Annotated in this window: 100 protein-coding genes, 1 tRNA gene and 1 riboswitch; of the genes, 44 read left to right on the top strand and 57 right to left on the bottom strand. The window is 66.2% G+C overall.

The window, feature by feature from the left end:
• Positions 1-284 precede the first annotated feature (284 nt).
• Together Q8M13_RS16670 and Q8M13_RS16665 are read right to left on the bottom strand one after the other, a co-directional pair.
• On the bottom strand, positions 285-1,784 hold the full coding sequence (locus Q8M13_RS16670) for an arylsulfatase (protein ID WP_305301195.1): 1,500 nt from the start codon (positions 1,782-1,784) through the stop codon (positions 285-287).
• 212 nt (positions 1,785-1,996) lie between these two features.
• A complete protein-coding gene (locus Q8M13_RS16665; RefSeq protein WP_305301194.1) occupies positions 1,997-2,866 on the bottom strand; it encodes a dienelactone hydrolase family protein in 870 nt (289 codons plus the stop codon).
• Between the two features lie 126 nt (positions 2,867-2,992).
• On the opposite strand from Q8M13_RS16665, the gene Q8M13_RS16660 reads away from it, so the two are divergent.
• Complete coding sequence (locus Q8M13_RS16660; RefSeq protein ID WP_305301193.1) at positions 2,993-3,661, top strand: hypothetical protein; 669 nt, start codon at positions 2,993-2,995, stop codon at positions 3,659-3,661.
• A 17-nt stretch (positions 3,662-3,678) separates the two neighbouring features.
• Here the strand turns inward: Q8M13_RS16660 and Q8M13_RS16655 are convergent, their stop codons facing one another.
• Positions 3,679-4,338: a Type 1 glutamine amidotransferase-like domain-containing protein gene (locus tag Q8M13_RS16655; protein ID WP_305301192.1), complete on the bottom strand. Its 660-nt coding sequence runs from the start codon at positions 4,336-4,338 to the stop codon at positions 3,679-3,681.
• A gap of 193 nt (positions 4,339-4,531) precedes the next feature.
• On the opposite strand from Q8M13_RS16655, the gene hisC reads away from it, so the two are divergent.
• The 3 genes from hisC (at position 4,532) to Q8M13_RS16640 (ending at position 7,250) form a co-directional block, all read left to right on the top strand.
• Positions 4,532-5,596, top strand: a complete 1,065-nt coding sequence (gene hisC, locus Q8M13_RS16650) for a histidinol-phosphate transaminase (protein WP_305301191.1) — start codon at positions 4,532-4,534, stop codon at positions 5,594-5,596.
• Between the two features lie 93 nt (positions 5,597-5,689).
• Positions 5,690-6,640 carry an amidohydrolase family protein gene (locus Q8M13_RS16645; RefSeq protein ID WP_305301189.1) on the top strand — a complete coding sequence of 317 codons (951 nt, stop codon included), beginning with the start codon at positions 5,690-5,692 and terminating at the stop codon, positions 6,638-6,640.
• A gap of 157 nt (positions 6,641-6,797) precedes the next feature.
• A complete protein-coding gene (locus Q8M13_RS16640; protein ID WP_305301188.1) occupies positions 6,798-7,250 on the top strand; it encodes a hypothetical protein in 453 nt (150 codons plus the stop codon).
• A 183-nt stretch (positions 7,251-7,433) separates the two neighbouring features.
• Here the strand turns inward: Q8M13_RS16640 and Q8M13_RS16635 are convergent, their stop codons facing one another.
• Positions 7,434-8,582, bottom strand: a complete 1,149-nt coding sequence (locus Q8M13_RS16635) for a S9 family peptidase (RefSeq protein ID WP_305301187.1) — start codon at positions 8,580-8,582, stop codon at positions 7,434-7,436.
• A gap of 78 nt (positions 8,583-8,660) precedes the next feature.
• Between Q8M13_RS16635 and Q8M13_RS16630 the strand changes: the two genes are divergently transcribed.
• Both Q8M13_RS16630 and Q8M13_RS16625 read left to right on the top strand, forming a co-directional pair.
• Positions 8,661-9,311, top strand: a complete 651-nt coding sequence (locus Q8M13_RS16630) for a TetR/AcrR family transcriptional regulator (protein WP_305301186.1) — start codon at positions 8,661-8,663, stop codon at positions 9,309-9,311.
• Positions 9,312-9,328: 17 nt separating this feature from the next.
• Positions 9,329-10,018: a VOC family protein gene (locus tag Q8M13_RS16625; RefSeq protein WP_305301185.1), complete on the top strand. Its 690-nt coding sequence runs from the start codon at positions 9,329-9,331 to the stop codon at positions 10,016-10,018.
• 21 nt (positions 10,019-10,039) lie between these two features.
• Here Q8M13_RS16625 and Q8M13_RS16620 read toward each other — a convergent pair whose 3' ends face one another.
• From Q8M13_RS16620 to Q8M13_RS16610, 3 genes are all read right to left on the bottom strand, one after another.
• The gene (locus Q8M13_RS16620) at positions 10,040-10,654 is read right to left on the bottom strand and encodes a hypothetical protein (protein ID WP_305301184.1); all 615 of its coding nucleotides are present in this window, start codon (positions 10,652-10,654) and stop codon (positions 10,040-10,042) included.
• A 165-nt stretch (positions 10,655-10,819) separates the two neighbouring features.
• Entirely contained in the window at positions 10,820-11,686 is an 867-nt protein-coding gene (locus Q8M13_RS16615) for a dienelactone hydrolase family protein (RefSeq protein WP_305301183.1), read from the bottom strand.
• A gap of 120 nt (positions 11,687-11,806) precedes the next feature.
• Complete coding sequence (locus Q8M13_RS16610; RefSeq protein ID WP_305301182.1) at positions 11,807-12,196, bottom strand: hypothetical protein; 390 nt, start codon at positions 12,194-12,196, stop codon at positions 11,807-11,809.
• A 160-nt stretch (positions 12,197-12,356) separates the two neighbouring features.
• On the opposite strand from Q8M13_RS16610, the gene Q8M13_RS16605 reads away from it, so the two are divergent.
• Both Q8M13_RS16605 and Q8M13_RS16600 read left to right on the top strand, forming a co-directional pair.
• Positions 12,357-13,151, top strand: a complete 795-nt coding sequence (locus Q8M13_RS16605) for an SDR family oxidoreductase (protein ID WP_305301181.1) — start codon at positions 12,357-12,359, stop codon at positions 13,149-13,151.
• An 83-nt stretch (positions 13,152-13,234) separates the two neighbouring features.
• The gene (locus tag Q8M13_RS16600) at positions 13,235-13,930 is read left to right on the top strand and encodes a glutathione S-transferase family protein (RefSeq protein ID WP_305301180.1); all 696 of its coding nucleotides are present in this window, start codon (positions 13,235-13,237) and stop codon (positions 13,928-13,930) included.
• Here the strand turns inward: Q8M13_RS16600 and Q8M13_RS16595 are convergent.
• Entirely contained in the window at positions 13,927-14,328 is a 402-nt protein-coding gene (locus Q8M13_RS16595; protein ID WP_305301179.1) for a group III truncated hemoglobin, read from the bottom strand. The genes Q8M13_RS16600 and Q8M13_RS16595 overlap by 4 nt on opposite strands.
• A gap of 365 nt (positions 14,329-14,693) precedes the next feature.
• Between Q8M13_RS16595 and Q8M13_RS16590 the strand changes: the two genes are divergently transcribed.
• A complete protein-coding gene (locus Q8M13_RS16590; protein ID WP_305301178.1) occupies positions 14,694-15,488 on the top strand; it encodes an outer membrane protein in 795 nt (264 codons plus the stop codon).
• Between the two features lie 140 nt (positions 15,489-15,628).
• Entirely contained in the window at positions 15,629-15,841 is a 213-nt protein-coding gene (locus Q8M13_RS16585; protein WP_370870087.1) for a zinc ribbon domain-containing protein YjdM, read from the top strand.
• Positions 15,842-15,855: 14 nt separating this feature from the next.
• Here the strand turns inward: Q8M13_RS16585 and Q8M13_RS16580 are convergent, their stop codons facing one another.
• The 3 genes from Q8M13_RS16580 to Q8M13_RS16570 form a co-directional block, all read right to left on the bottom strand.
• A complete protein-coding gene (locus Q8M13_RS16580; protein ID WP_305301177.1) occupies positions 15,856-16,962 on the bottom strand; it encodes a hypothetical protein in 1,107 nt (368 codons plus the stop codon).
• A 114-nt stretch (positions 16,963-17,076) separates the two neighbouring features.
• Positions 17,077-17,205, bottom strand: coding sequence for a hypothetical protein (locus Q8M13_RS16575; protein ID WP_305301175.1), 129 nt, complete (start codon positions 17,203-17,205; stop codon positions 17,077-17,079).
• Between the two features lie 246 nt (positions 17,206-17,451).
• Positions 17,452-18,216 carry a hypothetical protein gene (locus tag Q8M13_RS16570; RefSeq protein WP_305301174.1) on the bottom strand — a complete coding sequence of 255 codons (765 nt, stop codon included), beginning with the start codon at positions 18,214-18,216 and terminating at the stop codon, positions 17,452-17,454.
• Positions 18,217-18,380: 164 nt separating this feature from the next.
• Here Q8M13_RS16570 and Q8M13_RS16565 point away from each other — a divergent pair, with 164 nt between their 5' ends.
• Both Q8M13_RS16565 and Q8M13_RS16560 read left to right on the top strand, forming a co-directional pair.
• Positions 18,381-18,875, top strand: coding sequence for a pyridoxamine 5'-phosphate oxidase family protein (locus Q8M13_RS16565; protein ID WP_305301172.1), 495 nt, complete (start codon positions 18,381-18,383; stop codon positions 18,873-18,875).
• 264 nt (positions 18,876-19,139) lie between these two features.
• Positions 19,140-19,832: a Crp/Fnr family transcriptional regulator gene (locus Q8M13_RS16560; RefSeq protein ID WP_305301170.1), complete on the top strand. Its 693-nt coding sequence runs from the start codon at positions 19,140-19,142 to the stop codon at positions 19,830-19,832.
• Here Q8M13_RS16560 and Q8M13_RS16555 read toward each other — a convergent pair.
• The 11 genes from Q8M13_RS16555 to Q8M13_RS16505 all read right to left on the bottom strand — a co-directional run bounded on the left by Q8M13_RS16555 (position 19,829) and on the right by Q8M13_RS16505 (position 31,089).
• Positions 19,829-20,428 carry a sensor histidine kinase gene (locus Q8M13_RS16555; RefSeq protein WP_305301169.1) on the bottom strand — a complete coding sequence of 200 codons (600 nt, stop codon included), beginning with the start codon at positions 20,426-20,428 and terminating at the stop codon, positions 19,829-19,831. The genes Q8M13_RS16560 and Q8M13_RS16555 overlap by 4 nt on opposite strands.
• Before the next feature lie 169 nt (positions 20,429-20,597).
• Positions 20,598-21,386 carry an adenosylcobinamide-GDP ribazoletransferase gene (cobS, locus tag Q8M13_RS16550; protein WP_305301167.1) on the bottom strand — a complete coding sequence of 263 codons (789 nt, stop codon included), beginning with the start codon at positions 21,384-21,386 and terminating at the stop codon, positions 20,598-20,600.
• Positions 21,383-22,414, bottom strand: coding sequence for a nicotinate-nucleotide--dimethylbenzimidazole phosphoribosyltransferase (cobT, locus tag Q8M13_RS16545; protein WP_305301166.1), 1,032 nt, complete (start codon positions 22,412-22,414; stop codon positions 21,383-21,385). The genes cobS and cobT overlap by 4 nt, the downstream gene beginning before the upstream one ends.
• Positions 22,411-23,877, bottom strand: a complete 1,467-nt coding sequence (locus tag Q8M13_RS16540) for a cobyric acid synthase (protein ID WP_305301165.1) — start codon at positions 23,875-23,877, stop codon at positions 22,411-22,413. The genes cobT and Q8M13_RS16540 overlap by 4 nt, the downstream gene beginning before the upstream one ends.
• Positions 23,865-24,959 (bottom strand): CobD/CbiB family cobalamin biosynthesis protein, encoded by a 1,095-nt coding sequence (locus tag Q8M13_RS16535; protein WP_305301163.1) that lies wholly within the window; start codon positions 24,957-24,959, stop codon positions 23,865-23,867. Before Q8M13_RS16535 ends, Q8M13_RS16540 begins: the two co-directional genes overlap by 13 nt.
• Positions 24,949-25,725: an ABC transporter ATP-binding protein gene (locus tag Q8M13_RS16530; RefSeq protein WP_305301162.1), complete on the bottom strand. Its 777-nt coding sequence runs from the start codon at positions 25,723-25,725 to the stop codon at positions 24,949-24,951. Before Q8M13_RS16530 ends, Q8M13_RS16535 begins: the two co-directional genes overlap by 11 nt.
• The gene (locus tag Q8M13_RS16525) at positions 25,722-26,699 is read right to left on the bottom strand and encodes an iron ABC transporter permease (RefSeq protein ID WP_305301161.1); all 978 of its coding nucleotides are present in this window, start codon (positions 26,697-26,699) and stop codon (positions 25,722-25,724) included. The genes Q8M13_RS16530 and Q8M13_RS16525 overlap by 4 nt, the downstream gene beginning before the upstream one ends.
• On the bottom strand, positions 26,696-27,556 hold the full coding sequence (locus Q8M13_RS16520; RefSeq protein ID WP_305301160.1) for an ABC transporter substrate-binding protein: 861 nt from the start codon (positions 27,554-27,556) through the stop codon (positions 26,696-26,698). The genes Q8M13_RS16525 and Q8M13_RS16520 overlap by 4 nt, the downstream gene beginning before the upstream one ends.
• Entirely contained in the window at positions 27,553-28,170 is a 618-nt protein-coding gene (gene cobO, locus Q8M13_RS16515; RefSeq protein ID WP_305301159.1) for a cob(I)yrinic acid a,c-diamide adenosyltransferase, read from the bottom strand. Before cobO ends, Q8M13_RS16520 begins: the two co-directional genes overlap by 4 nt.
• Complete coding sequence (cobD, locus tag Q8M13_RS16510) at positions 28,167-29,162, bottom strand: threonine-phosphate decarboxylase CobD (RefSeq protein ID WP_305301158.1); 996 nt, start codon at positions 29,160-29,162, stop codon at positions 28,167-28,169. The genes cobO and cobD overlap by 4 nt, the downstream gene beginning before the upstream one ends.
• Complete coding sequence (locus tag Q8M13_RS16505; RefSeq protein WP_305301156.1) at positions 29,143-31,089, bottom strand: TonB-dependent siderophore receptor; 1,947 nt, start codon at positions 31,087-31,089, stop codon at positions 29,143-29,145. The genes cobD and Q8M13_RS16505 overlap by 20 nt, the downstream gene beginning before the upstream one ends.
• Positions 31,090-31,190: 101 nt before the next feature.
• A riboswitch (cobalamin riboswitch) is annotated at positions 31,191-31,395 on the bottom strand.
• A gap of 28 nt (positions 31,396-31,423) precedes the next feature.
• Between Q8M13_RS16505 and cobU the strand changes: the two genes are divergently transcribed.
• Complete coding sequence (cobU, locus tag Q8M13_RS16500) at positions 31,424-31,933, top strand: bifunctional adenosylcobinamide kinase/adenosylcobinamide-phosphate guanylyltransferase (RefSeq protein WP_305301155.1); 510 nt, start codon at positions 31,424-31,426, stop codon at positions 31,931-31,933.
• Positions 31,934-31,953: 20 nt separating this feature from the next.
• On the opposite strand, the gene Q8M13_RS16495 is transcribed toward cobU, so the two are convergent.
• Positions 31,954-33,033, bottom strand: coding sequence for a hypothetical protein (locus Q8M13_RS16495; RefSeq protein WP_305301153.1), 1,080 nt, complete (start codon positions 33,031-33,033; stop codon positions 31,954-31,956).
• Positions 33,034-33,094: 61 nt separating this feature from the next.
• Positions 33,095-33,973, bottom strand: a complete 879-nt coding sequence (locus Q8M13_RS16490; RefSeq protein ID WP_305301151.1) for a helix-turn-helix domain-containing protein — start codon at positions 33,971-33,973, stop codon at positions 33,095-33,097.
• 252 nt (positions 33,974-34,225) lie between these two features.
• Here Q8M13_RS16490 and Q8M13_RS16485 point away from each other — a divergent pair, with 252 nt between their 5' ends.
• Complete coding sequence (locus tag Q8M13_RS16485; RefSeq protein ID WP_305301150.1) at positions 34,226-34,987, top strand: CatB-related O-acetyltransferase; 762 nt, start codon at positions 34,226-34,228, stop codon at positions 34,985-34,987.
• A 75-nt stretch (positions 34,988-35,062) separates the two neighbouring features.
• On the opposite strand, the gene Q8M13_RS16480 is transcribed toward Q8M13_RS16485, so the two are convergent.
• Positions 35,063-35,137 (bottom strand) — tRNA-Gly (locus Q8M13_RS16480).
• A gap of 331 nt (positions 35,138-35,468) precedes the next feature.
• Here Q8M13_RS16480 and Q8M13_RS16475 point away from each other — a divergent pair.
• Together Q8M13_RS16475 and Q8M13_RS16470 are read left to right on the top strand one after the other, a co-directional pair.
• On the top strand, positions 35,469-35,993 hold the full coding sequence (locus Q8M13_RS16475; RefSeq protein WP_305301149.1) for an FxDxF family PEP-CTERM protein: 525 nt from the start codon (positions 35,469-35,471) through the stop codon (positions 35,991-35,993).
• 127 nt (positions 35,994-36,120) lie between these two features.
• Complete coding sequence (locus Q8M13_RS16470) at positions 36,121-36,762, top strand: HD domain-containing protein (RefSeq protein WP_305301148.1); 642 nt, start codon at positions 36,121-36,123, stop codon at positions 36,760-36,762.
• A 97-nt stretch (positions 36,763-36,859) separates the two neighbouring features.
• Here Q8M13_RS16470 and phoB read toward each other — a convergent pair whose 3' ends face one another.
• The 6 genes from phoB to Q8M13_RS16440 form a co-directional block, all read right to left on the bottom strand.
• On the bottom strand, positions 36,860-37,552 hold the full coding sequence (gene phoB / locus Q8M13_RS16465) for a phosphate regulon transcriptional regulator PhoB (protein ID WP_304811700.1): 693 nt from the start codon (positions 37,550-37,552) through the stop codon (positions 36,860-36,862).
• Between the two features lie 23 nt (positions 37,553-37,575).
• A complete protein-coding gene (phoU, locus tag Q8M13_RS16460; protein WP_305301147.1) occupies positions 37,576-38,271 on the bottom strand; it encodes a phosphate signaling complex protein PhoU in 696 nt (231 codons plus the stop codon).
• Positions 38,272-38,282: 11 nt separating this feature from the next.
• Positions 38,283-39,131, bottom strand: coding sequence for a phosphate ABC transporter ATP-binding protein PstB (pstB, locus tag Q8M13_RS16455; protein WP_370870086.1), 849 nt, complete (start codon positions 39,129-39,131; stop codon positions 38,283-38,285).
• 29 nt (positions 39,132-39,160) lie between these two features.
• Positions 39,161-40,450, bottom strand: a complete 1,290-nt coding sequence (gene pstA / locus Q8M13_RS16450; RefSeq protein ID WP_305301146.1) for a phosphate ABC transporter permease PstA — start codon at positions 40,448-40,450, stop codon at positions 39,161-39,163.
• Positions 40,443-41,885 (bottom strand): phosphate ABC transporter permease subunit PstC, encoded by a 1,443-nt coding sequence (gene pstC, locus Q8M13_RS16445; RefSeq protein ID WP_305301144.1) that lies wholly within the window; start codon positions 41,883-41,885, stop codon positions 40,443-40,445. The genes pstA and pstC overlap by 8 nt, the downstream gene beginning before the upstream one ends.
• Before the next feature lie 350 nt (positions 41,886-42,235).
• Positions 42,236-42,850, bottom strand: a complete 615-nt coding sequence (locus Q8M13_RS16440; RefSeq protein ID WP_305301142.1) for a murein L,D-transpeptidase catalytic domain family protein — start codon at positions 42,848-42,850, stop codon at positions 42,236-42,238.
• 67 nt (positions 42,851-42,917) lie between these two features.
• On the opposite strand from Q8M13_RS16440, the gene Q8M13_RS16435 reads away from it, so the two are divergent.
• From Q8M13_RS16435 to Q8M13_RS16425, 4 genes are all read left to right on the top strand, one after another.
• Positions 42,918-43,925 carry a L,D-transpeptidase family protein gene (locus tag Q8M13_RS16435; RefSeq protein WP_305301140.1) on the top strand — a complete coding sequence of 336 codons (1,008 nt, stop codon included), beginning with the start codon at positions 42,918-42,920 and terminating at the stop codon, positions 43,923-43,925.
• A 4-nt stretch (positions 43,926-43,929) separates the two neighbouring features.
• The gene (locus Q8M13_RS16430) at positions 43,930-44,352 is read left to right on the top strand and encodes a hypothetical protein (protein ID WP_305301138.1); all 423 of its coding nucleotides are present in this window, start codon (positions 43,930-43,932) and stop codon (positions 44,350-44,352) included.
• Positions 44,353-44,508: 156 nt separating this feature from the next.
• Positions 44,509-44,928 carry a GFA family protein gene (locus Q8M13_RS21080; protein WP_370870085.1) on the top strand — a complete coding sequence of 140 codons (420 nt, stop codon included), beginning with the start codon at positions 44,509-44,511 and terminating at the stop codon, positions 44,926-44,928.
• Positions 44,929-45,193: 265 nt separating this feature from the next.
• On the top strand, positions 45,194-45,904 hold the full coding sequence (locus tag Q8M13_RS16425; RefSeq protein ID WP_305301137.1) for a type 1 glutamine amidotransferase domain-containing protein: 711 nt from the start codon (positions 45,194-45,196) through the stop codon (positions 45,902-45,904).
• A 76-nt stretch (positions 45,905-45,980) separates the two neighbouring features.
• Here Q8M13_RS16425 and Q8M13_RS16420 read toward each other — a convergent pair whose 3' ends face one another.
• Entirely contained in the window at positions 45,981-47,402 is a 1,422-nt protein-coding gene (locus tag Q8M13_RS16420; protein WP_305301135.1) for a cell wall metabolism sensor histidine kinase WalK, read from the bottom strand.
• 210 nt (positions 47,403-47,612) lie between these two features.
• Here Q8M13_RS16420 and Q8M13_RS16415 point away from each other — a divergent pair, with 210 nt between their 5' ends.
• From Q8M13_RS16415 to Q8M13_RS16400, 4 genes are all read left to right on the top strand, one after another.
• On the top strand, positions 47,613-49,124 hold the full coding sequence (locus Q8M13_RS16415; protein ID WP_305301134.1) for an OprO/OprP family phosphate-selective porin: 1,512 nt from the start codon (positions 47,613-47,615) through the stop codon (positions 49,122-49,124).
• Between the two features lie 92 nt (positions 49,125-49,216).
• Positions 49,217-50,269 carry a sulfate ABC transporter substrate-binding protein gene (locus Q8M13_RS16410; RefSeq protein WP_305301133.1) on the top strand — a complete coding sequence of 351 codons (1,053 nt, stop codon included), beginning with the start codon at positions 49,217-49,219 and terminating at the stop codon, positions 50,267-50,269.
• A gap of 101 nt (positions 50,270-50,370) precedes the next feature.
• Positions 50,371-50,637 carry a SemiSWEET family sugar transporter gene (locus Q8M13_RS16405; protein WP_305301132.1) on the top strand — a complete coding sequence of 89 codons (267 nt, stop codon included), beginning with the start codon at positions 50,371-50,373 and terminating at the stop codon, positions 50,635-50,637.
• Positions 50,638-50,768: 131 nt separating this feature from the next.
• Positions 50,769-53,048 (top strand): glycosyltransferase family 41 protein, encoded by a 2,280-nt coding sequence (locus tag Q8M13_RS16400; protein ID WP_305301131.1) that lies wholly within the window; start codon positions 50,769-50,771, stop codon positions 53,046-53,048.
• A gap of 3 nt (positions 53,049-53,051) precedes the next feature.
• Here the strand turns inward: Q8M13_RS16400 and Q8M13_RS16395 are convergent, their stop codons facing one another.
• From Q8M13_RS16395 to rfbF, 5 genes are read right to left on the bottom strand one after another with little or no spacing between them, the layout of a single operon-like run.
• Positions 53,052-54,008: an NAD(P)-dependent oxidoreductase gene (locus Q8M13_RS16395; RefSeq protein WP_305301130.1), complete on the bottom strand. Its 957-nt coding sequence runs from the start codon at positions 54,006-54,008 to the stop codon at positions 53,052-53,054.
• Position 54,009: 1 nt separating this feature from the next.
• A complete protein-coding gene (gene rfbC / locus Q8M13_RS16390) occupies positions 54,010-54,540 on the bottom strand; it encodes a dTDP-4-dehydrorhamnose 3,5-epimerase (RefSeq protein WP_305301129.1) in 531 nt (176 codons plus the stop codon).
• Positions 54,540-55,781, bottom strand: a complete 1,242-nt coding sequence (locus tag Q8M13_RS16385; RefSeq protein WP_305301128.1) for a class I SAM-dependent methyltransferase — start codon at positions 55,779-55,781, stop codon at positions 54,540-54,542. Before Q8M13_RS16385 ends, rfbC begins: the two co-directional genes overlap by 1 nt.
• Entirely contained in the window at positions 55,781-56,854 is a 1,074-nt protein-coding gene (gene rfbG / locus Q8M13_RS16380) for a CDP-glucose 4,6-dehydratase (protein ID WP_305301127.1), read from the bottom strand. Before rfbG ends, Q8M13_RS16385 begins: the two co-directional genes overlap by 1 nt.
• On the bottom strand, positions 56,836-57,609 hold the full coding sequence (gene rfbF, locus Q8M13_RS16375; protein ID WP_305301126.1) for a glucose-1-phosphate cytidylyltransferase: 774 nt from the start codon (positions 57,607-57,609) through the stop codon (positions 56,836-56,838). Before rfbF ends, rfbG begins: the two co-directional genes overlap by 19 nt.
• Positions 57,610-57,798: 189 nt before the next feature.
• Between rfbF and Q8M13_RS16370 the strand changes: the two genes are divergently transcribed.
• From Q8M13_RS16370 to Q8M13_RS16360, 3 genes are all read left to right on the top strand, one after another.
• Positions 57,799-58,533 carry a sulfotransferase domain-containing protein gene (locus Q8M13_RS16370; protein WP_305301125.1) on the top strand — a complete coding sequence of 245 codons (735 nt, stop codon included), beginning with the start codon at positions 57,799-57,801 and terminating at the stop codon, positions 58,531-58,533.
• Between the two features lie 58 nt (positions 58,534-58,591).
• Complete coding sequence (locus Q8M13_RS16365) at positions 58,592-59,641, top strand: peptidoglycan DD-metalloendopeptidase family protein (protein WP_305301124.1); 1,050 nt, start codon at positions 58,592-58,594, stop codon at positions 59,639-59,641.
• Between the two features lie 347 nt (positions 59,642-59,988).
• Entirely contained in the window at positions 59,989-60,546 is a 558-nt protein-coding gene (locus Q8M13_RS16360; protein ID WP_305301123.1) for a CatB-related O-acetyltransferase, read from the top strand.
• Positions 60,547-60,555: 9 nt separating this feature from the next.
• Here the strand turns inward: Q8M13_RS16360 and Q8M13_RS16355 are convergent, their stop codons facing one another.
• The 4 genes from Q8M13_RS16355 to Q8M13_RS16340 form a co-directional block, all read right to left on the bottom strand.
• On the bottom strand, positions 60,556-62,241 hold the full coding sequence (locus tag Q8M13_RS16355) for a glycosyltransferase family 4 protein (protein ID WP_305301122.1): 1,686 nt from the start codon (positions 62,239-62,241) through the stop codon (positions 60,556-60,558).
• Between the two features lie 109 nt (positions 62,242-62,350).
• The gene (locus tag Q8M13_RS16350; protein ID WP_305301121.1) at positions 62,351-64,225 is read right to left on the bottom strand and encodes a calcium-binding protein; all 1,875 of its coding nucleotides are present in this window, start codon (positions 64,223-64,225) and stop codon (positions 62,351-62,353) included.
• 219 nt (positions 64,226-64,444) lie between these two features.
• Positions 64,445-65,818 carry an HlyD family type I secretion periplasmic adaptor subunit gene (locus tag Q8M13_RS16345; protein WP_305301120.1) on the bottom strand — a complete coding sequence of 458 codons (1,374 nt, stop codon included), beginning with the start codon at positions 65,816-65,818 and terminating at the stop codon, positions 64,445-64,447.
• Positions 65,815-67,542 carry a type I secretion system permease/ATPase gene (locus Q8M13_RS16340; RefSeq protein WP_305301119.1) on the bottom strand — a complete coding sequence of 576 codons (1,728 nt, stop codon included), beginning with the start codon at positions 67,540-67,542 and terminating at the stop codon, positions 65,815-65,817. The genes Q8M13_RS16345 and Q8M13_RS16340 overlap by 4 nt, the downstream gene beginning before the upstream one ends.
• A gap of 164 nt (positions 67,543-67,706) precedes the next feature.
• Between Q8M13_RS16340 and Q8M13_RS16335 the strand changes: the two genes are divergently transcribed.
• Positions 67,707-68,522: a DUF6270 domain-containing protein gene (locus Q8M13_RS16335; RefSeq protein WP_305301117.1), complete on the top strand. Its 816-nt coding sequence runs from the start codon at positions 67,707-67,709 to the stop codon at positions 68,520-68,522.
• Here Q8M13_RS16335 and Q8M13_RS16330 read toward each other — a convergent pair.
• From Q8M13_RS16330 to Q8M13_RS16320, 3 genes are read right to left on the bottom strand one after another with little or no spacing between them, the layout of a single operon-like run.
• A complete protein-coding gene (locus tag Q8M13_RS16330; protein ID WP_305301115.1) occupies positions 68,480-69,724 on the bottom strand; it encodes a hypothetical protein in 1,245 nt (414 codons plus the stop codon). The two genes, Q8M13_RS16335 and Q8M13_RS16330, sit on opposite strands and share 43 nt — an antisense overlap.
• Before the next feature lie 57 nt (positions 69,725-69,781).
• Positions 69,782-70,825, bottom strand: a complete 1,044-nt coding sequence (locus tag Q8M13_RS16325) for a hypothetical protein (protein ID WP_305301114.1) — start codon at positions 70,823-70,825, stop codon at positions 69,782-69,784.
• Complete coding sequence (locus tag Q8M13_RS16320; protein WP_305301113.1) at positions 70,822-72,717, bottom strand: hypothetical protein; 1,896 nt, start codon at positions 72,715-72,717, stop codon at positions 70,822-70,824. The genes Q8M13_RS16325 and Q8M13_RS16320 overlap by 4 nt, the downstream gene beginning before the upstream one ends.
• A gap of 152 nt (positions 72,718-72,869) precedes the next feature.
• On the opposite strand from Q8M13_RS16320, the gene Q8M13_RS16315 reads away from it, so the two are divergent.
• The 3 genes from Q8M13_RS16315 to Q8M13_RS16305 are packed head-to-tail and all read left to right on the top strand — an operon-like array spanning position 72,870 to position 78,243.
• Positions 72,870-73,889 (top strand): sulfotransferase family protein, encoded by a 1,020-nt coding sequence (locus tag Q8M13_RS16315; RefSeq protein WP_305301112.1) that lies wholly within the window; start codon positions 72,870-72,872, stop codon positions 73,887-73,889.
• 23 nt (positions 73,890-73,912) lie between these two features.
• The gene (locus tag Q8M13_RS16310; RefSeq protein WP_305301110.1) at positions 73,913-77,110 is read left to right on the top strand and encodes a glycoside hydrolase family 99-like domain-containing protein; all 3,198 of its coding nucleotides are present in this window, start codon (positions 73,913-73,915) and stop codon (positions 77,108-77,110) included.
• Positions 77,107-78,243: a glycosyltransferase family 4 protein gene (locus Q8M13_RS16305; protein WP_305301109.1), complete on the top strand. Its 1,137-nt coding sequence runs from the start codon at positions 77,107-77,109 to the stop codon at positions 78,241-78,243. Before Q8M13_RS16310 ends, Q8M13_RS16305 begins: the two co-directional genes overlap by 4 nt.
• Here Q8M13_RS16305 and Q8M13_RS16300 read toward each other — a convergent pair whose 3' ends face one another.
• Complete coding sequence (locus tag Q8M13_RS16300) at positions 78,244-78,939, bottom strand: hypothetical protein (protein WP_305301107.1); 696 nt, start codon at positions 78,937-78,939, stop codon at positions 78,244-78,246.
• A gap of 179 nt (positions 78,940-79,118) precedes the next feature.
• Here Q8M13_RS16300 and Q8M13_RS16295 point away from each other — a divergent pair, with 179 nt between their 5' ends.
• From Q8M13_RS16295 to Q8M13_RS16275, 5 genes are all read left to right on the top strand, one after another.
• Complete coding sequence (locus Q8M13_RS16295; RefSeq protein ID WP_305301106.1) at positions 79,119-80,156, top strand: dehydrogenase; 1,038 nt, start codon at positions 79,119-79,121, stop codon at positions 80,154-80,156.
• Between the two features lie 184 nt (positions 80,157-80,340).
• A complete protein-coding gene (locus Q8M13_RS16290) occupies positions 80,341-81,174 on the top strand; it encodes an ABC transporter permease (RefSeq protein WP_305301105.1) in 834 nt (277 codons plus the stop codon).
• Positions 81,171-81,926, top strand: coding sequence for an ABC transporter ATP-binding protein (locus Q8M13_RS16285; protein ID WP_305301104.1), 756 nt, complete (start codon positions 81,171-81,173; stop codon positions 81,924-81,926). Before Q8M13_RS16290 ends, Q8M13_RS16285 begins: the two co-directional genes overlap by 4 nt.
• Positions 81,927-81,981: 55 nt before the next feature.
• Entirely contained in the window at positions 81,982-83,862 is a 1,881-nt protein-coding gene (locus Q8M13_RS16280; protein WP_305301103.1) for a hypothetical protein, read from the top strand.
• Positions 83,859-85,100: a glycosyltransferase family 4 protein gene (locus Q8M13_RS16275; protein WP_305301102.1), complete on the top strand. Its 1,242-nt coding sequence runs from the start codon at positions 83,859-83,861 to the stop codon at positions 85,098-85,100. Before Q8M13_RS16280 ends, Q8M13_RS16275 begins: the two co-directional genes overlap by 4 nt.
• Here Q8M13_RS16275 and Q8M13_RS16270 read toward each other — a convergent pair.
• Entirely contained in the window at positions 85,085-86,284 is a 1,200-nt protein-coding gene (locus Q8M13_RS16270; RefSeq protein WP_305301101.1) for an MFS transporter, read from the bottom strand. The two genes, Q8M13_RS16275 and Q8M13_RS16270, sit on opposite strands and share 16 nt — an antisense overlap.
• Positions 86,285-86,398: 114 nt before the next feature.
• On the bottom strand, positions 86,399-86,668 hold the full coding sequence (locus Q8M13_RS16265) for a hypothetical protein (protein ID WP_305301100.1): 270 nt from the start codon (positions 86,666-86,668) through the stop codon (positions 86,399-86,401).
• A gap of 138 nt (positions 86,669-86,806) precedes the next feature.
• Here Q8M13_RS16265 and tauD point away from each other — a divergent pair, with 138 nt between their 5' ends.
• Complete coding sequence (tauD, locus tag Q8M13_RS16260) at positions 86,807-87,685, top strand: taurine dioxygenase (RefSeq protein ID WP_305301099.1); 879 nt, start codon at positions 86,807-86,809, stop codon at positions 87,683-87,685.
• Positions 87,686-87,688: 3 nt separating this feature from the next.
• Here the strand turns inward: tauD and Q8M13_RS16255 are convergent, their stop codons facing one another.
• The 5 genes from Q8M13_RS16255 to Q8M13_RS16235 all read right to left on the bottom strand — a co-directional run bounded on the left by Q8M13_RS16255 (position 87,689) and on the right by Q8M13_RS16235 (position 92,247).
• A complete protein-coding gene (locus Q8M13_RS16255) occupies positions 87,689-89,356 on the bottom strand; it encodes a glycosyltransferase family 4 protein (protein ID WP_305301098.1) in 1,668 nt (555 codons plus the stop codon).
• Between the two features lie 34 nt (positions 89,357-89,390).
• Positions 89,391-90,170, bottom strand: a complete 780-nt coding sequence (locus tag Q8M13_RS16250; protein WP_305301097.1) for an FkbM family methyltransferase — start codon at positions 90,168-90,170, stop codon at positions 89,391-89,393.
• A gap of 125 nt (positions 90,171-90,295) precedes the next feature.
• Complete coding sequence (locus Q8M13_RS16245; RefSeq protein ID WP_370870084.1) at positions 90,296-90,922, bottom strand: 2OG-Fe dioxygenase family protein; 627 nt, start codon at positions 90,920-90,922, stop codon at positions 90,296-90,298.
• Positions 90,923-91,080: 158 nt separating this feature from the next.
• Positions 91,081-91,236, bottom strand: coding sequence for a hypothetical protein (locus Q8M13_RS16240; RefSeq protein WP_305301095.1), 156 nt, complete (start codon positions 91,234-91,236; stop codon positions 91,081-91,083).
• 342 nt (positions 91,237-91,578) lie between these two features.
• Positions 91,579-92,247, bottom strand: coding sequence for a hypothetical protein (locus tag Q8M13_RS16235; RefSeq protein WP_305301093.1), 669 nt, complete (start codon positions 92,245-92,247; stop codon positions 91,579-91,581).
• A gap of 290 nt (positions 92,248-92,537) precedes the next feature.
• Here Q8M13_RS16235 and Q8M13_RS16230 point away from each other — a divergent pair, with 290 nt between their 5' ends.
• From Q8M13_RS16230 to Q8M13_RS16220, 3 genes are read left to right on the top strand one after another with little or no spacing between them, the layout of a single operon-like run.
• The gene (locus tag Q8M13_RS16230) at positions 92,538-93,251 is read left to right on the top strand and encodes a response regulator transcription factor (RefSeq protein WP_305301092.1); all 714 of its coding nucleotides are present in this window, start codon (positions 92,538-92,540) and stop codon (positions 93,249-93,251) included.
• Positions 93,248-94,576 (top strand): FecR domain-containing protein, encoded by a 1,329-nt coding sequence (locus tag Q8M13_RS16225; protein ID WP_305301090.1) that lies wholly within the window; start codon positions 93,248-93,250, stop codon positions 94,574-94,576. The genes Q8M13_RS16230 and Q8M13_RS16225 overlap by 4 nt, the downstream gene beginning before the upstream one ends.
• Before the next feature lie 56 nt (positions 94,577-94,632).
• Entirely contained in the window at positions 94,633-96,921 is a 2,289-nt protein-coding gene (locus Q8M13_RS16220; RefSeq protein WP_305301089.1) for a CHASE2 domain-containing protein, read from the top strand.
• Between the two features lie 9 nt (positions 96,922-96,930).
• Here the strand turns inward: Q8M13_RS16220 and Q8M13_RS16215 are convergent, their stop codons facing one another.
• Entirely contained in the window at positions 96,931-97,434 is a 504-nt protein-coding gene (locus tag Q8M13_RS16215; RefSeq protein WP_305301088.1) for a DUF4136 domain-containing protein, read from the bottom strand.
• Between the two features lie 205 nt (positions 97,435-97,639).
• Between Q8M13_RS16215 and Q8M13_RS16210 the strand changes: the two genes are divergently transcribed.
• On the top strand, positions 97,640-99,811 hold the full coding sequence (locus tag Q8M13_RS16210) for a penicillin acylase family protein (protein ID WP_305301087.1): 2,172 nt from the start codon (positions 97,640-97,642) through the stop codon (positions 99,809-99,811).
• A 20-nt stretch (positions 99,812-99,831) separates the two neighbouring features.
• Here the strand turns inward: Q8M13_RS16210 and Q8M13_RS16205 are convergent, their stop codons facing one another.
• Positions 99,832-101,070: an acetyl-CoA C-acetyltransferase gene (locus tag Q8M13_RS16205; RefSeq protein WP_305301086.1), complete on the bottom strand. Its 1,239-nt coding sequence runs from the start codon at positions 101,068-101,070 to the stop codon at positions 99,832-99,834.
• 418 nt (positions 101,071-101,488) lie between these two features.
• Here Q8M13_RS16205 and Q8M13_RS16200 point away from each other — a divergent pair, with 418 nt between their 5' ends.
• Positions 101,489-101,791: a glycine zipper domain-containing protein gene (locus Q8M13_RS16200; protein ID WP_305301085.1), complete on the top strand. Its 303-nt coding sequence runs from the start codon at positions 101,489-101,491 to the stop codon at positions 101,789-101,791.
• A 31-nt stretch (positions 101,792-101,822) separates the two neighbouring features.
• On the opposite strand, the gene Q8M13_RS16195 is transcribed toward Q8M13_RS16200, so the two are convergent.
• Positions 101,823-103,475 (bottom strand): alpha/beta-hydrolase family protein, encoded by a 1,653-nt coding sequence (locus Q8M13_RS16195; protein WP_305301084.1) that lies wholly within the window; start codon positions 103,473-103,475, stop codon positions 101,823-101,825.
• A gap of 107 nt (positions 103,476-103,582) precedes the next feature.
• Positions 103,583-104,008 (bottom strand): GNAT family N-acetyltransferase, encoded by a 426-nt coding sequence (locus Q8M13_RS16190; protein WP_305301083.1) that lies wholly within the window; start codon positions 104,006-104,008, stop codon positions 103,583-103,585.
• Between the two features lie 47 nt (positions 104,009-104,055).
• On the opposite strand from Q8M13_RS16190, the gene Q8M13_RS16185 reads away from it, so the two are divergent.
• Entirely contained in the window at positions 104,056-104,397 is a 342-nt protein-coding gene (locus Q8M13_RS16185) for a GFA family protein (protein ID WP_305301081.1), read from the top strand.
• A 4-nt stretch (positions 104,398-104,401) separates the two neighbouring features.
• Here Q8M13_RS16185 and Q8M13_RS16180 read toward each other — a convergent pair whose 3' ends face one another.
• The gene (locus Q8M13_RS16180; protein WP_305301079.1) at positions 104,402-104,812 is read right to left on the bottom strand and encodes a hypothetical protein; all 411 of its coding nucleotides are present in this window, start codon (positions 104,810-104,812) and stop codon (positions 104,402-104,404) included.
• On the opposite strand from Q8M13_RS16180, the gene Q8M13_RS21075 reads away from it, so the two are divergent.
• Positions 104,811-105,275: a tyrosine-type recombinase/integrase gene (locus tag Q8M13_RS21075; RefSeq protein ID WP_370870088.1), complete on the top strand. Its 465-nt coding sequence runs from the start codon at positions 104,811-104,813 to the stop codon at positions 105,273-105,275. The two genes, Q8M13_RS16180 and Q8M13_RS21075, sit on opposite strands and share 2 nt — an antisense overlap.
• Positions 105,276-105,293 lie beyond the last annotated feature (18 nt).

The following is a 105,293-nucleotide window of genomic DNA, read 5'->3' as shown; positions in this document are numbered from 1 at the left end:
CAACTTGGAAGCAACGCCGGCTGTCGGCGGTCTTCACCTTCAACGAAACGGGACATCCAACCCCCCCAACGCTGCTGCATCAGGAGTCTACGGTGCTTCGCGTTTTTACACAGCCTCGGTCGCTAGCGGTCATCACCGCCTCCCCTGGAAGCGGACATCGACCATCGCGCTGAGAGGCGGACCCCGCCGAGGTCTCAGAAGGGTGGAAACCTGCCATTCCATCGGCGTTCGCGGAAGGGCGGATCGCTCGCCTCGCCTTGGCGAAGCGAGCGACAGCCAGATGCTCAGGACGCGCCCGTTGCGCCGAACTGCAGCGTGTCCATCACCTTCTCCAGATTGAAGGTTCCGGCCTTCTGGGCCGGCGGGAACTCCTTCAGCGTCTGGAGATACTCGCCGATGATGTCCTGGCACGGGACCAGAATGAACGCCCGGTCGAGGTACCAATCCCAGTAGGTGTTCGAGGTGATATCGGCGAACTCATAGGGATCGGTGCGGAGGTTGAACAGCTTGGGAACGCGGCCGGTGATGAAGGGCCGGGCCCAGATCTCCAGAGTTCCCTCGACCTTCTGCTCCATGAACACCACTTTCCAGTTGTCCATGCGCAACCCGGCCACTTCACCTTCGTCGGTGAAATAGATGAAGCCCTTGCGCGGGCTCTTCTCGCTCTTGGTCAGGTGGCCGACCAGGCTATTGCCGTCGAGGTAAGTTTTGAAGGTCTTGCCGTTGAGCGTGGCGCCCTTCTTGAGGTCTTCCTTGATCGTGGCGGCCCCCGCCATCTCGGCGAAGGTCGGCAACCAGTCGAGGTGCGAGACGATATCGTTCGAGACCGAGCCGGCGGGAATGTTGCCCGGCCAACGCACCATGGCGGGCACGCGGTAGGCGCCTTCCCAGCTGGTGTTCTTTTCTGATCGGAACGGCGTCGTGCCGGCGTCGGGCCAAGAATTGCAATGCGGGCCGTTATCGGTCGAGTACATGACGAAGGTGTCGTCGGCGACGCCGAGTTCGTCCACGAGGTCGAGCAGCACGCCGATCGCCTTGTCGTGATCGATCATCACGTCATGATACTCGCTCTGCCAGCGTCCGGCCTGGCCCCTGCTTTCCGGCTTCACGTGGGTGCGGAAGTGCATGTGGGTGGTGTTGAACCAGACGAAGAATGGCGCGCCCGCCTTCACCTGCTCGCGAATGAAGGCCGCCGCCCTTTCGGTCACCTCGTCGTCGATCGTCTGCATGCGCTTCTTGGTCAACGGGCCGGTGTCTTCGATCGACTGACCGCCCTTGCCGTCGGCCTTGCAGTGCAGCACCCCGCGCGGGCCGAAGCGCTTGCGGAAGTTCGGGAATTCCGCGGGATCGGGATAGTCGGGGTTCTCCGGCTCTTCCTCGGCGTTGAGATGGTAGAGGTTGCCGAAGAACTCGTCGAAGCCATGCATCGTGGGCAATTGCTCATCGCGGTCGCCGAGGTGGTTTTTGCCGAATTGGCCGGTAGCGTAGCCCTGCGCCTTGAGCACCGTGGCGATGGTCGGGATCGAGTCCTTCATGCCCTCCTTGGCCCCGGGCATACCGACCTTTGTCAGGCCTGTGCGCAGCCCGCCCTGGCCGGTGATGAAGCTGGCGCGACCGGCGGTGCAGCTTTGCTCGGCGTAGTAGTCGGTGAACAGCATGCCTTCATTGGCGATGCGGTCGATATTGGGCGTCCTGTAGCCCATCATGCCCTTGGTGAAGCAACTGAGGTTCGACTGACCGATATCGTCGCCCCACAGGACCAGTATGTTGGGCTTCTTCGCCATGGCCTCATTCCTCGCTAGTAATCCAGAGCTTGGATTCTGGCGGCCACTGTTGGAGGCCGATATCGGGATTTACCCGCGCGCTTCCAAGTAAATTGCCCCGGGGGGGCGCGCGCTTGCTCCACGCCGATCGGCAGCGCCGCGTCGGCCAAGGCGCCGCCAGCGCCATCGGTCGCCAAGCAAACAGCGCGCAGCCAAGCGCCCCAGCTCGCCGCTCAACTCACCGGGGTCTTCAGCCAGGCGGTGAATTCCGCGTGGGCGCGGGCGGCGGCCTCAGGGTCGAACCGGAACGTCGAGTCGGGCGTGGTCAGTCGTTCGTCGAAGGCATGGGTCACGCCTGGAAACTCGACGATGTCGGTCCGGGCGCCGGCCCGGCGGGCGCGTTCGATCATCGGCTGGCAGCCGGCCTTGCTCTGTACGGTGTCATGCTCGGCGAAGACCCAGCGGACGTCGCCCTTCCATGTCCAGTCCCTTCGTCCCGCCTGCGCGGGAAATGCGCAGAAGGGGTAGGTGAAATAGATGGCTTCGACACCGGCCATGGTGCGGCGCAGGCTGCCGTCGCCGGGATCGCGCAGGGTGACCAGATCACCGACCGCCCAGCCACCGTGGCTCCATGAGGCGATACGCAGATGGCGAGTGTCGACGCGCGGGTCGTCTTGCAAGACGTCTAGGCCGGCCAGGACGTCGGCGGCGCGGTGGAACCCTCGGAGCCGCAGTCCGCTACACACCCTGATGCGCGCCCAGCGCGCCTCCCAGTCGCGGGGCGCGTAGCTGTCCAGGATGGCGGCGGCCCAACCGGCCTTGACCGCCGAGGCGGCGTATTCGTCCATGATCGGGTTGGGCTCGTATGGGCCGCGAAGCCCGCCGCAGCCGTGGATGAGCAGCACCGTGGGGAACGGGCCGGGGCCAGGCGGCGTCACCAGCTCCAGTCCCGAGGCCATGAACTTGGCGTGGCTGGCGCGGGCCGACGACGTCAGGAATTGTGGCCGCCAGATCGTCGCGACATAGACGCCCGCCAAGGCGACGAGCACGGTCAGCAACGCCAGTCCGAGTCCCGCCAGAATCCGCCAGCGCCTCCTGGCCATGTCCGAACGCCCTCCGCGCGCCGCCATCGTGCGGCGGGAGTGTTGCACGTCCGCGACGCCGCGCCAGGGGCCTAAAAGTTCTCACTTTGTTCTTGGGCTCGCGACCCTTTAGGGTAAACTCTCCAGGTGCCCTCCTCCGCCGACAAGCCCTGGGTCCCGCCGCGTCAGCGATCAGTGCCGCCGATGGATCATGCCGGAGGCGGCGGCGGATCGCAGTACCGCCCAGAGTTTGGCGAGGTTATCTGCGCGCGGATCGATGCGGGAGAGACGCTGAACGCGATCTGCGCCGATCCCGCCATGCCGTGCCGCGCGACACTCCGACAATGGCGCAAGATGCACCCCGAATTCGCGGCGATGTACGAGCGCGTGCGACGTCACCTGGCTGAGGGCAAGATCCAGAACCGGCGGCTGAAGCATGTGTCCGACGCCTGGCGCGTGCCGCACGAGATCAAGCTGGGCCTGCGAAAGCCTCACCTTGGGGGTAAAAAAAGCACCTATCAGCGGGCCTGGAGCGCGGCGTTCTGCGAGCGGGTGGCGGCAGGCGAAACCATCACGGCGATCACCGCCGATCCGGCCATGCCGTCGGTGAAGGCGGTCTATGCGTGGCTGAAACGCCACGAGGAATTCCTGGACATGTACCTGGAGGCCCGGGCCGAGCAGAAGCGATGGCTGGAGTTCAACATCGACATGGTCGTGATGGAGGCGACGCCCGCCACCTTTAGGTCGGCCAAGGCCGAGGTCGCTAGGCTGGAGGGCCTGATCGGACGGCTGACGGCCAAGACCTATCGGCCTTGAGGTCGCTGCCGGGTCAGCTAGATCGGCAGGCCGATCACGTCGATCCGGTCGCCGCGGCGCAGAATGGCCTCGCCGTCGCGCAGGGTGCGGTGGGGGATGGCGCCCTCGGCCATATAGGCGGCGGCGCGGTCGGCGGCCTGGGCCTCCGGGTGGTCCGAGGCGAAGTGCGGGACGATGGCGAAGTCGACCAGGCCCATGCCCTCCCAGATCACCGCGTGGTCATAGCCGGGCGTGACGAGCTGCGGCTCGTCCATCAGGTGCAGACCGCGCAAGGTCGAGCCGGCCACGCAGGCGCCGGCGCTCCAGCCTCCATAGGCCAGGCTGTCCTGCGCCAGGCGCCGAGCGAGGATGGCGTCCAGACCGCTCTGGCGTAGAGCGCGGCACAGCAGGAAGGCGTTGCCGCCCACGGCCCAGACCAAGCCGACGTCCGCCAAGTCGCGCTCCAGCGCCGCCGGGGCGCCGAAATAGTCGCGCAGATCGAGACCCTCGGCGTTCAGGCCGGCGTCTCGCAGTTCGACCACCGGGTCATGGATCTTGCGGGCATAGGCCTGGCGCTCGGCGGGCGGGATCATGTCGACGGCATTGGAGATCACCACCGCACGGCAGGGGCCGCCGGCCAGGTCCAGCAGATCACCTGCGGTGTCCTGCGTCCGATAGGAGGAGAGGTAGAGCCGCATGGCTCAGGGCCGGCGCTTGAGGACGGCGCGGCGCAGCGGATCTCGCATGGGGAAAGCCCTCAGGTGAGGCAGGAGACTAAGGCCAAGACCGGCGGCTGCGCCAGGGCCAACGCCACCCTGAGTGGGCTTGCGTGGCGGGGCGCTATTGGCCCATGACGGCGCTCACCGCCGCAGTGAGACAGGACAGGGATCGATGAGCCGCTTCTGGAGCCCCCTGGTGCAAGACTTGAAGCCCTATGTGCCCGGCGAACAGCCGCGCATCGAGGGGCTGGTCAAGCTGAACACCAATGAGAGCCCGTTCGGCCCCTCCCCCCGCGCCATGGCGGCGATCAGCGCGGCGGCGGACGACAATCTGCGGCTCTATCCCGATCCCCAGGCGGTGGCGCTGCGCGAGACCCTGGCCGCCTATCACGGGGTGAGCCCGGCGCAGGTGTTCGTCGGCAACGGCTCGGACGAGGTGCTGGCCCACGCCTTCGCCGCCTTGCTGAGGCACGAGGCGCCGTTGCTGTTCCCCGACATCAGTTACAGCTTCTATCCGGTCTATTGCCGGCTGTTTGGGATCGAGCACGTGACCGTGCCGCTGAACGCCGGCATGGCCATCGATTTGGCCGACTATCGCCAGCCGGCCGGGGCGATCATCCTGCCCAATCCGAACGCCCCGACTGGGGTGGCCCTGAGCCGGGCGCGGATCGCCGCCCTGCTCGGCGAGCACCCGGACATCCCGGTGGTGATCGACGAGGCCTATGTCGACTTCGGCGCCGAGACCGCCGTCCCGCTGGTCGCCGAGCATCCCAACCTGCTGGTGGTGCAGACCATGTCGAAGTCGCGCGGTCTGGCCGGCCTGCGGGTCGGCTACGCCATCGGCGACGTCGCCCTGATCGAGGCGCTGGTGCGGGTGAAGGACAGCTTCAACTCCTATCCGCTCGGCCGTCCGGCCCAGGCCGGGGCCATCGCCTCCATCGAGGACGAGGCGTTCTTCCAGGCCGGCCGCGCCGCGGTGATCGCCACCCGGCGGCGGATGACCGAGGGGCTGGTGGAGCTGGGCTTCGAGGTGCTGCCCTCGGCCGCCAATTTCGTGTTCGCACGGCATGCGAGGCATGAGGGCGCGGCGATGACGGCGGCCCTGCGCGAGCGCGCGGTGCTGGTGCGCCACTTCGCGGCCCCGCGCATCGCCGACTACCTGCGGATCAGCGTCGGAACCGGCGCCCAGGTCGACCGACTGTTGGCGGCGCTGGCCGAGATCATCGGCGAGGGCTAGGCCCCAACACCCCTTCCCCGCCGCGCGGACGTCTCTAGGGTGGAGCTATTGGGGCCTGATTTGGCCCACCTGCTCATTTGACCGAGACCTGTCATGCAAATCATCGATTTCGAGTGCGACACGCCGACCAAGGAAGCTGTCGAGGACACCGTGCGCCTGATCCAGTCGGGGCGCGGCTTCGACAAGGAGGGCTACGCCCAGCAGATGGCGCCCGGCTGGGCCGCCCAGATCGGCATGAGCCTCGAGGAGTTCAACGAAGCCAAGGCGACCGAGGGCCTGACCTCGCTGGCGCTGAAGCTGTGCGACGTCGACATGACCCGGGCGATGAGCCACGCCGAGGTCATCGAGATGCTCGACAAGGCCGGGGTCGCCAAGGCCTGCATCGGCAACGCCGGACGCCGGGCCAGCAACGAAGACGTCGCCAAGTTCGCGGCGGAATATCCGGATCGCCTGATCCCCTGGTTCCGGATCTGGGGCGAGGAAGGCGAGGCCGGGGTCGCCAAGCTGGAACATGGCGTGCGCGAGCTGGGCGTGAAGGGCTTCGAGGTCTCGTCCTATCGCGAAGGCCGCTACATCAACGACCCGGCCTATTGGCCGTTCTTCGAGAAGTGCGTCGAGCTGGACATCCCGGCGCGGATCACCGCGGGCCTGCATCTGCTGTCGGACCGACCCTATGACTACGCCCATCCAAAATACCTGGACGAAGTGGCGGTGCGCTTCCCCACCCTGCGGATCATCGCCGGGCTGTCGGGCTGGCCCTGGGTCGCCGAGACCTGCGCCATCGCCTCGCGCCACCAGAACCTCTACATCGACTTCGCCTGCCGGCGGGTGAAGCACATGCTGGCGCCGGGCGCGGGTTATGAGGCGCTGATCTATTACGGAGCCCGCAACCTGCAGGACAAGATCATCTTCGGCTCCGGCTGGGGCACGCACATGATCCCGCTGGCGCAACTGGTCGCCGAGACCGACGAACTGCCGCTGAAGGATTCGGTGCGCGCCAAGTGGATGGGCGGGAACGCCGCGCGCGTCCTGAAGTTGGGCTAGAGTGAAGCATCTGCGCGTCATTCCAGATCCTCCCCCGCTGGGGGAGGTGGCGCGCGTAGCGCGACGGAGGGGGTTTGCTGAAGGAGTCAAAGTCCCCCTCACCCCGCCATTGGGGCGGGAGCTCCCCCAGGGGGGGCGCATCTGGCGAATTTGTCTCTTGTCCGGGCTGCTGCTCGCCGCCTCGCCGGCCGCGGCGGCGGGACTGACGGAGGCCCAGGTACGTGACTTCGCGGCGCGCCAGGAGAAGACCTGGAACGCTCGCGACCTGACCGGCTTCTTCGCGATGTTCACGCCCGACGCGGTGTTCATCGACCAGACGCGGACGCCGAAGGGGGAACTGATCCCCTATGGCCAGAGCGACCGCGCCAAGGCCAAGGAACTGGCGCGCAAATTCCTGGCCGGCTCGACTTCGGTCGAGCGTGGGGTGATCGACAAGGTGGCGATCGCCTCGGATGGCCGCAGCGCCACGGTCACCGGCCGCGAGATCACCACCATCCAGACCGGGACGCGGACCCGGAAGGTTTGCGCCAATACCCAACAGACCCTGGTGCTGAGCGGCGGGGTTCTGAAATCCAAGGGTCAGACCGACACGGTGACCCGCTGCCGGTGACCTGCCCCCCGCTCGTCCCGGCGAAGGCCGGGATCCAGATGGGTTGGCTCGGAGGTGGGCGCTACGGGCTCAGAGTTTATCGCGTCAGCCACCATCTATGAGATCTGGGTCCCGGCCTTCGCCGGGATGAGCGGCGTTAAGGGTGCGAGCACCCAGGCGCCCAGGTCAGGGCTAATCGAGGGATCAAAAGCCGCGGGCGTCCAGCCATTCGGTGACGGTCTTCACGGCGGTGGGCAGCAGGTCGGGGCGCTCCATGTAGTAGTGATCGGCGCCCTCGATATCGACATAGGTCTTGTCCTTCGACCCCAGCGCCTCGAACAGCCGCCGGGCGTGGCTGGGCGTGCAGGCGAGGTCGGCGGTGTTGTTGATGGTGAGCGTCGGACAGCTGACGCCAGCCCCGTTGGTGACCCCGTTGGCGCGACTTTCATCATAGCTCCACTGCGATAGCCAGGAGCGCAGGGTGGTGAAGCGGCCGAGGCCCACCGGGCCGTCATTGGCGATCCGCGGCTCGCCGAGATAGCAGGTGTAGGGTCGGCGGTCAGAGGGGTCCTGGGTCGGATCGGTCCAGCGCACATCCGACATGGTGCCGTAGACCACGAAGGGTCGCTCCATGTCCGGATCGGTGGCCTTCAGCTCGGCCAAGGTCTGCTTGGCGCGCGCCGTGATGCGGCGGTTGCGCTCGATCTGGGCGGCGCGGAACCGGGCGACGAAGGCCTCGCTATAGGGCGGCTGGTTCGGGCAATCAGGGTCATAGATGTTCAGCTCGCGGTCGCGCTCGAACGGCCGATCCTCGTCGAGGATGGAGGGGTCGATCCACTCGGTCATGGTGACCGACCGGCTGATGTGGGCGGCCAGCAGCAGGATGGCGTCGGCCGGCTGGAGGTTCGCGGCCACCAGATCGACGGGATCGCCGGCCGGGGTGTGGGTGATCGTCGGATGCTCGGCCTGGTCCTGGTAGAACAGCGACAGCGAACCGCCACCCGACCAGCCGCCCAGCACCACCTTTTCGTAGCCGAACCGCTGCTTCAGATCGGCGATGCAGGCGCCGAGGTCGAGGACGCACTTCTCGAGGATCAGGGCGGTGTCGTTGCCGCGATAGCGGGTGTTGCAATAGATGACGTGGCGACCAGCCTTGGCCAGGGCCGTGACCATCGGCAGGAACGAACCGCCGCCGATCGGGTGGCTGAACAGGATGACGGTCTTCGACTCGCCCTCCTCAGGCCGGATGCGCATGCACTCCACGAAAACCTGGCCCTCGGGACCGCCATAGGTCTCCTTCAGCCGGCTCTTCTCGGCATAGGCGTAGCCATAGGGCTCTCGCATTATTCGCATGGTCGCTTCCCGCCGCCCGTTGCTTCGGGCTTAGTTTCTGATTACAAAGTCAGAAATACTGGCTCTGGAGTCAAGTGAATGGCGAAGGTCCTGGCGCAGGCGCCGGCCCGCAAGGGGCCGCAGACCGCGATCCGCATTCGCGAGGCGGCGCTGGAGCTATTCTCGCGGCTGGGCTTCGAGCGGGCGAATATGGCGCAGATCGCCGCCGAGGCCGGCGTGTCGCAAGCCACCCTGCACTATCACTTCGAAGACAAGTTCCAGCTTTGGCGCGCCGCCATGCTGCAACTCCGCGCGGTGATCGGCGAGGAGGAACGCCTGCTGGAGGCGGCGATGGACAGCCCGCCGGAAGTCCAGCTTCGGATGGCCATGCGGCTGTTCCTGCAGATCAGCTGGCGGCACCCGGCGCTGGGGCGGATCGTGGCCCTGGAAGGCATGGCCGGAGGCGAGCGGCTGGAATGGCTGGACGCCCACCTGATCGGGCCGCGCAACCGGCGGCTGGCCGAACTGGCCAAGGCGGCGATCGACAGCGGCGCGCTGAAGCCCTTCCCCGCGGAGATGCTGATCATCACCCTGCAATCGGCCGCCGCCGGGGTGATCAATCTGGCGCCGATGATGAAGACCAGTTTCGACGTCGACGTGAGCCAAGCGCCGGCGCGCGCCGCGCACGAACAGCTGATTTTGGACGCCTTGCTGGGCGGGCTGCTCACAGATCCCAGCGCAATGACATAACGCGGCGAGGACACCCCATGGGACAGCAACCGACCGGCATCCATCACCTGGCTTTCATGGCCGGGGACATCAAGAAACACATCGCGTTCTTTTCGCAGGTCATGGGCTGCCCGCTGGTGGCGCTGTTCGACATGCACGGGGTACCGGGAGGCCTGCACGCCTTCCTGCGGATGAACGACCACAGCTATTTCTCGATCGTGCAACTGCCCAAGGTCGATGAGATCCCCATCGAGATCGGCAAGACCCACGCCGGCAACGGCGCCCTGCCCAGCGCGCCAGGCACCCTGCAGCACCTGGCGTTCCGCGCCGACAGAGACGAAGACCTGCTGGCGATGCGCGACCGCATCCGCAGTCACGGGGTCAATGTGATTGGGCCGATCGACCACGGGATGTGCCGGTCGATCTACTTCGCCGGGCCAGACCAGATGACGCTGGAAGTCGCCTGCTCAACGCAGCCGATCGACCCGGCGCGCTGGATCGACCCGGCGGTGCTGGCCAAGGCGGGGATCGACGCCGAGGAGGCCGCGCGTTTCGCCGCCCCCCAGCCCTATGCCGGACCAAGCCCGGTCGCCCAGCCGCCCTACGCCGCCGACAAGCCGCACATGGCCTATCCGAGCGAGCAGTACCGGGCGATGCTGGCCGTGCCCGACGAGGTGGTCACAGCCAGCGCCTCGCATGCCGAACCGCCAGTCCCGGCTCTCGCCTGAACCGAGGGTGCGGCCGCCGGGCTAGCGCGCCGGGCAGGCCGCTTCGCTGTTGACGGCGATGTTGACCGGCGAGGCGCCGCCACCGGGGGTGGCCAGCGTCAGGTCCACGCGGGCCGGGGTGGTCGGCCGGAAGGTCAGCCGAACCAGCCGGCAGTCAAAGGCGAAGCAGTCCTGGCGCTGCGGATCCTCGGCCGGCGGCGTGCGGCCGCCGATGGCGCGCAGATGCTCGACGGTCAGTCCCGAGGCCTGAGGCGCGGTCAGGGTAATGTCCTGCCATCCGACATTGCGGCCGCGGAGGGCGACGATGCTGGTCAGGGTGGGTTGGCCAGGGCAGTTCGCAGCCGGGCGGTTCTGGCTTGGCGGGGACCGCACCGGCCCGAGGCCGAGGGCGGCGTAGCAGTCGCGGCGCGGCTCGCGGTTCTCCAGGCGGACCGAACCCGGCTGACGGCAACGGGTGATCGGCCCGACGGATTCGGAGGTGAAGCCGCGCGGGCAAGTGATGCCGCGCGGCGTCAATTGGGCGGGAATGACATTGTCCGGACCGCGCGCCTCGACCTGCACATTGACCGGTAGGGTGGCGCAATGGCTGTTCTGGGCCGCCGCCGGTAGAGCGATGGTCATCAAAGCGATGGCCACCAGACTGCTCCTGATCATGGGTCTCGTCCTCCCTGCTCGCTGCGTTCGGTGAACTCTGCTCCAATCTCAATCGCTTTGGAAGAGAGCCGCGCGGGCAGGATAACCCTTGGTAGAAATCGAACAGCTTAGGGAGAGGGCGCGTCGCAGCCCCCTCCCCGCCAGCCCCTAAATCAGGGCGCGCTTGTAGAGATCGAGCAGTTCGGCCCAGGCCTTTTCCGCCAGGGGTTCGTTGTAGACTTGGCTGCCCTTGACCGTCCAACCGTGCGCGGCGCCGGCATAGACCTCGACGCGATGCGGACGGCCGGCGGCGGCCAGAGCCGCCTTCAGTTTGTCCTTCACCGCCGGATCCTGCTTGTCGTCGTTGTCGGCGATCAGCACCAGGAACTCGGCGCGGGTCTGGGGCAGCAGCAGGTGGGGACTGGACGGCTGGTCGGTGACCAGGCCCCCGCCGTGGAAGCTGGCCACGGCCGCCACCCGGCCAGGAACCGCTGCAGCGGTGCGGAAGGCGAGCGGCCCGCCCATGCAATAGCCCTGGGTTCCAACCTTGCGCTTCTTGTCGGTCTGCGGCTGGGCGTCGAGGAAGGCGAGATAGGCGACCGCGTCGCGGTCCGTGCCCTCCGGCGTCACGCTGGCGCGCAACGGGGTGAGCTTGGCGCGGTCCTCGGGGTTGGCGAAATTGAAGGCGCCTTCCACCACCGGGGCGGGCTTCACGCGGTAATAGAGGTTGGGGACCAGCACGACGTAGCCCGCGGCGGCGAGACGGCGGCCCATCTCGCGGAACACCGGGCGCAGGCTCATCACGTCGGGCCAGATCAGCACGGCCGGCCAGGCGCCCTTGCCCTCCGGATAATAGAGCGCCGCGTCGGCGACGCCGTCGGGGGTCTTTATCTGGACGTCCTTCTCGACCACCCGGGCCGTGGCGGCGTTGGCGGTGGTCGCCAGCCCCGCGGCGGCCACGCCCATCAGGCCGAACGTCCGGCGCGAAACCGTCGGATCCTCAACGAGACCCTGGTGAATATCGTCGTCACACATGCGCGATCCTCCCTTTGGCGCTGGAAGCTTCGCCCATTTTGTTACGGGCGTATTTCGAGCGGATTTGGGCGAGCCTCCCACATCACGGAGCGCTCGAACAGCCGTCGCCATTTGGGTCGGTCAGCGGGGCGCCGGCTCCGGCGGCGGGTTCGGGCGAACGGGTCTCGGCCGGTCAGGCTGTATGAGCACGCCGGCCGAATGCGGGCCGAGCGGCCCGGCGGCGTCGCCGGGTCGATGTTCAGTAGAGCAAGCGCGCACGGTCCCGGTCCGAGCGGCGCGGTCAGGGCCTTCGAACTTGCAGGTCTGGCCCTCATGCACGCCGCAGGCCGCCGCCGGTGGATAGATCGCCTCCTTGACGCCGCCGGGTCCGGCGTCGCACTGGCAACGGCACACGACATCTGGCGCCGATTGGGCCGAGCCGGCGCCTGCGGCCGCAAGGTTTATCGCCAGGGCGAAGGGCGCGAGGGACGCGAGCTTTGGGCCGAAACGAGCCAGGACGAGGATCGGCATGACGAACTCCTCCGCCTAGGCATAACCCCCGCACCCAGGCGAGGGTTCGAAGGCCAAAGCCGAATAAGGACAAGCCGCCGGCCGGAGCGACGCTGGGTCAGCCTTCCTCTGCCAAGGCTGCGGGGTCTAAGACTGTTGCAAACAACAGGGAGAGGACATCATGGCTCAAGACACCCAACTGGCCGGCAAGACCGCGTTCGTGGCGGGCGGATCCAGCGGCATCAATCTGGGCATCGCCAAGCGGTTCGCCGCGGCCGGCGCCAATGTCGTGCTGATCAGCCGTAGCCAGGAGAAGATCGAGGCGGCGGCCAAGGAGGTCTCCACCTTCGGCAAGCCGGCCATCGGCATCGCCGCCGACGTGCGCGACTACGCCGCCGTCGAGGCCGCCCTGAAGCGGACCTTCGACGAGTTCGGCCCCATCGACATCGTGCTGTCAGGCGCGGCGGGCAACTTCGTGGCCCCGGCGCTGGGCATGAGCGCCAACGGCTTCAAGACCGTGGTCGACATCGACCTGATCGGCACTTTCAACGTGCTGCGCGCCTCGTTCGAGTTCCTGCGCCGGCCGGGCGCCTCGCTGATCTCGATCACGGCGGGGCAGGCTGAACGCGCCTCGCTGTTCCAGGCCCATGTCTGCGCCGCCAAGGCCGGGATCAACATGCTGACCAAGTGCCTGGCGCTTGAGTGGGGACCGGCCGGGGTGCGGGTCAACGCCATCTCGCCTGGCCCCATCGCCGACACCGAGGGCATGGCGCGCCTGGCCACCACGCCGGAGGCCGAAGCAAGGGTGAAGGAACGCAACCCGCTGCGCCGCTACGGCACCAAGGACGAGATCGCCGACATGGCGCTGTTCCTATCTTCGGACCAGGCCGCCTACGTCAACGGCGCGATCGTGCCGGTGGATGGCGGCAGCGGCGCGGGCGACGCCTCGGGCAACGCCCTGGCGAACTACGCCTAAATCTGCGCGATATCCCTCCCAGAGCAGGCCGCGGCGGCGAGAGTCGCCGCGGATCTGCCGATTTCAAAGGGACGGATTTCAAGATGAAGCTCTATTCGGGCGACCTAAGCCCCTACTCCGCCAAGGTGCGGATGCAGATCTACGCCAAGGCCATTTCCGACATCGATATCGAACTGCCGCCGGGATTTCTGACCGGCGAGTTCCACAAGACCTCGCCCCTGGCCCGGATCCCGGTGTTGGACCTGGGCGGTGACGTCATTCCGGAATCCGAAGTGATCTCGGAATATCTGGAAGAACTCTATCCGCAGACCCCGATGCTGGGCTCGACCCCGCGCGAGACCGCCCAGATCCGCACGGTCTCGCGGATCGCCGACATCTACCTGATGAACAACATGTTCATGCTCGGCGGCCAGACGCGGCAGTCTACCCGCGACGCCGCCGTGGTCGCCCTGCTGAGCGGACAGGTGATCCGTGGTTTGAAGGCGCTGGAGCACTATATCGGGGAGGACGGTTTCGCCGTCTCGGGACGCCTGACCATGGCCGACTGCACCCTGGTCCCGGCGCTGTTCCTGATTGAGAACGTGCTGCCGACGGTGGGCGTGGAAAATCCGATCCCGCACACACCCAAGGTCGCCGCCTATTGGACGGCCATCCAGCAGAACGAGCACGCCGCCAAGGTGCTGGTCGAACTGCATCGCGGCCTGGTGGAGCGCCGCGAGCTGATCGCCAAGATGGCGGCCAAGGCTAAAGCGAAGGCCGAGGCGCAAGCCCAGGCCTAGGCGCGGTCCGCCGCCGCGCTCGCGTGGTCGGCGGGATTGTAGAAGAGACCCAGCTTCAGGCTTTCGCCGATACGGGTGGCGCGGGCCTGAAGCGCCTGGGCGATCTCGCCGGGAAACATCTCGTCGGTGGTCTCGCGCCAGAGCGCCAGCCAACGGTCGAACATTTGCGGGGTGATCGGGTTGCGGCGGTGGGCGATCATCGGGCTGCCGGTGAAGCGCCCGACGCCCAGCAGGGCGCTCGACCAGAACAGCGCGATATGATCGAGGTGGTGGTCCCAGTCCTCGACGGCGGCCTCGAACACCGGCCCCAGTTCGGCGTCCTCGCGGGCGCGAGCATAGAACCGGCCGACCAGTTCGCGGATCGCCGCGGGGGTGAGAGCGAGAGCTTCAGCAGGCATGAGCGCTAGATAGGCCCTCCCGGCGGCCGGGAGAAGGCGGGTTTGGGGCCTCGTCGAATTTTGTCATCGATCGATGACTTTTGTCATCGGCCGATGACAAAAGTGGCTCGAAACCTGCGCGTGGTCGCGCGGGCCGAGAGCTGAACTTGCCAAAAATCATGCAAAAACAGTGGATGAAAGGCCTGATTTCACGATTCGCGGAGGGCCTTTAGGCCCGCGCGAGGCTTTTTCAAGGCCCCTGGGCAGGGGTGTGACTGACCGGTCACACCCATTCGGCGACCGGCGAAATCCGAAGAGCTCAACCATTGTGACAGGCCTGCGACAGGCATAGGTCCGCTGCCTCTTCAGTACCCAAGGACAAGAAAATGAGAACTCAACTGATCGCCTCGGCCGCCGCCGTCGCCCTGTTCGCCGTCGCCGGCGCCGCCCAGGCACAGACCGTCGGTCACGTGGGCGCCAACTACGGCCGCGTCGAACTCGACGCCGGCGCCCTGGGCGACACCGACGCTGACGCCCTGCAACTCGAAGGCGCCGTGCGCTTCGACGCCGGCTCGCTCGGCGCGCAAGTCGACGGTTCGGTCCAGAACTTCGACGCCGATGGCGGCGACGCAACCGTCTGGTCGGCCACGGGCCACTTGAACACGAAGTTCGACGGCGGCCTGGTCGGCGGCTTCGCCGGCGTGAGCACCAGCGACGACGTGACCCTGTGGGCCCTCGGCGCCGAAGCTCAATTCAACGTCGCCCCGTCGACCACCCTGTACGGTCAAGCCGGCTACGGCCGCGCCGAAGACCTGAACGACGCCGACCTGTGGGCCGTGAAGGGTGAAGTGCGTCACTTCTTCACCGACAACTTCAAGCTCCAAGGCTCGGCCGGCTACACCAAGGCCGACACCAAAGGCGCCGACTTCGACATCTGGAACATCGGCGCCGACGCCGAGTACCAGTTCGCCAGCACCCCGTGGAGCATCACGGGCGGCTACGAGCACGGCGAGATCGACGACCTCGACCTGAAGTCCGACACCTTCCGCGTCGGCCTGCGCTACACCTTCGGCGGCACCCTGCGTGATCGTGACCAATCGGGCGCCTCGCTTGGTTCGGCCTCGAACCTGTTCGGCGGTTCGCTGGGCCAAGGCGTGATCGCCGCGGTCGGCGCGTTCTAAGAACGTAAGTCTGATCGAATAGATCGGGAAACGCCCCCGGCCTCGCGGCCGGGGGCGTTTTCATGTTTGGGCCAGCGCCTTGCGGGACAGGCGCACGGCGGCCTAGACCCGACGCTCTTTCAGCCGGGCAGGAGATCAAGATGGACGTCAGGGACAGCAATGGCGCGCTTCTGGCCGACGGCGACTCCGTCACCCTGATCAAGGACCTGAAGGTGAAGGGCGCCTCCGTCACCCTGAAGCGAGGGACCGTGGTCAAGAACATCCGCCTGACCGGCGGCGAGGGCGAGATCGAGTGCCGGGTCGAGAAGGTCCGCGACCTGGTCCTGAAGACCGAATTCGTGAAGAAGGCCTAGCCTGCGCGGGGGCGTCAGGGCGTCTGAGAACTGAGGCTCTGTTCGAAGTCCATGAAGATGTCGACCAGCTCGTCCACGGGCACCCGCTGCAGCTGCTTGGGCGGGAAGCGATAGCGCCAGAAGCTGGCGACGTGCTCGATGCTGCTGAGCCGCTCGCCCAGGCTGTTGAACATCGCCGGCGCGCGAAGCAGGAACTCGCGGAAGGCGGCGGGCTCATTCTGCTTGGTCATGGCCGCGTAGGCCGCATCATAGACGGCCAGCGAGTCCGTCACGCTCTCGACCGCCCCGAAGATCCAGCTACGCAGCTCGATCTTGATCTTGGCGATATAGGCCTTGTCGTCGAAGTCGACATTGCCGATCGGCCGGATGATCGCGATCTCGTTCAGCACCTCGCGGATGCGGGGCATCAGATCGCGTAGCTGCCACTTGTAATAGAGGAAGGCCTTCCAACAGAAGATGCCCTCCTGGAACTGGCGGGCGTCCATGCCCATCACCCGGCGGAGCGGTTCAAGCTCGACGCTGTTGGCGTCCGACAGGATCTTGTTCAGGAAGGTCGCCGCGTGGCTGGAGAAGGCCAGGTCGGTGCCGAACGACATCTGGATCAACGGCTCCAACTCGACGCGGGCGGATTCGAACATCCGCTGAAGGTCGGCTTCGGAGACGTTGAAATAGCAGGGCGCGGGCGTGTAGCCGTTGGTCTTCAGGATCTCCCGCATCAAGAAGGGATCCAGCGACGGCAACCGGTCGATGATGTCGAGAACGTTGCGGTCGCGCGTACCCACCTGCAGGTCGTCGCCGAACGAGACCGCGATCACCTCCTCGAAGTTCCTCTGCCCAACGAAAACGAAGCGCGCGCCATACCGCAACTCGCGCTCGGCGATCGGCAGCAGGATCTTGGTGGCGTTCTGGACGGGATACTCGAAGAGATCGGCCTCGCCGCCGCGCACCCGATGCTTGACGATAATGGCCTTGTTGAGCAGCGAGTTCTTGAAGAAGGGGCTGGCTTCGTACTCCTGCTTGCCGCCCTCTTTCAGGGAGATTTGCCACAGGTTGAGCACCCGGGAGGTGGCCGCGCTCTTCTTCAGGAACTCGAGGCTGCGATACGAACGATCTCGCGCCACTGATCAAAACCCCCGACGAAATCGCGTTGCCGCCAAGCTAGGCCGGCGCCTTGGCTGTACACCAGAATTGGCTAAGGCCGCGTTAGCTATCTTGGCGCAATGCGCGCCAGACGCTCAAACGCGCAGATCGACGCCCACGCCGGGATCACGATCCAGGGGGGCGGACGGGACGACACGAGCCTCGTCGGCGAACCCCATCTCACGCAGCGTGCGCGCATGCATGGCCGCGACGAGCTGAGTCATCGGTGCTGCGCCCCGATTCCACAGCCCCTGCCCCTGGTAATGATACTCCACCCTGAACATCGCCGGCCCTTCCGTGCGGTCAGAGCACGCAAGGTGAGCGGCGTTGGTTAGCGAGAGGTTAAATTACACAACGTTCCGCGAACGCGGTTCGATCAAATGAACGAAACGCCGCAAAACGAGGCCAGGCAAGCCTGATTGGCGCGCAACACGAGGCTGCGCGCCGCAGGTCTAGGTCTAGGTCTAGGTCTAGGCGGTCGTCGTAGCGGCGACCGGCATCGGCATAGGCGAACCCGGAGGGCGACCGATCCAGATCTGGCCGGAGCGGGCCATGACCTCTCCAGCGCCATCGAACAGGGCGACGCCGGCAAAGTGCTTGCGGCCCTCAACCTCGCGCGCCCAGGCGACGACGACGTACGTCTCACCGGCCTTCGGCTTCTTCAGGACCTCGCCAGCCATGGTGCCGAGCAGGCCCACCGGCGATCCAGCCTTGATCCACCAGGCCATCGAGCCCGAGCAATCGAGAGCGCCCCAGGTGATTTCGTCGGGAACGGTCCCGTCGGCGTCGGCGAAGTTGGCGTGCGGCGTCCAGACGCCGGCGCAGTGACCGGCGGGCGCGCCGTCGATCTGGCCGACGTGGACGCCCAGCCCTTCGCCGGCCTCGCGTTCGATGCAGCAGGAGAAGCAACCGCGATGCAGCGACTTCTGCGCGAACTGGCCGGCGGCCGCGAAGGCCCGGGCTTCCTCGATAGTCGGGGTGGCCGGCGGCGGGGTCGGGATCTGGCTGTCGTCGGCGGGCTTGGCCGAGCCGAGCACTACGCCCTCGGCGTTGACCAGCGACACCGCGCCGTCCTCGCCGGGTTGCAGGGTCACGGCGACGTCAAGCGGAACGCCTGAACGCAGCATCGCCACGCCACGACCGCCGACGGCGTTCGACAGAACACCGCAGATATAGCCGCCATTGGCAGTGAAAGGAGGCCCGCGAAATTGGCGGGGTACGACGATCTCGGTCATTGAAATGGTCTCAGGCTGGAATCGAATATCAAAGAATATGCCGACCATAATGGCCCAGGCGGGGCGCTAAAGGGAAGCGTGACCCTGGGGAAGTCGCGCCTTCAGCGCGGAACCCCAACTCCGGTAACGGGTTGAAACTGCAGCACCTCAACCCAGGAGCCGGCATGAGCATCGACATGACCGATCGCACCGCCGTCGAACGGCGGCTGTGGGAGGAGATTGAACGCCATCAGATTGGCATGTTGGGCGTCGTGGGCGCCCAGTCTCACATGCAGCCGATGACCGCCTTCGTGGAGCCGGATCGAGAGCAGATCTGGTTCTTCACCCGCGCCGACACCGACCTAGCCAGACATGTGGTCACCGGCCACCCGGCGATGTTCGTGTTCCAGCAGCGGGAAATGCAGGCCTGCATTTTCGGCGAGCTGACCCGCCATCATGACCCCGCTCGGATCGCCAAATACTGGAACGCCGTCGTCGCGGCCTGGTATCCGCAGGGCAAGGACGATCCGCGCCTGACGATGTTGCAGTTGGAGTGCATGGACGCCGAGGTCTGGATTTCGCAGGCCGGTCCGATGAAGTTCGCCTGGGAGATCGCCAAGGCCAACGCGACCAAGCACGAGCCTCACATTGGCGGGAAAGCGAACCTTCACTTCCATTGAAACGACACATGTTTCGAGCGATAGGCGGGTGGGGCTGAGATGCTCCGATGGTTCCGAGCGTCCATTACTTCGGTTGACCTTAGAAACGTCGAACGCAGTTAAGGCAGGCGCGGCTCTCAAACCGCACCTTCCGACCTGCTCTTATTTATGTCGACCCCGCCAAGTTGTGTCGTCTTCTCGACAGTTTTTACAATCGAGCATCGCTAGGTTGAACGCAGAGCCGCAAGGCGATGTTCGATTCCCACGCAAAGGCCTGACAGCTCGGTGCAAAATCGCTTACTCGCCGCGCTTCCCCCCGAAGACTACGGGCTGATCGCACCGCACCTTACCCATATCGATCTTGAGCGCGGCCGGATCTTGTATGAGCCGGGCGACCGGGTCGACGTCGTCTACTTCCCGCACGACGGGGTCATCTCCTTGCTGACCCTGATGGAGAACGGCGGAGGCATCGAAAGCGCCACCATCGGCCGCGAAGGCGCGCTTGGTCTGACGGCGGCGGTGGCGCCGCGCCTGTCGCTGTCACGCGCTATCGTCCAGACGCCATGCCGCTGCGCCCGGATTGGGTCGGGGCCGCTGCATGAAGCCTATGACAAGAGTCCCAGGCTGCGGGATTTGGTCGATCGTCACGCCGAAGCGCTGCTCGGCCACGCCAACCAATCGGTGGCCTGCAATGCGCTGCATTCGGTCGAGGCCCGCTTCGCCCGCTGGCTGCTGACCTGCCATGATCGGATTTCGACCAACACGGTCGCCCTGACCCAGGAGTTCCTGGCCGACATGCTGGGCGTACAGCGCACCACGGTCACGGCCGTCGCCCGGTCGTTGCAGGAAAAGGGGTTTATCCGCTACCGGCGCGGCGTGGTGGACATCGTCGATCGGGAAGGCCTGCAGACCCTGAGCTGCGAATGCTACGGGGTCGTGCGGCGCCACTATGAGCGGCTGTTGCCGCAGGCCGGCTAGAGCGAGAAGGCCAGCCGAGCGGTGACGCTGGGCCGAGTCTCCAGCTTGAAATCTCCCCTCACCTGCGCCGCCAGGCTGCGGACGAACCAGAGGCCGAAGCGTTCGCGAGCGGCGGGCGATCCGGGGTCGAAGCCGCAGCCATCGTCGATCACCGCCAACTCGTAGCGGCCGGCCTCGTTGCTGGAGAGGCAGATCCGCACCACGCCGCTGCGCCCCTCGCCATAGCCATGGGCCAAGGCGTTTCCGACGAGTTCCTGGACGATCAGCGCCAGGGTCGACGCGGCCTGGTCCGGCGCCATGATGGGTTCGACCTCTAGCGCCACCTTGGCCCGCCCTTCGCCGCCACGACGGCCCCAGACCGGGATCATCTCCTCCAGATAAGCGCAGAAATCGACGCCCTCATCGCGCCGATGCCGCTCGAGCGCGCCCAGCGACCCGATGGCGTCGGCCATCCAAACCAACTGGCGGCGTGCCTCTGGCTCTCCGGCCCGCTGGCTGCGCATGCGCGCCAGGGCCGACATCAGTTGGAAAGTGTTGGCGGTGCGATGGCGCAGCTCAGCGGCGCGCGCATCATCCAGCCTGCTATCGTCAGTCATTTGTTGCAGACGCCCCACCGCCACATCAACCAGCATCAAGTAGATCGATGCTCGCCCCAGCCGTCCGTCGGGGAGGCGACAGATCTCCCAGGAATTCGAAGCCTAGGCGTCAAGCCAGACGCGCGAAAGCATAATAACGACCGGATAACGCGGCTATTTGTCCGACCATTCAAGTTCGCGAAAACGTGTTCGCGACGCCCAGACTCGCAGCGACACCCAATACAAAGCCAAGCTCGAAGACCTGTTCGATGGCGCCAAGCACATCTCCAGTATAGCCGCCCAGCAATCTACGCGCGATCAGCGACACTGCCAAAGCCAGGATCGCGCCGATAAGGATGGCCAGTCCGACCACGCCGTCGGGGGACAGAGCCAGGGGCAGGCCCGCCACCGCCACCGCCGTCAGCACCTCGGCCAGGCTGAGATCGGCGGGCGAAGGTTTCCACTTGCCGACCTTGGCGTCGCCGACATAGGGCAAGGCGCGCATGGCCAGCACCGAGGCGCCGCGTCCCGCGCCGTGGGCGGCGACCAGAGTCCAGGCGCCAAGTCCAGCCGGCAGGGTGGCCAGGGCTGCGGCCTTGATCGCCAGGGTCAGGCCCAGCGCCAGGGCGCCATAGGTCCCGATCCGGCTATCCTTCATGATGGTGAGGCGCTTGGCGACAGTCGTGCCGCCGCCCAGGCCGTCGGCGGTGTCGGCCAGGCCGTCCTCGTGGAAGGCCCCGGTGATCAACACCCCTGCCGCGATGGCGAGCAGGGCGGGCAGCCAGCCGCTCCAGATCAGCGAGGCGCTCCAGAACACTGCCGCGCAGCCGCCGCCGACCAGCAGGCCGACCAGCGGGAAGTAGCGGGCGCTGCGCGAGATCCAGTCAGGCTGGAAGTCCCGCAGGGCTGGCGTCGGGATGCGGGTCAGGAACTGCACCGCGCAGAGAAAGAGCTGGAACTGATGCGACAGGCGGCTCACAGCCGTCCCGCCAGGACGTCGTCGAGGCTGGCCACCTCGGCGAGCAGGCCGGCGGCCGCGCGAACCAACGGCAGGGCCAGCAGCGCCCCGGTTCCCTCGCCAAGGCGCAGCGAGAGATCGAGCAGGGGCTCGGCCCCAAGGGCGGTGAGCATCACCTCGTGTCCACGCTCGGCGGAGCGATGCGCGAAGATGCAATAGTCGGCGGCGGCAGGATCGAGGCGAATGGCCAGCAGAGCCGCAGCGCCGACGATGAACCCGTCGATCAGCACCGGCACGCGCTCGGAGGCCGCTCCCAAGATGGCCCCGGCCATCATCAGGATCTCCAGGCCGCCGAACTGGGCGGCGACCTGCAGCGGTTCGATCACCGGCGTACGTGCGGCGGCGGTTTCCAGCACGGCGCGCTTGCGAGCCATGCCCTCGGCGTCGTGGCCCGCCCCCGGACCGATGCAGTCGGGCAAGTCGGCCGGACCCAGGCGATGCAGTAGCAGGGCCGCCGAGGCGGTGTTGCCGATGCCCATCTCGCCGAGCGCGAGGATATCGAAACCGTCGTCCTTGGCGCGGCGGGCGATGGCCGCACCGCGGGCCAGGGCCGATTCCACTTCCTCGGCCGTCATGGCCGAGCCGAGCGCGGCGTTGCGCGTGCCCTTGCGGACCTTGGCGTCGATCAGGAGAGGGTGGGGCGCGAGATCGGCGGCGACGCCGGCGTCCACCACCTTGACCTCGGCGCCGACCGCGCGCGCGAAGGCGTTGGCGCTGGCCCGGCCCGCCAGCAGAGTCGCCACCATCGCGACGGTGACCGCCGAGGGATAGGCCGAGACGCCGGATTCCGTCAGGCCGTGGTCCCCGGCGAAGACCAACAGCAGGGCGCGCTCATAGTTAGGGTTCGGGCGGCCGGCGACCAGAGCCAGATGGATCGCGAGGTCCTCAACCTTGCCCAGCGCGCCGAGCGGCTTGGCCTTGCCATCGACCAGGGCGCGGTACGCGGCCTCGTTGGTGCGATCGAGCGGAGTGATGGCGGGCCGGTTCATGGTCGTGGCTCCAAGCCGGCGATGGACGCCAGGAGGGGGATGTCGAAGGCCTGTTCCAGCCGTTCGGCGATCTCGTCCAGCGCCGCATCGACGCGAGTCGCTTCATTGACCCCATCGGAAGACGCGCCCAGTTCAGCCAGGAAGGCGGCGCGGGCTGAGGCCAGGCCGAACAGGCCGTGGACATAGGCGCCCGACACCCGTCCGTCGGGCGAGATCGCCCCCTCGCCCGACCCGTCGTCGCGGATCAGCAGCGGGCGTTGCAGGGCGGGACCTTCGGTGCGGCCGACATGGATTTCGTAGCCCTCGAAGGCGCCGCCGGAGGCGAGCTGGCCCGACGCCCTGCGCAGCACCTTGTCGCCGGTCAGCACCGTGTCGATTTCGAGCAGGCCAAGGCCCTGGGCCTGTCCCGGGGGGCCTTCGACGCCGTCGGGATCGCTAATCGTGCGCCCCAGCATCTGAAACCCGCCGCAGATGCCCAGCACCCGGCCGCCGCGGCGGACATGGGCGGCGATGTCGATGTCCCAGCCCTGGGCGCGCAGGAAGGTCAGGTCGCCGAGCGTCGCCTTGGTGCCGGGCAGGATGACCAGATCGGCGTCGCCGGGCAGCGCGGTTCCTGGCGGCACGAAGCCGAAATCGACCTCCGGCTCTGAACGCAGCGGATCGAAGTCGTCGAAATTGGCGATGCGCGAGAGCAAGGGCGCGACGACCTTCACCTTGCGGCCTTGGCGGACGCTCGCCTGATCCAGCACCACCGCATCCTCGGCCGGCAGGCGGCGTGCGGCGGCGAGCCAGGTGGCCATGCCGCAGTCAGGCCAGCCGGTGCGACGCACGATCTCGGCGCGGCCGTCGTCAAACAGGGCCGGATCGCCGCGGAACTTGTTGATCAGGAAGCCGGCGATCATGTCGCGGTCCGCCGGCTCCAGCACCTCATAGGCGCCGACGAGGGCGGCGATCACATGACCGCGGTCGATGTCGCCGACCAGCACCACCGGCACATTTGCGGCGCGGGCGAAACCCATATTGGCGATGTCGCCGGCCCGCAGATTGATCTCGGCCGGACTGCCCGCGCCCTCGACGATGACCAGGTCGCTTTGCGCTTCCAGGATCCGAAAGCTCTCGACCACCACGTCGAGCAGGCCGGCCTTGCGGTCCTGATAGGCCGCCGCTTTCCAGGTGCCGGCCATCTGGCCGCACACCACCAATTGAGCGCCGACATCGCTTTGCGGCTTCAGCAACACCGGGTTCATGTGGACGGTCGCCGGCGTGCGGCAGGCGATGGCCTGCAGCGCCTGGGCGCGGCCGATCTCGCCGCCATCAATGGTGACGGCGGCGTTGTTGGACATGTTCTGGGGCTTGAACGGTCGCACGGTCAGGCCGCGATTGGTGAACAGCCGGCAGAGGCCGGCGACCAGCACCGACTTGCCGACATCGGAGCCGCAGCCCTGGATCATCAACGCGGCCATGCCAGACCTCCCAGGGCGAGTGCTGCGGCGAGGATCGCGCAGGCGCGCAGATAGAGCCCAAGCCCCCGGTGCAGGTCCAGAGGCGATGGGCGCGGGCCATCCCCGAAGGTCGGGCGCTCGTGGGCGACGCCGTCATAGCTGGCCGGCCCGCCGAGTTGCACGCCGAGCGCTCCGGCCACGGCCGCTTCGGGCCAGCCGGAATTGGGCGAGGCGTGCTTGGCTGCGTCACGCAGCATCACAGTCCAGCCACGTCCGGCGGCGAGCGCGATAAGGGCGCCGGCGATGCGGGCCGGGATCAGGTTCATCAGGTCGTCGGTGCGGGCCGCCGCCCAGCCGAAGCAGCGATAGGGCTCTTCCCGGTGGCCGATGATGCTGTCAGCGGTGTTGACGGCCTTGTACGCGAACAGGCCCGCGAGCCCGCCGACCAGGAACCAGAATAGCGGCGCGACCACCCCGTCGTTGAAGCTCTCGGCCAGGCTCTCCAGGGCGGCGGCGGCGACGCCTTCTTCGTCAAGGCACCCGGTGTCGCGACCGACGATCATGGCGACGGCGGCGCGGGCGGCGGGAAGATTGTAGTCCCCCTCAGTCGACTGAGTTTCTTTCCTCCCCCATTCATGGGGGAGGGGGACCGGCGAAGCCGGTGGAGGGGGCGCGACTAGGCGCTGAGCTTGAGGCTCGCCCCCTCCACCACCCTGCGGGCGGTCCCCCTCCCCCGCTGCGCAGGGGAGGAAAGACTCGTGGGGTGAGAGCGCGCGGCTGACGGCGGCGACGTGGTCGTAGAGGCTGCGGGCGGCGAGGCCCAGGGAGCCCACGAGCGCGGCCAGGATTACGGCCCAGCCGGTGAGCAGATGGTCGAGCAGCAAACCAGCGCCCGCCGCTGATCCGGCGGCGATCAGCAGGGTGGCGAGGCCGGCGATCCGGCGGGCGAGATCGCCACCTCGGTTCAGCCATCGCTCAAGCGCGCGAAGCTGCCAGCCGATCCAGGCGACCGGATGCGGGACAACGGTGTGCAGCCTGCGCGGATAGCCGGCCACGCCCTCCACCGCCGCGGCGGCGAGGACCAGCCAAGGATCAGCCGCCACGCCCGACGATCTCGATCAGCGGTCCGCCGGCGCCTTCGATCACCCGGGCGCGAACGCCGTAGGCGCGGGCCATCACATCGGGCGAAAGCGCTTCCGATGGCGGGCCGTCGGCCAGCCCCTTGCCGGCCGCCATGACGATGATCCGGTCGGCGATGCGCGCGGCCAGCGACAGGTCGTGCAGGGTGACGATCACGCCCCGCCCCTGCTCATGGGCCATGGCGCGGAAGAGCTCGCCGGCGTCGAGCTGGTGGCCGGGATCGAGGCCAGTGAGCGGCTCGTCGGCCAGCAGCCATTCGGGGTCGCCGGCCAGGGCGCGGGCGATCAGCACCCTGCCCCGTTCGCCGCCCGATAGCGTGGTGACGTCGCGGTCGGCCAGTTCAGTGACGCCGGCGGCGTCCATGGCGCGGTCGATGGCGGCCGCGTCTTCCAGCGACAGTCCGCTGGAGCCGATGAACGGCGTGCGGCCCAGGCCGACCAGGATCCGGGCCTCGACCGCCCAGGCGACTTCGGCGGTCTGGGGGATGAAGCCGATACGCCGCGCGCGGGCGCGGGCGGGCATCGACAGCACGTCGGCCTCATCGAGACGGACGCGGCCGGCGCCCGGTTTGCGCAGCCCCGCCAGGCAGGCGAGCAGGGTCGACTTGCCCGCCCCGTTCGGACCCAGGATCGCGGTGACCGTGCCCGATTGGAAGGTCGCCGCGACGCCGGCCACCACCGGCTTGCCGCCGAGACGGACCTCGATGTCGTGAGCGCTGAGCGTGCTCATGCGATCCTCCGGCGAAGCGAGAGCAGCAGGACGAAGAAGAACGGCCCGCCAAGCACGGCCATGGCGACGCCCAGCTTCACCTCGCTGGCGGCGGGGGTCAGCCGCACGGCGATGTCGGCGGCCAGCACCAGCACCGCCCCGCCGATGGCGCTGGGGATCAACAGGCCCCCGGGCCTGGCGCCCACCAGGGGCCGGAGCAGGTGTGGGACGATCAGGCCGACGAAGCCGATGACGCCGGTGACGGCGACGCTGGCGCCTGCGGTCAGGGCCACGCCGATCGCCAAGATCCAGCGGGTGGCGGTCATGTTCACGCCGAGCGAGCGCGCACCGGTCTCGCCGAGGGTCAGGGCGTCCAGGCCCCGCCCGATGAACACCAGCATCACGCAGCCGGCGGCGATCAACGGCAAGGCCATCTGCACCTCGCCGATGCTGCGGTCGGCGAGCGAGCCCATCAGCCAGTTGATGATCTCGTTCACCGCCCAGGGATTGGGCGCGAGACTGAGCGCCAGGGCCACGCCCGCCCCGGCCATGGTCTGCAAGATCACCCCGGCTAGGATGAAGGTGACGATGCTGGAGGCCTGGCCCGACAGCGCCAGCAGTAACATGACCGCGATCAGGGCGCCGATCATGGCGGCGGTGGCGATCACCCAGGGCTCAGCCGCGCCGGCGCCCAGATAGAGGGTCAGCACCGCGCCTAGAGCGGCCATCGACGAGACGCCCAGCGCGCCCGGATCGGCCAGCGGGTTGCGGGTGTAGCCCTGCATCGCCGCCCCGGCCATGCCAAGCGCAGCGCCGACGCCGATCGCCAGGATGGTGCGCGGCAGTCGCAGCTCGAAGATGATCGCCCAGCGCGGATCGCTGTGATCCGTCCACGCGCTGAATGGCGTCCAGACCCGGCCGGCCGCCATGCTGACCATCGACAGCAGGATGGTCAGCACGATCAGGGCGAGAATGGTGGTCTGGCGGCGGGTCATGCGCGGGCCTCTCTGGCGCGCAAGGCGCCCTGCCGGGCGCGGACCAGCATCGCGGCGGTCTGGATCAGCACCGGCCCGCCGCAGAAGGTGAGCTGCTGCGGGAAACTGGCGCGGTGCATTTGGTGAGCGACCCGCGAGAGGGCCGGGTGGTTCAGCACCCGGTCGGCCCAGGTCGGCGCGCCGGGCTTGGTCTCCCCAGCCAGCAGCACGTCAGGCGGATCGGCCACCAGAAGTTCCAGCGGGACGTTGCCTGTTCTCTTCAGGCCATAGCGCGAGGCGGCGTTCTCGAAGCCGGCGCGGCGCATCATGTCGTCCATCAGCGTCCCCTGGGCCGAGGCGAAGCCGCCGGACTGATAGACCAAAGCGGTCAGCTTCGGCGTACCCGGCGGCGGGGCGGACGCAGCTACGGCCGCTTCGATCCTGGCGACCAGCGCCTCGCCGCGCGCCGGGCGATGGACAGCGCGGGCCACCTGACGCACCTGCGCCAAGCTCTCCTCGAACGTATTGGGGACGCCGAACAGCTCGGCGCGAATGTGCAGCCGCTTCAGCGCCGCACGGGTCGCAGGCGAGGAATGGCGGCCGGTCAGCACCAGGTCCGGCCGCAGGGCCAGCACCTCCTCGGCGCTCTCATAGGTGAACGGAAAGGTCCGCCCCAGCTCGCCTAGGCTGGAGCTGGAAGGTTCGTGGGAATAGTGGCTAAGGGCAGCGATCTGAGCGCGGTCGGCCACATGTACGAGGATCACGTCCAGGCAGGGATTGAGCGAGACGATACGGCGCGGATCGCCCGTCGCCGCCCCGCCCAGTCCCACCACGGCGCCGGAAGCGAGCACCGCGCGCCGGGTGATCCTCCAGCTCAAAAGTCGATCCCGCGCTGGGCCTTGATACCCTGCTCGAACGGATGCTTGACCAGGGTCATCTCGGTGACGAGGTCGGCGATGGCCAGCAGCTCCGGCTTGGCGTTGCGACCGGTGATGACCACGTGCTTGTCGCGCGGCCGGGCGTTCAGGTCTGCGACCACCTTGTCGATGTCGAGATAGTCGTAGCGCAGGGCGATGTTCAGCTCGTCCAAAATCACCAGGTCGAGTTCGGGATCGTGCAGCATCTCGACCGAAGTAGCCCAGGCGGCCTGCGCGGCCTCGATGTCCTGGGCGCGGTCCTGGGTGTCCCAGGTGAAGCCCTGGCCCATGATCTCGTAGCGGACCTGGCCAGGGAACTTCTTGAAGAACTGCCGCTCGCCAGTGATCCACTTGCCCTTGATGTACTGGACGATGCCGACCTTCTGGTTCCAGCCCATGGCGCGGGCGACCATGCCGAAGGCGGCCGTCGACTTGCCCTTTCCGTCGCCGGTGTGGACCAGCAGCAGGCCCGGCGCCTCGTCGGTCTTGGTGGCCATCAGCTCGTCGCGTTCAGCCTTCAGCGCCTGCATGGCGGCCTTGTGCTCGGCGTTCTTGACGTCTTCTTCGTCGCTCATCGGCGGGAGCCCTCCAGGGCGGATTGCAGTCTGGGCCAGTCTTTGGGTTTCGGCAGGCCGAACCTGAGCCAGGTCGGCTGATCGGAAAAGGGCCGTGTGAGCACGCCGCGCCGCGCCAGGGCGGTGAAACGGCGGGCGGCGTCAGGGGTGGAGGCCAGGCGGAACAGCGACGTGCCGCCGAGCACCTCGAAACCGTTGGCGGCGAGCAGCCCGTCCAGGCGCGCCGCATCCTTGGCCAGGCGCGCGGCGGTGCGTTCGCGCCAAGCATGGTCTGCATAGGCGGCCGTGCCGGCGGCGATGGCCTCGGCGCTGACCGGCCAGTCACCGAACTGTGCGGCGACCCGCGCGGCCAACCCCGGCTCGGCGATCACGAACCCCAACCGGACGCCCGCCAGGCCATAGAACTTGCCGAACGAGCGCAGCACGATCAGCCGATGGCCGGCGCGGACGGCGACGCTGAGTTCCGGCGCGGTCTCGACAAAGGACTCATCGACGATCAGCCAGCGGTCGCCGGCCTCCAGATCCTCGCGGCGTGCGCCGTCAGGATTGTTCGGATTGACCACCACCACCGCCTCGCTGGCCACGGCGCTGAGGTCCCCTGGCGCGACACAACGAACCTTGGCTCCTGCCAAGCGCCAGGCCTCGGCATGACCGCCATAGGTCGGGGCGGCGATCGCGACCGAGCGCGCGCCCAGCAGGCGGGGCAAGGCGCGCAAGGCCGCCTCGGCGCCCGGCACTGCGGCCACACGATCAGACGATACGCCAAAGGCCGCGGCGGCCGCAGCCTCCAAGGCCTTGATCTCATCAGGATCAGGCAACCGCGTCAGGCTCGCGGCGGTGGCCCGCGCCCCCTTCCAGGGACGCGGGTTGATGCCCGTCGACAGGTCCAGCCACGGCGTGGGCGCGTCCGGAAACGCGCGCCGCGCCGCGGCCAGCCGGCCGCCGTGACGGAGGAAGTCCTCCAGGTCCAGATCAGAAGCTGGCGCGGACACCGACATAGATTCCACGTCCCGGCGAGCCGTAGTTGCGGGTCGTCTCGTAGCTGTCGTCGAAGGCGTTCTCGACGCGGCCATAGACCTCGAAGGTCTCGTTCACCGGATAGGACGCCCGCAGGTCCACGAGGGTGTAGCTCTGCAGGACATAGGAGTTGGCGGCGTTGTCGAAGCTGGCGCCGACATAGCGGATCGCCGCGCCCAGGGTGGCGTCGTTGGTCCAGGTGTAGGTCGTCTGGATATTGGCCTGATGCTCGGGCCGGCGCGCCAGCTCCTTGCCGCGGTTGGCGTTGCCGGGCGAGTCGTTCTCGGTGTCCGTCCAGGTGTAGTTGGCCAGCACCGCCAGCGGGCCGAGATCGACCGAACCTTCCAGCTCGACGCCGTGAGCCTTGGTGCGCGCGGTGTTGTCGTAGAAGCCGAAGCGACGAACCCCGTTCACGACGCAGAGCGGATTGGGGGTGGTCGCGGTACAGGAGAAGTAGTCGATCTGATTGTCGGTCTTGCGGCCGAAGTAGGTGGCGCGAACCATGAACCGGTCGAGGAAGTGCTGCTCGATTCCGGCGTCCCAGCCATCAGCCTCCTCCGGCGACAGGGTCGGATTCCCGTACTCGCTGTAGAGCTGATAGAGGGTCGGAGCCTTGAAGCCCTGGCCGAAGCTGGCGCGCAGGATGGTGCTCCCGTCGTTCAGCGACCAGGCGGCCGCGAGTTGGCCTAGCGTCTTGTCGCCAAAGGTATCGTGGCTGTCGCGGCGCAGACCAGCGGTGATCGTCAGGCCGCTGACGATCTCGCCCTGGACCTGGGCGTAGATGCCGTCGAGACCAGCCTTGGCGTTGGTGGCGGCGGGGTTCGGGTCAAAGGCGCTGGGCGAGGCCGAGCGCATCTTGGAGTCTTCGATCTCGCCGCCGAAGGTGGCGGTCCAGGCGTCGTTGATCGTCCAGACGCCCTGGTATTCCCAGCGCTTATTCTCGCCGCGCGCGTCGAAGGTGACGTCGGTTACCGCCTGGTCGGGATTGAAGTTCTGGCGGTCAGTGCGGGTGTAGCCATAGGCGATGCGGTTCTGCAGGGCGCCGTCGAACAGATCGAAGTTGAGCGCCGCATAGCCGACGAACTCCTCGGTCTTGCCGTACTCGGGGGTGTCGCCGAAGGTGAAGCTGGGCGGCGGGAAGCCGTCGAAGCCGTTCTTGCCCTTCGAATAGACGCCGCGCAGGTCGATGGAGACCGCGTCGGTGGCGCGGATCACGGCGCGACCGCTGATGCCGGTGTTTTCGTAGCCGTCCTTTTCCTTGCCCAGCCGGTAGGAGGAAACGCCGTCGGTTTCATAGCGACCGCCGGCCAGCCGCCAGGTGACGCGATCGGTCGTGCCGGCGGCCGCCGCGCGCAGATAGCCGGTGCTCATGGAGCCGCCCTCGGCGGTGAGCGTGGCCTCGAACGGCGATTGCGCCTCGGCGGTGATGATGTTGACGACGCCGCCGATGGCCTGGCTGCCCCACAGGGTCGATTGGGCGCCGCGCAGGATCTCGATGCGGCCGATGTCGCCGGCCAGCAGGTTGGCGAAGTTGTAGCCGCCGCCGGCGGTGGATGGATCGTTCAGCTTCACGCCGTCGATCACCACCACGGTCTGGTCGCCCTCGGCGCCGCGGATGCGCACCGAGGTCGAGCCGCCGACCCCGCCGTTGCGCGAGAAGCTGACGCCGGGCGTCTGGGCCAGCAGGGTCGAGACGTCGATCGACTGGCTGGCGCGGATGGCGTCGGCGTCCAGGACGGTGACGCTTTGGCCGACGCGCTCGGCTTCCTGCGGCGAGCGGTTGGCGGTGACGACCAGTTCGCCGACGGCGGCGATGGCGATCGGCGAGGCGGACTGCGCCGCGGCATGGGTGGAGAGACCGCATAGAACGGCGGCGGTGGTGGCGAACAGAATAGTCTTCATCGGGTATCCCCCAGACGTGTGACGACGAACCCGCGCTTGCACGCAGGTGACGGACGTCGTCTCTCGGGAAAATACCCGTTCGTCCGGTCCCACCGACCGTCCGAAGGACGACTGCGTCAGGCAGGTCTCCTGGCTCACGGGTCACAGCCGGTGCGCGCCGCCTTCCCAGAACCCGGTCTTTTACGACCATCGTCCAGTGGCTTATGACGCGCGGGCTCGCCGCTTACAGTTGCGGGGGCAGCCCAGGTGTCTCACCTGAGTTCCCTATTAATCCCCTTGCGGGGAACCTGTCGCGAGGCCCCACTAGGCTTTGCCATGCGGAGCGTCAATCCCGATGAGCCTGACCTTCATCCTGGGCGGCGCCCGATCGGGCAAGACCAGCCATGCCTTGGCGCGCGCGAGGGAGCTTTCCCAAGGGCGGCTGATCATGATCGCCACGGCCCAGGCGCTGGACGCCGAGATGGCGCAGCGCATCGCCCGCCACCAGGCCGAGCGGGACGAGGCCTGGACCACGATCGAGGCGCCGCTGGACCTGGCCGGCGCGGTGCGGGGACTGGCCGCCGGCGACGTGGCGGTGATCGACTGCCTGACTCTATGGCTGACCAACCAGATGCTGGCGGAGGCCGACATCGGCCTAGTCGTGGCCGACCTGGTCGACGCACTGGCCCAGAGCCCGGCCGCCCTGGTGGTGATTTCGAACGAGGTCGGCCAGGGCATCGTGCCCGACAACGCCCTGGCCCGCCGCTTCCGCGACGAGGCCGGGTGGATGCACCAAAAGGTGGCCGCGGCGGCCGACCGGGTTGAGGCGGTCATGGCCGGCCTGCCGCTGCCGCTGAAGGGCTGACCCTCCGGCGGCTGGCCTCGTCAGAGGTCCTGCTTCAACCGAGCGATCATCAGGGCCCCGACCTGTTCCATCGCCGCCGAGACGTCCAGGCGCCAAAGGGTCGGATCGACCGTCACCTCATAGGTGCGGGTCTTGGTTCCGCCCACGCCAGCCAATACGCCGATGGCGCTGCCGACAGCGTCGCCCATCTTGCTGGCGCCGGTGGTGGTGTCGCTGGCGGAAATCACGCTGCCCGGCATCACCACCGCGCCGGTCAGGGCGTAGCGAAGCCGGTGGCCCAGATCCATCGGCGTCGACTTAGCTTTCGGCGTGATCACCCATAGCTGGGTGTCGGTCGGCAGCAGGGCGACATTGGCCTTGCTGGTCACCTTGGCGGTCATCGGGCGCATGCCCAGCACCCCGCGCCCACGCGCCTGGATTTCAGCGAAGTCCACCACCATGCGGACGCCCATGACCCCGGCGTCCAGCTCACGCATGGCCATCTCCTCGGGCACCTGCGAGCCGGTGGTGGTCATGGTGTCGCCGAACCCCTTGGCGCGACCGTCATTGGGGGTGAAGTAGAACTTCATGCCCGGCGGTGAATAGAAGGCGCTGCGATTGGCCTTGCCGCGCACATACGGCGCCGGCTTGGCCATGTTCATCAGCCGCACGAGGCCAGGACTGCGCGCCATCGCCTCGTCCAATGTGATGACCTTGACACCGGTTGCCTCCAGCTCGGCGACGAACTTGGCGTAGTAGGCGTCGGTGATCGCCTGCATGTCCTGCGGGCTTGGACCGTTCAGGGTGTAGCTGACCTGGGATTGCGACAGGCCCGACCCCGTCGACGTCGCGCCGGAATTGGTGACGAACTCGACCTGGAAAGAGGGGATCACCACCTGGCGAAGACCACGCGCGGCCTCGCGCTCGTTCTGCCAGATCAGCACGCCGCTCTGGCCTGACAGGTCGTCCCCGGCGCCGAACGAGACCGGCTCGCTCACCGGCGCGCTCTTGGGCCCCAGATTGATGAGCGGCTTGGCCGCGTACGCCTGGCTTGTTCCAGCGCAAGCCAGCAGCAAACCCAAGAACGTCGCGACCAAGCCGCCCTGAAGTTTCGGCCCCATTGTTGTCACCCTCCCCCGAAGGCGCCGGTCATGACGCCGAGCGGCAGAGCCTATGGGACGCCTACTCCGCTGAATTGGACAAAACGGACCCGTCGGCCTGCGCGGCGTGCAAGCCCTGGAGCGATGCGCCGAGCGCGGCCATCCGCGCGCGCGCCGCGGGCCCCAGCAATCGGTGCGGCAGGGCGAAATAGGCCGAGGGCGACATGCCCATGAAGCGGTGAAAGTCGCGCACGAAGTGGGACTGGTCATAGTACCAGGCGTCGATCAGGCTGGCCCAACCTTCGCCCGGATGAGCGCGAAGCTCCTGCAAGGTGCGCAGGAACCGCTGGCGGCGCAGCAGCAGTTTTGGCGCAAAGCCGAACTTGCGGAGCGACAACCGCGCCAAGTGGCGAGACGAGACGCCAAGCGCCTGGGCCAGGGCGTCGACTGAGCCCATCGTGGGGTCGACCAGCAGGTCGTGAGCCCGCACGAGGATGGCGTCCGGCGCGCCGCCGGCGCTGGCCATCGCGGTGAACAGGGCGTCCAGGATCGCGACGCGCGCGTCGTCGTCGCCGGCGCTGAGCAACGCCTCATGGGTTTCCTGCGCGCGCTCGCCGAGCACCTGGGCCAGGGGCGCGACGCGATCTGCGTACTCGGCGGCGGGCGCCTTGAAAAACTGCGCCCAGCCCAGCGGCAACAGCCCGATCCCCAGCACGGTTCCAGCCTGGCCCCGCACGGTTCCGGTGACGCTGGTAGGGCCGAACAACGCCGCCGGGGGGGCGGGGTCATAGAGTTGGCCGTCAAGCCGCAGCGACCAATGGCCGTTCAGGACGAAGCGAATATTGGCCCACTCCGGATGCAGCAGATCTTCCACCGCGCCCGCAGGCCCGGCCGGAACCTCGACGAAATAGTAGGCGGTGATGAAACGCTTCAGGGCCGGGTCCGGCAGCCGGAAACGCACAGATGGTGAGGAGTCGTCCAACCCGTCCACGCCCCGCCGAGACGCCCGCCCCCAAGGCCGCGTGTCGAATGACCTCAGCATGGGCCGCAAGACGGGCGACGTCGATTGGATCATTGGAATTGTCGATCCACTTGGACCTCAGCCACGCCGTCGCCGCCACGATCGCGCCGACCCGGGCGCGGCCTCTTGGCGAGGACGTTTGACGCAGGCAAAAGACGGGAGGGTCACCAAGCCACACCCGCCTGGAGAGCTATGAGAGCCGTAAGGATTACTCGCCCCCTGCTCGATCTATTCACCGCGCGGCGCATCTATCATCGCGTCCACGCTGGTGAACGGTGGCGAGTAGGTCAGCAGATCGGCGTCGATGAGCGTTGCGAGATCGAGCCCTACGTCACTTTCGCCAGTGGCGATGTCATTCCGAAAGCCGTCGGCGCGTTCTCGTATACCCACTCAAGTTTGCAATCGGACGTGTCGGTCGGCCGGTACTGTTCGATTGCGGCGGGCCTGAGCTTCTTTGGGGCGGCCCATCCGCTCGACAGGGTCACGAGTTCGCCGACGACCTTCGATCCACCCCAGAGCGCCCTGCGCTTCATCTCTGGCTACCTCGCGGACTACGGAATCACCGACTATCCGAGCTTCCCCTTCGAACACCGCCCTGCGCCCGTCACCATCGGCCACGATGTGTGGATCGGCGCTCAGGCGATGATCGCAGGTGGCGTCGTCGTCGGACATGGCGCGGTCATTGGCGCCAGAAGCGTGGTGACCAAGGACGTCCCGCCCTATGCGATCGTGGTGGGGTCCCCCGCCCGCACCGTCCGCTTTCGCTTCCCGGAAGCCACCATCGCCAGGCTGCTCGCGCTGCAATGGTGGCGCTTTGGACCCGAAGTGATCCAGCGCTTGGATCCGCTTGACCTTGATCGCTTCCTGGACGCCGCAGAGGCCGAACTCCCCACCGCGCTCGATCTGCGCCCCCTCACCTTCGCGGAAATTGTCGAGGCAAGTAGACGCGAGTGACCAGGGCCGGAGCGAATAGGGCACGCTGGAACGTAGGGCGAGCCAGTCCGGAAGCGATAAGATGATCTAGGAGGTTGGAGCGGGCGATGGGATTCGAACCCACGACATTCAGCTTGGGAAGCTGACGCTCTACCCCTGAGCTACGCCCGCATGTGTGAAGGGGGGTCGCCGACGGGTCGGCGCGTTCGCACGCTGCTTCTTAGCGAGTCCTGGTGCGGCGCTCAAGGGCGGGCGAGGAATCGACCCCCGGTTGCTTTGAGTGCATTGCAACATAAGCGCGCGGCCTCAAATTCCCCAAAACAGGGACATTTTAACCACGATCCACCCGGTTTCAGCACAATTTACAATTTAAGACTCCCGCACTGCGGGAACATGGTTGCGCGATCGTTAAGCCCCAGCTTTATTGCGCTCTCCGATAGTACCGTTCCGGCACACTCAATTTTTGATTGCTGGAGCATGGTCAAAAAGCTGGAGTAGTAAATTGAAGAAGCTTCTAGTTGGGGCGGCCTTGGCCGTTTCGATGTTGGCCGCCGCTCCGGCCGCCAACGCCGCTCAATACATCACCGTCACCGCCCCCCAGGCCGATGGTTCCGTCACGGGCGTCTTCGGTGACACCGCCGTCGCCGGCGGCAATTTCTCTCATATCTTCGACTTCGTCTTCCCGGCGAACGGCGCTGGCGGCGCGACGATCAGCTCGATCCTGACGCTCGGCGCTCCGTCGACCGACATCAACTTCACTTCAGTGAAGCTGAACGGTGTGGCTCTCGATCTGGTGTCGGCCGGCAACGTCGAGTTCCGCTCGCTGTTCAACACCCCGATCACCGGCGGCCCTCAAAAGCTCGAAGTGACGGGCTGGAGCGGCGGTAACGGCTCCTACAGCGGCACGCTGACCTTCGGCTCGGCCGTTCCGGAACCGGCGACCTGGGCGATGATGATCATCGGCTTCACGGGCGCTGGCGTGGCGATCCGTCGCCGTCGTCGCGACGACTCGGTCGCGTTCGCCTAAGATCTGATCTCATCTAAGCGATCAGGCCCGTCAGCCATGCTGGCGGGCCTTTTTGTTGGGCCGCCCCTTCGTTGACCTCGCCGCGCGATAACCGCACGATAGGGAAAACAACGTTAGGGAGACGGCCATGGCCGACGGCGAGGCTCTATCGCAGGCGCAGTTCACCGCCATGACCGAGGGCACCCAGGAAGACTGGATGGCCATCGTGAAGGCCGCGGGCCCGTTCAGCCGCGAACTTCCTGACCGGCTTATCAGCCACCTGAAGATGCTGGCCGGCGATAGCGGCGGCTACCCGGTCGATAGGCTGGAGCATTCCCTGCAGACCGCCACGCGGGCCTTCAAGGACGACAAGGACGAGGAGTATGTCGTCTGCGCGCTGATGCACGACATCGGCGACTTGCTAGGCCCGTCCAATCATGCCGAGATCGGCGCCATCATCATGAAGCCGTACGTTTCGGAACGGAACTACTGGATGATGGACAAGCACGGCATCTTCCAGGGGTACTATTTCTTCCACCACCTGGGCCTGGACCGCGACATGCGCGAGCAGTTCCGCGGCCATCCGGACTTCGAATACACCGCGCAGTTCTGCCATCTGTACGACCAGAACAGCTTCGATCCGGCCTATGAATCGATGCCGCTGGAAGCCTTCGAGCCGATGCTGGCCGGGTGCTCGCCTCGCCGAAGCGATCGATCTACAAGCGCGAGGCGGCTTAGAGGCCCCCGCTCGCCTGCTCGTCATGGCCGGCCTCGTGCCGGCCATCCATAGACTCCGCAGTCGAAGTTTTCCCTGAACGGCTCGCGTGTATGGATCCCCCGGGACAAGCCCGGGGATGACGAACGTGGGGGGAGGTACGACGGCTTCCCTAGGCGTCCATATCCAGCGAATAGCCCGCCGAGCGCACGGTGCGGATCGGGTCGGCCATGGCGTCCTCGCGGTTCAGCGCCTTGCGCAGCCGGCCAACGTGGACATCGACCGTGCGGGCCTCGACATATACGTCCGAGCCCCAGACCGCGTCCAGCAACTGCTCGCGGCTGAACACCCGGCCGGGGTGCTGCATCAGATAGTCCAGCAGACGAAACTCGGTCGGGCCGAGGTGGATTTCCTTGCCCGCCCGCTTCACGCGGTGGGCGACGCGGTCGATGACCAGGTCGCCGATGTGTACGCGGTCCTCGGCCAGGCCCGGACGGATCCGGCGCAGCACCGCGCGAATGCGGGCCGACAGCTCGCTCATGGCGAACGGCTTGACGATGTAGTCGTCGGCCCCGGTGTCGAGGCCGCGGATCCGGTCGCTCTCCTCCCCGCGCGCGGTCAGCATGATGATCGGCACGTTGCGGCTCTCGGCGCGCTGGCGCAGGCGGCGGCAGACCTCAATCCCGGAGATCTTTGGCAGCATCCAGTCGAGCACGATGATGTCGGGCAAGCGCTCGGAGACCAGGGTCAGGGCCTCCTCGCCGTCGGCGGCGACGGCGACCTCGTAGCCTTCCTTGTCGAGATTGTATTGCAGCAGGGTCGAGAGGGCGTCTTCGTCCTCGACCACCAGGATATGGGGCGTCAAATCGCTACTCCTCGGGCGGCGCGCTAGAGGCGCAGCGCATCGGTCTTCGGCCGGTCGGCGGAGATCATGTCCTCGCCGGTGATTTCGTAGTGGATGATCTCGGCGATGTTGGTGGCGTGGTCGCCGATGCGCTCGAGGTTCTTGGCCACGAACAGCAGATGGGCGCAGGCCGTGATCGTACGCGGATCGCCCATCATGTAGGTCAGCAATTCGCGGAACAGGCTGTTGTAGTGTTCGTCCACCTCGTCGTCGCGAGACCAGACGGCGACCGCGCGATCCAGATCCGAGCCGGTATAGGCGTCCAGCACGTCCTTCAGCCGGCCCAGCACCAGCCGCCCCATCCGCTCGATCGAGCGGGTCAGCGGCGTGATCGGTTCGGCCTCGTTCAGCACCAGGGTGCGCTTGGCGATGTTCTTGGCCAAGTCGCCGCAGCGTTCCAGGTTGGAGGCGATCTTCATCGCCGCCACCGTCTTGCGCAGGTCGTTGGCCATCGGCTGGCGCAGCGCGATCAGGCGGATGGCCTTGCGCTCAATATCCACTTCCAGGACGTCCAGCCGCTCGTCACGGCCGACCACGGCCTGGGCCAGGCCCTGGTCACGCTTGACGACCGCGTCGATGGCGTCGCCAACCTGGGCCTCGGTCAGGCCGCCCATGCGGGCGCAGTCGGCGGTGAGCGTGTTCAGCTCGTCTTCGTAGGATTTGACGATGTGCTCGTTCATGTCGCTCGCCCTTAGCCGAACCGGCCGGTGATGTAGTCTTGGGTGCGGCTGTCGCGCGGATTGGTGAAGATCTCGCCGGTGGGGCCGGCCTCGACCAGCTTGCCGAGGTGGAAGAAGGCGGTCTTCTGCGACACCCGCGCGGCCTGGGCCATGGAGTGGGTCACGATCACGATGCAGTACTGGTTGCGCAGTTCGTCGATCAGCTCTTCGATCCGCGCCGTGGCGATAGGGTCCAGCGCCGAGCAGGGCTCGTCCATCAGGATTACTTCAGGGCTGACCGCGATGGCGCGGGCGATAACCAGGCGCTGCTGCTGACCGCCGGAAAGTCCGGTGCCGGGCTGGTGCAGGCGATCGGCGACCTCGGCCCAGAGGCCGGCGCGCTTCAGAGAGCGTTCGACGATCTCTTCAAGCTCGGCCTTGCCGGTGGCGATGCCGTGGATGCGCGGGCCGTAGGCGACGTTCTCGAAGATGGTCTTCGGGAACGGGTTCGGCTTCTGGAACACCATGCCGACCCGGGCGCGCAGCACGACGGGGTCGATGGACCGGTCGTTGACGTCTTCGCCGTCCAGCTCGATCCGGCCGGTGACCTTGCAGCCGGGGATGGTGTCGTTCATCCGGTTGATCGAGCGCAGGAAGGTCGACTTGCCGCAGCCCGACGGGCCGATCAGGGCGGTGACGGAGTTTTCCGGCACGTCTAGCGAGACGTCGAACAGAGCCTGCTTGTCGCCGTAGAAGACGTTGACGTCGCGAGCGCGGATCTTGATCGGGCCGGCTGGCTGGCTGGCGTGAGCGCGATCGACCGCGATGTGTACAGGGGCGACCGTGTCGTGGGCGATCGAGTCGTCGCGCTGGCTTGGCATGGAGAACCTCGGGATCAGGCGCATGGAGACTACCACCGCCGCTCGAAGCGGCGCCTCACTAGAATGGCGGCCAGGTTCATGATGATCATGAACACCAGCAGCACGATGATCGCCGCGGCGGTGCGCTCGTGGAAGCCGCGTTCGGACGCGTTTTCCCAGATGAACACCTGGACGGGCAGGACGGTGGCGGCGCCGGTGAAACCTTCCGGCACGCCAGGGACGAAGGAGATCATGCCGATCATCAGCAGCGGCGCCGTCTCGCCCAGCGCGTGGGCGAGCGACAGGATCGCGCCGGTCATCACGCCGGGCATGGCCAGCGGCAGGACATGGTGGAAGACGGTCTGGGTGCGCGAGGCGCCGACGCCGAGCGCCGCTTCCCGGATCGAGGGCGGAACCGCCTTCAGCGCCGAGCGGGTGGCGATGATGATGGTCGGCAGAGCCATCAGGGCCAGCACCAGCCCACCCAGCAACGGCGAGGAGCGCGGCACGGCCAGCCAGTTGCTGAACACCGCCAGGCCCAGCAGGCCGTAGACGATGGAAGGCACGGCCGCGAGGTTGTTGATGTTGACCTCGATGATGTCCGTCCAGCGGTTCTTGGGCGCAAACTCCTCAAGATAGGTCGCAGCCAGCACCCCGATCGGGACCGCCAGAACGGCGGTGACCAGCAGCATCATCGCCGAGCCGACGATGGCGCCGAGCACCCCGGCCTGCTCAGGCTCGGTGGAGTCGGAGTTGGTCAGGAAGCTGACATTGAAGCCGCTGGTGACCGCGCCCGAAGCCTTGAGCTTGTCCATCCAGTCGAGCTGCTGGTCGTCCAGCTTGCGGCTGTCTTGCGGCGTCGAGCGCTTGATCTGGCCCTTGAAATAGAGAGCAGCGTCAGACTTGACCGGGCCGGTGACAGTGATGGTCTTGCCGATCAGCGATGGATCCTCGCGGACCATCTTGAGCAGCTGGAAGCCTAGGTCGTTGGACATGATTTCCATGACCTTGCCGGACTTCTCACCAAGGTCGTCGTCCTGCTCGCCTAGCTTGGTCAGGATCGATTGCGCGACCAGCATGTCGTAGTTGGCGCCGGTCGGGTCGGCCTTATCGATGCGCGCGGGGTCCAGATAGACCGGGACCGCGATCCGATAGTCGACGAAGGTCGAATAGCCCTGAGTGACGATCCGGCCGAGCAGGAGCGCCAGGAAGCAGAGCGCCACGATGATGGCCATGCGGCCATAGAGGCGGAACCGCATCTCCTGGGCGTGGCGCTTCTTCAGGCGCGCCTCGACGGTCTGGCGCAGGCTCGCGGCGGTCGGGATGGCGGCGTCAGTCATACTGTTCCCGATACTTTTGCACGATGCGCAGGGCGATGATGTTGAGCATCAAGGTCACCACGAAGAGGGTGAGCCCCAGGCCGAAGGCCGACAGGGTCTTGGGGCTGTCGAACTCTTGGTCGCCGGTGAGCAGGGTGACGATCTGAACGGTCACCGTCGTGACGGTGTCGAGCGGATTGAGCGTGGTCTTGGCCTGCAGGCCGGCGGCCATGGTGACGATCATGGTCTCGCCCACCGCGCGGGACACCGCCAGCAGCAGAGCAGCCATGATCCCCGGCAGGGCGGCGGGCAGGACCACCTTCTTGACCGTCTCGGAGCGCGTCGCGCCCATCGCCAGGCTGCCGTCGCGCAGCGACTGGGGCACGGCGTTGATGATGTCGTCGGACAGCGAGGAAACGAAGGGGATCAGCATGATCCCCATGACCGCCCCGGCCACCAGCGCCATCTGGTTTTGGACCTGCATCAGGTATTGGCCCAGGCCGTCGAACGACCCGCCGACCAGCTGCGCCCCAATCCAGTTGAAGAAGGAGCGGAAGATCGGCCCGACCGTCAGGGCGGCGAAGAAGCCGTAGACCACCGTAGGGACGCCGGCGAGAATCTCCAGCAGCGGCTTGACCACCGAGCGGGTCAGCGGGCTGGCGTATTCGGAGAGGTAGATAGCCGAGTAGAGACCGATCGGCGCCGCCACCAGCATGGCGATCATCATGATCAGGAAAGTGCCGACGAAGAGCGGGACCGCCCCGAAGGCGCCGGTGCCGGCGTACTGGTCGGCGCGCATGGCGATCTGGGGGTTCCACTCCATCCCGAACAGGAACTCGTGGATCGGCACGGCCTGGAAGAAGCGCCAGCTTTCCCAGACCAACGAGGCGACAATGCCCGCCGTGGTCAGGATGGCGGTGACGGAGCAGGCGATGAACAGGCCGGCGATCCAGCCTTCCACCTTGTTGCGGGCGCGGAACTGCGGGCCGATGCGCGGATAGGCGATCATGATCCCAGCCAGGGCCAAAAGGGCGCCGAGCGCCACCGAGCCGTACTGGATGAGGTTCTGCAGGTGAGCGGCCTTGGCCGCCTTGGCGTCCAGGGCGGTCTTCAGATCGCCTTCGTAAATGGTCTCGCTAGGCTGGCCGCCGTGGGCGATGGCGCGGGCGTCGTCGAAGAAGACGTCCTGCTGCGGGGCGGTCAGCGCCTGGACCGCCGCGGGCGGATCGGCGCGCAACAGCGCCTCCTCCATCCGGCCGCCGAACATGGCGAACAACAAGATCAGCAGGGCGGCGGGGGCGCCGACCCAGAGCGCTGCATAGCTGCCATAGTAACCGGGCAGCGAGTGCAGGAGGACGGGCTTGCCACCCGTGGCGGCCACAGCCTTGCGCCGGGCGGCCATGTAGGTGGCGGCTGAGAACAACAACAGCGCCGTAAGGGCGATCCAGATGAGCATCAGGCTTCCGTGCTTGTCTTCGCCCGGACGTTCGGAGACCCTTTCAAGGACCCCCTGACCGCGCAGGCCGGAAATTGCCTGCCTAATGCTGTCGGCTCGCGACAGTTCGGTGACAGTTTTATTACAGCGCAGGTCCAGCCTGGAGGTTTGGAGCGATGTTGGCAGGCCTCCAGCCTGAGGATGGCTTCTTCCAGCGATACTCCGCGCCGGATTTTTCCGAATTGGAACAACAGATAGCGAGGCGTTCAGCCGACCTCACGGCCGCGCTGGCGCAGAGGTGACCTTGCAGGCCAGGTGCGACAAACCATCGGGCTCGGAACTGCGAATGCGAGGCTGGGCAGTTAGACGCCCTAGGCGCGCAGTCGGTCGGCGTAGATCAGACGTCCTTCGCCCAGCCGCGCCAGAACTTCTGGAAGAACGTTCTCGGCGACCGCGAAGCAGCCCTCGCTGCGCCCCAGCTTGCCGTGATCCCTCACCATGCCCTGGCTGACGTACCATGCGCCGTGGACCACGATCGCGCGAGGTTCGGCATTGTTGTTGGTGGGGTCAAGACCGGCGATGCGTCGCGATTGTCCGTGCTTGCCGACATAGAGCGGTCCGGTCCTGTAGGCGCCGGCCGACGAAGCGGCCGAGCCCGGCGCGTTGGACAGGCGCTTCACCCAGCCGCTGTGATCGGGATCTGATCCTCGCCCATGCGCCACAAGCAGGCTGGTGACGCCGCCGCTCACGAGGTTCACCAGGTGGAAGCGCGGAACCGACGAAGCGGCGTCGAAGTCGGCGATGGCGATCAGATCTCGGGTGAAGGCGCCGGGGTGGCGGTCAAACGCGGACATGGCGCGCGCCATCAGGGCCGAACTTGGACCGGCCGGCGAAGCGGCGGCCCTCGCAAGGCGCGGCGCGACGACGCCGGCGCTGCCGACCAGGGCCGCGGCCAAAACCCGGCGGCGGGAAAACGTTGCGTCCAAGCCCTGACTCCTAGAATTTCCCGGCGGGGCGTAGGCCCTTCCAAGTCCATCAGCTGCGTCGGAGACCATGCCAAGCCGCCCCAAACTGCCGCTGCTTACGCTTTGCCTGGCGCTCGCCTTCTACGCGGGTGACGCCAACGCCCAGGGGGCCAAGGCCAGTTCCGCCGCAGAGTTCGCCCGTCAGGCGGACCAGCTCAAACCTGGCCAGTGGGTCTGGGCTCCCAATGTGGCTCAAGCTGGACCGGTCCTGATATATGTCGACTTGTCGCGGCAGCTAGCCAGCGTCTACCGCAACGGCGTGCGGATCGGGGTCAGCACCGTCTCCACCGGCAAGCCGGGTCACGAGACCCCGACCGGGGTGTTCACGATCCTGCAGAAGGACGCGACCCACCGCTCGAGCATCTACAACAACGCGCCGATGCCGTTTCAGGAGCGGCTGACCTGGGATGGGATCGCGCTCCATGCCGGCGGGCTTCCCGGGTTTCCGGAGAGCCACGGATGCGTTCACCTGCCGCTGGAATTCTCGCGTGAGCTTTTCGCGGTCACCAGCCTTGGCGTAACGGTGGTGATCGCCGGCGATGCGGCCGGTCGCGTGCAGACGACCAACCAGAGCCTGCTCGCCCCGGTCGACGCTCGCGGCGCGGCGGCGGCGCAGCGCAAGTTGGATAAGGAGCCGTTTCGGTGGACGCCAGAGCTCTCCCCTTCCGGCCCGCTGAACATCATCGTCTCCAAGCAGGACCAGGCGATCGTGGTGATGCGCAATGGGGTAGAAATCGGTCGCAGCGTGGCGCAGATCGACGATGACGATCCCGGCACGCACGTGATCAGCGTAACCCGCGGCGCGGATGGAAAGCCGCACTTCGTCTATATGGGCCTGCCCGGCCATGACGCCGATCAGGGCCGCGAGCTGGATCAGGCCACGATCGAGCGCGTGCGGGTGCCCAAGGGCTTCTACCAAGCGGTCCGCCCGCTGGTGCAGCCCGGCGTCACCATACTGGTGACCCAGTCCAGCGTCGGAGAGGACGTGACGGGACGAAAGCTGACGGTGATCGACGCCGTCATTCCCCAGCCATAGCCGGATGATCACCCGCGCATCCTTCCGCGATCTAGCGTTCGCCATCGCCGCTCAAGCCTGCGGGTTTGGCTTGCTCGGCCAGCAGGCCAACGCCGCGCCCCCGCCGCCGAACTGGGGGGCGGCCACCACCGACTGCAGGGCTACGCCCGTCTACGCCATAGATTCGCTGATCTGCGAGGATCTCGAACTGGCGCATTTGAACGCGGCCCTCGCCGCGCGGATCGCAGCGCCGGGCGCCGTCCCAGATCTCCCGATCAGCCACGACCAATGGTACCGGGCCAGCCGCCTCTGCGCGCAAAGGGCCGATGCCAAGGCCTGCATCCTGGATGCCTATCTGGAGCGACTGCGACAGCTCGGGCCTATCGTGGATGGCCCTCAGGGCCCTACGCCCTCGCCCCAAATTAGAACCATCCCGATGCCGCGCTAAGACCACAAGATATATCTGATCGGCGTAGTTGGCAGGTCCAATAGCGGGCCGCTGGAGATTCCGAGAGTGGAAAGGGGACCTTAGCCGCGCGCCGAGTTTGATCTTCTGCTGCTACTCTCACCATGTTGGTATCTGCTGAAACGAGAGGGGGCGGCGATGACCATCCGGACGGCGCAATGTGCGTGTCGCGCTTGCGAAGTTGAGGTTGAGGGCGAACCGGTCAGCAGCGGCCTTTGCAGTTGCGACAACTGTAAACGGCGCACAGGCGCTCCGTTCGGTTGGTCCGTCTACTTCCACGATGAGCAGATTAGGAGGGTGGAAGGTCCGCTGGCGGTTCTCGAAGGCTTCGGCAAGCGCTGGTTCTGCTCGACATGCGGTTCAACCATCTATTGGAGGTCGTTCGGCGCGTGGAGGCCCGGCCAGACCGGGTTTGCCGGAGGCTGCTTCGCCGATCCGACCCTGCCTACTCCCACAATCGCGGTACGCTGCGCACAGAGCATGCCTTGGGTTGCGTACCCGGAGGGCTGCACAGTGTTCGATGACATGCCTTCCGCTCCTCCACGGTCCCCATCGTAAGTGTCCGCGTTGGGTCACCTCCCGTCGCCGGCATCCTGCCACCAACTCGCCGTTGACTGTGCCGCAGCCGTCTTGGCCGACAGCGGCGATTCCCCGCAGGTCGGATGGGTCGGGGCGGACACAGGTGCGGTGATCCGCAACAGCCGGACGGCGGCGAACCTTGGCGGACCCCAGCCGGGAGGACTCCCCCGCGACGCTTACATCTCGGCTTGGTCCCCATATGCGTTTGGGCGCGTTAGCGTGATCCGTCCCATGGAGACCGGACATGAAAATTCTGATGGTTCTGACGTCCCACGACAAGCTCGGTGAAACGGGGGAGAAGACCGGTTTCTGGCTGGAAGAACTCGCAGCGCCTTATTATGTCTTCAAGGCGGCGGGCGCCGACATCACCCTGGCGTCGCCCCTGGCCGGACAACCGCCGCTGGACCCGAAAAGCGATGCGGCCGACGCCCAGACGGACGACACACGCCGCTTTCATGCAGACGCCGAGGCCAAGGCGGCCCTGGCCGCCACCCACAAGCTGTCGGACATCGACTTGGCCGCCTATGACGCGGTGTTCTACCCGGGAGGCCACGGCCCGCTCTGGGACCTTGCAGAAGATCCGATCTCTATCAGGCTAATCGAATCGGCGATCACGTCCGCAAAGCCAGTCGCCGTCGTCTGCCATGCGCCTGGGGCGCTACGCCACGTAAAGGGGCCGGACGGTGGGGCGCTCATCCGCGGAAAGTCCGTGACTGGATTCACCAACACCGAGGAGGCAGCGGTGGGGCTGACCGACGTCGTGCCCTTCTTGGTTGAAGACATGCTCAAGCAGAACGGCGGGAACTACTCGAAGGGGCCGGACTGGAGCGTCCATGTGGTCACCGACGGTCTGTTGATAACCGGGCAAAATCCGGCGTCCTCTGGCCCCGCCGCGAAAGCCCTTCTGGAGGCGCTCGGGGCACCCAGAGCGGATATATCTAGGGGCCGCCCGTGAGCTGGTCACGAACGCCGACGTCCGGGTCGTCCCCGGGCCAGCCCCGCACCTACGGTGCGTCCCTGACGGCGAAGTTCTAGGCGAGCGGCGTCGCCGGTTCGGCCGGCGGCGCCTCGACCCGCGCGAGGGGGAAATAGGCGGTGAACGTGGCGCCTTCGCCCAGCACGCTTTCCACCGCCAGGCCGCCACGGTGGCGATTGACGATGTGCTTGACGATGGCCAGGCCCAGCCCAGTCCCCGCCCGCTCGCCGCTCTTCTGTCCCTCGACCCGGTAGAAGCGCTCGGTCAGGCGCGGCAGGTGCTCGCGGGCCAGGCCGACGCCGGCGTCCGTGACCCGCAATGACGCATAGAGATCGCTCGCCCGGTCCGGCGTCAGCAACGACAGGCGCGAGGCGCGACTGTCGCCGGGCGCGCCCGCCGCCGAGGCCGAGAGGCCCGAACGCAGCGAGATCTTCACCGCCGCGCCCCTGGGCGTGTACTTCAGCGCATTGTCGACCAGGTTCTGAACCACCTGGATAATCTGGTCGCGGTCGCCGGCGACGATCACCTGGCCGCGCGGCGGCAGGTCGTCGGCCTCCAGCCGAACCCCGCGATCCCGCGCCAGAGGGCCCAGGGCGTCCAGGACGTCCATAACCGCCATGGAGAGGTCGGCCTCGCCCTCAGGCGCAATGTGTTCGTTGAGTTCGATGCGGCTGAGCGAAAGCAGGTCGTCGATCAGGCGCGACATGCGTTCGGCCTGGGTCTGCATGATGCTAAGGAACTTTTCGCGGGCGTTCACGTCGTCCTTGGCATGGCCGCGCAGGGTTTCGATGAAGCCTGACAGCGAGGCCAGCGGCGTGCGCAGTTCATGGCTGGCGTTGGCCAGGAAGTCGGCGCGGGTGCGCTCGGCCCGCCGGATGTCGGTCTCGTCGCGAAGCACCAGCAGGGCCAGGGGCGCCCCGTCCGGCGCAGTCCCCAGCGGCTTGGCGAAGGCCCGCATCACCCGTTCCTGGGCGCCGCCCAGTTCGTAGATCGCCTCGGCCTCCTTGCCGCGGAACAACGCCTCGTCGACCGCCTCAAGCACATCCGGGTCGCGAATAATCGTGACCAGCAACCCTGCGTCATATTGTATCCGAAGGGTCTGCCGGGCGGCCTCATTAACCAGCACGAAACGTCGCCCTGTGAGGTCATCTGGTTCATGTGCGGCGATCACCAAAACCGGGTCCGGCAGGGCGTTGATGAGGCTCCCATAGGGCGGCGCGTCCTCGTGGGCGGGCCGGTCGGCGTCGCTGAGCGCGGGCGTCGCCGCGCCGACGCGCTCGAACACATGCCATGCCGAAAGACCGGTGACGCCGGCGGCCACGAGCACCATCCATGAGATGGCCTGCGGATCGGCGCGCACCAGGAAGCCAAACCCCAGGATCGCCACCACGCCAGCGCCGCCCGCGACCAGGACGGGACCGATGGCGACAAGCCATTCGGGGGAGGTGCGGGGAAAGGGCGGCTGGGTTAGCGCCAAGGCGAATCTATCCTGAACTGCAAATTCCGACCAAGCCCGACCCTTATGTCACTGCGATGACAGCGACCCAAGCGCGAGACCGCGCCGGACACTTGCTGTCAGGAAATCTACGACCGCTTGAAGTCAATCTCCATTTTCCCGATAGGATTTATCGGGTCTTCATACGGTCGAGTTTGTAACGAACTCCAACAAATCGAGGGGCAAGACCACATGTCGTGGAAAACCAAACTCATCTCCGGGGCGGCGGCTATCGCATTCGCTTGGCCGGGACTGGCGGCGGCCGACGAGGCCACCGACGCGCGGATCAAGCTGCTGGAAGAGCAGTTGACGCTGCTGCAGGGCCAGATCGCCGACCTGAAGCAATCGACCGCCAACAACATCGCCGCGGTGCGCAAGGATTCCACGGCCACCAAGGTCTCGATCAACAATGGTCGGCCGACCATAGAATCTGATGACGGACAATTCAGCGCCTCGTTCCGGGGTGTGTTCCAGTTGGACGCCGCTCACTACGACCAGGCCCCCGCCGGCCCGCTGGCGACCGATTTCCGCCGCGGCTCGTTCGGCGACGCCGCCGAGAATGATCACGCCCGCGACCTGTCCGACGGAGCCAACTTCCGCCGCGCCCGTATCGGCATCGAGGGCAAGGCCTTCGGCGCCTTCGACTACAACTTCCTCTATGATTTCGGCGGGTCCGGAAACGAGGAAGCTGGCAAGATCAGCGCCGCCTGGGTGCAGTACGGCTTCCCGGTCGCCAATCTGAAGCTGCGCATCGGCGCCTTCTCGCCGCCGGCCGGCCTCGAGGAAGCGGTCTCCACCAACGGCTCGCTGTTCGTCGAGCGCGCGTCGCCCTCCGAGACGGTTCGCGCCATCGCCGGCGGCGACGGCCGCACCGCGGTCGCCCTGCTCGCCAGCGGCGACAACTGGACCGGCACCGCGGCCATCACCGGCAACGTCATCGGCACCTCAAGCTTCGATGAGCAGACCTCGTTCGTCGGCCGCCTGACCTATGTGCCGTTCCGCCGCGACGACGCCTTGATCCATGTCGGGGTGAACACCTCCATCGTGTTCAATCCGGCCGCCAGCGGCCCGGACGTGGCCGGAACCGCCGCCACCAACATCCGCCTGCGCGACCGGCCGGAAATCCGCGTTGACGGCACGCGCTTGATCGACACCGGCAGTATCGACGCCGACGGCCTGACCGCCATCGGGGCCGAGTTCGGCGCCCAGTGGAAGAACCTTTATCTCCAGACCGAGTACTTCGACATCGACGTCGATCGTAAGGGGCAGTTGAGCGATCCGGACTTCTCCGGCTGGTACGCCCAGGTGGGCTGGACCATCACCGGCGAGGCCCGCCGCTACAGCGCCGGCACCTTCGACGCGCCTCGCCCCGCCCAGCCCTTCGATCTGAAGAAGGGAAGCTGGGGAGCCTGGGAGCTCGGCCTGCGTTATTCGAAGCTGGACCTCAACTACCTTGCGGGCGCCGCCGGGACCGCGCCGGTCGCCTCGGCCATCCGTGGTGGCGAGCAGGAGATCTTCACCGTGGGCCTCAACTGGTACGTCAACAACGTGTTGCGCTTCCAGGCGGCCTATCAGGACGTCTCGGTCGATCGCCTGTCGCCCGGCGGCACAGCCTTTGGAACCGGGACGGCGACGCCGCCAGCCGGGGCCCAGGTCGGCCAGGACTTCAACATCTACTCGCTGCGAACTCAGTACGCGTTCTGACGACGGCGGGGCGGCCCGTGCGGCCGCCCCGACCCCGCGCTTCCCGATCCGCGTCCCCAGACAACCGAGCCTAAGAACAAGGATCTCGAACCATGAGCCAGAAGCTGAAGACCCCGTCCCGCCGTGGCGTGCTCGTGGCTGGGAGCGCCGGAGCCGCGGCCGTCGCCGCGCCGGCACTGCTGGCCGGACCGGCCGCCGCCCAGGGCAAGGCGCTGACCTTGCTGAATGTCAGCTATGACCCGACGCGTGAGCTCTACAAGGACATGAACGTCGCCTACGCGAAGTACTGGAAGGACAAGGTCGGCCAGGAAATCGTGATCAATCAGAGCCATGGCGGTTCGGGCAAGCAGGCCCGCTCGGTGATCGACGGCCTGCAGGCCGACGTCGTCACCCTGGCGCTGGCCAGCGACATCGACGAGATCGCCGCCAAGGCCAAGCTGCTGCCGGCCAATTGGCAGTCGCGCCTGCCCAACAACTCAACCCCCTACACCTCGACGATCGTGTTCCTGGTCCGCAAGGGCAATCCCTGGAAAATCAAGGACTGGGGCGACCTCATCAAGCCGGGCATCGACGTGATCACGCCGAACCCGAAGACCTCGGGCGGCGCGCGCTGGAACTATCTGGCCGCCTGGGCCTGGGCGCTGCGCCAGCCCGGCGGCAACGCGGCCAAGGCCGAGGCCTTTGTCGGCGAACTCTTCAAGCACGTGCCGGTGCTGGACACGGGGGCGCGCGGCTCGACCACCACCTTCGTCCAGCGCGGCATCGGCGACGTCCTGCTGTCCTGGGAGAACGAGGCCTATCTGGCGATCGAGGAACTGGGTCCCGGCAAGGTGGACATCGTCTATCCGTCGATGTCGATCCTGGCCGAACCGCCGGTCGCCCTGGTCGACAAGGTAGTCGATCGCAAGAAGACCCGCACGGTGGCCGAGGGCTATTTGAACTTCCTCTACAGCCCCATCGCCCAGGACCTGATCGGCAAGAACCACTATCGCCCGCGCAATCCCCAAGCGGCCGCCAAGTGGGCCAAGAAGTTTCCGAAGATCCCGCTGGTCACAATCGACGACACCTTCGGCGGCTGGAAGAAGGCCCAGGCCTATCACTTCGGCGACGGCGGGGTGTTCGACCGGATCTACAAGCCGCGCTAGTCCTCCCCGGGCGCGTAGCTGACAAGAGGCGCGGAGCCGACGCTCCGCGCCTTTTCCTTGCCCGCCGCAACCTTGGCCGCCGCGGGCCCGTTGAAGGCTCCATGAACCTCTCGACGCCGGACCTGGTCGGAACCGCCGCGGCCATCTGCTCAATGACCAGTTTCACGCCGCAGATCGTCAAGATCTGGCGCGAGCGCGACGCCTCGTCCGTCAGTCTGCGGATGTATGTGGTGACGGTCACCGGCTTTGCGCTGTGGATCGCCTACGGAGCCCTCACCCAGAGCTGGCCGATCGTGGCGTCCAACGGCGTCTGCCTAGTTCTCTCAGGCGTGATCCTGGCGCTCAAATGGCGTTTCCGCGACGGATAATCGCGCCATAGTTGGCGCCAGGGCGAGGCGCCACTAGATTGCCGCCGATCCGCGCGAGCCCGCGCGCCCTAAAACCCCAACGCGCGTGGAACCACGGCCCGGCCGCCCCCTGCGCGCGACAGGAAGTCTTGATGTCGATCGACAGATTCGCCGCCGCCGAAGCCGCTTTGAAGGCGGGTCAATTTGACGAAGGCGTCGAGATGATCGAGGGCGAATTGAACCGCGACCCTGCGGCGTCGCTGCAGCTCTATCGCAACTTCACGACCATGCTGGTGCGGCGGCAACGCTACGATCAAGCAGCCGACTGGACCGGCAAAGCCGTTCAACGTTTCCCCAAGGACATCGATCTCTGGAACCTACGCGGCGTGGCCCTGCGCCGTCTTCGCCGCTTCCCTGAAGCGCTGGACGCCCTCAACAAGGCTGGCAAGCTCGACCCCAAGAACCGCTCGGTGCTCAACAACAAGGGCAATGTCTACAATGACATGCGCAATCCTGCGGCGGTGGAGACCTTCACCAAGCTGGTCCGCGTTACGCCAAACGACGCCGACCTGCAGCGCAGCCTGGGGCGGGCCTATTGGTTTGCTGGCGAGTACGACAAGGCCGAGATGCGCCTTAGCCTAGCGGCCAAGCTCAGGCCGACCCTAGTGGACGCTTGGTTGGACCTGATTGGCTTGATCACCGAGACCAAGTCGCAGGAAGAGGCGGAACCGGTGTTGGAACGCGCGGTCGCCGCCAATCCCATTGACATACGCCTGATCGAGGCCCGGGCCGTGGGTATCCGTCGCACCGGTGCCACTCGCGACGCCGAGCAATTCCTGCTCGACCAATTGAAAAAGCATCCCAACGAGGCGTCGCTACACTTCCAGCTTGGCAGCAATATCGCGGACTATGATCGCGTACGTGCAAACGCCGCGTTCGAAAGGGCGATCGAACTCGATCCCAAGGACGTTCGCTACCGCGTCTCCCTGGCTGAAAGCCTTGGCCGCTCACGCCACGGCGATGAGGCCGCCAACCTCGAACGCGCCTATCGGATCCTGGTCGAAATCCTGGACCAGATGCCGATGACGGCGCCCAACCTGAAGATCGCCTACGAGCTGATGGTGCGTGTGGCGGCGTTCGACGACATGGAGAAGCTCGGCAGCTTCTCAGAGGTTGGCCGCACATGGGCCGAGGCTGGTCGCCACACCGCACTATTCGCCCACCTAGCGCGGGTGAAGACGCTGGAGGACCGCCGAGAACTGGTCGAACAACACTTGATCTGGGGCCGTAAGGTCGAGGCGGTTGTGAAGCGGCGCCCCATCGAGCATCGTGGCCCGCGGAGGCCGAACGGCAAGATCCGGGTCGGCTTCATGTCTTCGGATCTGCGCACCCATCCGGTGGCCTATTTCGCGCTGCCGCTGTTCCAGCACTACGACCGCAACCGCTTCGAGATCTACTGCTACTCGTACTATCAGGGCGAAGAGGACGCCACGCAGAAGCAGATCACTGAGTGGGTGGACGGCTTCCGCTGGGTGAAGGACATCGACGATCGCGGCGCGGCCCAGATGATCGCCGACGACCAGCTGGACATGCTGATCGAACTGGGCGGCTCGACACACATGAACAAGCTGCCGGTGATGGGATACAAGCCCGCGCCGCTATCGGCGAGTTGGGTGGGTTATCCGCACTCCGCCGGGCTTAAGGAAATCGACTACCTGATTCTCGATCCCTACATGACGCCGGAAAAGCCCGGCCTGATGATCGAAAAGCCGCTCGAACTGCCGAAGGGTTGGTACGCGCTGGGCGAACGAGCCTTCCGCGAGGAGCCGCAGGCCGATCCGGTCGCCCCGGTCGAACGCAACGGCTACGTCACCTTCGGCACCGCGAACAACCCCTACAAGTACGGCAAGGAAGTTGTTGGAGCCTGGGCCAAGATCGTGGCTGGGACACCGAACTCGAGGTTTATGTTCGTACGGCCCGAAGGTGGGACGCCGACCTTCTGCGCGAACATTCGCAAGGTTTTCGCCGAAGAAGGCGTGTCGCCAGGACGCGTGATCTTCGAAGCCGTCCGCGGTCGCCACCTGCCGTTCTACAACCAGATGGACATCTCGCTGGACGCCTTCCCCCAGACGGGCGGCACCACCACCTGCGAGTCGCTATGGATGGGCGTGCCGGTGGTGGCCAAGGTCGGTGACGCCGTATTCGAGCGGCTTAGCTATTCGGTGCTGATGAACGTCGGCTTGGGCGATCTCATCGCACGAAGCACGCAGGAGTACATCCAGATTGCGATGAAGCTCGGCGCCGACCACGCCCAGATTGCGGAACTTCGCCGCGGTATGCGCGCGCGGTTGAAGGCGAGCCCGTTGGCCGACACCAAGCAATTCGCTGCAGACTACTTCGCGATGATCGAAAAGGCAGTCAAAGCCGCCTGACCCTCACGCGGGGCCTGACAACATTCCGGAGGACGCAACGCGTTGATAGTATGCGGCGTAGTCGTCCCAGAATCTGACCGCCGGCCAATCAGTCGTGATCCATGGGTCGCTATTGACGCGCACCAACGGCTCGATGAGCTCTGGTTGAGGCGCTGCCTCGATCCGGCACGCCAGCCCAAGACGCGGCGACATCTCGCGCGCCAGCAGATGAGCGAACGCCTCCTGCGTGCCCACGAACCCCGAGGGCCTCGCGATCTTCTGGTCTGGCCCCGCCGCGTTCAGCAAGTCACCCGCCAACAAGACATAGGCCTTGCCCAGGAGCGGCACAGGGATGTTGTCACGAATATAGCGTGGTGTGCGGACCAGCCCCGCCTCATCCGCAAACCAGCGCTGGAACAATGACCAGCCGAAGCGCCCTTCTTCCAGCGGGCCGAACGGACCGGCGATGACGAACTTGCCGAACTTCAGGCCCCGCCAGCGGGCGAAATGGCGTATCGCCTCATTGGTTAGGGTCTTGGACAGCCCATAGGGGCTGACAGCCAGGTCGCCGGGCTCGGCCTGCCCCTCGCCAGCCTCAAACGCCGTACCGGTGGCGATCACCGCCTTGCCGCCAGCCTTGGCGAAGGCCGAGAACACCACCTCCGCGCCCAGCAAATTGCGGCTCACGCCGTCCATTACGTCGTAGTCGGCCGAGCGGTAGTTCGGAATATCGGCCGCGTGGTGGGCGAGCAGGTCGAAACCATCGCCAGCCAACTCTGAGAAGACCGATGAGGCGAACGGGGCCTCGAACACCACCTCCACCGACGTCGCCAACCGCTCGATCCGCTCGGCCCTTAGACCCGAGTAGTAAGCCCACGGCCGACGCACGGGGGCGGTGACTTGGTACCCCGCGGCGGCCAGGGCCTCGGCGATCCAGAGGCCGGAGAACGAGCTTGCGCCGGTCAGCAGGATCTTGGCCATGTCAGCCCTCGTGGTTCGGATAGGCTGCGTCGCGCTCGGAGATCACCAGCGGCGTCAACGGCCATTCAATGCCGAAACGCGGGTCGTTCCAACGCACGCCGCGCCCGTGGCCAGGCTCGAACATGCGGTCGATCTGGTAGAGGACGTCGGTGTCGTCTTCGAGCGTGATGAATCCATGGGCCATGCCTTGGCCGATCAGCAGAGCCCGGCCGTTCTCGGCCGAGAGTTCCGTGCCGGTCCAGCGCAGATAGGTCGGACTGTCCGCACGCAGATCAACCGCGACATCGAAGATCGCGCCGCGCGTCGCGCGAACCAGCTTGGCCTCGGCATGGGGCGCGGCTTCATAGTGCATGCCGCGCAGGGTCCGCGCCTTGGCGTTGCGCGACAGGCTGGTCTGCGCAGGCAGGAACGGATGACCAGCCGCGGCGAAGTCCTCGGGGCAATGCAGGCGGGAGAACGAGCCGCGATCATCGCTGATCACATCCAGGTCGACGATCACGACGCCATCGATGTCGGTCGCCGTAAACCGCATCAGCGCACTACTTTCGCATCCGGCGCGGCGGTGACGAACTGGCCGCCCCAGTCGGCGATGTGAGCCAGCTGGCCTATGATCTCGTCCTTCAGGTTCCAGGGCAGGATGATCAGATAGTCGGGCTTGAAATCGTCGATCCGCGCCGGGGAATAGGTCGGGATGTGGGTGCCAGGCAGGAAGCGGTCCTGCTTGTGCGGGTTGGCGTCGAACACCGCGACGATGTCGTCAGCCGTGACCCCGGCATAATTCAGGAAGGTGTTGCCCTTGGCCGCCGCGCCGTAGGCGGCCACGCTCTTGCCGTCGGCCTTGGCCTTGGCGAGGAAGTCGAGGAAGCCGCGACGCACCGCTTCGACGCGGGCAGTGAAGCCCTCATAGCCGGGCAGCTTGTCGAGGTCAGCGGCTTGCTCGCGAGCCCGCAGCGCCTTCAACGCCGGCGTCTCCTGATGGCTCGAGGCCTGGTGCGCGCAGAACAGTCGCAGCGAGCCGCCGTGGGTCGGCAACAACTCGACGTCGAACGGACGCAGACCATTGGCCAGCAGCACCTTCTCCACCGCCAGCAGCGACAGGTAGGAGTAGTGCTCGTGATAGATCGTATCGAACTGGACCTTCTCGATCAGGTTCAGCAGGTGCGGAAACTCGAAGGTCAGTACGCCTTGCGGTTTCAGCACGTGCTGGAAGCCGGCCACGAAATCGCCGATGTCAGGCACGTGGGCCAGGACGTTGTTGCCCGCCATCAGGTCAGCGGCGATCCCGCGCGCGGCCAGATCAAGGCCCGTCGCGTCATTGAAGAAAGTGACCTCTGTCGGGATCCCCCGCTCCTTGATCGCCACCTGCGCGGTGTTGGCGGTGGGCTCGACGCCCAGCACCGGCACGCCCATGGCCTTGAAATGCTGCAGCAGATAGCCGTCGTTGGAGGCCACCTCGATCACCAGCGAGTCAGCGCCGAGCCCGAAGCGCTCGGTCATGGCGTCGGCGTAGCGCTTGGCGTGCGCGACCCAGCTTTCCGAATAGGCCGAGAAGTAGGCGTAGCCGTCATCGAAGATCGCGTCGGCGGCCACCGGATCATCGGCCTGCACCAGGAAGCAGGTTCCGCAGACGCGGGTGTGCAGCGGATAGAAACCTTCCGTCCCGGCGTCGAGCTGGGCCTTGGTCAGGTAGGAGTTGGCCAGCGGCTGGTCGCCCAGATCCAGAAAGGTCTGGGTGAGCGGGGCGCGGCAGAAACGGCAGGCGGGGACGGTCATCAAAGGCTTTCGTATCGCTTGATCTGGTCTTGGACGAGGGCCAGCGCCGCGTCGCCATCGGCCTGGGCTCGGTACCAGCCCATGGTCCATTCGACCGCGGCGGGGGCGTCCAGGCGGCTCTCGAAGCCGAGCACTTGGCGGGCCAGGCTGGCGTCGATGCCCAGCGCCTTGGCCTCCAGGGAACTGGTATCGGGTTCGTGACGCCAAGGCTTGGCGCCCAGGGCCTGGGTGGCGCGGGTCGCCAGTTCGCCGACGGTGACTTCCGGCCCGCCGGGCTTGGGTCCGAAGTTCAGGGCGCGCGGCGCCGTCGGATCCCTGGCCAATCGTTCGAGATAGACGAGGTAGCCGGCCACGCAGTCGAGCACATGCTGCCACGGCCGGGTCGCTTCCGGATGGCGCAGGACGGTGACGCCCTGGGCCTGACCAGCCCGGACGATGTCGGCCACCAGACGGTCGCGGGAATAGTCGCCGCCGCCGATGACGTTGCCGCCGCGCGCGGTGGCGACCGGCACGCCGGCCTTGTCGAAGAAGCTGCGGGCGAAGCTCTGGGTGACGATCTCGACCGCGGCCTTGGAAGCCGAATAGGGGTCCTTGCCGCCCAGGGCGTCGCCCTCCTGGAAGGCGCGGCCCTGCTCGTTATTGGCGTAGACCTTGTCCGAGGTGATCACCAGAACCGCCTGCAAGGCAGGCTGGCTACGCAGCGCCTGCAGCAGATGCGCCGTACCCAGAACATTGGCCGCGAAGGTCGCCACCGGATCCTCGATCGAGGTCCGCACGATCGGCTGGGCGGCCATGTGCAGGACCAGGTCGAAAGTCTCGCCCTTCAGCGCCTGTTCGACCGCGGACTGGTCGCGCAGGTCGGCGATGCGTGACTGGGTCAGCCCCGTGACGCCCGCCAAATCGAACAGCGCCGGGGTCTGATCCGGCGCCAGCGCCAGGCCCGTGACCTTGGCGCCCATCGCCGAGAGCCATATCGCCGCCCACGAACCCTTGAAGCCGGTATGCCCGGTCAGCAGGACGCGCTTGCCCGACCAGAAGTCAGGGTTGGGCCGGGTCATTTCCAGATGCGCCATGGCGCCTGGCCCGAGGCCCACAGGCTTTCCAGGTGATTCTTGTCGCGCAGGGTGTCCATGGCGGCCCAGAAGCCGTCGTGCGGGCGGGCCATCAGTTGGTCGTCACGGGCCAAGCTTTCCAGCGGTTCGGCCTCGAAGGTGGTCGCGTCGCCGGCAATCCGCTCGATCACCTCGGGCTGCAGCACGAAGAAGCCGCCATTGATCAGGCCGTTGTCGCCCGGAGGCTTTTCGATGAAGCGTTTCACGCCGCCCTCAACAATCTCCAGGGCGCCGAAGCGACCGGGGGGCGCGACTGCGGTGACGGTGGCCTCTTTGCCATGCGCCTTGTGAAACGCGACCAGGGCCTTGAGATCTACATCGGCGACACCGTCGCCGTAGGTCAGGAAGAAAGGCTCGCCAAGGGGCAGGTACTCGGCCACACGCTTGAGCCGGCCACCGGTCATGGTCTCCTCGCCGGTGTTCACCAGGGTCACCCGCCAGGGCTCATGGTTGGTAGCGTGATACTCGACGCTGCCCTTGGCCAGGTCAACGGTCAGGTCAGCATTGTGGAGCACGTAGTTGGCGAAGTATTCCTTGATCACATAGCCCTTGTAGCCAAGGCAGATGATGAAGTCGTTGAACCCATGTTCGGAGAATACCTTCATCAGGTGCCAGAGGATCGGACGACCGCCGATCTCGATCATCGGCTTGGGCTTCAGATGGCTTTCCTCGGAGATCCGCGTACCGAGGCCGCCGGCCAGAATGACGACCTTCATTTCGAATCCCCGCTCATCGTCACATTCACGGGGCCAGGCCGCCGCAGCTCGACAATAGTCCTACCAGAACGTCGCTCGAGCTCCACGCCACGCAGCCAACGCAATCGCCCCCTCTTATCGCGTGTCGATTGCGCGATGAAGTCGTATCCAACGTCGCAGCGCCGCTGGCGTCCAACTTGAGGAAACCTCGTGCCCACGCCCCTGGTGAATTTTATCGTTGTTGGCGTTCAGAAGGCCGGCACGACAGCCCTTTTTGACTACCTCGGCGATAGCCCCGCCGTGGCGCTGTCCAAGGTCAAGGAGGTTCACTTTTTCGACGACGAGACGGTGGACTGGTCCAAGCCGGACTATGGCCCCTACCACGCCCAGTTCGAGTCCTCGGCGCCCGCGGCGCTCCACGGTGAGGCGACGCCGATCTATCTCTATTGGCCCGGCAGCCTTGAGCGAATCGCGGCCTACAATCCGGACATCCGCCTGATCGTGATGCTGCGTGACCCAGTCGAGCGCGCTTGGTCCCATTGGCGGATGGAGTACTCACGTGGGGTCGAAAGCCACCCCTTCTCATGGTGCATCCGGGAGGGCCGCCAGCGGTTGTTCGCGGCCGAACCCTGGGGCGTGCACCGGGAGCTTTCCTATGTGGAACGCGGCTTCTACGGCGAGCAGATCGAACGGCTGTTCTCCATTTTTCCGCGCGAGCAGGTTTTGATCCTAACGGCGGACGGCCTGCGCGAGCAGCCAGCCGAGACCTTGGGGCAAGTCGCCGACTTCCTAGGGATCGCGAGGGGCGTCTCTGTTGAGCACCGCGACGTACATGTGGGACGCGAGGTCGGCGGCCCGCTCGCCGCCGAGGACGTCGCCTATCTACGCGAGCTCTATGAGCGAGACATGATCCGCCTCAAGAACCTGACGGGCGTCAGCTTTTGATGGGCGGTCACATTTCCAGCCACCATCTTCCGCAGACACGCCGAAGAAGGAGATGCTCATGAAGATCGCCCCCCTGCTCCTCGCGGGCCTGATCGGCGGCTGCGCGCCCGCGGGTGATTCCAGCGCCCAGGCGGTGAAGACCCCGTCACGCCCAGCGACTGCCGAACGAGCCCTGGCGATAGAGGGCCCGCGCCTCGCCTTCCCGGTCGCGTGTGACATCGGCAAGACGTGCGAAGTGCAGAACTTCGTAGACCGCGATCCGGGGCCAGGCGCCGAGGACTACCGCTGCGGGAGCCAGACCTATCAGGACCATGGCGGCGTCGATATTCGCTTACGCGACATGGCTGCGCAGGCGGCAGGCGTGAATGTCTTGGCCGCAGCGCCGGGGCGCGTCGCACGCCTGCGCGACGGGGTGGCCGATATCTCTGTGAAGGCGCCGGAGGCGCCGCCGCTGGCCGGTCAGGACTGCGGCAATGGCGTCGTCATCGATCATGGCGATGGGTGGGAGACTCAGTACTGCCACTTGGCCCGAGGCAGCATCATGGTGAAGCAGGGCGACCAAGTCGCGGCCGGTCGCCCGATCGCCCGCATCGGCCTTTCCGGAAATACAGAATACCCGCATCTGCACCTCAGCGTTCGCAATGCTGGGAGCATGGTGGATCCCTTCGCGCCTGACATGGCGGCCGGGACGTGCGCCGCGGGCGCCCCGGGCGACGGCCTCTGGGCGCCGGAGGCCGCCAAGGCGATGGCCTACAAGCCAGGCGCCGTCCTGAACGCTGGCTTCGCCGCCACTCCCCTGACCATGGAGGCCATCGAAGCGGGCCACATCAACGCGCCGATGCTCCAGTCGCCGATGCTGATCGCCTATGTCCGGGCCATCAATCTTCAAGGCGGCGACATCCAGAAGTTGGTCATCACGGCGCCTGATGGAGCTGTGCTCACCGAAGCGACCCAGCCCGCGCTCGACCGGGCCAAGGCGCAGTACATGTTCTTCACGGGCAAGCGCACGCCGGCGGGAGGATGGAAGCCGGGCAGCTACTCGGCGACCTATTCAGTCGAACGGGCAGGCAAGGCGGCGATCACGCAGACCTTTGCGATCACACTCTGAACGAGGGTGTTTGCTCCGCTCACAAAAGCGTCAGCAGCGTCCATCGTAGCTAGTGTTTCTTTGACCGATACCGCTGTTGAGCTATTATCTATCGTCAGCCTTGCTCTCCAGGGCTGTGTCGCATCGATCGGGCGGCGAAGCTAACAGCTTCGCCGCCCGATTTTTATATTGCGCACGCGTTTCGCGCCGTGCGCCGATGGCGGCGCAGCCAGAACATCGAAGATATTGGCGCCTGACTTAATTGGGCGTTCCAAGCGCGGCTGGGGACGGTATTGTCCCTCAACTCCTCCGATGCAGTCCGGATTCGCCCGCTACCAATGAGCCCACCCCAATATACCAAGGACGCCTTGAAGCCTCTCGTCGACAGGGGCGTCGCGATCATTGGTGACCATACGTATGGGGCGCCAATCCTTCGCTATTGGCAACAGGGATACAAATTCCGCTGCGGGAAGTACTGCTCCATCGCCGACCGGGTGCAGATCTTCATGGGCGGCTACCATCGCCCAGACTGGGTCAGCATGTATCCTTTCCCTGCCTTCCCTCATTGGGGTCCCGAAGCTGCTCGGATAAGAGATTTCGCTGTGGGTCGCGACGACGTCGTGGTGGGAAATGACGTCTGGATCGGCAGCCACGCAACAATCATGTCAGGCGTAAAGGTCGGCGATGGCGCCGTGATCGGCGCCCATGCCATCGTTTCCAAGGATGTGCCGCCCTTCGCCGTCGTAGTCGGCAATCCGGCGCAGATCGTGAAATATCGCTTCGACGACGTGAGCGTACGCGAGTTACTCGCGATCGCCTGGTGGGATTGGCCTGAGGAAAAGATTAGGCAAAACATCCCGCAACTGCTGAGCGGTGACGTCCAGGGCTTCATCGAAACCCATCGCGTCAACGCGGCCGCGAGCTGAGCAGACCAGCTAAGCCTCGATCAGTTTGAAGCCCTCCTCTGGGGGCACAATTCTGATGACATCGAATTTCACGAGCCATAGAAGCCCACGCTCTACGAAGCCACGATGAGCTACGGGCCATCTGGCGAGCAATTCCTCCAGTGTCGCCTTGCTACTTGCGGCCAGGAAGTTGACGATCTGATCGCAATGCTCCTGGGCCAGCAGAAGAGTACGCGCGGTCGCCCCGAAGGTGCTCCCGAGGATCTTTCTAGCGGCCTCGACCGTCATGCCCGGCGTGAGCGCAAAGACCGACGACGCAGAGATCGTTTCGGTCGGATAGTCGGCGAAGAGTGTAAAAGGGTCTAGTCGGCGCGGGTTCGTCGACGGGCGCGATGTCTCAAGCCCGGCTTTCGCCGCGAGACGCCGATCGTTGAGTTCCGTCCAGAACGCTTCGTACTGCGGGACGATCACCGACCAATCAAAGATCTGACGCGCCGCATCCCGGGCAGAGGCAGCCATCCGCATCCGTAGGTCTGGGTTTTCAATCAGGGACACGATCGCATCGACCGCGGAGGCATGGTCGATCCCCGTCATCTGGGACGCCGCCGCGAGGTAGAGTTCATAGGAGAGCCATGCGTTCGCATGTTGGTAGGCCAAGTCGCCGCCAAGCCCTGCTCGCGGGGCAAAGGTCCGGATCCGGAATCCGTCGAGGCCATGTCGGACAGTATCGCGATACCCGTCCCAATCGGTGACGACACATGGCAGGCCAGCGGCCATCGCCTCCACTGGCGTCAACCCGAATGTCTCTTGGATATTGTCAGAGAGGGAAATGAAGAAGTCGGCGATCGACCAAATTGAAAATCGGGTGTCCAAAGGGCGACCGTCGATCTCGCGGTAGTGGACCGAAGGGCAGAGCGCGCGCGTCTCGCTGTGGTAGACTTCCGCCGCCTTCTCGGAGGCGCTCCAGCCTGACACCACCCAGTAGATTTCTTTGCCTGTTCTCCGAGCAGCCGCCTCAAGGACCATCGCCATCATTGCGGGGTTCATCTTCGCGTGGGGATTCAATCGCCCGACGTAGAGTGCAACGATCGCATCGCTTGGGATATCTAGCTTGGTGCGCCAGGCGGCCCGCGCGTCCTGCGAAGGCGTGAAATCTGCCGCATTGACCCCAAGTGGAATGGTGGCGAGTTGGGGACTTGGAAAACGCGTGGCGCCAAGCCGGGCGGCTAAGTTTTCCTGAACGGCTTCCATCTGGAGGTGGACGCTGGAACGAACCGCGCGGGAAGTACAAATCAAGCCATCCCAAGGCTGCACTGGCGCCGTGGTCATCTCAGCGATGATGTCCATCGCACCATGGCTGGCAGTGGTGTGCGTTATTCCACACAAGCTGTAGCGGTCATCCCCATGGGGCTGGCGGGTCCACGCCAACCGCGGCAGTTCCGGCGACGGGCAATGAAGTACGCCGGGTGTAGCCAACTCGCGAAGGCTCCGCATTCCAATCCACTTAGTGGATTTAGCGGTCGGCTCTATCCGCCGTATAAGCGCCTCCAGGTCCGACACCGGGCGATTGGCGGCGTTGTAAGCGTAAAATTGTTCTCCCGCCGCGTGGCGCAGGAGGCCGCGCAAAAAGCTCTCTCCCGCAGAGTGGCGGCCCATGAGCTTCGAGCCGGTGGTGTCGTAGGCTTCAGGATGGAGGTAGAGCGCGGCGCTTGTCATGCCATCGCTGTAGCCGAGCTCGGTTCAAGAGGCGAGTACTCAGCATTCAGGCAAAGAAAAAGGGCCGCCCCGGCGGGGCGGCCCTCAAATCTTCCAACGCTATTAGGCGTTAGATGAAGTTAGTGTCGCTGATCGAGTTCAGGTTCGCACCGACCAACGCAATCGCGTTGTCCACCGCACCCGCGCCGTCGTTGACGAAGACGACAACATCAGCACCGATTTGAACCGCCACGATGTCGCGGCCAGCACCGAACAAGGAGATCGCGTCAGCTTGCGCCTGCGCGTAGTTGGCAACCGTGAGCTCCGAGTAGTTAGCCGCGGTGCCGGCAGTCCCAACGCTCAGCTCGTCGCCGACTTCCCAACCGTTGATCTGGTCAAGCGTACCAGCAACCGAGGACGAGTCGCCCGAGGCGAACACGAAGACGTCGTTGCCCACACCGCCGGTCAGCGTGTCTTGGCCAGCGCCACCGGTGATGGTGTCGTTGCCCGGACCGCCGCCGATCACGTCGTTGCCAGCACCTGCGGTCAGGATATCGTCGCCGTCGCCGCCGGAGAGGGTGTTGTTGCCCGCGCCCGCGTCGATGGTGTCGTTACCGCCACCGCCGATGATCGAGTCATTGCCACCAGCCGCGAGGACCGAGTCGGCGCCGAGACCGGCGTCAACAACGTTGTTGCCGGCGCCCGCGTTGATATTGTCGGCGTCGTCGCCACCGCTGATGGTGTCGTTACCCGTACCAGCGACAATGCTGTCGATGCCGGTTCCAGAGTTGATGAGGTTGTTGCCATCACCAGCCTGGATGGTGTCCGGACCGTCGCCACCGTTGATGGTATCGTTACCAGCGCCAGCCGTGAGGCTGTCAGCGCCAGCGCCGCCATCGACGTTGTTGTCGCCGGTGCTCGCCTGGATGGTGTCGTTGCCGTCACCGCCGAAGAGCACGTCGTTGCCGGTGCCAGCAGTAATGCTGTCGGAGCCTAGATCGCCGCTCACATAGTTGGCGCCGTCGCCGGCCAGGATGGTGTCATTGCCTTGACCACCCAGAAGGGTGTCGACGCCGACGCCGCCGGTGATGCTGTCATCGCCCAGATTGCCGTGAACGTAGTTCAGGCCATCGCCGGACACGATGGTGTCGTTGCCTTGACCGCCGAGCAGGGTGTCGTTGCCCAGACCGCCAACAAGACTATCGGCACCTTGGTTGCCTTGAACCCAGTCGTTGCCGTCGCCAGCAACAACGGTGTCGGCGCCTTCGCCACCGGTGATGTTGTCATCGCCGACGTCGCCCAGCAGGCTATCGTCACCAATTCCACCGTCAATAGTGTCGTTGCCGGCGCTGCCGTCGATCACGTCGTTGTCGTCACCGCCGAAGAGCAGGTCGGCGCCATCACCACCGGTGATATCGTCTTCGCCCTTGTCACCGTAGACGGTGTCGTTGCCAGCAGCGCCATCGATCTCGTCGTCGCCTTGGCCGCCATAGATCAGGTCGTTGCCCGACCCAGCAACGATGCTGTCGTCGCCGATGTTGCCATGGATGAAGTTAGCGCCGGCGCTATCGGTGATGGTGTCATTGTCTTTGCCACCCAGCAGCGTGTCGGCGCCAGCATCGCCAACGATTTGGTCGGCACCCTGGTTGCCCTGCAGGAAGTCAGCGCCTTGGCCACCGGTCAGGGTGTCAGCGCCGTCGCCACCGAACAGCACGTCAGCTGCGGTGGTGCCAGCGACGTTTTCAGCGCCAGCCGTACCGAGGAACAGCTTGGACTGATCCGGGAAGGTCACGTCGGCGTCGCCGAGAATGCCCGTACCGAAGACCACGGTGCGGCCGCCGAAGGTCAGGGAAACGGTCTCGGGCTGAGTCGCGGTCGCCGCGTTTTGCGTGACGGTTACAGCCGCGGCCGTAGCACCAGCAGTCGTGAAAACGAGTTGATTCGTCGAACCGTCGTAGGCAAGCGCCTGGGTCGCCGTAATCGTCTCAAAGAAATAAGTAGCCATGCTTCTCTCCAGTCTGTGTCACATGGACCCTGAAACGCCTGGCCACCATTTTCCAATGGAGCGGTCCCAGCGGTCCTTTGCCCGCACCACGACAAGATCGCGGCGAAGGTTAAACGAGCCCGAGGAAGAGGTATCGGAACCACAGGCGATGCGCAACAGCAAAAAGGGCTGTGCACAAGGGCAGGTAGCCCTGCTTCCAAGGGTAAGAATTCCGTTAAACTAGTCTTCGCGAAGCGCGTCGCGGATCGTGTCGGTCAACGGGCTCACGATGTAGGACAAGATCGAGCGCCGACCCGTTACAATCATGGCCTCTGCAGGCATACCTGGGGTCAATTTCGAGCCCTTTGGCAGTTTGGCGAGCTCAGCCGGGGGTATCTTAAGGTCGGCCCTGAAGTAACCAACGCCGGTCTTTTCATCGACCAATTGGTCAGCAGAAACCGTCAGCACCTCGGCGTTCACGGGGGGCGCGGTGCGCGCGTTGAAGGCCGAGAGGCGAACTCTCGCGGTCATTCCATCATGCACGCTATCGATGTCCTGCGGCCTGATTCGCGCCGTGACGATCAGCGGAGCGTCGGCAGGAACGACGCTCATCAGCCGCTCTCCGGGGCCGACAATGCCTCCGACCGTGAACTGAGTCAGGTCAAGCACATAGCCGTCCGACGGCGAGCGCACAGTGGCCGAATTCAGCATTTGCCGCGCGGCCGTCAGTTTCGGCGTCACCTCGGCCAGACCGGTCTGCATCTGGCGAAGGCCCTCGGCGGCTTGGCTGATGCGTTGCTCGCGCAGGGTAGTGATCTGCAGGCGGGTTTCGCCGATCTGCTCGCGCAGGCGGGTGATTTCGGCGATCAGCTGACCGCGTCGCCCGCCCAGGTCAGCCAGGGTGCGCTTGTAGCGGAGGATCAGAGTTTTGGGCGCATAGCCCTTCTCATAGAGCGTCTGATAGCCAGCGAGTTCCTCACGGGTGAGGTCGTCCGACTCCTTCACCGCGTCGACCTGGGCCTGAACGCCGCCGATCTGGGTCTCAAGCTGCTGGAGCTTTTGGGCCAGCACGGCGCCCTGGGTCTCGAAGAAGGCTTGCCGGGTCGAGAACAGGAACTCCTGGTCGCGGATGATGCCGGCCACTCGGGGATCAGTCGCAGCCCGGGCGGTCAGTTCCGGGGCGAACGCCACGGTCTGTTGGCCGGTCGCCTCGGCCTGGAACCGGGCGGTCTGCGACAGCAGGGAGTCATACTGATTCTGCAGGACGTCGGTTGTAGACTTCGGCTGCACCTCATCAAAGGTCAGCAGCACCTGGTTCTGCTTAACGCGCTGGCCTTCCTTGACCAGGATCGCCTTCACCGTCCCGCCCTCGCGGTGGCGAATGGTCTTGCGATTGTCCTCGACCCGCACCGTGCCAGGGGCAACGACGGCGCTATCGATCTTGGCCACGCCAGCGAAAAGGGTCAGGCCGACGACGAATACGCCGACCACGGCGCTGCCGACGATGATCGGCCGCTTGATGCGCCGGTCCATGGTCCCGTCGAGCGGAACCAGATCCTTGTCGCCGAAGCTTGGGGCCTCGTAGGCCTTGGGGGCGTTGAAATCCAGTTTCATCGGCCAGCCTCGATCACGCGCGGGGCGGCGGGTTGGACGACCCGGGCCATGACTTGCTCCCGCGGCCCAAACATCTCGATCCTGCCGTCACGAAGCATCAGCATCTTATCGGCCGACCGGAAAACGCTCGGCTTGTGGGACACGATGACGATCGTAGAGCCGCCGGCCTTCAAGGCGTCTAGCGCGGTGACCAGAGCCTCTTCGCCCTCGGCGTCGAGCGCCGCGTTCGGTTCGTCGAGGACCAGCAGTCGGGGCGCGCCCAACAAGGCTCGCGCCAAGCCGACCCGCTGTCGCTGTCCTGCGGACAGGACATGGCCGGTTTCGCCAAGCTCGGTGTCATAGCCGTTCGGTAGCCGCAGGATCAGTTGGTGCACGCCGGCGACCTGAGCGGCGCGGACGACCTGCTCGTCATCCACGTCGGAGCGGAAGCGAGCGATGTTGTCGCGAATGCTGCCGGAGAACAGCTCGGTATCCTGCGGCAGATAGCCGACGTGCCGGCCAAAGTCGGTGCGGTCCCAGGTATAGACGTCGGCGCCGTCGAGACGCACGTGACCGGAATTCGCCTGCCAGATCCCGACCATCAGACGGGCGAGCGAGGACTTGCCGGCGCCGGACGGGCCGATGACGCCGAGCATCTCGCCGGGCTCGATCTTGAGGCTGATGCCTTGCAGTACGAACCGGGTCGCGCCCACGGGCGCAAAGTTCACGCCCTCGACCGAGAGCTGGCCGAGCGGCTTTGGCAAGGTTGTGAGGGGCTTGGACGGCTTATAGTCGCCAAACAGGGCGTTCAGGCGCTCATAGGAACGATAGCCGTTCGTCAGCGCGTCCCAAGAACCCACCAGGCGATCAATCGGCTGAAGCGCGCGCGCGGCCAGGATCATGTTGGCGAACAGCAGGCCGGAATGGATCTTGCCCATCACCACCAGATAGGCGCCGATGGCGATGATCAGCACCTGGATCGCCTGACGGGTGAACTTGCTGATGTTGCTGAGCACGCTGGCGCGCTCGCTGGCCGCAGCGCTCCGCTCCATGGTGATCGCGCGGAAGCTGGCCCAACGGGCGCCTAGGGGCTCGATCATCCCCATGGCACGCACCACTTCGCCGTTGCGCAGCGCTGCATCGGTGAAGGCGTAGCTGCGCAGGGCAGCTTCGTTGGCTTCCCTAAGGGCCGGCCGGGTCGCGCGGTCCTGCAGGAGGGCGATACCGAACAGCAGGCCGGCGCCGACGATCGTCACGACGCCGATGATCGGGTCGATGATGAACAGCACCAACATGAAGACCGGCATCCAAGGCAGGTCGAAGAAGGTGCCGAAGGCTGGGCCGGTCAGCATCTGCCGAAAGCCGTCCAGGTCGCGCAGCGCCTGGGAGCGCGCCGCCGGGTTGCCGCGAATGACCGTATCGAATAGCGCCGAGAACACGCGTCCGGACACGCGTTGGTCCATGACCACGCCGAAGTTCACCATCACCCGGGCGCGATAGTCATCAATCACGCTGGAAATGACGAAGGCCAGCAGCACGCCAAAGGTGATCACCAGCAGCGTCGGTACGCTGTAACTGGTCATGACCCGGCCGTAGATCTGGAAGGTGTAGATCGGCAGCGCGAGGTACAGCAGGTTCGAGACCAGGCTGAACAGGCCGGCGAACGCGAGAGGGGTGTAGCCCTCCTTGATGGCGCGCGTCAGTGGATTGTCGGGCTGATCCGCCAGCGGATTAAAAATCTTCATGCGCGCCGCGCTGTTCCGTGGATGCTCGATGAAGGCAGCCTGAGCGACCCTCGCCGAATTTGCTGCTCGAAGTCCGAGGCTGAGTGCGCCGAAAACGCGGGAGACATGATCGGGCCTCTTAACGATGTCAATGGCGCACGCAAGGGCGCCGATTCGCGCACCGCGTGTTAAACCTCGACTGTCCAGCCATTCCGTGCCGCAAGGAACCCGTCTTGTCCAAGGTCGCCATTGTCGGCAGTTGCATAACCAGAGACTTGTGGCCGATCGTAGGCGCTGAGCCCTCAGACCTACTCTATATTTCCCGCACCAGTCTGCCGAGCCTGTTCGCCCAGCCGCTCGAAGGCGTAGAGACGGCGCAGGAGCCACCCGGGGGCCTTGGCGTCTTCACACATCGCGCGATGGTCAATGACCTGAAGAAGCGCGCGCTGGCCGCGCTGATCGCTCACCAGCCCACCCACATCATTTTCGACTTCATCGACGAACGGCTGGACCTGCTGTCCGTGGGGGGGACGGTCGTCACCCATAGCTGGGAGCTGGATGTCAGCGGCTATCTGAGCCAGCCGGCCTTTGAGGGCGCCTCGACGATCGCACGCACCTCGCCGGCATGCGAACTGCTCTGGCTGCAGGCGGCCGACGAGATGGCGGCGTTCATTCAATCGACGCCGCTGCGAGACGCCACCGTTATCGTGCACGAAGCCCAATGGGCCACTCAGTATCGCGACACTGCCGGCGCCATTCAGGACTTCACCGACGAGGTCGAGATTTTCCAGGGCAAGCCGGCCGCCATAGATGACCACAACGCGATGCTGGCCCTGTACCAACCGGCGTTTCGCGCTCGCCTTCCCAAGGCGGTGAGCGTCGCGGCGCCGCGCGAGCTACAGCTGGCGAGTGTCGATCACCGCTGGGGCCTCAGCCCCTTCCACTATGTCGACGACTACTACCGCGAGGTCTGGACCGGGCTTAAGGCGCTGGGTGTCTGAAGGTCGCCCTGCCGGGCCCAATGCTCCAGCGGGGTCATGCCCGAGAGCGCCAGCTCCGAAGCGGCCGCCAGGAAGGCGATGGTGGTCTTGCCTGGCCACGGCTCGCCGATGCTCCAGGCTCCGCCCTGCAGATAGTCCACCAGCAGATTGACGCCAGGCGGCAGATCCACGCCACGCTGGGCGCCATAGCGATGCGCGTCGAACCACGGGCTCGGATGACGCCCTTCGGCCCCGCCCGCCGCCGCATAGTGGCTTAGCGGTTCGAAGCCGCCGTCGATCACGTCCGGGTTCTGGTCGCGATACCAAGCTGGATCGAAGAGCGGATGGGGACGAAGACCGTTGAACACGCCCTCAGTCAGATAGTGAACCAGCGGCGCGACCTCGGGTCCGCCGGCGCCGATCTGAGCCGCGTAGAAGTCCGCCGCAAATAGTGGGTGCGGGCTGAGACCGCGGCGCCAGCCCACTTGCAGATAGTGGGTGATCGGGTTGCCGCCTGAGGCGATCAGGTCCGGCGCCTGGCGAACATAATGGCCGATGCTGAACAGCGGATGCGGATCGCGGCCTTCGGCGGCTCCGACACGCACGAAGTGCTCCAGGGGCGTCAGGCCGGTCGCGGCCAAGTCGGCGGCGTTGCGGCTCGCATAGTAGCCGGAGTCGAACAAAGGGTGCGGGCTCGCGCCCTCCGCGCCGCCATGCAACAGATAGTGGACCAGCGGACTGTTGCGTGAGCCGGCCAGATCAGCCCGCCCCTTCAAGTACCAAGCCTGGTCGAAGATCGCTGACGGCTGGACGGCCGGGTCGGCGCCGCGCCGCGCATAGGCGGCCATGGCGCGCAAATCGCCCCCTTCCCAGACGCCTGAGCGCGCAATGACCATCGCGCGCCCGGACGAACGGCCGAGATCCAGGACGCGGTCGATCCCCCGCGCCACGCGATTGCGGCGGCGGGGACGCGCAAATCTCGCGGCGGCCGCGCGATAGCCGACCAGCGCGATATCCCGAGCTTCCTGTTCGACCCGGGCTCGCGCCAGCATGGCGTCGGCGAGCGCCACGCCAAGACGGGTTCGGTTCAGGGCCTCATCGACCTCCGAACGCTGGAAGTCGCCACGCGCGGCGGTGTAGCGCCGCGCCAGGACTTCAAGCTTGTCGATGAGCGCGGGGGCTGCTTCCCCCTCGGCCTGCTGGGCCAGATTATCGGCCGCCATGATGGCCGGGCCCTCCTTGATATTGCTCGCCTCGTGTCGGGCGCGGGCCAAGCGCTGTCAAGCGGCCGGCCGCTCGGCCAGGCCTTCGTCCATCAGCCAGCCCAGATAGCCGCCGCCGGCCACACTGAAGGGGTCGGGGAAGCGCGCGCGCAGATCGGCGCGGTCGCGCCAGATCAGCCGGTGGGCCTTGGTGATAGGCGTCCCGTCGCCATAGACGCCGTAGGCCCAGTAGCGCTCTGGGATGGCCGTCTCGCTCGCCGCGGCGACCTGCTCCTTATACCAGCGCCAGATCTCATAGACCGCGTGGTTGTCGCCGGCGTAGCGCTTGGTCATCGCATCGCCCGTGGGGCCGAGCTTGGTGAAGTGCCAGAAGCGCAGGGGCGAGCCGTTGACGATGATCGCCCCGTCGCGACCGATCGCCACCTGCCGTTGGCTCAGGTTCCAACTGGCGACATTGTACCCGGGATCGCGGACGACCTTGACCTTGTCGAACAGGGCCGGGACGTGGTCGCACCATTTCTGGTCGACGAACAATCCCATCGGAATGTCATCATAGCAGAACTCCAGCAGCCGATCGTTCCACCACTGGCCGAACCGAGCGCCCTCGCCGCCGGCCTTCACCGCGACGAAGCCGAGATTGAAGATCCCGGTCCGCGAGGCCGAGAGATCATTGTCGAAGATCGCCTGGTGGTCGGTATTGGCGTCCACCAGATGCGGGGTCAGCAGGATGTCGTTGGCCGCCAGCAGCTCAAGCAGCGGCGAGAGACTGGAAAACAGCGCCGTATCCGGATCGAGATAGATCACGACGTCGGCGTCCGTGGCGCAGGCCTGATGCAGGAACGGCCCCTTCACCGCGGTGCAGACTTCGACGACGTCATGCTTGAACAGCCAGGCCTTGAAGTCAGGGATGCCGAGGTCCTGGGCGTAGACCACCTGGTCGAAGGGTTCGCTGGCGGGGTCGAAGCGGAAGCCGGGCGGGGGCTCGTCGGTGATCAGGGCGACCAAATTCCAATCAGGGTGGAATTTGCGCAGGGTCGAATAGAGCACGCGCGCCCGGTTCAGATAGGCGAAGGTGAAGCTGGAAAAGCAGGTGACCTTCACGCGGCCTCCACAAGTTCGGCCGTGAGTTTGCTGAAGCTCAGGTCATAGATCTCTCGGTTCCGCCGCGCGCGCGCCAGCTTCAGGATTTCCCCGCTTTCGAACCAGGCTTCGAGCTGATGCTCGTCGGGCAGGACGACGCCGTATTCACCCTGACTGGCGAAGACCGCGACATTGCCGCTGTCAGGGCCGGTGATCACCGCCACGCCTGCGGAGGCGGCCTCGTACGACACGAAGGAGAAGGTTTCCAGGCACAGCGACCAGACCATGGCCGCGTCGATGGAAAGCTCTTCCAGGGCTTGCCGCATGGCGAAGGGCCGCTCAGCGGTCACAGTGACCGGGTGATGCTGGGCGAGGGATCCTGCCACCGGCGCGCTGGCCAGGTGGATGAAGGCGTAACGGGGGTCATGAGCGAACCGGGCCGCCAGATCGCGGAAGATCGGCCAGCCCTTGTGGACGGACGGCGTGCCTGGGAAGGCGAAGCGGAACACCCCGTCCGGCTCGGCCGACGCCGCGACCCGGGCGGTCGGAACCAGCTTTGCGAGCGGCGTGACGACCTCGGCCTGGGCGTCGAGCGAGCCGCCGGCGCGCCAGGTTTCCAGCGCCACGGCTGATGGCGAAGCGACGGTGAGCTCGAGGCGATCGAACAGCAGCTGATGCTCGCGCACCTGGGCGCGGCGCCAATCGCCATAGACGCAGATCGAGCAGGCAGGGCTGCCGGCGGGGGGCGCGCCGCAATTTTCCACGTCGTTGCGAAGCAGATGGATGCCGACGCAAAGACTGCCCATGTCGTGCAGCCAGAAATAGCCGGCGTTCATGCCCCCGGCCCGGACGATGTCGATCACATCGCGACTGGAGTGGCCGAGCATATTGTGGATCGCGAAGCTATGCGGTTCGCCATGCTGCGCCCAGGCCTTCATCGCCTCGACAATGGCGGGCGGCGTGAACACCCCGACGCTCTGGCCATTCCACAGTACGCCCATCGGGGTCTGGGTCGGGCCGTTGCGAACGATGGGCCAGCCGTTGGCGGGATGAACATGCAGATGGTTGCGGCCCAGCAACGCGAACTCGGCAGACTCGCGCTGCACGCAGAGCTGCGAGCCGCCGACCGAACGGCTGTAGTCGTCCTGGCTGAAGGTCACGTGCAGTCCGCGCGGGCGCGCCTTGCCCATCGCGGCGATCAGCTCGCTGACCGGCGACAGTTCCATCGGCTGCGCCCAGGCGGTCGAATCGGCCAAGCGGGTTTCGAACGTTTTCAGGTTGGCCAGCACATCGTGACGGAAACCCAGACGCGCCCTGGCCAGCCGTCCCTCCCCGCGCCCCGTGGTGACATAGTGCAGGAACGGGTGGACGCCGCTGGCGGCGACATCAGGGTTGAGCTCGAAGTAGTCGGACACCGAGAAGTCGTTGCTCGGATCACGCCCCTCGCGCCAACCGTGGCTCAGGAAATGGTCCAGCGGGTCGCCGCCCGAGGCCGCCACATCGGGGTACATGGTCAGATAGTATTGCGGATCGAAGAACTGGGCGGCGAGCGCCCGCTCCTCGCGGCTGATGATCCCTGCGGCGACCGCCCGGCGGTCGGCTTCGGTCATGGCGTGATAGGCCGCGGCCTGCGCAGAGGCGACGATCTCCCGCCCCTCGCGATAGCCGGCGGTCAGGTAGTGGACGAGCGGATTGGCGCCCGCAGCGGCCACATCGGGATAGCGCGCCAGATAGTCGCGGGTGGAGAACCAGGGCGCTGGGTCACGGCCCTCGAGCCACCCAGCCTCGCCGTAGTGCAAGACCGGATCGACGTCGGCCAGGCCCAAGCCAGGGTTGGTTTGCTTGTAGAAATCAGCGTCCACCGCCAAGGCGAGCACATAGTTGACGCGATCTGGTGTGGCCACGGCGGCCATGCTGTGATGTTCCCGTGCGACGCCAAGCCCGAGGCGTGGTTTGCATCAGAAGAACGGCCTGATCAATGGTCCCGCCCTTGCGGCAGGGCGCGAGCGGCCATACAGCGGGGCGGCGAATGGGCCGCGGGGGCGGGACGGCGAGAGCAGCGAAGATGCAAACCACCTCCGAGCGATCAGCCTATCTCGTCCTGGGCATGCACCGGTCCGGCACCTCTGCGACGGCGCAATTGCTGGCGCTGGCCGGGGCCGAACTGCCCGACAATGTGATGCCGGGCGACGAGCACAACGCCAAGGGCTACTTCGAACCCTGGAAGATCTCAGTCTTCAACGACCAGCGCCTGCGCGCCGGCGGCACGGCCTGGGACGACCCCTTCAACCTGCCCTATTCGCCCCTGGCGCCGCAGGACGAAGCGGCCTGGCGCGAGCGTGCGGTGGCGCTGTTCCGCGCCGAGTTCGGCGAGGCCCTGCATCCGCTGCTGAAGGATCCTCGCGTTTCGGTCCTGCTGCCGATGTGGCGCGAGGTGCTGGACGCGGCCCAGATGCCGGCCCGTGTGGTGATCCCGGTGCGCGGCCCGCTCGCAGTCGCCGGTTCGCTGTCCCGGCGCGACGCCTTCCCGGTCGAGAAGTCGGTCCTGCTCTGGACGATCTACATGCTGGCGGCCGAGGCCCACACCCGCGACCTGCCGCGCGCATTCGTCTCCTATGACGGGCTGCTGACCGACTGGCGCGCCGAAGTCGCCGCCCTCGAAAAGGCCCATGGCGCGCCGCTGCCGCGCATGAGCGCGCGCGCCGCCGAGCAGATCGACGGCTTCCTCACCAAAGACCTGCGCCACAACGACGGCGATGGGAACCTCGCCTCGGTCCCGCTGGTCGGGACCCTGGCTCAAAGCGTGCTGGACTGGTTCAACGCCGCCGCCGCAGGCCAATCGCCGGACCACGCGGTGCTTGATCGCGCCGCGGCCCAGATCGCGGAAATGAAGGCCCAGATGGGCGTCTTCGTCTCCCCCGTGACCAGCGCGCTCGACTCCACCCGCGCCGAGCTCCTCTATGAGCGCCAGCTCGCCGAGGTGGAGCGCAAGCGCATGGAAGCCCTGGAAAGCGAACTCGCTCTCCTGCGTCAGGAACGCGCGCGCATAGAGGCCGTGGTCGACACGGCCCTGGCCGGACGCTAGTCAGCCCCCTGAGATTTAAAGCCTTGGCAAACGACACCCAAACTCCCGAGCAAGACTCGCTCGCCGATCTCCTGTTGGCCAAGCGGCGCGACCTGCATCGCGCCCGCCGGGTGGCCGCCGAGGATCGCTGGAACCGCTTCCGCAAGGCTGCGGCGCGCCGGGTCGGGCTGTCCGAGAAGGGCCCTGCCGAACAACGCTTCGACATTATGCTGGCCCGCGGCAAGTGGCCAGGTCGCGCGGCGCTGCTCGCGCGTTCGGGCCTGTGGGATTTCCGGTTGAACCGGGGCATCGGCCGCGATGGCGGCGGCGTCAGCGGCCTTATCTCCTATGTGCGCGCCGGCCCGGACGCGAGCGTCAATCCCAAGGCCCTCTTCGACCAGGCTTGGTACCTGGAAAAGAACACCGACCTGATCGGCTCGCGCTGGGCGCCGCTGGCCCACTATCTGGTGGCCGGCGACAAGGAAGGGCGCGATCCGCACCCGCTGTTCGACCTGAAGGACTATCGCAGCCGCCACGCGGTGAAGATCGCCGCCACCGGCCTCTCGGCCCTGCAGCACTTCGTCCATAAGGGCGCGATCGAGGGCTTTGATCCCCATCCGCTGTTCGACGTCCGTTACTATGTCGGCCAGGCCGAGGAAGTCGCCGCCTCCGGCGAGAACCCACTCGTCCACTATCTGCGCGAGGGCTGGCGCAAGGGTTATGAGCCCCACCCGCTGTTCTCCGGGCGCTGGTATCTGGCGACCAATCCCGACGTCGCCGAAACCGACGCCGCGCCCCTGCTCCACTACGTCGCCAGCGGCGCCGCCGAGGGCCGCAGCCCGCATCCGCTGTTCGACGCCGGATGGTATATGGACCGCTATCGCGACGCGGCCCCGCTCGGCAGCAGCCCCCTCGCCTACTTCCTGACCAACGGCACGCAAGAGCGCCGCGATCCCAGCATCCATTTCGACACCGCCTTCTATCTCGAACAGCAGGGCCAGACCCCGGACGGCGTGCATCCCGTCGTCCACTACCTGACCGAGGGCGCATTCGAGGGCGTTTCGCCGGCCGCCGATTTCAACGAGCTCAGCTACCTGATCGAGAACCCGGCCGCCGCCGAGCAGCCGATTTCGTCGCTGGAGCACTGGGTACTGTCGCGCACGCCCAAGCCGGAGCCGACCCCGTCGGGCGCACGCATGTCAGGTGACGCAGGCCTGTTCGAACAGCTCCGCAACGCCGGCCGCGCCAGGGATCCGGGCGCCTACGACCTCCAGGCCTATCGCGATCTCACCGCCGCCAAGCAGCGCATCCGCGAACGCGAGATCGGCGGGGTGAAGGTCAAGCCGCTCGACCTTATCAAGGTCACCGAGCGCGAGATCGACAAGGCCGCCGCCGACCTGGCCTTCGACGTCGTAGCCAAGCCGGTCGCCTCGATCATCATCCCGGCCTTCAACAACCTGACCTTCACGCTGGAATGCCTGGCGGCCCTGAAGGCCGGCGGCGATTTGGAGACCAGCGAGGTCATCGTCATCGATGACGCCTCCAGCGACGCCACCAGCCAGGTCCTGGCCAAGATCGCCGGCCTGACGCTGCTCACCAATCCCGAGAATCTCGGCTTCATCCGCACCTGCAATCGCGCCGCCCAGGCCGCGCGAGGCGAGTTCGTGATCTTCCTGAACAACGACGTCCAGGTCCGTCGCGGCTGGTTGCCGGCCCTGCTGGCGCCGTTCGGCGAGGAGAAGGACGTCGGGGCCACCGCGCCCAAGATGCTGTTCCCCGATGGTCGCCTTCAGGAAGCCGGCGCCCGCATAGCGGTCGATGGGAAGGCCGAGATGATCGGCCTGTTCGAGGATCCGAGCCTGCCGCGCTGGAACGTGCGACGTGAGGTGGACTACGCCTCGGGCGCTTGCCTGGCCGTCCGCCGCGAGATGTTCAACGAACTGGGCGGCTTCGATATCGCCTTCGCGCCGGCCTATAGTGAAGACGCCGACCTCTGCTTCCGCCTGCGCGAGCGCGGCCTGCGGGTAATCTACGAGCCGACCTCGGAGATCGTCCACCACCTGAGCATCACGTCCAACTCGATCGACGCCGGGTTCAAGCAGCGGCTGGCCGTCAAGAACCAGCAGGTCTTCGTCGAGCGCTGGGGCGAGCGGCTGGAAGCCCTGAACCAGGTGCGGACCATCGCCTTCCACCTGCCGCAGTTCCACACTGTGCCGGAGAACGACCGCTGGTGGGGGCCAGGGTTCACCGAGTGGACCAATGTCAGCCGCGCCCTGCCCAATTATCGCGGTCACTATCAGCCGCACGTGCCGGCCGACCTCGGGTTCTACGACCTCTCCAATCCCGAGACGTTGAAGCGCCAGGCCGCCCTGGCCGCGCGCTACGGGATCGGCGGCTTCTGCCACTACTTCTATTGGTTCACCGGCGGCCGGCGCATCCTTGAAAAGCCGCTGGAGCCCCTGCTGCAAAGCACGGCCAGCGACTTCCCGTTCTGCCTGTGCTGGGCCAACGAGAACTGGACCCGAACCTGGGACGGCCAGGAACGCGACGTGCTGCTGGCCCAGACCTACGAGCCCGGCGACGCCGAGGATTCCATCGCCGCGATGGAGCCCTATCTCACCCAACCCAACTACATCCGTATCAACGGCAAGCCGCTGGTGCTGATCTATCGTCCTGGCCTGTTGCCCGACGCCAAGGCCTGGGCCGAGGCTTGGCGCAAACACTGCCGCGAGGCCGGCGTCGGCGAGATCTACCTCGCCTTCGTCGAGAGCCTAGAGAAGGCCGGTGGCAAGACCGATCCGGAGAGCCTAGGCTTCGACGCCTCGGTGGAGTTCCCGCCCGCCGGCGCCGGCGCGCTCATCCATCCGCCGGGCCCGCTCTACAACGCCCGCTTCGAGGGCCGAGTGAACGACTATCGCCAGATGGTCCGCCACTACCTCGGCGCGGCCACGCCCGCCCACAAGCGGTTCCGGGGCGTGATGCCCTCCTGGGACAACACGCCGAGGCGCCAGGACGCCGGCTGGAACTACCAGCACGCCACCCCTGGAGCCTTCCAGGCCTGGACCCAGGCGATGTTCGAAGAGACCCGCCGCCAGAACTTCGGCGAGGAACGCATCGTCTTCATCAACGCCTGGAACGAATGGGGCGAGGGCGCGCACCTCGAGCCCGATCAGCGCTTCGGTCACGCCTGGCTGGAAGCCGTCAAGAACGCCGCCGACGCCGACCTGTTGGACCCGTCATGAGCAATCCCGATCTCGTCCTCATCGGCCACCCCTTCTCGGCCATCGGCATGGCCGAGCACGCCCGGTCGGCCTGGCGCGCCTTCAAGGCGGCCGGCGTCACGCCCGGCCTGCTCGACGTCTACGGCATGGACCGCGGCAAGGACCCCGACTTCGAGCGGGAGTTCTCCAGCCATGTCGTTCCAAGGCTGAGCGAGAAGGTCAATTTCTTCTGCCTGAACGCCAACGAGGTCGATCAGGCGATGGGCGTGCTTGAGCACCAGGGATCCGGCCCGGCCTTCGAACGGGCCTACAACATCATCTACCCGGCCTGGGAGCTCTCGAAATACCCTGAGCCGTGGTCGCGGATCCTCGAACGGTTCGACGAGGTCTGGGCGCCGTCCCAGTTCATCCTCGAAGCCATCGAACCGACCATCAAGCTGCCAGTGATCCACATGCCGCAAGCGGTGGAGTTGACGGTGTCGGCGCTGCTCGGCCGCCGTCACTTCGGCATTCCGGAAGACGCCTTCGTCTGCCTCTTCTATTTCGACTTCTCGTCCTACGCCGAACGCAAGAACCCGTTCGCGATGCTGGAGGCTTTCGAGAAGCTGGTGGCCGAACGCCCCCACTCGGCCCTGCACGCGGTGGTGAAATACAAAGGCGGCGACGATCAGAATCCCGACCGCAAGGCGCTGGAGTCGCGGCTGCGCGCCCTGGGCAGCCGCGTGCAGTCGATCACCCGCGAATTGTCCGACAACGAGATCAAGAACCTGGTCCGCTGCGCCGACGTCTTCGTGTCGCTGCACCGAGCCGAGGGCTTTGGCCGCGGCCCGGCCGAGGCGATGATCATGGGCCGGGCGGCGGTGGCGACCAATTATTCCGGCAATCTGGAATTCATGACCCCCGAGACCAGCCGGCTGGTGAACTACAAGCTGATCCCGGTGGCCGAGGGAGCCTATCTGTTCGGCGAGGGCCAGGTCTGGGCCGACCCGTCGGTGGACCACGCCGTGCAGCTGATCGGCGAACTGATGGACGATCCAGCCGAAACCCGGGCCCTGGGACAGCGCGCGCGTCGGCACATGCACACCCACTTCAGCACCCGCGCCATCGGTCTGCGCTACACCGCCAGGCTGGAAGAGTTGGCCGCTCTGACCTGATCAGCGGGCGGCGAGCGTCGTCGGCTGGGCCGGCGCTGTCGTCAGCGCCTCGGGACCGGGGTTCTCGGTGACCGCGATCTGATGGATCACGAAGCCGCCTCCAGCCTGGTCGTCAGTGTCCACGCGGATCTGGTCGATCTGCGAGGTTTGCCAATCGTCGCCGCCACTCTTCAAGCGGGACATGTCGTAGACCACCACCACGGTTTCATTGACGGCCGGGTTCGCGCCGTCGACTGGCTTGGCCTGGAACTCGCCGGACTCGCCGTGATTGGCGGTGCGGTAGAAGATCGCACCATCCCACGCCGCTCCGGGCCGCGTGCGCGTCATCCGAACCAGCACCAGTGAGAAACGGCGCCCATCAAGCGCCAGGCCGGTAGGCGAACGCAGCATCGGATCTGCGCGCTGGTTCTGTATCTCCAACCCTACCGGCGCGCCCGGCAGGGCCGCTCCGCCGGTCAATACGAAGCCTTCGGTCGAGCCATCAAAGGTCCAGAGCCGCCCAGCCTTCAGTGGCTTCCCAGCGATCTCGAAAGCGTCTTTTCCCTCGTTCCACATGATGGCCTGGGCGCGGGGCTTGGTGGCGACCAGGGTCTGGGGCGGGGCCACCGCCGCGCGCGCCCACGGCGCCGGCTGGTCGCAGGCCGATAACATCAACACCAGGGAAAGGACGCCCGCGCGAAGCAGGTAGGCCGACATACGCATGCTCCGGACAACCAGGCGCCGGCCGCAAGCAGGGGCGCTTGAGCCAGATAGATAGGCCAAGACGCCGCCGCTAGGCCGCACGCCCGAAAATCCGATCAAGGTTGCCAATCGAGGCGACGGCCACTAACCCCGCCTGACTTCGGGAACCGGGCCCAAGGACCCACAAGCCGGCTATGAGTCACGAACTGGTGCGCGCTCGCGCCCCCCTGCGGCTGGGCTTTGGCGGCGGCGGGACCGACGTCTCGCCCTATTGCGACGAGTATGGCGGCGTGGTCCTGAACGCAGCCATCGACCTGTTCGCCCACGTCAGCGTCCAGAAGCGCGACGATGATCAGGTGCTGCTGGTGGCGGCCGATCGCGATCAGTCGTGGCAGGCGCCGGCCAACGCGCCGCTGCCGACCGACGAGCCGCTGCGCCTGCTGAAGGGCGTCTATAACCGCTTCATGGCCGACTACGCCGGCGGCGTCGCCATCCCGCTGACCATGGTTTCCTACGCCGACTGCCCGCCCGGCTCGGGCCTGGGCTCGTCCTCGGCCCTGGTGGTCGCGATGGTCGAGGCCATGCGCAGGTTCATGGGTCTGGAGATGGACGCCCACGCCATCGCCCGCCTCGCCTTCGATATCGAACGCCGCGAGCTCGGGCTCGCCGGCGGCGCGCAGGATCACTACGCCGCCGCGTTCGGCGGCCTGAACATGATGCACTTCATGGCCGATTGCCGCGCCTCGGTGGAGCCGGTGCCCTCAGCCGATCACGTCATGAAGGAGCTTGAGGCTTCGCTCGTCCTCTACTTCACAGGCGTCAGCCGCGAATCCGCAGCGATCATCGACGAGCAGCGCGCCAATATGAAAAGCCACTCGACCCGACCGCTGGAGGGGCTGCATGCCCTCAAGGCTGGCGCGTTTGAGATGCGCGACGCCCTGCTGGCCGGCGACGTGCCGAGCTTCGGCGCCCTGCTCGACGCGGGCTGGAGCTCCAAGAAGAAGCTGGCCCACAACATCTCCTCGTCCGACATCGACAAGGTCTATGACGCAGCCAAGGCCTTTGGCGTCTTCGGCGGCAAGGTCTCCGGCGCCGGCGGCGGCGGCTTCATGATGTTCCTGGTCGATCCGACCCAGCGCGAAGGCCTGAAGCGGTTGCTCTCGACCTTCGGCGGCACGGCCCAGGCCGCCCGGTTCACAAATGTCGGCGCCGAGTCCTGGATCGTCCGCTAGTCGCCGCCATTCGAGGACATAGCCTGGTTCGATAACGCCGATCCCAGCGCCGACACGGTTTTTCCTTTGGATTACTGGGTCGGCGCCATGCTTGCGCCGCAAAATGCGACCTGTTACCCACCGGCGCGAGCGACTTCGGCGGGACCGCCTTTTTCCGCCTTCAAGCTCTTGGTCGGGAGACTAGATGCAATCCGTACAACACATGGTGCGCACCGGACGGCGCGGGCCCATGCACGAGTTCAGCATGGCGTTCGCCGATCTGCGCGCGTCGACCCAGCGGATAGGGCTGGCCTGGTCGCTAGCCTGGCACGATATCGTTTCCCGCTATCGCGGCTCGATGCTGGGTCCGTTCTGGATCACCCTGTCCATGGGCCTGATGGTGGCCGGGATCGGGTTCCTCTACGCGAACCTGTTCAAGGTGCCGGTCAACGAGTTCATCCCCTATGTCGCCCTCGGCATCGTGTTCTGGGGACTGATGTCCAATGTGATCATCGAAGGCTGCGGGACGTTCGTCCAGGCCTCGGGGATTCTCAGCCAGACCTCGCTGCCGATGTTCACCTTCGTGTGGCGCACGATCATGCGCAACGTGATCAATCTGATGCACCACGCTGTGATCATCGTCGGCGTGCTGATCTATTACGACCACTGGCGCCAGACCAATCTGGGTATGGGCCTGATCGGCTTGGTTCTGCTGATGGTGAACGTCTCGTGGGTCAGCCTGGCCGCCGGCATGGCCTCGGCGCGATTCCGCGACATTCCGCAGATCGTCGGGTCAGTCATCCAGTTCGCGATGTTCATGACGCCGGTATTCTGGTTGCCGGGCGGACGGCTGCTGGACCATGCGGTCCTGCTGTTTAATCCATTCTACCACCTGCTGGATGTGGTCCGGGCCCCGCTGCTGGGCCAGAGTGTCAGCGCTACGACCTATATCTTCCTCAGCGTGCTGGCCGTCGTCGGCTGGGCCGCGACCTTCACCACCTTCGCCCTCATTCGTCGCAGGATTGTGCACTACCTATGAAGGGTCCCCAGGTTTCGATCACGGTCACCGACCTGTCCCTGCGCTTCCCCGTCTATGGCGTGGACGCCAAGTCGCTCAAGAAGCACCTGGCGCGCATCACGGTCGGCGGAAAACTCGGGCGCACGGGTATGGGCGCGACGGAAGTCACCGCGCTTTCGAACATCAACCTCCAGCTCCGGTCGGGCGACCGCCTGGGGCTTATCGGCCACAACGGCTCTGGCAAGACCACGCTGCTGCGTGCGCTCGCCGGCGCCTATGAGCCCGACGAGGGCACCATCGACGTGCACGGCCAGATCGCGGCCATGCTCGACCTCAGCCTGGGCATCGATCCCTCGGCCACCGGCCTCGACAACATCCGACTGCGGGGCCGCATCGCCGGCCTGACCGCCAAGGAGATCGAGGATCGGATGGACGAGATCGCCGACTTCACCGGTCTTGGCCCGTTCCTGGCCATGCCGCTGAAGACCTATTCGGCGGGCATGCAGGCGCGCCTGGCCTTCGCGGTCGCCACCGCCGTCCACGCCGACGTCATCCTGATGGACGAATGGATCGCCGTCGGCGACGCCGACTTCCAGAAGATCGCCCACAAGCGGATCCTGGAACTGATGGAACGGGCCGGCATCCTGGTGCTCGCCTCCCATGACCTGGAGCTGATCCGACTCTACTGCAACAAGGTCATGCGGATCGAAAGCGGGGTCGCCTCGCCGATCATGGACGTCAAGAAGCTGGACGAACTGCTCGCCGCCGCCTGACATCGCACGCAGCCAAGTCGGGAGTCGAAACCAAGTCGGGGGCTACAGGGCGCCAGTGGACGTCATCTTCACCATCGTTTCGCGCAACTACGGCGCCCAGGCCGCCTGCCTGATGGAGAGCCTGGGCCGCGTCGAGCCCGGCGTTCGCCGCGTGGTGGTGACCACCGATGGTCCGATCGCCTTCCAGGACCCCAGCATCCGCACGATCGACGCCGCGACCCTGGTCCCCGACTTCGCGGCCATGTGCGCCTATTACGACGCGCTGGAGCTGAACACCGCGGTCAAGCCCCACGCCTTCAAGGCGCTGTTGGCCGAAGAGGGCGTGAGCGCCGGCGTCTATCTCGATCCGGACATCTGGGTCTATCGCCCGCTGGACATGGTGCGCGAGGGCCTAGCCCGCGCGCCGCTGGCCCTGACGCCACACACTACGCGGCCATTGCTCGGTCAGGCCAATCCCAACGACCACGTGATCCTGACCTCGGGGGCCTACAATCTCGGCTTCATGGCCGCGCGCGCCGAGCCGCAGATCGTGGCGCTGCTCGACTGGTGGGCCGAAAAGCTGCGCTTCGACTGCCGCGTCGACTTCGCCAACGGCCTGTTCACCGACCAGAAGTGGATGGACCTGGCCCCCGGTTTCGTCAGCGACCTGGCCCTGCTGCGGAGCCCCAGCCTCAACCTCGCCTACTGGAACCTGGAGGGCCGCAACGTCGCCGGTCCTCAAGGCGGCTGGAGCGTGGACGGCGAGCCGCTGACCTTCTTCCACTTCTCCGGCTTCGATCCGGCCCGCCCGGAGTTGCTCTCCAAGCACCAGGACCGGATCCGCGTGCAGCCGGGCTCGCCCCTGGCCGCGCTGATGAAGGACTATGCCGGCGCCCTGCTGCGCAACGGACACGCCGAGGCCTCGGCCATCCCCTATGGGCATCGCAACTTCCCGTCGGGCAAACCGATCGCCAAGGACACCCGCCGCCGGATGCTGGCCGCCGCCAGGGCGGGCGAGGATTTTGGCGGGGGACTGACGCCGGCCGCCGAGGCCTGGGCCGATATCCGTCCGGGCGAGATCATCCGCGATCCGATAGCGCCGCCCGATGGCGACTGGCTGGCCAGTTCGGCCGAGTTGACCCGATGGCTGGTCGCCGACCAGACCGCGCCGGCGATCACCGCCATGCAGTCGGCGCGCCGGGACCTGCGTGACCGCTTCGCCGGCGACGAGGCTGGACTGAAAGCCTGGTTGCTCGGACCTGAATCGCTCGATGGCCGGTTCTCGGCGCGGCTCGCGCCGCAAGACGCGTTCTCCGATCCCGATCTCGCCCTGCGCGCGGCGCGCCAGATCGGCGAGGAGACGTCCGACGCCAAACTCCGACTGGCCGCCTATGGCCTAGCCCACCGCGCCGACTGGCCAAGCCACGTCGCCAGCGGCCTGCGCTCAAGCTTCAACTCCCCTGTGCGGGAACTGGCGCGCGGTCATCCCTTCCCGCGCCTGTTCCTGTCGATCTGGGAGAGCCGAGGCGACCTACAGCGGCTCTTTCCGCTCGGCAGCTTCTCCGAACGCTTCGCCTTCCTGCGCTGGCTGATCGGCGGCGGCCTGGCCGAGTACGGCATCGACGTCGCCGCCCTGCCCCCAAATGTCGACAGCCACCCGGTGTTCGAAATGGCGCGGCTCAGCGTTCGCCGCGTACCCGGCGTCGAACTTCGCCAGCCGGCGACCGGCGCGATCAACACCCTGCTGGTCCTGGAACGCTGGACGCCCGGAGCCGCCGGCGGCGACGCCCTGGTGTTCGACGCGGCGTCCAGCCGTTTCCGCACGCCGGAAGGCGCCCCCGCCCCGGTGCCGGCGAAGGTCGCCAAGCTGGTCTATCGCACCGACCGCGGTCTGATTCCCGCTGACGCCATCGCCTTGCTGAGCCAGGGCGTCACCTGGGGATCTGCCAGCGCATGAGCCTGCTTTCCACCACGCGCGGCGTCTGGCGCAGCCTGACGCCTGAGCCGGTCCGGCGACTGGCCCAACCGATCCTGGGTCCTGCGCTGGAAGCCTACGTTCGGCGCCAGGCGCGCAAGCCTCACGCCGCCGAAGACTTCTCCGGCCCGATCCGGGTAGTCGGCGATTTCGGCGGGTCCTACGGCATCGCGGCGTCGGCCAAGCTGGCCGTCCGCGCCTTCGAGGCGCTGGGCGTCCCCGTCGAACAGGTCGACGTCTCGGGGGCTCGCCTCGACTGGATCGGCGCGTCCGAAGCCGCCCGCTCGCCAGGCGCCTGGATCTTTCACATCAACGCGCCGGAAATCCTCGCCGCCCTGGCCTTCCTCGGTCCGAAGAACGTCCGTGGCCCGCGCTACGGCTATTGGGCGTGGGAACTGCCCAAGGCGCCGAAATCCTGGCTGAAGGATGCGGCGCTGCTCGACGGGGTCTGGGCGCCCAGTACCTACACCGCCGACGCCCTGCGCGGCGCGGCCGCTCCAGTGCGGGTGGTGCCCCATCCGCTGTTCATCGAAGACTATCGCGGCGTGATCCCCGCCCCCCGCGGCCCCGGCTTCCTGGCCGTGACCCTGTTCGACTTCAACTCCTCGGCCGCGCGCAAGAATCCCGAGGGCGTGATCAAGGCCTTCGCCCAGGCGTTCCCGAACGACCCGACCGCTCGCCTGGTCATCAAGACCCAACGCGGCGAGCTGTTCCCCGACCTACTAGCCAAACTCAAGGCCTCCGCGCCGTCCAATGTCACCGTGGTCGACGAGGTCTGGCCCTATGGCGAGGTGAAGTCGCTGATCGCGACCGCCGACGTGCTGATTTCGCTGCACCGAGCCGAGGGGTTCGGCCTGACGATGGCCGAGGCCATGGCCCTGGGCACGCCGGTGGTCGCCACCGGCTGGTCGGGAAACGCCGACTTCATGGACGAGACCTGCGCCATGATCGTGCCGTCGAGCCCGATCGCGGTGGACGATCCCCAGGGTATCTATCGCGGGCAAAGCTGGGCCGAGCCGGACCTTCTGGCCGCCGCCAAGGCCCTGCAGCGCCTGCGCGCCGAGCCGGACCTCGCTGCGCGATTGGTCGAAGCCGGCCGCAAGCGCGTCGCCGAACGCCTATCGCCGCAGGCCTGGTTCACCACCCTGCCCGACGGCGTGCAACGGGCGGCGATGGCCGCCACCCGCGCCTCGCGCAAGGCGGCTCAAGCCTCTGGGTGAGGCTTGCAGAAGGTGGTGAGCGCCCAGACGCACGCCGTCGTCAGCAGCACCGCCGGGATCAGCGCCATCAGCACGTCGCCCGGGCCATAGCCGGCGGCGCGTAGCTCGCCGGCTATGAGCGGCCCGCCGATCGAGCCCAGCCGGCCGACAGCGATCGCCGCGCCGGCTCCAGCCGCGCGGATGTGCGGTGGATAGTAGGAAGGGGCGAGCGCGTAGAGCACGTAGAGCCCGCCGACCACGGTCAGCCCAGCCGCGGCCGAGCCCGCGATCACCGCCGGCATCCCTGTCGCCTGGGCCAGCACATAGAGCGCAACGGCCAGGCCCGCATAGACGCTGACCAGCAGCCAGCGGTAGCCGAAACGGTCCGCCGTCCAGCCGAGCAGCAAAGCCCCGCCGACGCTGGCGATATTCATCCAGAACGACGCAGAGGCCCCCTCGACGGCGGTGAAGCCCTTGGCGACCACCAGGGTCGGCAGCCAGTTCAGCAGCAGATAGGTCACCAGCAGGTCGAGAGCGAAGATCACCCAGATCAACAGGGTCGCCGTCGCTCGCCCTTCGGCGAACAGGCCGCGCATCACCCGGCGATCCAGGTCCTCGGTCGGCGCGGGACGGGTTTCCGGCAGGAAGAAGAACACTACCGGCGCCAGCAGGATCGGCAGGGCTCCACCGATCAGGAAAATCATCCGCCAATCCAGCGACTCCCCGCCAAACTGGGCCAGCAAGGCGACCACCGCGCCGCCGGCCGGCAGGCCGCAGAACATGCTGGTGGTGGTCATCGCCCGGCGATTTGGCGGGCTGATCTCGGTGGCGATGGCGATCAGGTTGGGCATGGCGCCGCCAAAGCCGATTCCGGTCGCCAGGCGCGCCAGGGTCAGGACCTCGAAGCTTTGAGCCAGGGCGGTGACGACGGAGAATATCCCGAACAGCGCCACCGAGACGGTCAGCACCGGCCGGCGACCAAACCGGTCGGCCAGCCAGCCGCCGGAGAGTGCGCCGACGACCAGGCCGAACATGGCCGCGCTTCCCGCCCAGCCTAGCTCTGCCGGCCCCAGGCCCAGTTCGGGAGCCATATGCGGCGCGGCCACGCCAAAGGCCTGGATGTCATAGCCTTCAAGCGCCGCGATCCCGAAACAGATGGCGACGATGAAGCCTGGAGCGAGCCGCCCCCCGATGGCCTTGGCCATGTTTTTGATTCCCCCGAACTAACGGCGGCATCTGAACCGGACAGCCCCGTCAGCGCCAGGGTTGATGTTCGGCTTCGCCTGATCTGATAGGCGGCTCGCCGCCCTTGGCACCCGTTAGCCGTCGAGCTTGTCGGGCGTGAAGCTGATGACGCCTTGGCGTTCGAGTTCGGTGAGGATCTGGTCGATCTGGCTGCGCAGTTCGAGCATGCAGCCTGGCGTCAGGATCAGGTAGCCGGTCTTGACCATCTCTTCCTGGCCAGCTTCGTCGGCGGTGTTGGCGGAGAACGCCAGCCGGCAGACGCCCGCCTGGTATCCCAGGCCAGCCATCTTATCCCCGAAGATCATCGGGAGGTCGAACTCAGGCAATCCGGGCGGGCTGGGCATGGCCGCTAGATCGCATGATTCCGTCCGCGCCCTAGATGGACGAGGCCGAATTTCCATTGAACTCGCAGAACGACGTCACGGCTCTGGCGAGGGCGGCGTTTCCGCGCTTAGATGCGATACCCAAGCGGAGCGCTAGACATGGCCAAGTTCCAAGTGACGACCCTGACGCCCACCATCGGGGCGGTGGTGGAAGGCGTTGATCTGTCGAAGCCGCTGGACGCCGAACAGTTCGAGGAAATCCACCAGGCGCTGCTCAAGCATCAGGTGATCTTCTTCGAAGACCAGCACATCACCCCGGTCCAGCACCGGGACTTCGCCGCCCGGTTTGGCGCCCTGCACACCCACCCGCTCTATCCGGGCGTGCCCGAGGCGCCCGAGCTGTTCATCCTCGACAACCACAAGGACAACCCGACAGACAACGACAGCTGGCACACCGACGTCACCTTCATTCAGACGCCGCCGATGGCCTCAATCCTCTACGCCAAGCTGCTGCCGCCGGAAGGCGGCGACACCATCTGGTCCAACATGCGAGCCGCCTACGAGGCGCTGTCGCCGCCGTTTCGCCAGTTCCTGTCCAGCCTCGACGGCGTCCACGACTTCGCGCGCGGCTTCCCGCAAAGAGGCATCGTGGCGGAGGGAGCGGGGGCCGAGAAGCATGCCAAGGCCGTGGCTGAAAACCCGCCGGTGCTGCACCCAGTGATCCGCACCCACCCGGAAACCGGCGAAGATGGCCTGTTCGTCAATTTCGGCTTCACCGACCGCATCAAGGGCCTACGTCGCAAGGAAAGCGATGCGATCCTGAACATGCTGTTCGAGCACATCCAGAAGCCGGAGTTCCTGGTGCGCTGGCGCTGGAAGGACAACGCCATCGCCTTCTGGGACAATCGCGTGACCCAGCACTACGCGGTGAACGATTACTTGCCCCACCGCCGGATCATGAACCGCGCGACGGTGCTGGGCGACAGGCCGTATCACCGCTCCAGAATGCCGGCGGGACTTAAGACCGCAGCCGAATAGGGCCTAGGTCGCGCTCCAGTCCAAAAGGCCGAGCTTGCACATCCAGACAATGGCGAGCGCGAACAGTTGCCGGCGGCCGGCTCCAGCGGCCTCAACCAGTTCCCCGACCGTCAGCGGGCCGCGCTCGGCGAGCATGGTCATTATCATCGCCGATTCTTCATGGCTGGCGCGCCACCCGCTGGCGAACTGATCGAGATTGAGCTTACGCGTCGCTTCGAGATCGGCCGACGTCACCCCCTCGCGCAGCCAGACCCGGGTTCCGGTGTTCAGCGCCGAGTTCGGGAAACCAGCGAATGCGCCAAAGGGCTCTCGCTTCACCGGATTGAACTGGTGTTTGATCGGTCCCGGTGTCGCCGCCGCGCGAATGGCGTCCAGTTCCTTGGTCAGGTTCTGCAACCCGCGCACCACCACCGGCCAGTCGAAGGTCTCGGCGATCCGTTTGCGGCCGGCGTCGCGCATCTTGGCCCGCAGTTCCGGTGAGGCGATCAGCTCAGCGATCCGGGCGGCGGCGTCGCCTACATTGATCGCTGTGTGCTGGGCCACGGCCCCGACATAGGCTTGGTAGGCCAAGCCGCCCAAAGTATGACGGTTAATCATGCCCTGCCCGGCGCCGACAGGCCCGCCCAGCGAACGGACCAGAAAGCCGTCCACGCCGTCCCGCACCGTGTAGCGGTATCCGTCCCAGTCGCTGACCACGACCGGCAGGCCCGCCGCCATGGCTTCGAGCGGCGTGATGCCAAAGGTCTCCTGGATGTTGTCGACCAAGGACAGAAAAATGTCGCCCGCCGCCCACATGCCGCCGACGACATTGCGGTCGTTGCCGTCCAGGAAGTGCGTGACCACCGAGGGGGAGTAGGCCTCGGCGGCCTCGCGGTACCAGGCCCGGTCGCGCTCATCGGCGGGGAACCAGCCGACCATGGCGAAATGGACCTTGGCGCCTGTGGCGCGGGCGGCCTCTTCGGCGGCGCGGAACATCGGCTGGGGGAAGGCCTTCTCGAAGAACGAAAGCCGCCCGACCCACAGCACGACAATGTCTTCCGGCGCCGCGCCAAGCTCGGCCCGCATCGCCGCTCGCGCGTCCGGTCGGTCGGCCAGGTCGGCGAACGCCTTGCCGTCGACGCCCAAAGGAAGCAGCGGCAGATGCGGCTTGATCCTCGTCTGTCCGCCATAGCGATCGGCGAGATAGTCGGTCCAGTCGTCGAACATCGTCCCCAGCGCGTCCTGGACCGTCGGCGAGGTGCAGATCAGGGCGTCCCAAGGTTGAATGGGCGCGATGGCCGCCTTGGCGATGGTCTCGCGCATGAAGGGCGGCGCAAGCGTGTGGACCATGCCCAGCATGCTGTAGGCATGCTCCAGCCCGGCATTGCGCCGATACCAGGCCATGTCCGCCAAGTCCGGATGGCCGCGGACCAGCGCGCCCCCGGCCGCAGCCGGCCGCTGGTCGAGCAGGTTGGCGACCGCCACACGCGGACGCGCCGGCTCCTGGCCCAACAGCCCGCTGACCAAGGCTTGGGCCGACACGTTCCCGCCGACCATGAAGTCGATCTGCTCGTAATCACCATGCCGCAGCACGGCCCTGAACAGCTCCACATTCGCCACGTCCTTGCCAAACGGATTGGCCTTGGGCTGCACGCCGGCGGACGGGTGATAGAGGGCAATGCGGTTCGACACTGACTTTTCCTGATCGAAGAAACGGCAAACGGCCTCAGCCGAGCTTGAACCCGAAGCGCGCGAGATAGGGGAAGTCCGATACGTGGGTTGGACGCACGCCCCCGGCCTCGGCGCGCTTCATCTCCCAATTTGGCTGCGCGCCTTCCGAGGGCACGGCTAGGATGTTCACATCGCCGCGCAGCTTGGCGGGCGGCGCCCCGCGTGCGGGTCGCGGTGTGACGAAGGGCGCGAAGAACCAGTAGACAAGATAGCCGGAGTCTAGAAACGTCTGGATGATTCCCCGTGTCGCAGGCGATTCTTCGCCACTCTCGACCAGCCAAGTCGGCCGGGTTTCCGTCAACGTCCGCGTCGCGCCCTTGAGAACTGAGCTCTCATAGCCCTCGACATCGATCTTCACCACGCGCGTGTCGTTGGGCGCGATCCGGTCGATGGTCGTCATGCGCACGACCTCCTCCGGATACTTCCCCGCCATATGGAAACCCGAGGTGCCTAGATTGCCAACTTCACCGACCGGCATCATGGGGAAACGGGCTAGGCGCTCAGTCTCGCCGACGGCGGCATGAACAACCGACACGTTGAAGAGACCGTTGTTGAGGGTGTTGGTCGCCAGCACATTGGCGAAGCCGCGATTTGCCTCCAACGCAATCACCAGCCTCGCCGCCGAGGCTGCCGGCAAGGCGATCGAACCGATATTCGCGCCGACGTCGATCAGCACGCCGCCGGCCGACAGTTCCTTTATCAGATCGACCTCGATCCGCGCGAACTCACCGTTCTCCCGAAGAGACAGGCCAACGCCACTATCATGCGCTGGCACTAGGAACTTCAAGCCGTAAGCGCTGGTAGTTTCGAGCACGATTGATCCCCATCCGCCGAAAGCCATCGTCTCGCACAGGAACGCACCGCCGCCAATCCAACAGGGGTTGAATCCTGTAACGCCGCCTAGAGGCTCTTGCGGAAGGTCACGACGAGCACGTCGCGGTAGGCCGGCTTGTTCGGGTCGACGGGCTCGATTGCGGTGACACCGTGGAAGACGCGGTTGTCGTCGATGAAAACCGCGTCCAGCGGCTGCGTCAGAGTGAAAGCCCCCAGGGATGCGCCTGCGGGATTGAAGATGCTGGTCACCCCGGCCGCCACGTTCTCGCGCGCGACCAGCATAACGATCACCCAGTCGACACCGTCGCGATGGACGCCTTCTGGGGTCGGTTGGGCCTCCTCACCGGCCCGCGCTTCGATGCGGAACTGGTGAAATTCGGCGCGCCAAGGGAAGGCCGGCTCGGGCGAAAGTCCTCCGAACACCTCCAGCGCCAAGTCCATGATACACCGCGTCAGGGGATGATCGGCGATGGCGCTTGTCACCGGTTCGAACCAGCGCTCCACGCCGCCGTTCAGGCGATTGTAGTCGAGGCTTTGAAAGTGCGGCTGGTGCGGCAGTCGGGCGAACGCGCCGGGGGCGACCTCGAACGCGGCGAAGCGCCTACGGCGGTAGCGACCGCCGTCAGCCATGTAGGCGTCCTGCGCAAGGTCGTTCCAGGTCGCCGCATAGGTCGCCCAATCTGCAAGCGCCAACGCGCTGACCAGCTCCCTCGTCGCGGTTGCCGAAACCCGGGCGAAACCATCGCGCCCAACGCAGTCTTTCAAGTCTTCGATCTCAACATCCCCCGCCGCGTGATTCATCTAGCGGAAATTGGGGATTTCGCGGCTCGGCGCAATGGCTGGCGATTGCGCTAGCGAGCGACCGGCTTGTGCTCCCGGGAGTTCGCCGACTTTAGCTTCGTGGGTTCCGCTGACTTCCGGCCGGTGACGGTCTTCAGCAGATCGGGCCCGAAGGCGAGCAGGATGACCAGCCAGATGACGAGGGCCCAGGCGACGACGATGATCATGCAACAGAATCCTACTGGCCCAGAACTCGCCGGAGACTCGCCACCGCGCCGTTTGGCGTCGGGGGGCTGGGTTGGCGGCGAGTCTCCTGGCGCCCCACCGGGGCCTTGAGGCTACGACCAAGCCGTAGCCGACTACTGATTCGACATGTTCTGGAGCGCTCCCAGCCAAGCCGAATTTTATCTCAACTTGCCTGAATTGTGCGGATGTCCGCCGCCACAGCGCAAGTAAACGAATGCAACGTTACAGTATAATACAATGACCTCGGCCCTACGCCTCCAGGCTAGCGACCCGGCGATGTCTTTTCCGGCACACGCCCGACCTGACCGGCGCAAGCGGTGAAGTCAGGCGCCTAGCAGACGCTGCAGGCGCTCGGTCCGGGCCAGCGAGAAACACAGCCCCTCAATGGCGAGAGCCGTATCCTCGACCTCTTCCAGGTGGATCGTCGAGTTGCGGCGCTGGCAAGCGCCGGTCAGGAAGGCGAGCGCCGCTAGGAAGTCCGACCAAATCGCCCGCGCGTCTTGCTGCTCGCCGCTCGCCGCCCCTGTCGCCGACCGCGCCACGAGGAAAGCGTCCCCCCCGCCGGTGCTCAGCATCAAGGTTCCAAGCCGCCGCATCGCAATCGCCGAGGCGGCCACTTCCCGCTCCACCAAACCGCCGTTAACTCCAAGGCTGGCAAGGAAATTCGCCTGGCCATCCTCCCCCGCCGTCCCGATCAGCAGAAGGCCCGTCAGCTGGTCCAAGGCTTGGCGCAAGCGGTCGAGTCGAACCGCCACATTCTCGTCAGCGCCCATGGCAGGCCGTGCCGTCGGCTCGGCGCCGAACTTCGTCACCACCAACCGTGGCCGCGTCGCCTCCGTCGCCGCCCAGGTCATTCCACCAGCCGCCATCGCTAGGCCGACGCCCGCCGGAAGGTGATCGGCTTGACGGCGCCGGACCGATGATTGAGCAACCATGACCGCCAATAGACCCGCCGCGCCTAGCGTCGCCACGCCTGGAAGGATCGCGTACATCAAGCTGCGCCCCCGCAAAAACACTCAGTGGGGCCACGTCTCACGGATGCTTCGGATGCATACAACGCGCCCAAAGCGCTTCCCAACCAGGACCGGATGACCTCCGAGCCAAGCCGAACCGCGCCGACCACCGAGGTCCAAGCGCATCAAAAACTCAGGGAAATCACGCCACAAACTGTAAAGTTTGCATTTGTTTACACCCGACGGCGACGTTTTGACCGATTGGATATTTTCCTAGCGCCAACAACATCTAAGATGTTCCAGCACATCGAGAATTGAACCTTTTGGTCATGAGAATCGCAACACTTGACGATGACGACGCCCAGACCCAGGCCATCTCCCGTCTGCTGACGGACGAGGGGCATGTTTGCTGGTCGTTCCGCGCCGCGCGCCCGTTGATCAGCGCCTTGCGCCAAGAGACCTTCGACCTGCTCGTGCTCGACTGGAACCTGCCGGATCTGACCGGCGTGGAGGTCATCAATTGGGTGGGTCAGAACCTGGAACCGCCGCCGCCAATGCTGTTGCTGACCGCGCGGTCAGCGGAGGAGGACGTGGTCGCGGGCCTGGACGCTGGCGCTGACGACTACATCGTCAAGCCTGTCCAGCCCGCCGTTTTGGTGGCGCGCGTCAACGCCCTGCTGCGAAGGACCTACCCCGCCCAGGGGTCGGGTCCCGTCGAGCAGTTCGCCGACTTCAGTTTCAACGTCCCGGCCAAGACGGTCACCATTAACGAAGAGGTGGTGAACCTGACGGCCAAGGAGTTCACCCTGGCGCTGCTGCTGTTCCGCAACACCCATCGGGCGCTCTCGCGCAGCCACATTCTCGAAGCGGTCTGGGGGCGGAACCCCGACCTGCCGACGCGCACGCTCGACATGCATGTCTCACGGGTCCGCACCAAGCTGCGCCTGCGACCTGAACATGGGTTCCGCCTGGCTCCGGTCTACAGCTACGGTTATCGCCTGGAGCGGCTTGTCGACGAGGCGGAGGAATACGCGGTTTCATGAGTAAGTTGAGCCGGCTCGCCGCTGTTGCGAGCCTTGGCGCGGCGGCCGTGGTCGCGCCCGCGGCCGCTTGGGCCGCGCCGAAGCCGAAAGCCAAGGTCGAGACCGTCGTCTATGTCGTGCGCCGAGGCGATACGCTGTACGATCTGGCAGCCAACTACTTGCTGCGCACCAGCGACTACGCCGTCGTCCAGCGCCGCAACCGCATCGCAAACCCCCGCCGCCTGCCCATCGGGGCCAAGCTTGAAATTCCGGTCGCCCTGTTGCGCACCACCCCGACCGAGGCGCGCGTGGCCAGCTATCGCGGCGAGGCCAGCGCCATCGTCCAGGGGCGCACCATCGCCATCACCCGAGGCATGATGCTGCCCGAGGGCAGCATCGTCACGACCGGCCCCAACGCCTCCGTGCGACTGGCCTTGAATGATGGTTCGCAAGTCGCCCTGCCCTCGCAAAGCCGCATCCGCATCGAGGTGCTGCGCCACACGCCGCTGACCGACTCGGTGGAACGGACGTTCTCGCTGGAGGCTGGACGCAGCGAAGCGACTGTGAAGCCGATGACCAAGCCGCGCGACGGCTTCACCATCCTTACGCCGCTGTCGGTCACCGCCGTGCGCGGCACCGCGTTTCGAGTGATCTACGATGCAGAGGCCGAACGCGCCTGGACCGAAGTCGTCGATGGCACGGTGAATGTCGCCTCGGCTGTCGATAGTTCAGCCTCGGTGACTCCAGAAGCTTTTGGCGTGAAGGCTTCGCGCCAAGGGGTGACCACCCCTGCCCCGCTGCTACCGCCCACCAGCGTCACCGCACCCGGTCGCGTCCAGGATGAACCCGACGTGGTGTTCGACCTGACCCCCGTGCCGGGCGCCGCGAAATATCGCGCCCGGCTGGCGGCCGACGCGGGCCTGCTGGACATCCTTGACGAAGTGACGGTCGACCGGCCGTACGCCAGCTTCAAGGACGTCGGGAACGGCGCCCTGTTCGTGCAGGTGACCGCGCTGGACGCCGATGGCCTGGAGGGTATGCCTAACACCTACGGCTTCTCCCGTTTCCGGCAGGGCCTAAAGCTGAGCGCGCCGACCGCCGCCGGCGATCATTGGCTGTTTCAGTGGGAACCGGAGGGCGAAGGCCAACACACCTATCGCTTCCAAATCGCCGACAAACCGGAGGGCGTCCCGCTGGTGGACGAGGCCGGACTGTCGGAGGGGCGCATAACCGTCACCGATCTGCCCGACGGGACGTATTATTGGCGAGTTCAGTCGGTCGTGGTCCGAGACGGCCAGCGGTTTGAAAAGTGGTCGCCCGTCCAGCAATTCAGGATCGGCGGCTGACCACCGCACCCGTACATCGCGCCAGACGTCCCGGCCGCGGCCCCTCCAGGCGCCGCGTGTTTATCGAGTGGGCGCTGACCGCGGTGCTCGCGGCATCGATCGTCGGCTACATGGTGGTGAACGAGACCCTCGATCGCGCCGACACGGCGATCTACGACGCCCTGATGCAACTGGGCCAGCGCCCGCCGCTGGACGACATCGTCATCATCGCAATCGACAATCCCAGCCTGCAGGAACTGGGACGCTGGCCCTGGCCGCGAACCCGGCACGCCGATCTGTTGAACGTCCTGGCGGAGGCCAAGCCCAAAGCCATCGCCTATGACGTCCTGTTCGTCGAACCGGACGCAGATCCCGAGGCCGATCTGGCCTTGGCGGCGGCGATGAAAGCAGCCGGCCCGGTGTTCCTGCCCTTGCTGATTGAGGTCCCTGGACCGAACGGGGCCGCGGCCGAAGCGCTGGAGCCGGCTGGACCTTTGAAGGCCGCCGCGGCGGGGATCGGTCAGGTCAATCTGCACTTCGATCGCGACGGCGTGGCGCGCAGCATTTTCATGGGTGAAAGCAGCGGCGAGCGCAGTTGGCTGCACCTGATGGAGCTAATGCGGCGCCAAGCCTTGGGCTTGGCTATTCCCGCGCCGACCGCTGAGGGGAAAGAGCATTCAGCTCTCGCGACCCTCACGCGCGGCGAGCGCATGCTGATCCCGTTCGCCGGCCCGCCGGGCCACTTCCGGACGGTTGCCTTCGCCGACGTGGTGCGAGGAGACGTTCCGCCCGAAATCTTCGAGGGTCGCCTGGTGCTGATCGGCGCCACCGGTGAAGGACTTGGCGACCGCTATCCGACGCCGCTGACCAGCGAGACCGAGGTGATGTCGGGCGTCGAACTCCAGGCCAACATCCTGGACGCCTTGCTGACCGGGCGGGCGATCCACCCCGCCTCCATCGGCTGGGTTCTGGCGCTATCGCTGACGCCGCTGGCGGTGCTGATGGCGGGCCTTCTGAGACTTCGACCTCGCGCCAACATGGTGCTCGGTCTGGCGCTGATCGCCTCGACCCTGGCCGTTTCAGCCGGCCTGCTGCTGGTTATGCGGATCTGGGCGCCGCCCGCTGCGGCGATCGCCGGCCTGGCGCTGGTCTATCCGATCTGGAGTTGGCGACGGCTGGAGGCGGCCAGCGCCTACATGGTTGATGAGTTGGACGCCCTGGCCCAGGAGCCCAGCATCCTGCCGCAGTCCACGCCGGCGCTGTCGCTCGCCGCGGACGACGTCATCGGCCGCCAGGTGGCCTTGATGCACCAGGCGGTGCGCAACCTGCGCGACCTGCGCCGATTCATGTCCGACTCGCTGGACGGTCTGCCCGACGCCACCCTGGTCGCGGACGCCGGCGGCGGCGTCCTGATCGCCAACACCGCGGCCCAAGACCTGTTCAGCCGCCTGAACGCGCCAGATCCGGTGGGCCGGGCGATGGCGCACGTCATCGAGGTGTTCCATATCCCGACCGCCGACGAAGGCGGGGTGGAAGGCGAAGTCGACGCCCCAGATGGGTCGACCTACCACCTGCGCTTTAGCGCCTTTGCAGATTCGACCGGCGCCTTCACCGGCTGGATCGCGCGGTTCAGCGACATCACGGCCATCAAGACCGCCGCGCGCCAGCGTGAACAGGTTCTGGAACTGCTGTCGCATGACATGCGCTCGCCCCAGGCGTCCATCCTCGCCCTGCTGGCCGAGGACCAGGGCAAAGGCATTTCTCAAGGCACGGTTCAGCGGGTGGAGGCCTATGCGCGGCGCACCCTGGCCCTGGCGGACAACTTCGTGAGCCTCGCCCGAGCCGAGAGCGAGCGCTACACCCTGGAGACCGTCAACCTCTCCGACATCCTGCTGGATGCTATCGACGACCTTTGGCCGCAGTCGCGATCACGCGCGATCGAGGTTCAGGCCGAGGGCTGCGAGGAGGAGCATCTGGTCCTGGCCGACCGCACGCTGCTGACCCGCGCACTGATCAATCTCATCGACAACGCCCTCAAGTACAGCGAACCCGAAACCAAGGTCGAATGCGGCATCGCCAGCGTGGGCGACGGCCTCGATGCGAAGGTCATTTGCACCGTCCAGGACCAGGGCCGGGGCATGTCGCCCGAGAGCCTGACCCACCTGTTCGAACGCTTCCAGCGCTCAACGCCGGCTGGAGGACGACAGGTCAGCGGCGTAGGGCTTGGCCTCACCTTCGTGCAGACGGTGATCCTACGGCATGGCGGTCAGATAAGCTGTGACAGCACCCTGGGCGAAGGGACGCGCTTCACGCTCACCCTGCCGCGCGCCGAGCCGGACGAAGCCTGGGCGCACGAGGACTATTAGGGTCTGGCGTCAGATGACCGGCGGACGCGCCGCGGCTTGTGCCAGTTCATCGAATTTCGCGGCCGCCTGGGCGGCGGTCTTGCCCATGTCCGTTCGTCCGGTGGTGGCCGTCGCGCGATAGGTTTCGAACCCGGACCTGGCCTCGACAAACCGGATCGTGACCTCGCCGACCGTGGGCTTACGCAGCCGCCACCAAGGCGTCTTGACCGGAGCGACCTTCCACTCTGGCGTCTCGGCGGCCAGCTTCTCATAGGCGCCGACCTTGGCCGGACGGGCGCTGAACAGGACCTCGACCACATAGTCCGGCGAGTGCTCGACCTGCCGATAGCCATCGGCGGCGAGTTGTCGGCCGACGGCGGCTTCAATCTCGGCACGCTCCGGCTGGCGGTCGCCGCCAGCGAAGGAGTAGGTGCCGGAACCCGGCTGTAGCGCACCATGGTAGGCAACCTGCGGTCCCCGCGGGCTCGCACAGGCCGCCAGAGACAAAGCCAATCCCAACGCAAGCAACTTCACGACAAACCCTTCCGTTCGCGCGCCTAGACCTCGCCGACAGGCGAAAACGAGCGCTCAACAGGCCGAACTAGCGCCACCCTAGCAAAATCAGCGAAATCTGACCTGCGCCCTAACGTCTCGCGGCAAAACCACCCCAGCTTCGCTATAGAGACGCAAAGATTGCCGGGGCGTTCCCGGCGCGGCCAATTCGATAGTGGAGATCAGCGTGCGTCATCTGGCCTTGACCCTGTTCGTCGGCGCACTCGTCGCCAGCTCGCCGGCCGGCGCGGACGAGATGGGCCGCCTGAAACAGCAAGCCGCCAAGGTCAGCATCGCAAGGGACACCTGGGGCATCGCCCACATCCACGGCAAGAGCGACGCCGACGCCGTGTTCGGCATGGCCTACGCCCAGGCCGAGGACGACTTCAACCGGGTCGAGACCAACTACATCAACGCCCTAGGACGGCTGGCCGAAGCCGAGGGCGAGTCGGCGATCTACCGCGACCTGCGGATGAAGCTGTTCATTGACCCGGTGGACCTGAAGGCTAAGTACGCCGCCAGCCCGGCCTGGTTGAAGAGCCTGATGAACGCCTGGGCCGACGGGCTGAACTTCTACCTCGCCAGCCACCCGGAGGTGAAACCGCGGGTCATCACCAAGTTCGAGCCCTGGATGGCCTTGAGCTTCAGCGAGGGCAGCATCGGCGGCGACATCGAACGGGTGTCGCTCGGCGAGCTGGAAGCCTTCTACGGCGCCACCCAAACCGCGATGCTGGATCCCGATGCCGACGTCCGGTTCAAAGAGCCGACCGGCTCCAACGGCTTCGCCATCGCCCCGTCCAACACCAAGGACGGTCATGCCCTGCTGCTGATCAATCCGCACACTTCGTTCTTCTTCCGCTCCGAACTGCAGGCGACCAGCGACGAGGGACTGAACGCCTATGGCGCGGTCACCTGGGGCCAGTTCTTCATCTACCAGGGCTTCAACGAGCACGCCGGGTGGATGCACACCTCAAGCGGCGTCGACGTGGTCGATGAGTTCGCCGAGACCATCGTGGAGAAGGACGGCAAGCTCTTCTATCGCTACGGGACCGAGGAACGCCCGGTCACCGTCTCCACCATCGCCGTGCCCTACCGCGCCAAGTCCGGCGAGATGGCGAGCAAGAGCTTCACCGTCTACCGCACGCACCACGGCCCGATCGTCCGTAAGGCGGACGGCAAGTGGATCGCGATAGCCCTGATGCAAAAGCCGGTCGAGGCGTTGAGCCAGTCGTTCCTGCGCACCAAGACCAAGGACTACGCCTCGTTCCTCAAGGTCGCCGAGCTGCGGGCCAACTCCTCGAACAACACCATCTTCGCCGACACCAAGGGCCAGATCGCCTATCTGCACCCGCAGTTCATTCCACGGCGCGACGACCGGTTCGACTACACCAAGCCGGTGGACGGCTCGGACCCGGCGACGGACTGGCAGGGGCTGCACGCCCTGGACGAGGCGCCGCATCTGCTGACCCCCGCCAACGGCTGGATCTTCAACACCAACGACTGGCCCTATTCGGCGGCCGGCGAATACAGCCCAAAGGGCCAGAACTATCCGCGCTACATGGATAGCGCCGGCCCCAATCCGCGCGGGACCCACGCCACCCTGGTGCTGAAAGACCGCAAGGACTTCACCCTGCCTGGCTTGGTGAGCGCGGCCTACGATCCCTACCTGCCGGCCTTCGCCCAGCTAATCCCGACCTTGACCGCCGCCTATGACGCCCTGCCCGCCGCCGACCCGCGGCGGGCCAAGCTGACCGGCCCCATCGAGGCTCTCCGGGGTTGGGACTACAAGTGGTCGGAGACCTCGGTCCCCACCTCGCTGGCGGTGTTCTGGGGCGAGGCCCTATGGGCCGACGCCGGCCCCAAGGCCAAGCGCGCCGGCGTCTCGGTCTATGACTACATGACCGCGACCTCGAGCCCCGACCAGAAGCTGGCGGCGCTTGCCGAGGCTTCCGACCGCCTGACCGCCGACTTCGGCGACTGGCGCACGCCGTGGGGGCAGATCAACCGCTACCAGCGGATCAATGGCGACATCGTCCAGACGTTCGACGACGCCAAGCCTAGCCTGCCGGTGGCGTTCACCTCGGCCCAATGGGGCTCGCTCGCCTCGTTCGGCGCCAAGCGCTACGAGGGCACGAAGCGCTACTACGGGACCAGCGGCAACAGCTTTGTCGCCGCCGTCGAGTTCGGCCCGAGGATCAAGGCGGTGGCCGTGTCGGCCGGCGGCGAGAGCGGTGATCCGGCATCGCCGCACTTCGCCGACCAGGCCCTGCTCTACACGCAAGGCAAGCTGCGCGAGGTGTTCTTCTATCCCGAGGACGTGGCGCGCCACACCCAGCGGACGTATCGCCCCGGCCAGTGAGGCCGGGGCTTTAGGCGTCTCTAGATCCGCTCGACGATAATCGCCGGCGCCATGCCGCCGGCGGCGCACATGGTGACCAGGCCGCGCTTCAGGTCGCGGCGCTCCAGCTCGTCCAGGATGGTGCCGATCAGGATCGAGCCGGTAGCGCCGATTGGGTGGCCCAGCGCCATGGCGCCGCCGTTCACATTGACCTTGTCGCGGTCGAGCTTCAGGTCGCGGATGAACTTCTCTGCCACCACCGCGAAGGCCTCGTTGATCTCGAACAGATCGATGTCATCGACGGTGAGGCCAGCCTTAGCCAGGACCTTCTGGGCGGCCGGGACCGGGGCGTTCAGCATCAAGGTGGGGCTGTCGCCCATATTGGCCATGGCCACGACGCGGCCGCGGGCCTTCAGGCCGTTCTTGGCGGCATAGGCCGGCGAGGCCAGCAGGATGGCGGCGGCGCCGTCGACCACGCCCGATGAGTTACCCGCATGGTGCATGTGGGTGATCTTCAGGTCCGGATAGACCTGACGGATCAGGTCGCCATAGGTCGTGCCCTTATCGTCGACCGGCACATTGGCCAGCATCTCGAACGCCGGCTTCAGGCCCGACAGGCCCTCCATGGTGGTCTGCGGACGCGGGAATTCCTCGCGGTCCAGGGCCAAGCTGCCGTCCTCGCGATAGACCGGGATCAGCGACTTGTCGAAATGGCCGCCCTTGATCGCGGCGTCGGCGCGTTGCTGGCTGAGCAGGGCCAGTTCGTCCAGGGCGCGGCGGTCGATGCCTTCCATGGTGGCGATGGCGTCGGCGCAGACGCCTTGTTGGGTTTGCGGGTGACGAGCGCGCAGGCGCAGGTTGCCGCTGTCCATCATCGGCGGGGTCGAAGGATCGCCCGTCGAGGAGGTGTAGGACATCATCTCGGTGCCGCCGGCGATCACCAGGTCTTCCATGCCCGACATGATCTGGGCCGCGGCGAGGTTCACCGTGGTGATGCCCGAGCCGCAGAAGCGATCCAGCGTCATGCCGCTGGCCTTGGTGTCATAGCCGGCGTCGAGCGCCGCCATCCGGCCAAGGTCGCCGCCCTGCTTGCCGCGCTGGCTGGAGGTGCCCCAGATGATGTCGTCGACTTCGGCGGTGTTCAGGTTGTTGCGCTCGGCCAGGGCCTTCAGGACCGCCGCGCCAAGATGCTGGGGATGGAAGTCGGCCAGCGCGCCTTTGCCGACCTTGCCGATGCCGCGCGGGGTCCGGCAGGCGTCGATGATGAGAGCTTCGGGCATGATCTCGTCCTTGTTGTGCAATGATCCGTCGCCGGGCCGGGAAGCGCTCCACAGCGCCACGACGGACCGTTCCGCGCCACACTCAGCTACCCGCCGTAACGGCAGTCCAGCGCAAATCGCAGGCATAAGATTTCTGCCTATATGGCCGGAACCGAACGCCTGGGCCGCTCGTTAACAACTCAGATCGACGGCGAAAGCCACGATCCGATCCGCAGGAAACTAGAAATAGGCTCCTCGGACCAGGAAGCCCGACGCGATCCCCTCCGGGAGTGAACGCCGGGCTTCGCTGCGTCTGGAGTATGCCATTTCGTCCCTGCCCTCCCCAAAACCTCAAGCTTGCCGCCGGCGGCGGGGAACCGACCTCGCCCGGTCAAGTTGATTGATATGGACAAGTTTCGCACCGCCCAGGAGGTACGCCATGAAAGCTAGAGGACTTCTCGCCCTATCCACCGCAGGCTTGCTGCTGGCGGCCTGCGGGACCACCACGACCGAACGCGCCGCCACTGGCGGCCTGGCCGGGGCCGCCCTTGGCGCGGCGGTAGATGGTTCGGTAGCTGGCGCGCTCATCGGCGGCGCGGCGGGCGCGACCCTGGGCGCGGTGACCACCAAGCGCTCCGACAACGTCAATCGGCGCCAGTATTATGACGAGCGCGCGGGGCGTTATTACTACTACGACTCCTCGAACGGCCGGTACTACTGGGAAGACGGCTCCCGGCGCTAGCGCGGGAGCCTGACCGCACTGACGTCGCGGCTCAGCGGCCGGCCATCGCCGTCTTCAGGGTCTGGGTGTCCTGGTCCGACCAGTTCGGCGGATCGGTGACCGCGACCCAGGAGTCGGCGTAGTTCGCGGCCGAGAATACGTGCCCCCGTCCCGGCGGCACGGTCCCCGACACCATGATGTCGACGCCAAGCTGCAGCGCCGTGACAATGGGGATCCAGCGGAAAGCCGGCGATACGTCAGGCCCGCGCGGCGTCTTCATCCAATCAGGCTGGCGATAGAAGATACTCGGCTCGAAGAAGGTGATCGGATCGCTGGCGTATTGCAGCATCACGATCCGCATCGGCCCCCAGGTGGCGCCGGGTATGTTGAGATGGTTGTCCTGGTTGGTGAAACGCACCGTCGAGCTGTCGCCGGAAACCGGCAACCAAGCCGGCGAGCCTGGCCGGCGTCCGGCGGTCATGGTCCGCCACATGCTGCTCTGGAAGGGCGTGCCACTCCAGACTGCGCCGTCGAACGGATCGCCGATGACCCGGAAGAGGTCGGCCGACCGCTGCGAGTTCAGCGCCCCCAGGCTGAGCCCATGCAGATAGAGCTTCGGGCGGGTCTCGCGCGGCAAGGTCCGCCAATAGCCATAGACCTCGTCGAACAGGGCCAGCGCCGTCTCCGATCCGTTGTCCGGCTCGATCCACAGCGACAGCCAGCTTGAGAGGTAGGAGTACTGCACCGCCACGCTCGCGACGTCGCCGCGATGAAGGTACTCGACCGTATCGCTGCCCGCCGGATCGACCCAGCCCGTGCCCGTGGGGATGATGATCACCAGCACCGAGCGATTAAACCCGCCGACGCGCTTCAACTCGGCCAGAGCCAGCTTCGCGCGGCCCTTCGGCGTGTCGGCGTTGTTCAGCCCCGCATAGACGCGGATTGGCTCCATCGCCGGCGTCTTGAGCAGGGCGCTGATCGACTCCTTCGAGGGGCCGGCCACCACGAACTCGCGGCCGCGCCGTCCCATGTCCTGCCAGCGGATCAGCGAGGCGGCGCTGCCGGCCTTGCCCGGATCGACCGGAGCGGCGATGTCGCTCTCTATGCGGGCGTCCAGTTCGCGATAGGAACGGTCGGCGATGTGCAGCGCCGAGCGGAAGATCACCCCGTCCAGCACCGACCAGAACAGCAGGGCCGCCAGCACCGCGCCGAGCAGATAGGCCGCGCGGTCCGGCATCCGCTGCTTGAGCCACCGGGAAATGATCCGGAAGGTGAAGCGCACCAGCCGCGCTATGGCCATCAGGAAGCAGAAGGTCAGGAACGCGATCAGCGCCACCTGGAACGGGTTGGCGCTGGTGACCAACGGCATGTCCAGCGCCTGGCGGACCGAGTTCTGCCAGCCGTTCGCCAGCCATAGGAACACGATGGCGACGACGAGACAGACCAGCCCGACGCCCTGTTTCAGCCGCCGCGCCAAGCGCCCGGCCGGCTGGGGAAGTTGCACATAGGCCCAGGTCCGCTCGGCCAGCAGGCCGATCCCATAGCCGACCGCCGAAGACAGTCCGGACAGGACGCCCTGCAGCGCGAAGTGCCGTGGAATAAGGCTGGGGGTGAGCGATGCGGCGAAGAACAGCGTCGCCAGCAAAAGTCCGGTCAGGGACATCTTCTCGACCCAGACGGTCAGACGTTCGGACTTGATCGACATCGCGCAAGAGCCCCACGTTCAGAACGCCGTCCTGTGTCGAGCTTAGGCGGCCCCCCAGAGGCCCGCAACCCAGACACGCAAATCGCCCGAACTCTCCCGCGCAGACCTTAAGCGCGGCGGAGGTAACGCCCCAATCCGTCTGTAGTCTCTTGAAGCTCGAAGCCCGCCCGTTCGAACAGCCGGCGGCTCGTCAGGTTCTCGTCCTTGATGACCGCCAACAGATCGCCGGTGGCCCAGGTCAGCGCTTCCGAGAGCAGCTCATGGCCAAGGCCTCGTCCCCGACACAGCGGATTGATATTGATCGAGACCTCAGTCGCCGCGCCGTGGTCGAAGCGCACCATGCCGATCTTCTCGCCGCCGACCTCGCCGATCAGCAAGGTGCTGGCCGCATCGTCCAAGGCCCGACTGAACCAAGCGAGGTGCGCCTCTTGTTCAACCTCGTCCTGCGTGCGGGACATAGCCCGGGTCAGCGGATCGTTTCGCCAGATCAAGACGTCGAGGGCGTCGTCCAGCGTGGCTCTTCGAATGATCATGGCGGCAAGGTAGCATCGCGGCCGATCACCGCGCCAAGGAGTTCCCGATGATTGAAGCGTCCTGCCACTGCGGCGCGGTTCGGTTCTCAGTCGAGACCGCCCCCGAACAGGTCAACGACTGCAACTGCTCGATCTGCCGTCGCTACGGAACGCTATGGGGCTACTACCGACCGTCAGACGTTGGATTCTCGGCCGAGAATGGTCCCACCGACATCTATATGTGGGGTGACAAAAGCCTGGAATTCCACCGCTGCCGCGCCTGTGGCTGCGTCACCCACTGGTCGCCGACCAACCGCGAACGCCAAAAGATGGGGATCAACGCGCGCCTGTTGCCGGCCGAGGTGCTCGCGGCCATTCCGGTGACCCACGGCGACGGCGCGTCACGGTAGGGCGCTAGAAGAATTCGCCGAGGAACGCCGCGGCCTGATCAGAGATACCGACGAGCTTGTTCGTCGCCTGCCGATAGAATTTGAAGTTAAGCTCCGTCCCAGGCTGGCCGTCGGCCCAGTCGGTGAGGGGCTTGAGTTGCGCTCGTCCCAGCGGCCGTCTTGCCCGAGCGGTAGTCCTGATGGCCAGACTCACCCTCGGCGTCTGCCGAACGCCGCCAGGGCGCTTGGCGACCGCTTCGACGCCAATGACGACACCGCGCGCGATCAGCCCCGCCCCGCCCTCGTTCTCGCTCGTAAAGACAAAGACCGTGTCGCCGACAGCCACGAGCTTGCCGCCGTACATCGTCTTTTGGCCGACGAACGCGAACGTCTCCGCCGAAGGATCGCGCACCTCAGCCTTGATCGCAAAAGCCATGCCCTTCCTCCGCGTCCGGGGTTCCAAGGGAACCTGCCGTTTCTGCAAAGCTGACGGGAGCCGCTACGTCGATCCGAAGAAGGCTTTTGCGTCGGCCTTGAAGGCAAGTGAAATCAAAGACTTCCGCTGGCACGACCTTCGTCACACCTTCGCATCATGGTGGGTACAAGGGGGCGGTGACCTCTACCGTTTGAGCAGGGTTCTGGGGCATTCCACTCTGCAAATGAGCGCGCGATACGGCCACCTTCGCACCGACGATCTGCACGACGAACTGCGGATCTTGGCACAAAAGCGGTCACAGGAGCGTCAGACAGAGGCTCCCGAACTGTCTCCCGGTATGCCGCCGGAGAGCCACGCGAAACCGTTCAAACCGTTGAGAAATAACGGCCTGCGACGATCTCGGAGATCGGGAAGAAGTGGCGCGCCCGGAACGATTCGAACGTCCGACCCTCAGATTCGTTGACCCACGCCTGCTAACGAC

It is taken from the genome of Phenylobacterium sp. (assembly GCF_030681155.1).
Taxonomy (GTDB): Bacteria; Pseudomonadota; Alphaproteobacteria; order Caulobacterales; family Caulobacteraceae; genus Phenylobacterium.
This window is presented reverse-complemented; position numbering and strand designations above follow the sequence as displayed.

Coding starts and splice junctions, on each gene's coding strand:
- Q8M13_RS16670 (WP_305301195.1), bottom strand. CDS start 1,784: ATGGCGAAGAAGCCCAACATACTGGTCCTGTGGGGCGACGATATCGGT.
- Q8M13_RS16665 (WP_305301194.1), bottom strand. CDS start 2,866: ATGGCCAGGAGGCGCTGGCGGATTCTGGCGGGACTCGGACTGGCGTTG.
- Q8M13_RS16655 (WP_305301192.1), bottom strand. CDS start 4,338: ATGCGGCTCTACCTCTCCTCCTATCGGACGCAGGACACCGCAGGTGAT.
- hisC (WP_305301191.1), top strand. CDS start 4,532: ATGAGCCGCTTCTGGAGCCCCCTGGTGCAAGACTTGAAGCCCTATGTG.
- Q8M13_RS16645 (WP_305301189.1), top strand. CDS start 5,690: ATGCAAATCATCGATTTCGAGTGCGACACGCCGACCAAGGAAGCTGTC.
- Q8M13_RS16635 (WP_305301187.1), bottom strand. CDS start 8,582: ATGCGAATAATGCGAGAGCCCTATGGCTACGCCTATGCCGAGAAGAGC.
- Q8M13_RS16630 (WP_305301186.1), top strand. CDS start 8,661: ATGGCGAAGGTCCTGGCGCAGGCGCCGGCCCGCAAGGGGCCGCAGACC.
- Q8M13_RS16625 (WP_305301185.1), top strand. CDS start 9,329: ATGGGACAGCAACCGACCGGCATCCATCACCTGGCTTTCATGGCCGGG.
- Q8M13_RS16615 (WP_305301183.1), bottom strand. CDS start 11,686: ATGTGTGACGACGATATTCACCAGGGTCTCGTTGAGGATCCGACGGTT.
- Q8M13_RS16610 (WP_305301182.1), bottom strand. CDS start 12,196: ATGCCGATCCTCGTCCTGGCTCGTTTCGGCCCAAAGCTCGCGTCCCTC.
- Q8M13_RS16605 (WP_305301181.1), top strand. CDS start 12,357: ATGGCTCAAGACACCCAACTGGCCGGCAAGACCGCGTTCGTGGCGGGC.
- Q8M13_RS16600 (WP_305301180.1), top strand. CDS start 13,235: ATGAAGCTCTATTCGGGCGACCTAAGCCCCTACTCCGCCAAGGTGCGG.
- Q8M13_RS16595 (WP_305301179.1), bottom strand. CDS start 14,328: ATGCCTGCTGAAGCTCTCGCTCTCACCCCCGCGGCGATCCGCGAACTG.
- Q8M13_RS16590 (WP_305301178.1), top strand. CDS start 14,694: ATGAGAACTCAACTGATCGCCTCGGCCGCCGCCGTCGCCCTGTTCGCC.
- Q8M13_RS16585 (WP_370870087.1), top strand. CDS start 15,629: ATGGACGTCAGGGACAGCAATGGCGCGCTTCTGGCCGACGGCGACTCC.
- Q8M13_RS16575 (WP_305301175.1), bottom strand. CDS start 17,205: ATGACTCAGCTCGTCGCGGCCATGCATGCGCGCACGCTGCGTGAGATG.
- Q8M13_RS16570 (WP_305301174.1), bottom strand. CDS start 18,216: ATGACCGAGATCGTCGTACCCCGCCAATTTCGCGGGCCTCCTTTCACT.
- Q8M13_RS16565 (WP_305301172.1), top strand. CDS start 18,381: ATGAGCATCGACATGACCGATCGCACCGCCGTCGAACGGCGGCTGTGG.
- Q8M13_RS16555 (WP_305301169.1), bottom strand. CDS start 20,428: ATGACTGACGATAGCAGGCTGGATGATGCGCGCGCCGCTGAGCTGCGC.
- cobT (WP_305301166.1), bottom strand. CDS start 22,414: ATGAACCGGCCCGCCATCACTCCGCTCGATCGCACCAACGAGGCCGCG.
- Q8M13_RS16540 (WP_305301165.1), bottom strand. CDS start 23,877: ATGGCCGCGTTGATGATCCAGGGCTGCGGCTCCGATGTCGGCAAGTCG.
- Q8M13_RS16530 (WP_305301162.1), bottom strand. CDS start 25,725: ATGAGCACGCTCAGCGCTCACGACATCGAGGTCCGTCTCGGCGGCAAG.
- Q8M13_RS16525 (WP_305301161.1), bottom strand. CDS start 26,699: ATGACCCGCCGCCAGACCACCATTCTCGCCCTGATCGTGCTGACCATC.
- cobO (WP_305301159.1), bottom strand. CDS start 28,170: ATGAGCGACGAAGAAGACGTCAAGAACGCCGAGCACAAGGCCGCCATG.
- Q8M13_RS16505 (WP_305301156.1), bottom strand. CDS start 31,089: ATGAAGACTATTCTGTTCGCCACCACCGCCGCCGTTCTATGCGGTCTC.
- cobU (WP_305301155.1), top strand. CDS start 31,424: ATGAGCCTGACCTTCATCCTGGGCGGCGCCCGATCGGGCAAGACCAGC.
- Q8M13_RS16495 (WP_305301153.1), bottom strand. CDS start 33,033: ATGGGGCCGAAACTTCAGGGCGGCTTGGTCGCGACGTTCTTGGGTTTG.
- Q8M13_RS16485 (WP_305301150.1), top strand. CDS start 34,226: ATGAGAGCCGTAAGGATTACTCGCCCCCTGCTCGATCTATTCACCGCG.
- Q8M13_RS16470 (WP_305301148.1), top strand. CDS start 36,121: ATGGCCGACGGCGAGGCTCTATCGCAGGCGCAGTTCACCGCCATGACC.
- phoU (WP_305301147.1), bottom strand. CDS start 38,271: ATGAACGAGCACATCGTCAAATCCTACGAAGACGAGCTGAACACGCTC.
- pstB (WP_370870086.1), bottom strand. CDS start 39,131: ATGCCAAGCCAGCGCGACGACTCGATCGCCCACGACACGGTCGCCCCT.
- pstA (WP_305301146.1), bottom strand. CDS start 40,450: ATGACTGACGCCGCCATCCCGACCGCCGCGAGCCTGCGCCAGACCGTC.
- pstC (WP_305301144.1), bottom strand. CDS start 41,885: ATGCTCATCTGGATCGCCCTTACGGCGCTGTTGTTGTTCTCAGCCGCC.
- Q8M13_RS16435 (WP_305301140.1), top strand. CDS start 42,918: ATGCCAAGCCGCCCCAAACTGCCGCTGCTTACGCTTTGCCTGGCGCTC.
- Q8M13_RS16430 (WP_305301138.1), top strand. CDS start 43,930: ATGATCACCCGCGCATCCTTCCGCGATCTAGCGTTCGCCATCGCCGCT.
- Q8M13_RS21080 (WP_370870085.1), top strand. CDS start 44,509: ATGACCATCCGGACGGCGCAATGTGCGTGTCGCGCTTGCGAAGTTGAG.
- Q8M13_RS16425 (WP_305301137.1), top strand. CDS start 45,194: ATGAAAATTCTGATGGTTCTGACGTCCCACGACAAGCTCGGTGAAACG.
- Q8M13_RS16415 (WP_305301134.1), top strand. CDS start 47,613: ATGTCGTGGAAAACCAAACTCATCTCCGGGGCGGCGGCTATCGCATTC.
- Q8M13_RS16410 (WP_305301133.1), top strand. CDS start 49,217: ATGAGCCAGAAGCTGAAGACCCCGTCCCGCCGTGGCGTGCTCGTGGCT.
- Q8M13_RS16405 (WP_305301132.1), top strand. CDS start 50,371: ATGAACCTCTCGACGCCGGACCTGGTCGGAACCGCCGCGGCCATCTGC.
- Q8M13_RS16400 (WP_305301131.1), top strand. CDS start 50,769: ATGTCGATCGACAGATTCGCCGCCGCCGAAGCCGCTTTGAAGGCGGGT.
- Q8M13_RS16395 (WP_305301130.1), bottom strand. CDS start 54,008: ATGGCCAAGATCCTGCTGACCGGCGCAAGCTCGTTCTCCGGCCTCTGG.
- rfbC (WP_305301129.1), bottom strand. CDS start 54,540: ATGCGGTTTACGGCGACCGACATCGATGGCGTCGTGATCGTCGACCTG.
- Q8M13_RS16385 (WP_305301128.1), bottom strand. CDS start 55,781: ATGACCGTCCCCGCCTGCCGTTTCTGCCGCGCCCCGCTCACCCAGACC.
- rfbG (WP_305301127.1), bottom strand. CDS start 56,854: ATGGCGCATCTGGAAATGACCCGGCCCAACCCTGACTTCTGGTCGGGC.
- rfbF (WP_305301126.1), bottom strand. CDS start 57,609: ATGAAGGTCGTCATTCTGGCCGGCGGCCTCGGTACGCGGATCTCCGAG.
- Q8M13_RS16365 (WP_305301124.1), top strand. CDS start 58,592: ATGAAGATCGCCCCCCTGCTCCTCGCGGGCCTGATCGGCGGCTGCGCG.
- Q8M13_RS16355 (WP_305301122.1), bottom strand. CDS start 62,241: ATGACAAGCGCCGCGCTCTACCTCCATCCTGAAGCCTACGACACCACC.
- Q8M13_RS16350 (WP_305301121.1), bottom strand. CDS start 64,225: ATGGCTACTTATTTCTTTGAGACGATTACGGCGACCCAGGCGCTTGCC.
- Q8M13_RS16345 (WP_305301120.1), bottom strand. CDS start 65,818: ATGAAACTGGATTTCAACGCCCCCAAGGCCTACGAGGCCCCAAGCTTC.
- Q8M13_RS16340 (WP_305301119.1), bottom strand. CDS start 67,542: ATGAAGATTTTTAATCCGCTGGCGGATCAGCCCGACAATCCACTGACG.
- Q8M13_RS16330 (WP_305301115.1), bottom strand. CDS start 69,724: ATGGCGGCCGATAATCTGGCCCAGCAGGCCGAGGGGGAAGCAGCCCCC.
- Q8M13_RS16320 (WP_305301113.1), bottom strand. CDS start 72,717: ATGGCCGCCGTGGCCACACCAGATCGCGTCAACTATGTGCTCGCCTTG.
- Q8M13_RS16315 (WP_305301112.1), top strand. CDS start 72,870: ATGCAAACCACCTCCGAGCGATCAGCCTATCTCGTCCTGGGCATGCAC.
- Q8M13_RS16305 (WP_305301109.1), top strand. CDS start 77,107: ATGAGCAATCCCGATCTCGTCCTCATCGGCCACCCCTTCTCGGCCATC.
- Q8M13_RS16300 (WP_305301107.1), bottom strand. CDS start 78,939: ATGTCGGCCTACCTGCTTCGCGCGGGCGTCCTTTCCCTGGTGTTGATG.
- Q8M13_RS16295 (WP_305301106.1), top strand. CDS start 79,119: ATGAGTCACGAACTGGTGCGCGCTCGCGCCCCCCTGCGGCTGGGCTTT.
- Q8M13_RS16290 (WP_305301105.1), top strand. CDS start 80,341: ATGCAATCCGTACAACACATGGTGCGCACCGGACGGCGCGGGCCCATG.
- Q8M13_RS16285 (WP_305301104.1), top strand. CDS start 81,171: ATGAAGGGTCCCCAGGTTTCGATCACGGTCACCGACCTGTCCCTGCGC.
- Q8M13_RS16275 (WP_305301102.1), top strand. CDS start 83,859: ATGAGCCTGCTTTCCACCACGCGCGGCGTCTGGCGCAGCCTGACGCCT.
- Q8M13_RS16270 (WP_305301101.1), bottom strand. CDS start 86,284: ATGGCCAAGGCCATCGGGGGGCGGCTCGCTCCAGGCTTCATCGTCGCC.
- Q8M13_RS16265 (WP_305301100.1), bottom strand. CDS start 86,668: ATGCCCAGCCCGCCCGGATTGCCTGAGTTCGACCTCCCGATGATCTTC.
- tauD (WP_305301099.1), top strand. CDS start 86,807: ATGGCCAAGTTCCAAGTGACGACCCTGACGCCCACCATCGGGGCGGTG.
- Q8M13_RS16240 (WP_305301095.1), bottom strand. CDS start 91,236: ATGATCATCGTCGTCGCCTGGGCCCTCGTCATCTGGCTGGTCATCCTG.
- Q8M13_RS16235 (WP_305301093.1), bottom strand. CDS start 92,247: ATGTACGCGATCCTTCCAGGCGTGGCGACGCTAGGCGCGGCGGGTCTA.
- Q8M13_RS16230 (WP_305301092.1), top strand. CDS start 92,538: ATGAGAATCGCAACACTTGACGATGACGACGCCCAGACCCAGGCCATC.
- Q8M13_RS16225 (WP_305301090.1), top strand. CDS start 93,248: ATGAGTAAGTTGAGCCGGCTCGCCGCTGTTGCGAGCCTTGGCGCGGCG.
- Q8M13_RS16205 (WP_305301086.1), bottom strand. CDS start 101,070: ATGCCCGAAGCTCTCATCATCGACGCCTGCCGGACCCCGCGCGGCATC.
- Q8M13_RS16200 (WP_305301085.1), top strand. CDS start 101,489: ATGAAAGCTAGAGGACTTCTCGCCCTATCCACCGCAGGCTTGCTGCTG.
- Q8M13_RS16195 (WP_305301084.1), bottom strand. CDS start 103,475: ATGTCGATCAAGTCCGAACGTCTGACCGTCTGGGTCGAGAAGATGTCC.
- Q8M13_RS16190 (WP_305301083.1), bottom strand. CDS start 104,008: ATGATCATTCGAAGAGCCACGCTGGACGACGCCCTCGACGTCTTGATC.
- Q8M13_RS16185 (WP_305301081.1), top strand. CDS start 104,056: ATGATTGAAGCGTCCTGCCACTGCGGCGCGGTTCGGTTCTCAGTCGAG.
- Q8M13_RS21075 (WP_370870088.1), top strand. CDS start 104,811: ATGCCCTTCCTCCGCGTCCGGGGTTCCAAGGGAACCTGCCGTTTCTGC.
- Q8M13_RS16180 (WP_305301079.1), bottom strand. CDS start 104,812: ATGGCTTTTGCGATCAAGGCTGAGGTGCGCGATCCTTCGGCGGAGACG.